The sequence below is a fragment of the Streptomyces sp. NPDC127595 genome, assembly GCF_042671685.1.
Taxonomy (GTDB): domain Bacteria; phylum Actinomycetota; class Actinomycetes; order Streptomycetales; family Streptomycetaceae; genus Streptomyces.
Genome location: NZ_JBHXWK010000001.1, coordinates 252,622 through 366,490, shown reverse-complemented (window position 1 = coordinate 366,490; position 113,869 = coordinate 252,622). Strand labels below are relative to the sequence as shown.

Sequence of the window (113,869 nt, the reverse complement as noted above, 5' to 3'; positions counted from 1 at the left end):
AAAATGTGTACACCGGCCCATTGCGGATTGTGTTAAAAGCTGGGTCTCCTACGCGACGGAATGGGTGGGCGTAAAGTTGCCCAACCCATTTCCCGACGCACACCCCGGCCGTTGGCGGCCCTCAGTCCCCGTGGTCGTACACCGTCACAGCTATCCCCTGCTTCACCAGCCGCTCCGCGACAAGCGGCTCCACACGGGACCACTTGCCCCCGGCGAGACCGCAGCCGATACGCGGCATGTGAACGGAGCCGCCGAGCTCGGCGGCTCTGCCGGCCAGCAGTCCGAGGGCCTGGTCAATGGCGTCGTAGCGCACGGGTACACCCTTGCTGCCTGTGCGTGTGCCTCGCTGGCCTACCAGGTTCGCCACCCACACGTATCGCTCCACCTGGACGAACTGGGCCGCGCCCAGGCCGAAGTCGTTGTGCGCGCGGTCTCGGTGCCAGGCGCGATACGCCGCTTCCGGCTCCGGCCAGCGGCGCGAGACGGCCAGTACGAAGCCCTTCCCCCATCCCCCGATGTCGTTGCAGACATGGGCGATCACCTTGACGCCCTTCCCCAGCGGAGTGGTGGCGTCGCCCCTGACGTACGCGATCTCGGACATGACGCCACCGTAAGGGCTGCCACTGACAGTGGCCCCCGACCCGGCGGAAGCCGCGCAGGTGCTTTCACAACACTGGTGAGACAGCAATACTGTTGCACCAGCTCGCTGCACAACCCAGAGAGGCAGGGCCCGCCATGACGACCGACACCGAGGAGCCGGCGCTCACGGTTGATGAGTTGGCCGCGCGGGCGGGTGTCACGGTCCGTACGGTTCGTTTCTACAGCACCAAGGGTCTGCTGCCGCCGCCGGTGATCGGGCCCAGGCGGGTGGGCCACTACAGCCAGGAGCATCTTGCCCGGCTCGCCCTCATCGAGGAGTTGCAGCACCAGGGCATGACGCTGGCGGCCATCGAGCGGCATCTTCAGCAGTTGCCGCTCGATCTGAGCGCACACGAGCTCGCCATCCACCGCGCTGTGGTGGCCTCCTGGGCGCCCGACGCGGCGGAATACGTGACGCGCGAGGAGCTGGAGCAGCGGACGGGGCGCTCGCTGGACGAGGAAGAACTGGACCGGCTCGCCGCGATGGGCATCATCACGCCGACCGCGGATTCCTTTCGCGTCGACCCGGGGCTGCTGCGGCTCGGCGTACAGCTTCTCGACGTACCCATCGCGCACGAGACGATCCTCGCGGCGCGGACCGTTCTGCTGGAGCACTCGCGCGCGGCGGCCCACGAGCTGTCCGCGCTGCTGCGTGACGCGGTGGGCGAGCGCGAGTCGGTGGCGGCGGTGAAGTCGCTGTCGGCGCATATGCAACCGCTGGTGGTGCAGGCGCTGCTGACGACGTTCCAGCGCTCGCTCAAGGAGGAGCTCCGGGAGTGGCTCAAGGAGTGAGTCCTGCGCCGACCGTCGCCACAAGCGGCTAGAAGTACGCCGACCCGCCGGCCACATTAAGGGTCTGGCCGGTCAGGAAGCCGCTGCCCTCGTCGACGACGTACAGCAGGGTCGAGACGAGATCGGACGGCTCCTGGGTCCTGGGGACGGCCTGCTGGGCGCGTACGTGCTCGAAGCCGCCGTCCGCACCGACGGTCCGCTCAGCGGCGGCGGTGCGGACCACGCTCGGCGCGATCGCGTTCACGGTGATGCCGGACGGGCCTAGCGCGGCGGCCAGTGAGCGCGTAAAGCCGATCAGGCCGGCCTTCGAGGCGACGTACGCGACCATCGTCGGCGGCGCGGTGAAGACGGCCGCAGACACGATGTTCACGATGCGGCCCCAGCCGGCCGCCTTCAGATACGGCAGTACGGCACGGGTCAGCAGGAACGGCGCCTCCAGGTTGACGCGCATGACGCGCCGCCACTCGTCGGGCGTGGTGTCCTCGAAGGCCGACTCCGGGTACACACCGGCGTTGTTGACGAGAACGTGCAGTGTCCCGAACTGATCGATGAGACGGTCCAGCGCACCTCGGATCTGCTCCTCGTCGGTGACGTCGGCGATCAACTCCACGTAGTCCAGCACCCGTTCGGCCGTCTCCGGCTGCGGGACGAGGTCGATCCCCGCGACCCGGTAACCGCGCCCGGCGAGCGCGACGGCGAACTCCAGCCCCAGGCCCTGTGCCGCTCCGGTCACCAGCGCGGTACGTGTCTCCATGGGGCGAGTGTGATGAACCGTCAGGCACTCGGCAAGGGCGCATTCCACTCGCCGGAATGGCCCCGCCGGTGCGACGGGGATGACGAGGATGACGAAGATGACGGGGACCGGTTCGCGGTCAGCGTCGGTTCCCGTTGTCGGGACCGGTTTACGGTCAGCGTCGGTCGCCGTCGTCGGGACCGGTTTACGGTCAGCGTCGGTCCCCCGTCGTCGGGACCGGTTTGCGGTCAGCGTCGGTCCCGTCGTCGCCGTCATCCCCGTCGGCCCCGTCTTCAGCTGTCGCGGAACCGCTCCCCCTTCTCCGCCTTCTCGACCAGCAGCGCCGGAGGCGTGAACCGCTCCCCATAGCGCTCGGCGAGCTCACGCGCGCGTGCCACGAATGCGGGCAGGCCGGCAGGTGCCCCGGCGCCACCGTCGTACCCGTTGATGTACTGCAGGACACCCCCGGTCCAGCCCGGGAAGCCGATCCCGAAGATGGACCCGATGTTGGCGTCCGCGACGGACGTCAACACGCCCTCTTCCAGGAGCCGGACGGTGTCCAGCGCCTCGGAGAAGAGCATGCGCTCCTGCATGTCAGCGAACGGGATCTCGGATCCGGACTTGGTGAAGTGCTCACGCAGGCCGGGCCACAGCTTGCCGCGCTTGCCGTCCGCGCCGTACTCGTAGAAGCCCGCTCCGCCGCTGCGGCCCGGGCGGCCGAACTCGTCGACCATGCGGTCGATGACGGCCTCGGCCGGGTGCGTCTCCCAGGTGCCGCCCGCCTCCTCGACGGCCCGCTGGGACTCCTTGCGGATCTTGCGCGGCAGAGTGAGCGTCAGCTCGTCCATGAGGGACAGGACCTTGGCCGGGTAGCCCGCCTGGGCGGCCGCCTGCTCGACGGACGCGGGCTCGATGCCCTCGCCGACCATCGCGACACCCTCGTTGATGAACTGCCCGATGACGCGGGAGGTGAAGAAGCCGCGCGAGTCGTTGACGACGATCGGGGTCTTGTTGATCTGGCGTACCAGATCGAAGGCGCGGGCCAGTGCCTCGTCCCCGCTCCGCTCGCCCTTGATGATCTCGACGAGCGGCATCTTGTCGACCGGCGAGAAGAAGTGCAGCCCGATGAAGTCACTCTGCCGCTCCACGCCCTCGGCGAGCACGGTGATCGGCAGCGTCGAGGTGTTGGAGCAGAGCAGCGCGTCGGGCTCGACGAGGTGCTGGATCTCCTGGAACACCTTGTGCTTGAGCGACGTGTCCTCGAAGACGGCTTCGATCACGGCGTCGCAGCCGGCCAGGTCCTGGGGGTCCGCCGTGGGCGTGATGCGGGCGAGCAGCGCGTCGGCCTTCTGCTGCGTCGTACGTCCCCTGGAGACGGCCTTCGCGCAGAGTTTCTCGGAGTACGCCTTGCCCTTGGCCGCCGCTGCGGCGGACACGTCCTTGAGGACGACTTCGATGCCCGCGCGAGCACACGAGTAGGCGATGCCCGCGCCCATCATCCCGGCGCCGAGGACGGCGACCTTGCGGACCTGGCGCGGTGCGATGCCCTTGGGCCGGTTGGCGCCGGAGTTGACCGCCTGGAGGTCGAAGAAGAACGCCTGGATCATGTTCTTGGCGGTCTGCCCGGTGACCAGCTCGGTGAAGTAGCGCGCCTCGATGACCAGCGCGGTCTCGAAGTCGACCTGCGAGCCCTCCACGGCGGCCGCGAGGATGTTGCGCGGGGCCGGGTAGGGCGCGCCGTTCAGCTGCTTCTTCAGGTTGGCCGGGAACGCGGGCAGGTTGGCGGCGAACTTCGGGTTCGACGGCGTACCGCCCGGGATCCGGTAGCCAGGCTTGTCCCAGGGCTGCTGTGACTCGGGGTTGGCGTCGATGAAGGCGCGTGCCTTGGCGAGCAACTCCTCGGGCGTGGCCGCCACTTCGTGGACGAGACCGTTCTCCAGGGCCCGCTGCGCGGAGTACTGGGTGCCCTGGAGCAGCACCTTCAGCAGCGCGTCCGCGATGCCCATCAGCCGGACGGTGCGGGCGACGCCGCCGCCCGCCGGGAGCAGCCCGAGGGTGACCTCGGGCAGGCCGATCTTCGTGCCGGGGGTGTCGAGGGCGACGCGGTGGTGGGAGGCCAGGGCGATCTCGTAACCGCCGCCGAGTGCCGCGCCGTTGATGGCGGCGACGACCGGCTTGCCGAGGGTCTCGATGCGGCGCAGGGCGGACTTGATGCCGGTGCCGATCTCGAACGCCTGCTGGGCGTTCTCCGGACCGACCCCCATCATCTCCTTGAGGTCGCCGCCCGCGAAGAAGGTCTTCTTGGCGGAGGTGTAGATGATTCCGCGGATGGAGTCCTTCTCGGCCTCGGCGCGTGCGGCGATCGCCGCGATCGAGGCCTGGAAGGCCTGGTTCATGGTGTTGGCGGACTGGTTGGGGTCGTCGAGGACGAGGGTGACGACGCCGGTCTCGTCCTGTTCCCAGCGGATGGTGGTGGGCTCAGTGCTCATCAGGGCTTGCTCCGTTGATCCGTGGATCCGTTGTCCCTGGATCCGTTCCGTGGATCCGTTGTCCCGGGATCCGTTGTCCGTTGATCCGTCGGGAAAGGTCAGACGCGCTCGACGATCGTGGCGATACCCATGCCGCCGCCCACGCACAGGGTGGCGAGGCCGTAGCGCTTGTCCTGGCGCTCCAGTTCGTCGACGAGGGTGCCGAGGATCATGGCGCCGGTGGCGCCGAGCGGGTGGCCCAGCGCGATCGCGCCGCCGTTGACGTTGACCTTGTCCAGGGACAGGCCCATGTCCTTGACGAAGCGCAGGACGACCGCCGCGAAGGCTTCGTTGATCTCGACGAGGTCGATGTCGTCGATGGTCAGACCGGCCTTGGCGAGCGCCTTGCGGGTCGCGGGAGCGGGTCCGGTGAGCATGATGGTGGGCTCGGAGCCGGAGACGGCCGCGGAGACGATCCGCGCGCGCGGGGTGAGCCCGTAGCGCTCGCCGACCTCCTTCGATCCGACGGCGACGAGCGAGGCGCCGTCCACGATGCCGGAGGAGTTGCCCGCGTGGTGGACGTGGTCGATCGACTCCACCCAGTGGTACTTCTGAAGCGCCACGGCGTCGAAGCCGCCCAGGTCGCCGATGTCGGCGAACGACGGCTTCAGCCTGGCGAGCGAGTCGGCGGTGGTCCCGGGACGCAGGTGCTCGTCGTGGTCGAGGACGACGAGGCCGCTGCGGTCCTTCACCGGGACGACGGACTTCTCGAAGCGCCCGTCCTTCCACGCGGCGGCGGCCCGCTCCTGGGACAGCGCCGCGTACTCGTCGACATCGCGGCGCGTGAAGCCCTCGATGGTGGCGATGAGGTCGGCGCCGATGCCCTGCGGTACGAAGTTGGTGGCCAGGTTGGTCATCGGGTCGGCGAACCAGGCGCCGCCGTCCGAGGCCATCGGCACGCGCGACATCGACTCGACGCCGCCCGCGAGCACCAGGTCCTCCCAGCCCGAACGGACCTTCATCGCGGCCAGGTTGACGGCTTCCAGGCCCGAGGCACAGAAGCGGTTCTCCTGGACTCCGGCGACCGTGTCGGGGAGTCCGGCGGCGAGCGCCGCGATCCGGGCGATGTCGGAGCCCTGGTCGCCGACCGGGCCGACGACACCGAGCACGATGTCGTCGATCGCGGCCGGGTCGAGGCCGGGGAAGCGGCGCTGTACCTCGTGGATGAGCCCGACGACGAGGTCGATGGGCTTGGTGCCGTGCAGGGCGCCGTTCGCCTTGCCGCGGCCGCGCGGGGTGCGGATCGCGTCGTACACATACGCTTCGGTGCTCACTGATCAAGCCTTTCAGGAGGGTTAGCCGAGGAGGGAACGGCCGATGATCTCCTTCATGATCTCGGTGGTCCCGCCGTAGATGGTCTGGATGCGGCCGTCGGTGAAGGCCTTGGCCACGCGGTACTCGGTCATGTAGCCGTAGCCGCCGTGCAGTTGGAGGCAGCGGTCCGCGACCCGCTTCTGCAGTTCGGTGGCCCACCACTTGGCCATCGAGGCGTGTACGGCGTCGAGTTCCCCGTTCGAGTGATCGACGATGCAGCGGTCGAGGAAGGTCCGGGTCACGGCGCACTCGGTGGCCATCTCGGCTATCTCGAAGCGGATGTGCTGGAGCTTGGAGAGCGGGCGTCCGAAGGCCTCGCGCTCCTTGACGTACTCCGTGGTGATTTCGAGCAGGTACTCGGCGGCGGCGATCCCTGCGACGGCGATGCCGATGCGCTCCTGCGCGAGATTGTTCATCAGATGGACGAAGGCGCCGTTCAGCTCGCCGAGCAGGTTCTCCTTGGGCACGGTGACGTCGTTGAAGAACAACTCGGCCGTGTCCTGGGCCTTCTGGCCGATCTTGTCGAGGTTGCGTCCGCGCTCGAAGCCCGCCATGCCTCGCTCGACGACGAGCAGGGACAGCCCCTTGGCACCGCCTTCGGGGGTCGTCCTCGCCACCACGATCACCAGATCGGCGAGGATTCCGTTCGAGATGAAGGTCTTGGAGCCGTTGAGCAGCCAGTGGTCGCCGCGGTCCTCGGCGTGTGTCGCGATGCCCTGGAGGTCGGATCCGGCGCCGGGTTCGGTCATGGCGATCGCCGTGATCAGCGAGCCGTCGCAGAACCCGGGCAGCCAGCGGCGCTTCTGCTCCTCGGTGGCGAGGCCCGTCAGATACGGCCCGATGATGTCGTTGTGCAGGCCGAGCGCGATTCCGGCGGCCCCCGCGCGCGTGAACTCCTCGGCCAGTACGGCGCTGTAGCGGAAGTCGGCGTTGCCGCCGCCCCCGTACTCCTCGGGCACCGCCAGCCCGAGCAGCCCCTGTTTCCCGGCCGCCCGCCAGGCCTCGCGGGAGACGATGCCGTCCTTCTCCCACTGCTCGTAGTACGGCAGCACCTCCTTGGCGAGGAAGGTGCGCACCGTCTCGCGGAACGCGTCGTGCTCGGGCTCGAAGATCCGCCGCTTCATCCGGGGCTGCCCTTCTGGAGGTCGGGTACGTCCCAGTCGCGGGCCACGTCCGCCGTGTCGGCGCCCGGCTGGGCGGGGCCGCTGCGGACGGAGGTGCGGGTGACGGAGAAGCGGGGCGCGGGGGCGGGCTGGGTGATGCCGCCGTGGTCGGTGAAGGTGCCGCGGGCGGCCAGGTGCGGGTGGGCGGGGGCTTCGCGCAGCGAGAGGACCGGCGCCACGCATGCGTCGGAGCCCTCGAAGACGGCCGTCCACTCGTCCCTCGTACGGGTCTTGAAGCCGGCCGCGACCGTCTCGCGCAGTTCGCCCCAGCGCGACAGGTCCTTGCGGGCCGGTGCCTGGTCCTCGATGCCCAGCAGGCCCACGAATTCGTCGTAGAACTGCTGCTCCAGGGGGCCTACCGCCATGTACTGCCCGTCGGACGTCTCGTACGTCCCGTAGTACGGGCAGCCGCCGTCCAGCAGGTTGGCGCCGCGCCGGTCCTGCCAGCCGCCGGCGGCGAGCATGCCGTGGATCATCGCGGAGAGGTGCGCGGTGCCGTCGACGATGGCCGCGTCCACGACCTGTCCGGCGCCGGTCGCGCGGGCGTGGTGGAGCGCGGCGAGGACGCCGACCACGAGGTAGAGCGAGCCGCCCGCGTAGTCGCCGAGGAGGTTCGCGGGGGCCATGGGCGGCTCGTCCGGCTTGCCGATCATCCCGAGCGTGCCGGTCAGGGCGATGTACGCGATGTCGTGCCCGGCGCGCTGGGCAAGGGGGCCCTCCTGTCCCCAGCCGGTCATCCGGCCGTAGACGAGCGCGGGCTTGCGGGCGTGGCAGTCCGCCGGTCCCACGCCGAGGCGCTCGGCGACGCCCGGGCGGTAGCCCTCGATGAGGATGTCGGCGCGGTCGACCAGGTCGAGGACGTGGGCGGGCCCGTCCGGCGCCTTGAGGTCGATCACGACCGACCGCTTGTTGCGGTTGGTGATGTCGTACTCGGGATTGATCGCGAGCCCGGCGCCACCGGGGCGGTCCACGCGGACCACGTCGGCGCCGAGATCGGCAAGAAGCATCGCGGCGAACGGGCCGGGGCCGATCCCCGCCAGTTCGACAACGCGCACTCCGGCGAGGGGGCCATGCCCTGCCGTACCCGTCACTGCCATCAAGCCCCCAGCTCTGTGACACTACTGATGTGACATCAGTGATGTTAAGAACGTGTTCCACATCGGGCAAGCCCTCAACGAGCAAGCGCTTAGTTAAATTCCGGCGCCGTCGGCCGAGCGGGAGCCCTCAGCGGGCGTCCAGCTCCGTGATCAGTTTCTTCGGCGCGATCACCCGGTAGCTCTCCTCGACCCAGTCGCAGAGCAGCTCCGCCGCCGGAGCCCCTTGCTCCTCCAGGGGTATGCGCACCCAGCCGGATCTGCCCAGGCCATAACCGGCGGGCTCGGCGCCGGGCGAGGTCAGGGCGTGGGCGTGCGCCTCGTCGTCCTTGAGCTTCAGCGTGACGGCCAGCGGGTAGCTGCCGTCGTCCATGCCGAGGAAGACGAACACCTTCTTGTTGACCTTGGCGACGGACTCGCCCCAGGGGAACTCCTCGGTGGCGCCGGGCAGCCCGAGGGAGAACTCGCGCACCTTCTCCCATTTCTTCAGGGCGTTCTTCGGCACGGCCACGGCGACCTCCGACCTTTTCGTCCGACCTCGTTGTCCGGCTGCTCGTTCCTCACGCTAGCCTCAGCCACCGACAACGGCGCTTCGCGCACGGCTGCGCGGTCGAGGAGCAGGAGTGTCATGAGCAGGCCGAACGAGACGGATCGCGCGGACCGCGCGTACGACATCGTGCTCTTCGGAGCCACGGGCTTCGTCGGGGAACTCACCGCGGAGTATCTCGCCGCGCACGCGCCCAAGGGGCTGCGGTGGGCGATCGCGGGACGGAGCCAGGAGAAGCTGGACCGGCTGCGGGAGCGGCTGGCCGGCGCTCCCCGTTCGACTGACACTCCCGCCGACCCCCCGGCCCCCGGCGTCATTCGCGCGGACGTGTCCGATCCGAAGTCGCTGCGTGAACTCGCCCGCTGCGCGCGCGTGGTGGCCACCACGGTCGGGCCGTACGTCACCTACGGCGAGGAACTGGTGGCCGCCTGCGCCGACGCCGGTACCGACTACGCCGACCTGTCCGGTGAGCCCGAGTTCGTCGACCTGACCTACGTCCGGCACGACACGCGCGCGCGGGAGACCGGCGCGCGGCTCGTGCACGCCTGCGGTTTCGACTCGATTCCGCACGACCTGGGCGCGTACTTCACCGTGCAACAGCTTCCCGAGGGCGTTCCGCTGCGGGTCGACGGGTTCGTGCGCACCCAGGCGATGTTCTCGGGCGGCACGTTCGCCTCGGCGCTCGGCCAGTTCTCGCGCGGGCGGCACCTGCTGGCCGCCGCCCGCGACCGCCGCCGGCACGAGCCTCGGCCGGTGGGACGTCGGGCGACGGCACCACAGAGCGCTCCGCGGTTCGCCAAGGAGATCGGGGCGTGGGCCCTGCCGCTCCCCACCCTCGACCCCCAGGTGGTGCGACGGTCCGCACAGGCCCTGGAGCGGTACGGGCCCGACTTCCGCTACCGCCACTACGCGGCCGTCGAACGGCTGCCCATCGCGCTGGGCGGCGTCGCCGCGACGGGTGCGCTCTTCGCGGCCGCCCAGGTCCCGCCCGCCCGGCGCTGGCTGTCCGACCGGTTCAAGCCCGGGGAGGGACCGAGCGCGGCGCTGCGTGCGAAGAGCTGGTTCTCGGTGCGGTTCGTCGGCGAGGGCGGCGGGCGCCGCGTCTTCACGGAGGTCGCGGGTGGCGACCCCGGCTACGGCGAGACCGCCAAGATGCTCGCGGAGTCCGCGTTGTCACTGGCCTTCGACGAACTGCCGGACACCGCCGGGCAGGTCACGACGGTGGTGGCGATGGGGGACGCGCTGACGGCGCGGCTCCGTGCGGCGGGGATCACCTTCCGGGTGGCGGCCACCCTCTAGGGGACCGTCCAGAGGCTCAGAACGTCCACCCGGTGACCGTGTAGATCATCCCGCCTATCCAGGCGACTCCGGCGATCACCGCGAGGAACAACGCGGCCATCACGGCGCGCTCGACGGGCTGGGTGGGGTGGGCTTCGGCCTTCGGGGCGCGGTGCGTTGTCATGCTGCACAGCCTGCCGATCATGACAGTGCGCCCACATCCGTACTCGTACTCAGAAAACGTACTCAGTCATCAGTGCGCGGCGCTCAGGGAGTTGCCTCCTGGAGCGCCCGTCTGCAGAGGGAGTCGGCGCGTCGAGTGGATTCCGGGAGGCGGTACTTCGGGGTGAGCGCGAGCGTGTGCGTACACGCGTTGTCGAGGCTCACCCGGTGGCCGACCGACACGAACACCGGCTTCACGCCGTCCTGGGTGCGCAGGGCGCGGCCCACCTCGTCCTGGCCCGCGAGGAGCGGGGACACGCTGCCGCGCCGGGCGCCGGGCTCCTCGTAGTCGAAGGTGAAGGGATTCTTGGCGACCCCGATCGTGGGCAGCCCGGTGAGCACGCCGAGGTGGCTGGCGAGGCCGAAGCGGCGCGGGTGGGCCAGGCCGTAGCCGTCGCAGACGACGAGACCCGGTGCGCAGGGCAGGGCGTCGAGTGCGGCCAGGACGGCCGGGATCTCGCGGAAGGCGAGGAGCCCGGGAACGTACGGGAAGGAAACCTGGCCGACGGCGGTCGCCTCGGCGACGACGTCGAGCGTCGCCGCGTCGAGCACGACGGCCGCGGCCACGACGACGTCCCGCTCGTCGTCGTACGCCACGTCGACCCCCGTCACCCGGCCGGTGCCGGGCGGCGGTCCTGCCTCTCCGAGGACCACCCGCCCCCGCAACTCGTCCTGCGCGGCGCGTGCTTGCTCTTCGGTGGCGGGCCAGCCCGCGGGGATGCTCACGGTCGTCATGGTGGGCACAAGCGTACGACCGGAGAGCGGGCAGGCCCGTCCGGGGTGGGTACGTCCGGCCCGGGGTGCGTACGCCCGGCCGGAGTGCGCACGCTCGGCCGGCGCCGTCAGTCCTTGTCGCCCAGCGCGTGCCGCAGCTGCTGCTTGTTCATGTCCGAGCGGCCGTGGATGCCGCGCCGCTTGGCCTCCGCGTACAACTGGTCGTACGTCGGCCCCTGGGCGCCCTTGTGCGAGCGCTGACCGCCGCGCTTGGCGGACGACATGTCCTCGGTGGAGGTCCGGCTCGCCGTCTTCGACTCACCGGCGCGGGCGCGTTCCTTGTTGACGGTGCGGGCGGCGATCTCCTCCGCGCGCTTCTCGCTCTCGCCCCGGTCACGGGCGCTCTCCTTGATGTGCTCGTACTGGCGTTCCCGCTTGGGGCTCGAACCGCGTGGCATCACTGATCACTTCCTTTCGCGCATCGAGTACCCACTCCCAAGGGTGCACACCTCTCGCGTCAACGTTGCAGACGCGCCACCCGGCCCTTCTCGCCGGACGCCCAGCAGCCGAGGTCGGGGGCGCAGTCCACGGTGTCGTACGAGCCGGTGTCCAGCGTGCGCCAGGTGCGGCCGCCGTCGGTCGTCAGATCGGTGCCGGTGGGCCCGACCGCGAGAGCGGACGTACGGCTGTGCGGGAACCAGGTGACGCCGGAGCGGTACGCGGGCGGCGGCTGTGCCGCGGGCTTCCAGGTGCGGCCGCCGTCGGGGGTGTACGCCGCCGCCTGCGGGGAGGCCTGGTCGGGGTTGTAGTCGCCGCCGACCGCGAGGCCGTGGGTGCGGTCCCGGAAGGCGAGGGCGAAGACACCGCGTGCCGAGGTGCCGGCGGGGATGGGGGTGTCGGCGGCGGTCCAGGTCAGGCCCCGGTCGGCAGAGTGCAGCACACGCGCGCGTGCACCCCCGCCGGTGGCCAGCCACACATCACGCGACCCCGAACTCACCAGACACTGCCCGCCGGCGGCGAAGCCCGCCTCGCCGTCCTGGGCCGCAGGCATGCCCTCGTCGGGCAGCACCTTCCAGGAGCGGCCGCCGTCGCTGGTGGACAGGATGCGGAACTTGCCGTCCACCGGGTCGCTCATCGCCAGGCCGTGGCGGCTGTCGAAGAAGGTGATGCAGTCGTAGAAGGCCTTGGCGTCGGTGTTGCGGAACGACTCGGTCCAGGTCGCGCCGCCGTCCTCGGTCCTGAACACCCGGGAGGCGTCGCCCTCACCGATGGCCAGGACCACGGCGCGCCTGGCGTCGAAGGCCTCGATGTCGCGGAACTGCAGGTCCTGGGCGCCGGGTGGCGAGACGTTCCGCCAGCTCGCGCCGCCGTCGCCGGTACGCAGCACGGTGCCGCCGGAGCCGGCCACCCAGGCGGTGTTCCTGCTGACAGCCGACAGCCCGCGGAAGCGCACGTCCGTGCCGCTGTCCTTCAACTCCCAATGGGGTGCCCCGGCCGCCACCTCTGCCGCCCCTTGCGCCTGTGCGGGTGCCGTCAGCACCGCGGCGAGCGCTCCCGCGCACAACCCCACGGTGACCATCCGACTCGTACGTCTCGTGCGTCGCGTCTTTCCCAAGCCCCTCATGGCGGGCGAAGCTAGCCCACTCCCCCAGTGACGTCCAGATGGCCTCCTTCGGGAACCTCGGGACCCCCACCGAGTGTCCTCTCGGTTGTCCGGAGAGCACGGGACGAGAAATGGATCACCACAGCGACTGAAAGCGGTGACACAGGTCACTCAGGTTTCATGTGCACGGATTGGCCTGTTCCTTCGTCTCTTCTATTGACCGGCCTCATCCGACCGGAGTTCGTCCAGCTGTCACAAGGGAGCAAGGCGTTGTCCATCGTCATCGAGCAGCCCGTAGAGGCCCGCCTCGTCGCCGCCGCGCCGAGGATGCCGAGTATTCCCGCAACCCTTCACTACGACCGAAGCGATCCCTTCGCCGTCCGCATGACCTTCCCCGCCCCCGCCACGCTGGAAGGCGTGGAGGTGTGCTGGACCTTCGCCCGCGAGCTGCTCGCGTCCGGGCTGGAGGACGCGGTGGGCTGTGGGGACGTACGAGTGCGGCCGTACGGCTATGACCGCACCGTTCTGGAGTTCCACGCGCCCGAGGGCACCGCCGTGGTGCATGTGCGCTCGGGCGAGGTGCGGAGCTTCCTGTCGCGCACGACGGAACTCGTGCCCACCGGCCTGGAGCACCTCCAGGTGGACCTGGACCACGACCTCGCGGAGCTCATGCGCGGCCCCTGCTGAGCGGATCCCCGCTCCTCCTCGGCGGCCACCGCTCCTCAGCGCGATGAGCTCCGTGTGGTCGACCCTTCTGCCGCCGGGCCGTGGGTTCCCGTGCCCCGCAGCTCCCGCGCGGCGCGACGGACCCCGGCGTGCGCGGCCCGCGCGAGGCCCGATCCCGCGCTGACACGCGCCCCTCCACAGCGCCTCAGCCGCCCGTGGCCGCCCCTGTCGCCGCCCCCGTGGCCACCGCCACGACGACTGCGGAACGGACCTCCTGGATGACCTTCTTCAGGGCGGGAGCCGCCGCACCGCTGCGCTCGGTCAGTTCCTCGATGCGCTCCTTGTGGAGTTTGCGGTCCTTGCCCGGCAGTAGCGTGCGGAGTTCCGCCGCGGCCGCGAGAGCGACGAGGGCCGCATCGCGGTCGGAGACCTCGGCGACGGGTACGGGGCCGACCAGCACCAGCCGCGCGTCCTCACGCATTGCGTCCACGGCGGCCACCCGCTCCAGCTCGTACTCCACGGACGGGAACAGCCCGAGCACCCGCTTCTTCTCCGCCCGCAGGTATCCCTCGGCCGCGAGCTGTGCGCGTACGGCATCGAGGGTGACGCGGGCCCGCAGGGTCACCCATGCCTTCCACTTCCGTGGCCGGGACTCCTCGACAAGCTCCAGGAGCCCGTCCAGGACCAGGTCCCCCGTGTGGGCGTCGGGGTCGACAGGGGTGGCGATGCCCTCCACGTCCGCGAGCAGTCCGCGCTGCGCGAGCTCCGTGAGGGCTCCGGCGCGCACCAGGTGGTGGAGATGGGTCGCGCCGGTGACCTTGAGTTTCGTGGTGTCCCAGGAGAGCAGATAGAGCCGGGCGGGCAGCGAGAGCGAGCCGTCGGGCACGGGGTCTCCTTCGCGTCGTCTGAGGGCCACGTTAATTCCTTTGACAGAGGTCAGGGCCGCTCCTACGGTGTGAAGCGGTCCTGTTGCCGTCGAATGGAGAAGGACGTTGCTCGTCTGAGGTCGGAGACACCGCGTCACACACACCAGGTATTCCCTGGCGTCTGTGTGCGCAGCGTGCGACCTCGGCGTACGAGCCGTCCCTCCGGTACAGGGCCTTTTCGCTGCCCTCGGAGTCGGATCCGCCCTCGGGACCGGATCGGCCTTCAGCACCGGATCGGCCTTCGGAACCGGATCCGTCCGCGGACCTGATCTGCCTCGTACCTTGATCGTCGTCACCTCGCGGTGTCCCCCACACGTGCCCCCGACCGCACCCGGCAAACCGCGAGGCCATTTTGTCTACCTTCCCCACCTCCATCGCCTGCACCTCCCTCTCCTTCGCCTGGCCCGACGGCACCGCCGTCTTCGGCGACCTCCAGGTCGCCTTCGGACCCGGCAGGACCGGGCTGGTCGGCGTCAACGGATCCGGAAAATCAACCCTGTTGAAGCTGATCGCCGGAGAACTCACCCCGGTCGAAGGCACCATCCGCGTGGCGGGCGAGGTCGGCTACCTGCCGCAGAGCGTCACGCTCGACACCGGTCTGCGGGTCGACGAAGCGCTCGGCGTCGCGGCCACCCGCGCCGCGCTGCACGCCATCGAGGCGGGTGACGCGACCGAGGAGCACTTCGACGTCGTAGGAGACGACTGGGACGTCGAGGAGCGCACGCTCGCGACCCTCGGCGAACTCGGGCTCGGCCACATCGACCTGGACCGCACCATCGGCGAGGTCTCGGGCGGCGAGTCGGTGCTGCTGCGCCTGGCCGCGCTCCTGCTGCGCCGTCCCGACGTACTCCTGCTGGACGAACCGACCAACAACCTCGACCTGTACGCGCGCCGGCGGCTGTACGCGGCGGTCGAGGCCTGGTCCGGGGTCATGGTCGTGGTCAGCCACGACCGCGAACTCCTCGACCTGGTCGACCAGATCGCCGATCTGCGCTCCGGAGAGGTCACCTGGTACGGCGGCAACTTCTCCGCGTACGAGGAAGCGCTCGCCGGCGAACAGGACGCGGCCGAGCGGATGGTGCGGGTCGCCGAGTCGGACGTGCGACGGCAGAAGCGCGAGCTGATCGAATCGCGGACGAAGCAGGCGCGCACCGACCACAGGGGACGGCAGCTCGCGGCCAGCGGCAGCCACGGCAAGGCCCTGACGGACGCGATGCGGCGCCGGGCGGAGGAGACCGCCGGCCGGAACAAGCACCTGCACGAGGGCCGGCTCGACAGCGCCCGCCAGCGGCTGAGCGAGGCGGAGGAGGCCGTACGGGACGACGACGAGATCCGCGTCGACCTGCCGTACACGGCCGTGCCGCCAGGTCGTCACGTACTCACCCTCCTGGACCTGGAGTTGAAGTACGGTGCGCGCGTGGGCGGCGGTTTCGATCTGCGCGGACCCGAGCGGATCGCGCTGGTCGGGCGCAACGGCGCCGGTAAGACGACGCTGCTGCGCACGATCTCCGGGGAGCTGGACGCCGTGTCCGGTGAGGTGCAGGCCCATGTGCCGTTGCGCTTCCTGCCGCAGCGGCTCGACGTCCTCGACGACGAGCTGAGCGTCGTGGAGAACGTGGCACGCTTCGCCCCCGCCGCCACCAACAACCGGATCCGGGCGCGGCTGGCCCGCTTCCTGTTCAAGGGCGCGAAGGCCGAGCAGCTCGCGGCGACACTCTCCGGCGGCGAACGCTTCCGCGCGGCGCTCGCCGCGCTGATGCTGGCCGAGCCCGCGCCGCAGCTCCTGATGCTCGACGAGCCGACGAACAACCTCGACATGGCGAGCGTCCGGCAGCTCACCTCCGCCCTGGAGTCGTACGAGGGAGCGCTGATCGTCGCCAGCCACGATCTGCCGTTCCTGGAATCGCTCGGAATCACGCGCACATTGCTCTTGGAAGGAGGAGAACTGAAAGAAATCGGTCGGGAAGCTGTCGGGTATCCCTCCTAGCGCCAGGCAGGGCGAATCGCATAGTTTCGGGCACAGGGGTCGCCTCGCGCGGCCTCCGGGACTGTCCCGCGCGGGCTCTGGGGGCTTTTGCCGGCGCGGATCGGCGCTGCATGATGTGCGCCGACGCCCCCGGCCGATTCGGAGATCCGCACGTGCCCAGCCAGAAAGCCCTCATACGCCGGCCCAGCCCCCGCCTAGCCGAGGGGCTGGTGACCCACGTCGAGCGCGAGACGGTGGATGTCGATCTGGCGGTCGAACAGTGGGAGGCGTACGCGGAGGCACTGCGTACGCACGGCTGGGAGACCGTCGAGGTGGATCCGGCCGACGACTGCCCGGACTCCGTGTTCGTCGAGGACACCGTCGTCGTGTTCCGCAATGTCGCGCTGATCGCCCGCCCCGGCGCCGAGTCCCGGCGCGGCGAGACCGCCGGGGTCGAGGAGGCCGTGGCGCGCCTGGGCTGCTCGGTGAACTGGGTCTGGGAACCGGGCACCTTGGACGGCGGTGACATCCTGAAAGTCGGCGACACCGTGTACGTGGGGCGGGGCGGGCGCACCAACGCGGCCGGGGTCGAGCAGGTACGGGCGGCGTTCGAACCGCTCGGGGCCAAGGTCGTCGCCGTACCCCTGAGCAAGGTCCTGCACCTGAAGTCGGCGGTCACGGCGCTGCCGGACGGGACGGTGATCGGCCACCTCCCGGATGTGGACACGCCGTCGCTGTTCCCGCGCTTCCTGCCGGTACCGGAGGAGTCCGGCTCGCATGTCGTCCTGCTCGGGGGCGGAAAGCTGCTGATGGCGTCGAGCGCCCCGAAAACCGCCGAGTTGTTCGCGGACCTCGGTCATGAGCCGGTTCTCGTGGACATCAGCGAGTTCGAGAAGCTCGAAGGCTGTGTGACATGCCTCTCGGTCCGACTCCGGGAGCTGTACGTCTGAATGGGTGATCGTGGTACCCGTTCGGCCCCGGGACCTGGGCCTCCGGGCGGGTCCGGACAACCGCCGAAGGCACTTGATCTACCTGGCAAACCCCTGCTGATCAGGGGCTCTTTACACCGCTCTTAACCTACGGTTTCGTAACCTACGGATACGTAGCCTACGATGCCGTAGGTTGCATCCCCGCTCGCGTCCCCGCCGGCGTCCCCGCCCAGTATTCACGTTCTCGCCCCGTCCCCCTGGAGCACCTGTGACGATCACTTCTCCCCACCTCGCAAGCCCGTCCTCCGACTGGACCGACGCTCGGCTGCTTTTCGCGCTGGAGGAAGTGGTCGAGACGGAGCTCAACCGCCACCTGAAGGTGGCGAAGGACTGGATGCCCCACGAGTACGTGCCGTGGAGCGACGCCCGCAACTTCCCCGGCCTCTTCGAGGACGGCGAGGCCTGGGGCAAGGAGCAGTCCAAGGTCACCGAGCTCGGCCGCATCGCGCTGGTCGTCAACCTGCTCACCGAGGACAACCTCCCCAGCTACCACCACGAGATCGCCTCGCTCTTCGGCCGTGACGGCGCCTGGGGCACCTGGGTCCACCGGTGGACGGCGGAGGAGGGCCGGCACGGCATCGTGATGCGCGACTACCTCCTCGCCTCGCGTGCCGTGGACCCCGACCAGCTCGAAGCGTTCCGCATGATGCACATGAGTGAGGGCTTCGAGTCGGACAACCGCCACTCGATGCTGCACTCCGTCGCGTACGTCGCCTTCCAGGAGCTGGCGACCCGTGTCTCGCACCGCAACACCGGCCATCAGTCGGGCGACCCGGTCTGCGACCGCATGCTGGCCCGCATCGCGACCGACGAGAACCTGCACATGGTCTTCTACCGGAACCTGCTGAAGGCCGCGTTCGAGCTCGCCCCCGACCTGACCATGCAGGCCGTGCGTGACGTCGTGGTCAACTTCCGGATGCCCGGCCACGGCATGCCCGGCTTCGAGCGTGCCGCCGCGCAGATGGCCATCGGCGAGGTCTACAACATGCGTATCCACCACGACGACGTGCTCCAGCCGGTGCTGCGCCACCTCAAGGTCCTCGACATCGACGGCCTCGACCCGCTGGGCCTCCAGGCCCAGGAGGAGCTCGGCCTCTACATGGGCGGTCTCAACGCGGAGGCATCGAAGTTCGACGAGAAGCTCGCGGCCCGCAAGGCCCGCATGGCGGCCCGCGCCGCCGGCTGACGCCCCTGCCCCCCCGGAGACCTGAGGGGTTGCTTCACTCGTACGCCGTCACCTGGTCCTACGCCGCCTCGCGCACGTCGGTCACCGGGTGGCGGCGCAGTGTTCTCTGGGGCAGGAAAGAACCCGCGGGCGGTACGGCGTCCCGGGCGCCGCGTTCACGGGCGCGGCCGCGAACAGCAGCCCCTCAGCAACCGGCTCGGGCCGCGCGACGCGAATTCGCCGAAGCGGCCGCGGATTTGGGGCGGCAGTAGAGGTTCAGTTCCGGTCTGCGCGCCGAAGGCTGAGCCGCTCCTTCTCGGAGAGGCCGCCCCAGACTCCGAAGCGCTCGTCGTTGTTGAGGGCGTACTCAAGGCAGGCGGAGCGAATCGCGCACATCCCGCAGATGCGCTTCGCCTCCCGGACCGAGCTGCCCGGCTCGGGAAAAAAGAACTCGGCCCCGGTCTGGGCGCACAGCGCCTGGTCCTGCCAGCCCATGTCGGGCGAGGTGTCGGGGTCCGTTTCGGTGTCGGTGTACATGACGAAGATCGTGCCGCCTGATGAAAAACGTTCGATCAATGGCCGATCAACGCCGTGTCAATCCGGCTCCACCCGGGCTCCGGCTCCACCCGGGCTCCGGCCGACTCTGTCCGGCTCCGTCCTGGCTTCGTCCGGCCCCATCCCGGCTCCGTCCGCCGCCACAACCGCCGTGATGATCGCCCGGTGAGCATCCGACGGAGTCCCGTCCCATCCCTTCCGGGGCACGACCTCCGTGATGATGGCCCCGTCGACACAGGGCCCGCACGGCGGCGCGCGGCGCGGTCGCCGGGTTTTCCGGGCGACCGCGCCTGTCCGCCCGCCCCCAAGTCCTGGGGACAGCCGTCAGCTCTGCTGCTGCGCGCTCTTGATCACCGCGAAGCGCGCCCCGTACGGGTCGACGAGCTTGGCGATGCGGCCCACGCCCTCCACGTCCGTGGCCGGCATACGGACCGTGCCGCCCAGCGCCTCAGCCTTGCTGACCGTGGCGTCGGTGTCGCTGACCTCGAAGTACGGCAGCCAGTACGCGCCCGACTCGGCCTCGATCGGGTCGTCGGCCAGCGCGACGACGCCGCCGAACATGTCCTCTTCCCGGGCACCCGACGGATTGATGCAGGTGTACGTGCCGCCCGGGAACGGCTGCGCCGAGGTCTCCCAGCCGAACACGGTGTAGTAGAACGCGGCAGCCGCCGGGATGTCCGGGGTGTAGAGCTCGACCCAGGTCAGCGAGCCGGGGTCGCCGGCCACGTCGATTCCCTTGAGCCGGCCCGGCTGCCAGATGCCGAAGGGCACCCCGGACTCGTCACCGAGGATCGCCATGCGGCCCTCGTCCATCACGTCCATGGGCTGCATCAGTACGGAGCCCTTGGCCTGCTCGGCCGCCTTGGCCGTGGCCTCCGCGTCGGGGGTCTGGAAGTACACGGTCCAGGAGGGCGGGCCCTGCTCCGGAGTGGTCTGCATACCGCCCGCGGCGGTCTTTCCGGCGAGCTGGAAGAAGCCGTAGCCGCCGGAGTCGGGCCCCGCGGACTGGAACTGCCAGCCGAAGAGGCCTCCGTAGAAAGAGGTGGCGCCGTCGATGTCGGGTGTGCCGAGATCGATCCAGTTCGGAGCGCCGGTGACAAAACGGGTGGTGAGCATGATGCCCTCCTTTGAGAGGTCACATTGCCTGCTCCGCCGAGTCTTGCACCGCCCACTGACAATCGCTGTGGGAGTCGCGACCAGATCTTCCCGGATGTTCGGGGTGCGCGCCGGAGGAGCCACCGGGATCCAGGCGGAGACGCAGGCCATCGGCCGTTTCCGTGCACATGTCCACGTCTTCAAACTGGGACCCGAGAAGAGGCCGCGTCCCTACGCCGAGGCCCGCCGCACCAGCGTCGTAGGCAGCACCACACTGGACGGCGCGCCTCCCAGGCCCTCCTCGCCGCCCCGCGGGTCGAGGCCGCGCAGCAGCAGCCGGGCCATCAACCGGCCCATTTCCTCTATGTCCTGACGGACCGTGGTGAGGGGCGGGTCAGTCTGTTCGGCGACCGGCAGCATGTCGTCGAAGCCGATCACGGCGACGTCCTCGGGCACCCGCCGCCCGTGCTCGCGCAGAACCCGCAGCGCGCCGGAGGCCGACAGGTCGTTCGCGACGAACACCGCGTCGATGTCGGGGCGGCGCTCCAGAAGCTCCCGCATCGCGCGCTCGCCGCCCGCGGGAGTGAAGTCTCCCTTCGCGATCAGCTGCGGATCGCCGTCGACCATGACGTCCCGGAACCCGTCGAGCCGGTCGACCGCGGACGTCTGGTCGAGGGCGCCGGTGATGTGGGCGATGCGGGTACGCCCAAGTCCCACGAGGTGACGTACGGCCTCGCGGGCGCCGCCCCGGTTGTCGGAGTCGACGTACACGGCGGAGGCGGCCTTGCGGGGGCCGTCGCCCCAGCCGGGGCGCCCACCGAAGACGGTGGGTACGCCCGCGCCGTGAATCAATCCGGGCAGCGGGTCGTCAAGGTGCAGCGAGAAGACGAGCGCGCCGTCGACGTGGCCGCCGGCGAGATAGCGGCCGACGCGTACGTGGTCGTCGCGACCCTCCGTGAGCAGCAGCACGAGCTGTGAGTCGTGTGCCGTCAACTCCTTGCTGATGCCGCGGAGTTGGAGTCCGAAGAAGGGGTCAGCGAAGACCCTGGTCTCCGGTTCGGCGATCACGACGGCCACCGCGTCATGGCGCCGGGTGACGAGACTGCGCGCAGCCTGGTTGGGGACGTAGCCCAGTTCTTCCACGGCTCGCTTGACGCGCTCGACGAGCGTTTCGCGAACCCCGTCGCCTCCGTTCACGACGCGTGACACGGTGGCCCGGGAGACCCCGGCCCGCGCAGCCACGGCCTCCAACGTGGGGCGGGACGCTGTCTCGGTCACCTCTCGGCACCTCCTCGACGGTTGCGGATCAGGATAGCCGCCGCCCCGGCGCCTGGGTGAGAGCGCTCTCGGTTCACGGCAATCCCGTTGCGCCGGGATACCGGGTGCAACGGCGATCACCGCATGACGAGGGGAAGGGCCCACGCGGTCCGACCGCCCCGCGTCGCCGTTCACCCGCCTCCAGCGCGTATCGGAACCTGCACATCGTGCCCACCCTTCAGGTGAGCGTCGGCCAGGCCCGCGCCGGATCCGCGAGTAGCCCACCACACTCAAAAACGCGCTACTGACCAGAAGGAATGGTGAAACGCTGCTGGAGTACCACCTCGGCCGACGCCCGTTCAGTCCCCGCGCCGGCGCGGGGCCTCAGCCGACCGGTGTCGCCTCCGGCTCCGTGAGGATCGCCTCAGCATCGTCAAACTGCTCGGCCGGCGAGGTGGCGTGGGTGGCGTACTCCACGGGGAGTCGCTCGGTGCGGTTGAGGAGGAGCCGGGTGACGTCGGGGCGGGCGTAGTGCCCGACCGGGTCGGCGGCGGCCTTGGCGAACGGGATCGCGGTCAGGTCGATGTCGGCGTACAGGATGCCCTCGGCATCCTCGGGCAGCGGTTCGGCCAGCGGGCGGCCGTCGGGACCGTAGATCCGGGCGAAGCCGCCGCCGCGCTGCAGCAGTTGCTGTTTGACGGGGGTGTCGCAGAACATCTCGATGGCTGCCTCGCCGGCCACGGCGCACGGGGCGAGTACGAAGACCTGGCCCTCGGCGGCGTAGATCTGGGAGGCGGCGGTGTTGACCTCCGGGCCGAGCGCGTAGGCCGCCCCCTTGTACAGCGAGAAGCTGGGCCAGGCGGCCACGTGCACCTGCTCGTGCTGACTGAACATGGCGTACTTGGTCAGTGGCTGGAGGTGCTCCCAGCAGCACAGCGACCCGATCCTGCCGAGCGCGGTGTCCTGGACCACCAGGTCGGAGCCGTCGCCCTCCCCGAACATGGTGCGTTCCACGTGGGTGGGCTTGAGCTTGCGACGGGCTCCGACGAGTTTGCCGTCGGCGGAGATGAGCGCCTGCCCCATGTACAGGCTGCCGCCGCCACGCTCGCTGAATCCGACGGCCACCGCGATGGAGTTCGCGCGTGCGGCGTCGAGCAGCCGCTGGAAGCGCGGGCCGTCCAGGGTCAGCGAGTTCTCGTGGTAGCGCCCGACGAACTGCATGCCGGCGGCCGGGGAGTCCAGCCACAGCCACCAGGGGTAGCCGGGAATGAAGGTCTCGGGGAAGGCGATGAGCTGTGTCCCCGCGCGGGCGGCCTCCTCGATCAGGCCGATGCTCTTGTCGATCGTGGCGTCGGCGTCGAGCCATACCGGCTCGGCCTGGACGACGGCCGCCTTGAAGGCCCCGGTGTATTCGACCATGGTCAACTCTCCTCTGTTGTCAGGTGGTTGGGGACAGCGGCAGGAAGCCGGTGCGCGGATCGCAGTTGACGTACTCGGCGGTCACCGAACCGCTCGGCAGTACGGAGACCTCGTGCCAGAAGGCGACGTCCAGCGGACCGTCGCCGCCTCCGACCATCTGGAAGAAGCTGGCGTAGATGTCCAGGTGCGTACGGTGCGACCGGCACCAGGTCATCAGGTGTTCGAGCGAGGCGAACCAGGCGACCGTGCAGGCGCGGTCCAGCGGCGCGCCGTCGGCCGACTCCTCGGTGAGGTTGCGGGCGGCGATACAGCCGGACCCGGCGTTCTCCGCCAGGAAGTCGACGCCCCGGTCCTTGACCGGCTTGACGTCGGCCAGGTACGTCTCGCGGTACAGCGTGCTGGCGGACCAGTCCTGAGCGGTGCGGATCAGCGCCACGTTTCCCGGTACGTCGACGGTGACGCGACGGCCACGAGTCTCCTGGGTCCCGCGATTCTCCTGGGTCCCGGGACCCTGCGGCTCGAAGACCGGCATCGCGGGCTCCAGCGCCTCGGTGGCCGACGCCGCGATACGGTCACGGGCGGCGCCCCAGTAGTCGTGCACCTGGGTCTCGGGGAGTTCGAGGGCGCCGGACTGCGAAAGACCGCTGGTCGCGTAGTCCTCACGGCGGTGAGTGTGCAGCGTCTCGTTCCGCTCGACGGGGATGACGGACTCCTCGCGCCAGTACCCGACCGGCCCCTGCACGGGGAGGCCGTCCCATGCGGCGCGGACGGCTTCCGACTCCCGCCAGCGCCGGTGGCCGCTCGGGTCGTACCAGTACGCCAGCAACGCCACGTTGTGCGCTCCGGCGGTGTCGTAGAACGATCCGCGGTCGACCAGATCCGGCCCGTCAGGCCCGGTGAACAGCGCGGATAGGCCCGCCGCGCCCCGCTCGGCTTCCTCCCGGGAAGGCGCTTGGCAGCCGTACTGCGCGAAGACGAAGGCGTCCGTGCCCTGCGGGAACCGGGCACTGTAGGCGGTGAAACGAGGGGTGTGCCCCGGCGGGGCCGTTCGCGGCATGGCGCGCTCCTTCGACGAAGTGTCCGTGACTCGAAGCGTGGGCCGCCCGACGGCCGCGGCTTGACCGCCAGCGCACCGGAACTTGCCCGAGAGTGAACTCCCGGGTTCGCGGGCCGGCAGGTCTCAAGACCGATACGAGCACGTGACCTCGGTGAAACGGCGGGCCGGTCTAGATTGGAAGAGCAAGTCGGTCTTCCGGTGGAGGCGCCGTGAGCGTTGTCCTATCCACAGACTCCGTGCCCGCAGGGGAGCGGCGGGCCTACTGGCACGACGCCGTCTGGCGCACGTTCGTGCCCCTGGACGTCTCCACCCCGAAGGACCCCACGGACGCGCCCTTCTCCGGAGCGGTCAGGACCGACCGCCTCGGCCACCTCCAGATCTCCACCGTGGACGCCGATCCGGAGCGGGTCTTCCGTACTCCGCGGCTGATCGCTCAGGACAGCGACGAGTACATGCTCATCGGCCTGCAGGGCCGGGGCCCCGCCGTCATCACCCAGGACGGCCGGGACGCCTTCCTGCGGCCGGGCGACTTCGCTCTCTACGACACGACCCGGCCGTACACACTGAGCTTCCCCGACCGCTTCCAGATGAAGGTCTTCCAGCTACCGCGACAGGCGCTCGGCCTCCGGGAGTCCGACCTGCGACGCATCACCGGCATCACCCTCCGCGGCGACGAGGGCCCGGCCGCCCTGGTGGCCCCCTTCCTTGCCGGTCTCGCCGCCGGAGCCGCTTCCTGCCGCCCCCAGGTCGGCGAAATGCTCGCGCGCAACGCCGTGGACCTGCTCACCACCCTCATCGCCGAGCACCTCGGCCCGGACACCGCCGACACCGACGCCGCCCACCGAGCGCTGCTGGTGCGGATCCGGGCCTACATCGGCCACCACCTCGCCGATCCCGGCCTTTCACCGGAATCGATCGCCGCCGCCCACCACATCTCCGTCCGCTACCTGCACCAGCTCTTCCAGAACGAAGGCCCCACCGTCAGCCGCTGGATCCAGCACCGCCGCCTCGAGGAATGCCGGCGTGAGCTGAGCCGCCCCGGCCGCATGAGCCCTGCCGTGGCCGCCGTCGCGCACCGCTGGGGCTTCGCCAACCCTGCCCACTTCAGCCGGGTGTTCCGGGCGGCGTACGGAATGTCTCCGCGCGAATGGCAGGCCAGGCCCGACGGGGCCTGACACACCGGGTGCCGCCACTCACCGCCGCACTGACCACCTGAGCGGCGGTGGTTCTCGGGCAGCGATACGACGGCGCTGCGGCTGGTCGCCGGAGGCTGGGCGTCGCCGGCCGCGCGGCGGTTGTAGCGGGCGTTCGCCCCTCGGTGGCGTGGCGGGCCCGCACCGTGGACACACCGCGCTCGCAGGCAAACCACCCGTCGGCCGCGTCCCCGACCTCACGGGTCAATACACCTGGTGCTCGTGCGGTTCGTACCCCGGAATCGTCCCGTCCGTCTTCTTCACCAGGAACAGCCCGACCATCCCCATGTCGGAGTGGCTCTGGACGTGGCAGTGGTACATCCACGCCCCGGCCCCGACCCCCTCCCCCGCGATCACCTGGAAGCCGAAGGAGTCGGCGGGCCCGACGATCTTGTTGTCGATGACCTGGCTCGGGTCGTCGGGGCCGGTCAGCATCCCCGTGCGGTTGTCGGCCCAGCGGTGACCGTGCATGTGGAAGGTGTGGTAGTACTCGCCGTGCGTGATCATCACGATCTCGACGCGATCGCCCACCGTGGCCTCGAAGTTGGGGCCCGAGTGGGCGGGCTTGTTGTTGATCAGCATGTCGTTGAAAACGATCGTGACGGTCTTGTCGGGGAGGATGTCGCCCTTGCGCCGGACGATGACCGGGCCGTAGAGGCCTTTGCGGATGCCGCCGGTGCCGTGTTCGGTGCCGACGACGTGGTCGTGGTAGTGCCAGTAGCCGGCGCTGCCCGCCCGCCAGGTGCCGTCCGCCCGGCGGCCCGGCGCATGGGTGCGCCAGGTGTAGGTACGGGTGCCGCCCGGCTCGACGTCGCTCCTGTTCAACTTCGTTCCGTCGCTGGAGATTTCGTAGTCGAGGCCGTGGACGTGCAGGCTCGCCGCCACGTCCATGGTGTTCTCGAACTCGATGTGCAGCGTGTCGCCCTCGTTGAGTTCGATGAGCGGTCCGGGGATCGAGGCTCTGCCCTTCTCGAAGCCGTAGCCCATCTGCCCGTCGGCGAACTTCTCGGCGTACAGCTTGATGTGCCGGACCTCGCCGCCGGCCGGTGCGGTCTTCGCCGGGACATCGACACTCACTGCCTGGGTTGCCGACGACAACGATGTCGCGCCGGCCGCGACCGCCGCCCCGCCCAGCAGCATCCGCCGGTTGAAACCGCGTCTGTCCATGGCGAACTCCCCACCCTGGTACGGAATGTACGGAGACGAACCTGTGAGACGGTAGCCGCGCCGCACTCGTTTATCCACACTCAGGACAAAGTTTGTTCCATCCCGGTCATACCTCTTGGCGAGTCGCGAAAAGAGGTCTAGCTTCCTATGCGCTGTCTGTGACCGGCGAGGAGTGGATGACCACATGCGGCTCACATCGCATCAAACACCGACCGTTTTACGAGAGTTGAGCGCGAGAAGACGGAGCAGGCACCGCCGCGCCTGGGCGGCAGCCCTGGCCGCCGGAGCCGTCACCGCCGGAGCGCTCTCCGCGCCGTCCGCGAGTGCGCGCCCTGCTCCGGATCCGACCCTGACAACGATGTCCATCACGTCGCCACCGGGCGGCGCCAACGTACGGGTGCTGCTCTTCCACGGCTCCGCCGCGGCCGGTGACGAGTCGCCGGTCGTCAACGCCGGGATCGAGGCGATCGAGAAGATCGGCCTGTCGGGCCCGACCGCCCAGCGGTTCGCGGTGGAGGCGACGGACGACGCGTCGGTCTTCAGCGACGAGACGAAGCTGAGCAGCTTCAACGCCATCGTCTTCCTGACGGGCGGCGGGGATGTGCTCGACCCCGAGCAGGAGGCCGGCCTCGAGACCTACATGGAGGCGGGCGGTGGATTCGTCGGCATCCATGACGCGGCCCGCGCCGAGCCCTACTCGGACTGGTTCACCGGACTCGTCGGCGCCCGCCCCGCGAGCACCAGCCCAACCGCCGTACAGAGGGCGACCGTTGAGGTGGGCGACCGGCAGCATCCGGCCACCAAGGACCTGCCCACCGAGTGGAAGCGCCCCGACCAGTGGCTCAACTGGGTGAAGAACCCGTCGGGCGACGTGCACACCGTGGCACGGGTGCGTGAGTCGACGTATCAGCCGGGCGCGAGCAAGAACGGCGCGGACCACCCGGTGAGCTGGTGCCGTGACTACGACGGCGGGCGGTCCTTCTACACCGGCATGGGCGGCACGGTCTCCTCGTACGACGAGACCGACTTCCGAGCGCATCTGCGCGGCGCCCTGCTCTGGACGACCCGGCTGACGCAGGCCGACTGCAAGGCGACGATCAACGCCAACTACAAGGCGGAGCGCCTGACCCAGCCCAATCAGCCGGGCCAGAACGACCAGATCGGCGAGCCGCACGGTCTGGTGACCGCGCCCGACGGGCGGGTGTTCTACATCGGCCGCGGCGGCATGGACTCCTCCCAGCCCGTGATCACCGACTGGAACAACCCGGACATCGGCAAGGGCCGGGGTGAGATCCACGTCTACGACCCGAAGACCAAGAAGGTCACCCTGGCCGGCGCGCTCAGCGTGTTCGGCAACAAGGGCGGCGGCGACGAGCTGGTCAAGGTCGAAGAGGGCCTGCTCGGCATCGAGTTGGATCCCGACTTCGCGCGGAACGGCTGGGTGTATCTCCATTACACACCCCACTCCGAGATCAACCGCGACACACGGATGGCCGAGCGGCGCGTCTCCCGCTTCACCCTCGATCCCGTCACGAACAAGCTGGACCTGAGCAGCGAGAAGCCGCTCCTCAAGTGGCCGGTGCAGATCCACAGTTGCTGCCACGCGGGCGGCGGAATGGCCTGGGATTCCAAGGGCAACCTCTACATCGCGACCGGCGACAACAACTCCAGTGGCTTCAGCGACGGTTACTCGGGCAACAACCCCCAGCCCAACTACAAGGGCGTCTCGTTCGCGGACGCACGCCGCACGGCCGGCAACACCAACAACCTCAACGGCAAGATCCTGCGCATCCACCCGGAGCCCGACGGCACCTACACACTGCCCGAGGGCAACCTCTTCACGGGCAAGGAGACCGCCGAGGGCGGCGGCAAGACGCGCGGCGAGATCTATGTGATGGGCGTCAGGAACCCGGCCCGCATCTCCGTCGACAAGAGCACCGACACCCTCTACGCCGGCTGGGTCGGCCCCGACGCGGGCACGCCCTCGACGACCTGGGGCCCGGCCAAGTACGACACCTTCGCCGTCATCACCAAGGCGGGCAACCGGGGTTGGCCTTACTGCATGGGCAACAAGCAGCCCTACCGCGACCGCAATCTGCCGGATCCGACGCAGCCGCTCGGCTGGTACGACTGCGACCACCCGAAGAACGAGTCCCCGAACAACGACGGTCTCGTCAACGTCCCGCCGGTCACCGGCAACAACATCTGGTACTCGCCCCAGGGCGGCGCCCCGGACTTCCCGCGCAACGCCAACGGCATTCCCTCGTACAAGAACGAGGAGGCCACCTATCTGCTGCCGTGGCTCAAGGGCGGCGGCCAGGCGGCGATGAACGGGCCCGTCTACCGGTACGACGCAGCGGTCGCCAACGCCGGTCAATGGCCCGCCTATTGGGACGGCAAGTGGTTCGTCGGCGACTTCTACGACGCCGACCAGCCCCGCAACGCCGTGATCACCGACCCGAGGACCGCCGGCGACGGCGGCCTCCCCATCCACTCGGAGTCCCTGAAGAAGATCGTGCCCATCGGCAACGACGGCATCAAGAACCTCATGGACTGGAAGTTCGGGCCGGACGGCGCGCTGTACGTCCTCGACTACGGCCGCGGCTTCTTCACCTCGGACGCCAAGTCGGCGCTGTGGAAGGTGACTTACACGGGCGGCGGACCGACTCCCGCCGCCGCCGAGCTCGCCGGAAAGGCGGAGTGATGCGCGGACGAAGGCGAAGAACAGAACGCCTGTGGACGGCCCTGCTGGCGTCCCTTCTGATGGTGCTCGGGCTGACCTCGACGTCCGCGTTCGGGCGTACGGACGACGCTCCCCCGGACACCGCGGCCGCCCAGACGCTCACCTGGACGGCGGGCGACGACATCACCAAGTACAACTCCGCGCCGACGACGGCCGTGGCGGGAGCGACCACGATCGTCTTCGAGAACAGCGAGGCGACCGGCAACACGACCGGAATGCCGCACACGCTGACGTTCGTGACCTCCGACCCCGAGTTCAACAACGACGTCCAACTCAACATCCTGGCCAACCCGTTCGACGCTCAGGGCGGACGGCACACGGCCGAGGTCACCCTCACGCCCGGCCGGTACTTCTACCACTGCACAATTCCGGGCCACGGTTCGATGCAGGGCATCCTCGTGGTCACCGAGGGCGGCGGCGAGGACACGACGGCGCCCGAGACCTCGGCTGCGGTGACCGGGTCGCAGAACTCGCAGGGTGCGTACGTCGGTTCGGCGACGGTCACCGTCAGTGCGACGGACGCGGACTCCGGTGTCGAGCGCGTCGAGTACGCGCTGGGCGACACGGGCGCCTGGCAGCCGTACACCACACCTGTCGTGGTCGACCAGGTCGGTGATCACAAGCTCCGCTACCGCGCGGTCGACAAGGCGGGCAACACGGCGACCGAGAAGGACGTCGCGTTCACCGTGGTGGCGCCGCCGACGGAGGACACGACTCCGCCGGAGACCTCGGCGACGGTAAGCGGGGAGCGTGATTCCGCGGGGAACTATATCGATATGGCGACAGTCACCGTGTCCGCCTCCGACACCGGTTCCGGCGTCAACACCATCGAGTACGCGGTCAACTCCGGCGCCTGGCAGCCGTACACGGCGCCCGTGATGGTGCACGCGCTCGGCGTACACCAGGTGCGTTACCGCGCGACCGACAAGGCGGGCAACACGTCCGCCGAGAAGAGCGTCGAATTCACCGTGGTGGCGCCGCCCACCTCCGACACGACACCGCCGGTGACCGGGGTGACCGTCGACGGGACGAAGAACTCCAACGGCGCCTACGTGAACAGCGCCAAGGTGACGGTGAGTGCGAGCGACGAGGGCGGTTCGGGGGTCGCGGCGATCGAGTACTCGCTCGATGCCGGGCCCTACCTCGCCTACACCGCACCGGTGTTGGTCGACCGCGTCGGTGCGCACACCGTGGCGTACCGGGCGAGCGACAAGGCAGGCAACACGTCCGGCGCGCGCACCGTGAGCTTCACGGTCGCCTCGGGCGGTGGCGTCCCCGCACCCAACTGCCCGGAGTACGACGAGCGGTTGACGGTGATCGTCGGCACAGTCGACTCGGGCGTACCGAACCGGGTGACCAACAGCCGTTGCCGGATCAACGAGTTGATCGAGGACGAGAAGGACTGGACCTCCCACGCCCTCTTCCTCAAGCACGTGAAGACGGTCCTGGACAAACTCTTCAAGGAAGGGGTCATCGACCAGCGCGAGTACGACACGGTCACCGAGGCGGCAGAGGAATCCGGCATCGGCAAGCCGGGCCAGACCGAGGGCTACAGCACGATCTTCGACGGCACGGCGGAGTCGTTCGCCAAGTGGTCGCAGGTGGGCGGCGGTTCGTTCGGCCTCAACGCCGACGGGTCGATCACCAGCGGCAACACGGTCCAGGGCCTCGGCATGCTGTGGTTCCCGCAGCGCAAGTACGGCGACTTCTCGCTGAAGCTCCAGTGGCGTGACGACGCTCCGGGCACCGGGAACGCCAACTCCGGTGTCTTCGTGCGCTTCCCGTGGGTCCACGACCACCCCGAGGAGTCGCGCCCGGAGTGGGTCGCCATCAAGTACGGGCACGAGGTGCAGGTGTTCGACAAGCCCGACGGCGACATGTACAAGACCGGGTCGGTCTACGGCTTCGACCGGGTGGGCCTCGCCGGTGCGGGCGTCACCCAGAAGGGCACCTGGAACGACTACGAGATCCGGGTGGTCGACCAGCACTACTCGGTGTTCCGCAACGGTGTGCTCATCAACGAGTTCGACAACATCGGCGGCCAGGTCTTCACCCCGCCGCGCTCGGACGACCCGGGCACGGACGGGCGGCGCTTCGCCTCCGGCTATGTAGGGCTTCAGGTGCACGGCACGACGGATGTGGTCTCGTACCGGGACATCCGGATCAAGGAGTTGTAGCCGACGCTCCGAACGGGGAGGCTCCCGAGCCTCCCCGTTCAGTCGGCCTCGTGCCTGGCCCGGCTCGGCTGTACCCGCTTGGGCTCACCCGGCATCTTCGGGTACTCGGGCGGGTACGGCAGGTCGCCCAGGCCGTGATCCTGCTCGTCGCGGTTGGCGAGTTCGAGCAGGGCTTCGAGGGAGAAGGCGTGGTCGTCCATGTCGGCGTGTACGTCGCCGAGTTCGGCGAAGCGCGCCGGCATGGTCGCGATGTCGAAGTCGCGGGGCACGGCGTCGTCCACCTCGTCCCAGCGCAGCGGCGCGGAGACAGGGGCGTGCGGGCGGGGCCGTACGGAATAGGCGGAGGCGATGGTCCGGTCGCGGGCGGTCTGGTTGTAGTCGACGAAGATCCGCTCCCCGCGCTCCTCCTTCCACCACTTGGTGGTCACCCCGTCGGGCATCCGGCGTTCCAGTTCCCGCCCGGCGGCGATGGCTGCCCGGCGAACCTGCGTGAAGGTCCAGCGCGGCTCGATCGGCACGAAGACGTGCATGCCCCGGCCGCCGGAGGTCTTCGGCCAGCCGCGCAGGCCGCCGAACTCCTCGAGGACGGCGCGCAGTTCGTGGGCGGCGCGGACGGCATCGGCGTAGTCCGTGCCGGGCTGCGGGTCGAGGTCGATGCGGAGTTCGTCGGGATGGTCGACGTCGTCACGGCGTACCGGCCACGGATGGAAGGTGAGCGTGCCGAACTGCGCCGCCCACAGGACGGCCGCGGGTTCGGTGGGGCACATCTCGTCGGCGCTTCGGCCACTGGGAAAGGTGATGTGGGCGGTCGGGATCCAGTCCGGCATGTTCTTCGGCGCCCGCTTCTGGAAGAAGTTCTCGCCGGTCACGCCGTCGGGGTAGCGCTCCAGGGTGGTGGGGCGGTTGCGCAGCGCACGGAGGATGCCGTCGCCGACGGCGAGGTAGTACTGGGCGAGGTCCAGCTTCGTGAAGCCGCGCTCGGGGAAGAAGATCTTGCCCGGGCTGGACAGACGTACGGTCCTCCCGGCTGCTTCCAGTTCCACCGCTTCTGCCATGCGAGCCACGGTAGGCCCGAGATGCCTGCCGCGCACACCGGGCGGACGGCCCGGGAACCGCGCAGAATCGAACCATGGACCTGCCGGTGATGCCACCCGTGAAGCCGATGCTCGCCAAGTCCGTGGCGAGGATTCCGCCCGACATGCACTACGAGGCGAAGTGGGACGGCTTCCGGGCGATCGTGTTCCGCGACGGCGACGAGGTCGAGATCGGCAGTCGCACCGGGAAGACGCTGACCAGGTACTTTCCCGAGCTGGTGGAGGCGCTGCGGGAGCGGCTGCCGGGGCGTTGTGTGATGGACGGCGAGATCGTGATCGCCCGGGACGGGCGGCTCGACTTCGACGCGCTCACCGAGCGGATCCATCCGGCGGACTCGCGGGTGCGGACGCTGGCCGAGCGCACCCCCGCCTCCTTCGTGGCCTTCGACCTGCTGGCGCTGGCCGACAGGGCGCTGCTGGACGTCGAGCTGGGCGACCGGCGCGCCCTGCTGGTGATGGCGCTGTCCGGCGCCACCGCGCCGGTGCATGTCGCCCCGGCGACGACGGACATCGACGTGGCGCGCCAGTGGTTCGAACAGTACGAGGGCGCTGGTCTCGACGGCGTGATCGCCAAGCCGATCAACCTGCTCTACCGGCAGGACGAGCGCGCCATGTTCAAGATCAAGCACGAGCGGACCGCGGATGTCGTCGTGGCCGGCTACCGCTTCCACAAGAGCGGGCCGATCGTCGGTTCCCTGCTCCTTGGGCTGTACGACGACACGGGCACCCTTCAGCACATTGGAGTGAGCGCCGCGTTCCCGATGAAACGGCGCGCGGAGCTGGTGGAGGAGCTGGAGCCGCTGCGGCTCGCGGACGCCGGGGAGCATCCGTGGGCGGCCTGGGCGGACGAGTCGGCGCACGAGACGGCACGGCTGCCGGGCGCCCCCAGCCGGTGGTCGTCGAAGAAGGACCTCTCCTGGGTGCCGCTGCGGCCCGAACGGGTGGCCGAGGTGGCGTACGACCATATGGAGAACGGCGTACGGTTCCGCCACACCGCCCGCTTCCGCCGCTGGCGCCCGGACCGCACCGCCGAGAGCTGCACGTACAGCCAGCTGGAGGAGCCGGTGGGGTACGACCTTGCGGAGATCTTCGGCCCGCAGGACTGACCGGCCCCACCCACCCCGCTCCGGTCACTTCCCATCCCTTCATCCACCTCCGTGGCTTCTCTCTGAGCCGATCGGCCCACTGAGCGCGCCTGATCAGAACCGAACGGGTATGTCCACCGTTGAACGTATAAGCGGACAATCGATGACACGGGACAGGGTGGCACGGTGGGCATGCGACAGATGGCGCGGATGCGGCGCGGCGCGATGACGGCGGCGCTGCTGGCCGCCGTGGTGACAGCTCCCCTGGTGACGGGGTGTACGGCGGGCGGTAGACCGACCGACGACGGGCGCGGGCACAGTGGGAGCCCGATCCCGACCCCGAGCCCAAGGAGCGCGGAGGAGCAGACACCGACTCCCGCCGCCGTCGGTTCGGTGCTCGCCGTGAAGATCGACAACGTGCGCGCGGCCCGCCCCCAGACGGGTCTGGAAGCGGCGGACATCGTGTACGCGGAGCAGGTCGAGGGCGGTCTGAGCCGGCTGATGGCGGTCTACGCGAGCAAGCTGCCGAAGGTCGTCGGCCCGGTGCGCAGCGCGCGCGAGTCGGACCTTGAACTGCTACGCCAGTTCGACGAACCGACGCTCGCCTTCTCTGGGGCGCAGCAGAAGCTGCTGCCGCTGATCGACCGGGCGCCGCTGCACGCGTACTCGCCGGACACGGCGTCCGGTGACGCCTACTACCGGGGCACCGGGAAAGCCGCACCGCACAACCTCTTCCTGCGCCCCGAGCGGCTGACCCGCTCCGCGCCGGGCTCCGCCGCCCTCACCACGGGGTTCCACTTCGGTGCGGCGCCCGCCGGCGGCAGCCCGCAAACCTCGCAATCCGTGCGCTTCCCGGCCGCCCGCTTCACCTTCACCTGGTCCGCGAGCCGGAAGCGCTGGCTGGTGGACATGGACGGGACGCCGACCGTGACGACGGACGGAAGGACGGTGGCTCCCGCGACGGTCGTCGTGCAGTACGTGAAGGTCCGCACGTCCAAGTACCACGACGTCCTCGGCAACAACACGCCGTACACGGAGACGGTCGGGTCGGGGACGGCGAAGGTGCTGCGCGACGGCCGGGCCTACACCGTGGACTGGACGCGGCCCAGCGCCAAGGACGGCACGGAGTTCACGACGGCGGACGGTGCGCCGATGAACTTCGCGAAGGGCCAGGTGTGGGTGGTCTTCGCGAAGGCGTGACCGGAGACCCGCGTCAGGCGCGGCGCCCCAGCCGGCGCCGCGCCTAGCGCTGGACAATGAGCGGATCCGCCGGATTGCGGAGCCCCTCCGCCGCGTCCGAGACCCGCTGGATCAGGTCGAAGAACACGGCCTGCTCGTCGGCGGAGAGCGGGGCCAGGAAGACCTGGTTCATCCGGGCGGTGCGCACGGTCAGCTTCTTGTGCGTGCGCGTTCCCTCGTCCGTGAGGCGCAGCAGGAAGCGGCGGCCGTCCTGCGGGTCGCGCACCTTGTCGAGCAGGCCGCGCCGCCCGAGCCGGCTGATGACCTCGGCGATGGTGGACCGGTCCAGGCCCACCCGCTCCCCCACTGTGCGCTGGTCCAGGCCCGGCTCGGCGACGAGCGCGTTCAGGACCGCGAACTGCGGAGAGGTGATCTCCTCGGAGACCATGGTGTTCCACAGCAGGTAGTGCGCCTGCTGCAGCCGCCGGGCCAGGTGCCCGGGGTGGGTGGAGAGGTCCACCGCGGCCATGTGCGCTCCTCGGCTCGGCCCGTGCGACGCGATGGACGCGGCGCACAGAGGAATCGAATTGGTTGGTGTACTGAACGATACCCGGCCGGAGTGCCCGCTGTCTCACCTCAATCCAAGGCGCTCACCTGCACATTTACTGGAGGTCTTGACGGAAGGAGGCCAGGGTGGCAGCGTGTTTGAAACCTCGAAGAAATACTCAGTGCCCTGACTAATTGGGGTGCTGAGGGCTCGGGGAGATGACGCTCGGGAGAGATGGGGCTTCTCGGATGGACAAGGTGGTCGCCACAGCCGCGGAGGCGGTGGCCGATGTGCCGGACGGCGCGACGCTCGCGGTCGGCGGTTTCGGCCTCAGCGGCGTACCGAACGTGCTGATCCAGGCCCTCTACGAGCGCGGGGTCACCGGGCTCGGCGTGGTCTCCAACAACTGCGGCGCGATGGAGTCCGGCCTCGCGGTCCTGCTCGCGGCCGGACGGATCGCGCGCGTCACCGGCTCGTACATCGGCGCGAACAAGGAGTTCGCCCGCCAGTACCTCGGCGGCGAGCTGGAGGTCGAGATGATCCCGCAGGGCACCCTCGCCGAACGGCTGCGCGCGGGCGGCGCCGGCATCCCCGCGTTCTACACCCCGGCCGGAGTCGGCACCCAGGTCGCCGACGGCGGACTGCCCTGGCGGTACGACGGCCAGGGCGGCGTGGCGCTCGCCTCGCCGCCCAAGGAGGTGCGGGAGTTCGACGGCACCGAATACGTACTGGAGCTCGGCATCCGCACGGACTTCGCGCTCGTACGGGCCGCCAAGGGCGACCGGCACGGGAACCTGGTCTTCAACAAGTCGACCCGCAACTTCAACCCCCTCTCCGCCATGGCCGGCCGCATCACGATCGCCGAGGTGGAGGAGCTCGTGGAGCCGGGCGGCATCGACCCGGACGCGGTGCACCTGCCGGGGATCTTCGTCCAGCGGGTCATCGCCCTCACCCCCGAGCAGGCGCGGGCCAAGATGATCGAGCAGCGGACGGTCTCGGCGCCCGCGGCGGACGGAACGGTGAGCGACTGATGGCCTGGACCCGCGAACAGATGGCCGCCCGCGCCGCGCGCGAGCTTCGGGACGGCCAGTACGTGAACCTCGGCATCGGTCTGCCGACGCTGATCCCCAACTACCTCCCGCCGGGCGTGGAGGTCGTCCTGGAGTCGGAGAACGGCATCCTGGGCACCGGCCCCTATCCCACGGAGGACCAGGTCGACCCGGACCTGATCAACGCCGGCAAGGAGACCGTCACGGTCCTGCCGGGCGCCTCCTACTTCGACTCCTCGCTCTCCTTCGGGATGATCCGCGGGGGGCACATCGACGTCGCCGTTCTCGGCGCCATGCAGGTGTCGGCGGGCGGCGACCTCGCCAACTGGGCGATCCCCGGCAAGATGATCACCGGCATCGGCGGGGCGATGGACCTCGTGCACGGCGCTCGTACGGTCATCGTCGTCATGACCCACACCGCCAAGGACGGCTCTCCGAAGATCCTGGAGGAGTGCGCGCTGCCGCTCACCGGCAGAGCGTGCGTGAACCGGATCATCACCGATCTCGGTGTCCTCGACGTCACGGCGCAGGGGCTGGTGCTGTTCGAGACCGCGCCCGGCGTGACAGCGGAGGAGATCGTGGCGAAGACCGCGGCGAAGGTGCACATTCCCGAGGAGATCCAGTCATGAGTCTGCGCGACGTCTACATCGTCGATGCCGTACGGACCCCGATCGGCAGGTACAGCGGTGCGCTCGCGTCCGTGCGTCCGGACGACCTGGCCGCCCACGCCATCCGTGAACTCCTCGCCCGTACACCGGACTTGGACCCCGCCCGGATCGAGGACGTCTACCTCGGCAACGCCAACGGCGCCGGCGAGGAGAACCGCAACGTCGGCCGGATGGCCGCGCTCCTCGCCGGACTGCCCACCTCCGTCCCCGGTGTGACGGTCAACCGGCTCTGCGCCTCCGGGCTCGAAGCCGTCATCCAGGCCGCGCGGGCCATCGCGCTCGGCGACGCCTCCATCGCCCTGGCCGGTGGAGTCGAGTCGATGACCCGCGCCCCCTACGTCCTGCCGAAGAGCGACAAGCCCTTCCCGGCCGGGCACGCCGAGCTGTACTCCACCACCCTCGGCTGGCGCATGGTCAACCCGAGGATGGACCCGCAGTGGACGATCCCGCTCGGCGAGTCGGCCGAACTCATCGCCGACAAGCACAAGATCACGCGTGAGCAGCAGGACGAGTTCGCGCTCGCCAGCCACCGGAAGGCGGCACGGGCCCAGGCGGACGGCCTGTTCGACGCCGAGATCTCACCCGTGTCCATCCCGCAGCGCAAGGGCGAGCCGGTCGTCTTCGCCGCCGACGAATCCGTCCGCGCCTCCGCGTCCCTCGATGCCATGGCCAAGCTCAAGCCGTCCTTCCGCACCGAGAACGGCACGGTGACGGCGGGCAACGCCTCCCCGCTCAACGACGGGGCCGCGGCCCTGCTCCTCGTCGACGAGGAGGGACTGAAGGCCACCGGCCGCGAGCCTCTCGCCCGTGTCTCGGCGACCGGTGTCTCCGCGATCGAACCGCAGTACTTCGGACTGGCCCCGGTCGAGGCCGTCAAGCGCGCTCTCACCAAGGCGGGCAAGAGATTTGACGACCTGTCAACTCTGGAGCTGAACGAGGCCTTCGCCGCGCAGGTGCTCGGCTGTGTGGCCGAGTGGCCCGGCTTCGACCCCTCGATCCTCAACCCACAGGGCGGCGCCATCGCCCTCGGCCACCCCCTCGGCGCCTCCGGAGCCCGGCTCGCCGGCACCGTCGCCCACCAACTCGCCCGCAGGGGCAGCGGAATTGGCGTCGCCACCCTCTGCATCGGCGTGGGCCAGGGCCTCGCCCTCGTCCTCGAACGATAGGAAGTCGACCATGGCTCTCACTCAGTCGGACATCGACGTCGAGATCAAGGACCGCCAGGACGCGTACGACAAGGCGGTCGCCGGCGGCGGCCCGGTCCTGCACCACGCGCAACGCGACTACGCCCCGTACCGCAGCTCGGTGCTCCGCCACCCAAAGCAGCCGCTGATCGCCGTGAGCGGCGGTGACCCCGAGACGGTCGAGCTGTCGGGTCCCGTGTTCGGCGTCACCGACATAACCGAGATCGACAACGACCTCACCCGCCACCACCGGGGCGAGCCGATCGGCGAGCGCATGACCGTCTCGGGCCGGCTGCTCGACCGCTCCGGCCGTCCCGTGCGCGGTCAGCTCGTCGAGGTCTGGCAGGCCAACTCCGCCGGCCGCTACGCCCATCTGCGCGAACAGCACCCGGCGCCACTGGACCCCAACTTCACCGGTGTGGGGCGGACCCTGACGGACGATCAGGGCCGCTACTCGTTCACCACGATCAAGCCGGGCCCCTACCCGTGGGGCAACCACACGAACGCGTGGCGGCCGGCCCACATCCACTTCTCGGTCTTCGGCACGGCGTTCACCCAGCGACTGGTGACGCAGATGTACTTCCCGAGCGACCCGCTGTTCCCGTACGACCCGATCCTGAACTCCGTGACGGACGCGGCGGCCCGCGACCGCCTGATCGCCACCTACAACCACGATCTCTCCCAGCCCGAGTTCTCCCTGGGCTACGAGTGGGACATCGTCCTCGACGGCCCCTCCGCCACCTGGATCGAGGAAGGCCGATGAGCATGACCGAGCGGCTGCTCCCCACCCCGTCCCACACCATCGGCCCCTTCTACGGGTACGCGCTCCCCTTTCCCGGCGGCGGTCAGGTCGCACCCCAGGGCCACCCCGACGCGATCACCCTGCACGGGTACGTGCTCGACGGAGCGGGCGAGCCGATCCCCGACGCCATGCTCGACTTCTGGCAGGCGGCGCCCGACGGGTCCCTGAAGGGCGCCCCCGGCTCGCTGCGCCGCGACCCGTCCACCGGCGGCTTCCTGGGCCGCACCGGCATAGACTTCACCGGTTTCGGGCGGGTCCCCACGGACACCGACGGGCACTACGCGCTCTCCACACTGGTACCGGGCAACGCCGGGCAGCCGTACATCAGCGTGTGCGTCTTCGCACGCGGCCTGACGAACCACCTCTACACCCGCGCGTACCTCGCCGACGGCGCCGACCCGCTGCTCGACGCGCTCCCGGCCGAGCGGCGCGCCACGCTGATCGCGGCCGAGGGCACGAACCGGACGTACCGTTTCGACATCCGCCTTCAGGGCGAAGGCGAAACGGTCTTCCTGGAGTTCCAGTGACATTCGGTGATTCCGAAGCCCTGCTCGCCCCCGGGTGGGCAGGTTCCCCGGCGTCCGCCGCGACGAGCGACACCGCGTATCTGCGGGCGCTGCTCGACGCGGAGACGGCGCTGACCCGCGCCCAGGCGTCCCTGGGACTGGCTCCGGCGGAGGCGGCCGCCGCCGTGGATGCCGCGGCCGAGGTGTCCGGCTTCGACGTACGGTCGATCGCGCTGCGCGCCCGCGACGGCGGCAATCCGGTGATCCCGCTGGTCGCGGACCTGACCAAGGCGGTCGGCGCAGAATACGGGGCGTACGTCCACCGGGGTGCGACGAGCCAGGACATCATGGACTCGGCCACCATTCTGGTCGCCGTGCGCACTCTGGATCTGGTCCTGGAGGATCTGGACCGTACGGAACGTGCCCTGGCCCGGCTCGCGGCGGAGCACCGGGACACGGTGATGCCGGGCCGGACGCTGACGCAGCACGCGGTGCCGACGACCTTCGGGCTGAAGGCGGCGGGGTGGCGGTCACTGGTCCTCGACGCCAGGGACCGGGTCTCGGCCGTACGGGGCTCGCTGCCCGCTCAACTGGGCGGCGCGGCGGGGACGTTGGCGGCGTTCAGCGAGTTCGGCGCGGCGGACACCCAGGCGCTGACCGCGGCGTACGCGCGTGAACTCGGCCTCGCCGAGCCCGTGTTGCCCTGGCACACCCTTCGTACGCCGATCGCCGACCTGGCCGGAGCACTGGCCTTCACGGTGGGAGCGCTGGGCAAGACCGCGGTCGACGTGCTCATCCTCGGCCGTACCGAGATCGCGGAGGTCTCCGAAGGCAGCGGCGGCGGTTCGTCCGCGATGCCGCACAAGGCCAACCCCGTACGGGCCACCCTTGTCGCCGCCGCCGCCCGGCGCGCACCACAGCTGGCGGCCACGCTGTACGGGGCGATGGCGGCCGAGGACGAGCGCCCGGCCGGGGCCTGGCACGCCGAATGGGAGCCGCTGCGGGAGTTGCTACGGCTCGTCGGCGGGGCAGCGCGCGATACCGCGGAACTGGCCGAGGGGTTGCGGGTGCACGCCGAAGTGATGCGTGAACACCTCGGCCTCACCCACGGGTTGATCGTCTCCGAGCGGCTGGCCGCCTCGCTCGCTCCCGTGCTCGGGCGGGCCCGCGCGAAGGAGCTGCTGACGGCGGCCGCGAAACGGGCGGTCAACGAGAACCGGCCACTTCTCGATCTGCTCGACGAGGAGCCGGAACTCAAGGATCTCGATCTCGTGGACCTCACCGACCCGGCCCACTACACGGGCTCCGCCGGAGCCCTCACCGACCGTGCCCTGGAGCGACGTTGACGACCCTCTCTCACGGCAAGCTGCCGCACCACCGCGCCGAAGGGCCCCTCACCGCTCCCCCGCTGCTGCTCGGGCCCTCGCTCGGCACATCGAGCGCGCTGTGGGACAAGGTCGCGCCCGAGCTGTCCGTGACGCACCGGGTGATCCGCTGGGACCTGCCCGGTCACGGCGGCTCCCCGGCGGACCTGATCGGACCCGGCGCGAGCATGGCCGACCTTGCCGCACTGGTGCTGGCCCTCGCCGACTCGCTCGGCATCGACCGATTCGCCTACGCGGGCGTCTCGTTGGGCGGCGCGGTGGGTCTGCACCTGGCCGTGCACCACCCGGAGCGGGTGTCGTCCCTGGCCCTCGTCTGTTCCTCGGCCCACTTCAACGGCTCCAAGCCGTGGGAGGAGCGTGCGGCAGTCGTGCGCCGCGAGGGCCTCGGCGCGCTCGCCGACGCCGCGAACTCCCGTTGGTTCACGCCCGGTTTCACCGTGCCGGAGCTGGTCGAGGACCTCCGGACCGCCGACCCGGGGGCGTACGCCGCCTGTTGCGACGCACTCGCGGCGTTCGACCTCCGCGACCGGCTCTCGGTCGTCGGAGCGCCGACCTTGCTGATCGCGGGTCGCGAGGATCCGGCGACGCCGCCCGCGCATCTGCGGGAGATCGCGGACGCGGTGCCCGGCGCCACGCTCACCGAGCTCCCGGGCGCCTCGCATCTGGCCCCTGCCGAACGCCCCGAAGCCGTGCTCGCCGCGCTGCGCGGACACTTCGACGGGTACCCGTCGCGCGGTATGGAGGTACGCCGCCAGGTACTCGGCGACACCCATGTGGACCGCGCGCAGGCCCGCCAGACGCCCTTCACCGCCCGCTTCCAGGACTTCATCTCCCGCTACGCCTGGGGCGAGATCTGGACGGATCCGACACTGACCCGCCGTGAGCGCAGCATGATCACGCTCACCGCGCTGGTGGCCCACGGCCACTACGACGAGTTCGCGATGCACGTCCGCGCGGCCCGGCACAACGGGCTCACCCCTGAGGAGATCGGCGCGGTCCTCCTCCAGACCGCCGTGTACTGCGGTGTCCCGGCGGCCAACTCGGCGTTCGCGGTGGCCCAGCGGGTGCTGGCGGAGGAGGACGGGGCGGAGGCCTGAGCCGGAGAGTCCGATGGCCGGCGGCCGGCGGCCGGCGGCCCTCAGTGGTCGGCCGATCCGGCACGGTGACCCTGCCCAGCGTAGTGACAACAGCACCAGGTTGCGGTGCCCGCCCGTGCCTAGGCTGGACGGAGACCCCCTGTGAACGGAGCCCCTGTGCCCACTGTCCTGATCACCGGCGCCACCTCCGGCCTCGGCCGGTACGTCGCCTTCGAACTGGTCCGCTCCGGATACGTCGTCCTCGCGCACGGGCGCGACCGCTCACGTACGCAGCAGCTCGTCGCGGAGCTGGCGGCGGAGGGCGGTGCGGCGCACGGGTTCGTCGCGGACCTGGCCTCGCTGGACGAGGTACGGCGGCTCGGTGCGGAGGTCGCCGCCGCACATCCCCGTCTCGACATCCTGGTCAACAACGCGGGTGTGGGCTTCGGTTCGCCCGGTTCGGGCCGCGAGCTGAGCCGCGACGGACATGAACTACGGCTCGCCGTGAACTACTTGGCGCCGGTCGCGCTCACCCGCGCGCTGCTTCCGGTGCTCCGGGCGAGCGCCCCGTCCCGGATCGTCAACGTCGGCTCGGCAGGGCAGGAGCCCCTGGACTTCGACGACCCCGAGCTCACCCGGGGCTACAGCGGCCGGGCGGCGTACTGGCGCAGCAAGTTCGCCCTCGCGGCGCACACCTTCGCACTGGCCGAGGAACTCGCGGGCACCGGTGTGTCGGTGAACGTGCTGCATCCCGCGACCTACATGGACACGGCGATGGTCCGCGAGGGAGGCGTCGAGCCGTGGTCCAGCGTCGCCGACGGCGGCGCCGGTGTACTCGCCCTGGTGACAACGGAGTTGGGCACGGGCGGATACTTCGACGGCACCAGCCCCTCGCGGGCGCACAAGGAGGCGTACGACCGCGAGGTCTGGAAGCGGCTGGCGGCGACCACCGAGCGGTTGCTCGATGGCCGGCACCCGACGGACCAGGAGGCGGGCACCAAAAAATAACTGGCGCTGGTGGACCCCGCTCTAGAAGCCGTCCAGTGCCCGCTGCGCCTGTGCCACCACTCCGTCCGCGCCGCACGAACGCGCCAGCGTCAGGCCCTTGTTGAGCTCGGACACCGACCGGGCGGCGATGCCGTACTCGACACGCGCCGCCGCATGCTCGTACTGGCAGGGGGAGGCCTCCAGATAGGTGACCGCCTGGGCGGCGAGCCGTACCGCGCGCTGGCCCGACTCCAGGGCCGCCGCACAGCGCAGGGCCTCACCGATGGCCGTGTCCGTGCCGAAACGCTCGGCCTGGCGGCGGGCGTCTGCGGCCAGGGCCGCGGCGCGCGCCGGGTCCTCCGTGGCGAGAGCGCGGGCGAGGTCGACAGCCCAGGGCGCGAGCACCGTGTTGTGGTGACCGCGCACGGCGGCGGCCTTCTCGGCTGCCTCCAGTTCGTTGATGCCTTCCTTCGTGCGGCCGACGGCGCACAGCAGCCGGCCGCGGACGGAGCGCGTGTCGGGGAGGACGATCGTGGACGGGTACGGCGGTGCGAAGCCGTACTCCTCGGCGATCTCCTCCGCCTCCAGGAGGTGGCCGCGGGCGATCAGTGTGTCGATGAGCCCGCAGGTCGCGGACCAGTACAGGGGCAGCCCGCGCCCGACCCGCTCCGCGAGGCGCAGCGACTCGCGCTGATAGGTTTCCGCGTCGGCGAGGCGACCACGTCTGCGGTGTGCGAGGCCGAGGTAGGCGTTGGCCAGGGCTAGGTGGCCGCCGCTCCAGCCTGCCTTCATATAGGCGTGCAGGGCCTCGCTGAACAGGCTCTCGGCGCGGTCGAGCCGGTCGGCGTAGGCGTACGCGCTGCCCAGCATCAGGAGGAGTTCGATGCCCCACTCGGTGTCGGTCCAGCCCAGTCCCGGTGCGAGGCGGCCGTTGACGAGGGCGCGGTCGCAGACTTCCGCGACCTCCTCGGCGTTCTCGCCGCGCGTCATCGCGTCGAAGCCGCGCAGTATGAGCAGCGCGCGCTCGGAGTTGTCGCGGCCCGTGCAGGTCCTGGCGAGTTCGGCGAGACCGCTGGAGCGTCCCGAGGCCTGGTCCTCGCCGGCGTGGATGCCCTCCCACATGTAGTGCACGGCCTGGAGCCGCATCCGGGCAGGGCCTGGGTCGAGCCGGGCGGCCTCCGCGTCGACGGTGCGGACGGCCTCTTCGAGCTGGTCGTTGTGGAGGAGTGCCTGGGAGAGGCGGAAGACCGCGTCCACCCGGAGGTCGCCCTGGAGGCCGGCCCTGTCGAGGGCGGCCCGCAGATGGCCGATCGTCCTGGCGGGCGCGGTCAGGAGCGTGGCGCAGCCCAGTTCGTAGAGCACGCGCGCGTGGACGTCGGGAAGCGGGGGTTCGGCCAGTGCGCGCTCCAGACAGCGCCTGGCCGCGTCGGGCGCGCCGACGGCGAGGTGTTCGCGGGCGGCCTCGCGCATCTGCTCGACGAGTTCGGGGTCTTCGTCCGGGTGCACTTCGAGGAGGTGCCGGGAGGCGGCCGCGGCGCCCCGTCCGGAGTCGGTGACCGCCCAGGCGGCCTGGCCGTGCATGGCGGTGCGCAGGGCGTCCGGGATCGAGCGGTAGACCGCGCTCGCGATGAGCGGATGCACGAACTCCAGGTCGCCTTCGGACTCCCTGCCGTTCACAGGTTCGGTCCTGGTCAGGATGCGGGCGACGCCGAGCAGTTCGGCGCAGCGCACGGCCTCCTCGGTCGGCATTCCGGCGAGGTGGGCGGCCAGGTCGAGGGAGATTCCGGTGCCGAGGATCGCGGCCGCCCAGGCGAATCGCGTGGCGTCGATGCCGAGTCCTTCGAGGCGGGCGACGAGTCCGCGGCCGCGGGCCGAGCGGTTCAGGGCGCGCAGTTCGGCGGCCGAGCCCTCCACCGGGTCGAGCCCGCTGTCCTGGACCTTGGCGAGCAACTCGACGGTCTCGTACGGGTTTCCGCCGGTGACCGCCCAGACCTCGCGGCAGAAGGGGGCGTCGGCGTGCTCGCCGAGGGTGGCACGGGTCAGCCCTTCGGCCGCCGACGGGGTCAGGGCGCTCAGGGTGGCGATCGGGCGGGCAGCGGCAGCGATGGTGTCGAGGTAGGCGGCGCTCACGCCACTCACGCCGGACGGGCGGCGGGCCACCACGATGAGGACGGACAGGTCGTCGAGGCGCTCGGCGAACGCGGCCAGCCAGCGCAGGGTCTCCTGGTCGGCCCAGTGTGCGTCGTCGACGAGAAGGACGAGCGGCCACTCGCGCTTGGCCAGTCGTCGCACAGCCGCGACCAGGCCGTCGCAGACGCCCTGCGGGTCGGGTTGCCGGTCGCCCGGTTCCGCTATGCCGAGCGCGGGTCCCGCGATGTCGTACCAGTCGCCCAGATATTCGCGCGCCTCCTCGGGCAATAACGACACCAGAGCGGGCTGCAACAGCTGCCGTACGACATTGAAGGGGACGGACGTGACGGTCTCGCCGCCGCGTGCCGACCACACCGCGCAGCCGGTGCTCTCCGCGATCCGGCGCGCCTCGGCGAGGAGCGCGGTCTTGCCGAGGCCGGCGTCACCGCTGAACACCAGCAGGCTTCCCGGCGTCGCGGAGTCCGCGCGCAGGGCGCCGATCGCCTGTTCGAGCGTGGCGACTTCCTCGTCGCGCTCCCACAGGGGAGCCGAGGCGGCCACTCCTGGCCCGGCCTCCGTCATCCCGCTACCTCCCCAGGTCGCCCAAACGACGTACAGGCAAAGAGCGTAGCCCTCTCGAAGCCGTCATGTCGGCGGGTCCGGGCAGCTGTTGCCGAGACGAGTGACGGCGGGGTTCCGCAGTCGACGCGCCGATGCCCCGACCAGGCCGGGTGAAAGTTATTGACAGCCAACCACCCACGAACTGAAACTAATTTTCCAACATCAGTCTCCGCCGCCCCGCCGGGACCGCCCGGCCCCGCCGCGCCCCGGGAGGAACCGGCATGAGCGCCCCCGCGCACGACTCCGACCTGCGCGCCTCTCCGACCGGACAGTCCCGCAGAGCCCTGTTCGCGGGCTCCGTGGGCAACTTCATCGAGTGGTACGAGTTCGGGGTCTACGGCTACTTCGCGACGATCATCGCGGCGCGGTTCTTCACACCGGAGGGCGGCAGCGAGGTCGAGGGCCTGGTGAAGACATACGCGTCCTTCGCACTCGCGTTCTTCTTCCGGCCCGTCGGCGCCGCGCTGTTCGGACGGCTCGGCGACCGGATCGGGCGCCGTCCGGTGCTGATCCTGGTGATCGTCCTGATGACGGCCGCGACGACCCTGATCGGCCTGCTGCCCACCTACGCCACCGTCGGCGCCCTCGCTCCCTGGCTGCTCACTCTGCTGCGGGTGCTTCAAGGGCTGTCCGCGGGCGGGGAGTTCGGGGGCGCGGTCTCGGTGATGACGGAGTTCGCACCGCCGGGCAGGCGCGGCCTTTACGGGTCCTGGCAGTCGTTCACGGTGGCGCTGGGACTGCTGGCCGGCGCGGGGGTCGCGGCGCTGCTGGCCACGGTGCTCAGCGCACAGGAGCTGGGCGACTGGGGCTGGCGGCTCCCCTTCCTGCTGACGCTGCCACTCGGCCTCGGCGCGCTGTGGCTGCGCCTTCGGCTGGACGAGACACCGGCCTTCGAGAAGGAAACCCGCCTGGACAAGACGCCGGCCTTCGAGAGGGAAACCCGCCTGGACGGGACGCCCGCCCTCGCCCGGGAGCAGGGCCAAGAGCGGCCGACAGGGCGGGAGTTGGCCCGCGCGATCACGCTCGGCGCCGGGCGCGTCATGGGCTGGGCGGCGGCCGGTTACACCTTCCTCGTCGTGCTCCCCGCCTACCTCCAGAGCACCTTGAACGCCACCTTCCAGCAGGCACTGCTCGCCACCGTCGTCGCCAACCTCGGCTTCGCGGCGACGATCATCCCGGCGGGCCTGCTCAGCGACCGGATCGGACGGCGCCCGGTGATGCTCACGGGGGCCGTCCTGGTCACCGTGCTGGCGATCCCGCTGCTCAACCTTCTTCAGAGCGCCGGGACTTCGAACGGGGTGAAGGGTGTCGCCGTGCTTTTGGCGGGTGCCGTGGTCGGGCTGATGGCCGGGCCCGGGCCGGCGATGCTCTCCGAGATGTTCCCGACGAGCGTCCGCTACACGGGCCTGGGACTCGCCTACGCCCTGTCCAATGCGGTGTTCTCGGGCTGCGCGGGGCTCATCATCACCGAGACGGTCAAACGGACGGGGAACGTGGACATTCCCGGGTACTACGCGGCGGCGACCTGCGCCGTCAGCGTCCTGGCGCTGGCCACGCTTCCCAAGGGGCAGCAGAAGCAAGGGAGTTGAGGAGGTGCGGGTGATCGGCCTGATGTCCGGGACGTCGTACGACGCCATCGACGCGGCGGCGGCCGAGCTGACCCTCGACGAGGAGAGCCTCGTACTGCGGCCGCTGGGGTTCGTCAGTGAGCCGTACGCCTCCGAGCTGCGCGACGCGCTGGCGGCGGCGCTTCCGCCGGCCGCGAGCGGCCTGGCCGAGGTGTGCCGCCTGGACACCCGGATCGGGCAGGCCTTCGCGGCGGCGGCCGTCCGCGCCGACCGCGAACTGTGCGACGAGGAAGCCGAGTTGGTCGCCTCGCACGGCCAGACCGTCTACCACTGGGTGGCGGACGGGCGGGTGCACGGGACCCTCCAGCTCGGGCAGCCGGCCTGGATCGCCGAGGCGACAGGGCTGCCCGTGGTCGCCGACTTCCGGCCACGTGACATCGCCGCCGGCGGGCAGGGCGCACCCCTGGTCAGCCTGTTCGACCGGCTGTGGCTGCGCGGCAGGGCGGGGACGCCGGTGGCGCTGAATCTGGGCGGTATCGCCAACCTCACCGCGCCGGACGGCACCGCGTTCGACACGGGGCCCGCGTGCGCGCTCCTGGACGCGGCGGCACGGGGCTTCAGCGGCGGCCGCCTCGACCACGACGTGGACGGTGCCCTCGCCGCCCGCGGCACCGTCCACGGCCCGCTGCTGCGACGCCTGCTCGCCGAGCCGTACTACGGCCTGCCCGCTCCCAAGACGACGGGCAAGGAGCTGTTCCACCTCGGCTATCTGCGCGACGCGCTGACCGGCTTCAGGACGCTGACCGGCGAGGACGTCATCGCGACCCTCACCGCGCTCACCGCCCGCACGGTCGCCGACGCGGTGCGCACGGTGCGGGCCACCGAGGTGATCGCCTCCGGCGGCGGCACCCGTAACCCCGTACTGATGGCGATGCTCGGCGCCGAACTCCCCGGCGTCACGCTGCACACCTCCGACGCGCTGGGCCTGCCCTCGGCCGCCAAGGAGGCGTACGCCTTCGCCGTACTCGGGTTCCTGACCCTGCACGGCCTCCCGGGCACCGACCCGGCGAGCACCGGGGCCCGGCATCCCAGCGTTCTAGGGTCGATCACGCCGGGGCGGGACGGGCTGCGGTTGCCGCCGCGAGCGGACCGGACACCTCTCCGGCTAGTCCTGAAATGAACCTTCCCCCGCCCCTCTCATCCGTCTTTCACGCAGGCCTCATACGGTGGGCACCATGACGCAGGTGACTCCTCCCGGCTGGTATCCCGACCCCGGGCAGACAGATGACAGTCCCGCCACCGAGCGCTGGTGGGACGGGGAGACATGGACGGACCAGACCCGGCCCGTCGGGTCGGCCGCCGCATGGGGTCCCCCGGCGCACCCGCCGGCCACCGGACCGTATCCGGCCTATCCGCCGGGCCCGCCGCGGCGCGGACTGCGCACCGGTATAGCCGTCGCCGTGGCGATAGCGGTCCTCGCCGGCATCGGGGGTGGGGTGTACGCACTGACGAAGAGCGACGGCAGCAGTGACAACACCGCCAACTCCCAGGGTCCCGGCGGTTTCCCCGGCGGTTCGGGCGGGCCCTCGGGCGCGCCCAGCGGCGGCCCCGGTGGCGGCTCGGGAGGCTCCGGCGGTCCGCGCGGCCAGGCCCCGGGGCCGAGTCAGTCCCTTCCGCCGCAGGAGCCCGGTTTCGCCACCGACCCGATCAACGGCATCAGCATCCCGGTGCCCGACGGCTGGACCGGCTCCAGCATCACGGTGGGCGCCGCGGTGACCTCGGACGACTCCTACAAGTGCCCCGGCGACACCACGGCCACCTGCACCGCCGGCGGCCTGTACTCGGCCCCGGCGGTGGCACTCGAGCTGAAGGCCACCACGGCCGAGGCGGCGGCGAAGGAGGACATCTCCAAGAACGCCGAGGAGTCCTACGGCGGCAAGTCCTACGGCGAGATCACCTCGCACGAGGTACTCGCCTCCAAGGCGGTCACCGTGGCGGGGCAGAAGGGCTACCTGGTCCGCTGGAAGGCGGTCACCAGCAAGGGCGAGGACGGCTATGTCGAGTCGCTCGCCTTCCCCTCCCCCCTCAATGCCAAGCAGCTCGTGATCATCCGCTTCGGCGTCGACGTCAGTGAGAAGCAGGACGTGATCGACGAGGTCACGAAGGGCATCAAGGTGGCCTCCGGGACCGGCAGCGGGCAAGGCGTGTAGCGCCGTACCGCGGGTCCGGCGGATCGCGCCGGACCCGCGGTACGGAAACGGTTCGGCCGGGTGGGGTGCCCCTCCGCTCAAGAGGAACCCCACCCGGCCGGGGGTTCGCGCCGCCCCCGTCCCCACGGTGCGGCGCGCGCAGGCCGACGTCCGGTCATCCCGCGGACGGCGGCCTGAGTCTCAGGTCAGGCCGAGGGTCGGAAGCACGACCGCCTCCACGAACTGTGTGAGATAGGCCGCATCCGCGTACTGCCCCTCCAGCACGGGGCGCACCCGCATGACGCCGATGACCTGCGCCGGAATGAAGTCCAGCGCCGGGTGATCGGCGGCGATCTCCCCTCGGTCGACCGCGCGCCGGATCATCTCCTTCAGCGAGGCGACCTCGGGCTCGACGAGCGCTTCGCGCAGGGCCCGCTGGAGCTCCTCGTCCGCCATCACGGTGTGGCCGAGCGCCTGGAGCAGCCGCGTGTCGTGGTCCGACCACTCGCCCGCGGCGCGCGCCGCGGCGCGCAGGTCCTCGGCGAGTGAGCCGGTGTCGATACCCAGGAACCGGGGGCAGCGGTTGGCGCGCAGCGCCGCCGCCACGAACTGGGGCTTCGTCTTCCACTGCCGGTAGAGCGTGGACTTGCTGCAGCGGGTGCTCGCCGCCACGCCCTCCATGGTGAAGGCGTCATAGCCGCACTCGCGGAGCTGGTCGATCACAGCGTCGTAGAACTCCTGCTCACGCTCAGGCGTGATCTTGGAGCGGCGCGAGGCGACGACCGTCTCCGGTCCGTCCGCGGCCTGCGACGTCATGCTCTTCTCCTCGCTCGGTCGGTTCGACACGGTGGGATTCGGTGGTCCGTCTCACACAGTCTAATCGATACGCCACTGTACCGGAACGGCAGCGTATCGGTACACTCTCGTATCGGTACACTGGCGTATCGATGAGCCTTGGACAGGACCCACCCCTTTGTCGAGTAACCGGCATGGAGTGGACCTTGTCCTGGGCTCACCACGCACCACCCCACGCAAGACCGTCAGCAAGGGGGCCGGGGGATGGATTCCCGAACCGAGCCTGCAGAATCCGCAATCGAACCGGCGACCGACGCGGCCGAAGGCCGGGCCGCACCATACGAGAAGGTGGCGCACCCGCCGAAAGACACCGCCGCACGCCCGCCGCTGCTGCGCGAACTCCTGCTCGTCGTGGGCCTCTTCCTCGTCTACAAGATCGGGCGGCAGCTGGCCACCGGCCACACCGCCGAGGCCTTCCGCAACGCGGACCGCGTATGGGACTGGGAGCGCGCCCTCCACCTGCCGGGCGAGAGCGACGTACAGAACGTGCTGCTGCACAGCGACACCCTCGTGCACATCGCGAACATCTACTACGCGACCGTCCACTTCCCGGCGACCGTGGCCTTCCTGGTCTGGCTGTATCTGAGGCGCCCGGCCCACTACGTATGGGCGCGCCGCGTCCTCGCGGTGGTCACCGGCGCCGCTCTGGTCGGGCATCTCTTCTTCCCGCTCGCACCGCCGCGGCTGCTGAAGGCCGCGGGGCTTGTGGACACCGGGCAGGCGTACGGGCCCACGGTGTACGGGGCGCACCCCGCGACCGACGCGGTGGCGAACCAGTTCGCGGCGATGCCCTCGCTGCACTTCGGCTGGGCCCTGATGGTCGCGATCGGCCTGATCGCCGCGACCCGGTCCCGGTGGCGCTGGCTGTGGCTGCTGCATCCGCTGATCACCCTGCTGGTGATCGTCGGAACGGCGAACCACTACTGGCTCGACGCGATCGTGGCCGCCGCGCTGCTCGGCATCGCCCTCGCGGTGATCCACCTGCCCCACCGGACGACGACAACGGCGGGGCGTACGCAGGAACGCGCCGATGACGCCGTACGGGACATACCGGAACTCGTCGGAGCCGGCCGATGAATGCCACGGTCGCCGCCATCGTCCTTTCGCTGTTCTCGGCCGTCGCATACGCCGCCGCGGCCGTGGCGCAGGAGCGGCTCGCGTCCCGCAGCTCGGACTCCGGCATGCTGCGGCTGCTGGGCAGCGGGGCCTGGTGGTGGTCGGTCGCGCTGAACGCGTCCGCCGCACTGCTGCATGTCGCCGCGCTCAAGTACGGCACGCTCACGCTGGTGCAGCCGCTCGGCGCGCTCACCCTGGTGGCCGCGGTGCCGCTGGGGGCGAGGGTCGCCGGGCGGCGGGTCAGCGTGGTCGAGTGGCGCGGCACCGCGCTCACCCTGACCGGTCTCGCGGCGCTGCTCGTCACGGCGTCCGGGCCGGCGCCCGACAACGTGCTGAGCGTGCCGCAGGCGCTGGCCGTCGCCGCCACGACCGCCGTACTGATCGGCGGTCTCGCACGCCGGGGTGCGCGGCCGGGGCTGCGGCACGCGACCGCCTCGGGTTTCGCCTCCGGTGTCGCCTCGGCACTCACCCAGACGGTGACGGTGGCCGCGACCGACCGCTCGGACTCGCTGCTCAGCGCCCAGGTGATCGTGGTGGCCCTGCTCGTGGCGGCCTTCGCGGTGGGCGGACTGCTGCTGTCGCAGACCGCGTACCGGGGCGGTCTCGGCGCGCCACTCGCCGTGGTGACGCTCGCCAATCCGGTGGCCGCCGCGGTGATCGGTCTGTCCCTGCTCGGGGAACGCCTCCAGGGCGGCGCGGTGGGCATGCTGCTGGCCCTCGTTGGAGCGGGCATCGCGGCCTGGGGCGTGGTGACGCTGTCGCGAACGGCGCCTGCGCTGCTGGTCGAGGACCATCAGATTGCCGCGGTGCTGGTCGAGGACCATCCGGTTGCCGCGGTGCTGGTCGAGGACCATCCGGTTGCCGCGGTGCTGGCCCTCAAGCCCGAGTCGGCGGCGTACGAACCCTCGTTGCTGCCGCAGCAGCCGAACGCGGGGCATCTGACAGCCCTGTAGAACCGGGCGGTCACGGAGTGTCCGTGACCGCCCTTTCCCGTCAGTCGGTCACGATCGCCGGGTCGCTCACGCCCGGCCGGCCGTTCTCCACGTGTCCGGCGAACCTGCGCAGGAAGCTCACTTCCGTGTCGGAGACGACGGTCAGGTCGTACCAGCGCTTGCTCGCCCGCAGGTCGAAGGTGTGCTTGACGCTCGCGCCCGACCGCAGCTTGAACGACTTGGGCTTGCCGCCGTAGCCGTCGCTCACCTTCAGGTTGACCGTGCCGGCGCCCTTGTTGGTGAGGGTCAGCTCGACGTCGTCGCCGACGTGGCGCGCGGTGACCTCGGGTCCGGCTGTCTTGCCGGGGCCCTTGAAGGTGCGCAGGAAGCCGTTCGGGCCGTGCACCGTCAGGTCGTACGAGCCGTTCGAGTACGCGGAGTTCCAGGTGTCGGCGACCGTCCTGCCCGCCTCGGTCGTGTAGGTCCAGGGGCCGTCGGTGCGGTTGCCGGACGTGACGAGGAAGGCGGCGCCGGCCTTGGCGCCCGAGCCGAAGGTGAGCGTGAACTTGCCGGCCGCCACGTCCGCCGAACCGTCCACCAGGGGCGCGTACTTGAGCGGGCGGGCGGGCCGCGAGCCACGCTCCTGCTTGGGCAGGACGGGGTTCGCCGGCGGGGTCGGCACGTAGTCGGGGTGGCGGTCGTTGTCCGGCGGCTGGTAGCCGTCGGTGTCCGGCAGCGCGACCGGCCTGGTGTTCTTGTGGGCGAAGTCGAAGGCCGAGCTGAGGTCGCCGCTGATCGCGCGCCTCCAGGGCGAGATGTTGGGCTCGTGCACGCCGAAGCGGCGCTCCATGAACCGGATGATGGAGGTGTGGTCGAGCGTCTCGGAGCAGACGTAACCGCCCTTGCTCCAGGGCGAGACGACGAGCATCGGCACCCGCTGGCCCATCCCGTAGGGGCCCGCCGCGTGGCTCGCGTCGCCCGCGTAGAGATCCGGACCGACGTCGACGGTGGACTTGCCCTGCGCGGCGGACTGCGGCGGGAACGGCGGTACGAGGTGGTCGAAGAAGCCGTCGTTCTCGTCGTACGTGACGAACAGCGCCGTCTTTCCCCACACCTCGGGGTCGGAGGTGAGGGCGTCCAGGACCTGGGAGATGTACCAGGCGCCGTAATTCGCGGGCCAGTTGGGGTGCTCGGTGAACGCCTCGGGCGCGACGACCCAGGAGATCTTCGGCAGCTTCTTGCCCTTGACGTCGGCCTTGAGCTGGTCGAAGAAGCCCTCGCCCTTGCGGGCGTCGGTGCCGGTGCGGGCCTTGTCGTAGAGCGGGTCGCCGGGCTTGGCGTTGCGGTAGTTGTTGAAGTAGAGCAGCGAGTTGTCGCCGTAGTTGCCTCGGTAGGCGTCGGGTATCCAGCCCCAGGAGCCGTTGGCGTCCAGGCCGTCGCCGATGTCCTGGTAGATCTTCCAGGAGACGCCGGCCGCTTCGAGGCGCTCGGGGTACGTCGTCCAGTCGTAGCCGACCTCGTCGTTGCCGAGGACCGGGCCGCCGCCGGTGCCGTCGTTGCCGGTGTAGCCCGTCCACATGTAGTACCGGTTCGGGTCGGTGGAGCCGATGAACGAACAGTGGTAGGCGTCACAGATGGTGAACGCGTCGGCCAGCGCGTAGTGGAACGGAATGTCCTCGCGCGTCAGGTACGCCATCGTCGTCGACGACTTATTGGGCACCCATTTGTCGTACTTGCCCTTGTTGAAGGCGGCGTGACCGTCACTCCAGCCGTGCGGAAGATCCTGGATGAACTGCAGGCCCAGGTCGTCGGCGTCGGGCCGGAAGGGGAGCACGTCCTTGGTGCCGTCCGACTGGTGCCAGACCGACTTGTCACCCGCCGTGGTGGCCGGACGGGGGTCGCCGAAGCCGCGGACACCCCTGAGCGAGCCGAAGTAGTGGTCGAACGAACGGTTCTCCTGCATCAGGACGACGATGTGCTCGACATCGTCGATCGTGCCGGAGCCGTGGTGCGCGGGCAGCGCCGCGGCGCGCTCGATGCTGCTGTTCAGCGCGGCGAACGCCGCGGTGCCGCCGCTGAGCTGGAGGAAGCGGCGCCGATTCACTTGAGGCATGGGTGGGTGACCCCTCTTGTCCTGACGGAGGTGACGGAAGTACGGGATGACCGGGTGGCCGGGTTGCTGCGGGAACGTGTGCGATTGGAGTGTTACAAGAGCACCGAACGACAAGGAAGGCCCTCGTGGCCCCTGGGTGAAACTCGGCGGTACGTGCGGCGAACGGCGGTAAACGCAATGTCAATGCCGACTCCCGCAACCAATGTCGGGCAGAACCCGCGGCGAGGTGGAGGGCCGAATGTCCCATCCCAGCATCCGGCATGTGAGCGTTGCCCCCGAGCTCGAGCGAAGGCCTCTACGGTGGTCGGTGCAGCTGGTTCGCCCCGTCCGCCAGGCGCTCGGAGGGCGCGCCCACAAGTCCGAAGACCTGCCCGCTGCCCGTGCGCGACCCCTCGTGCGCGGATATCCCGGTGACCTCATGGGCGGGTCGGCGTACAGATCGGGACGGACGACCGCGCCTTTCCGCGCGAGGATCGTCACGTTCGGTGTGTCACCCCTGCGCGCTCTCGTCCCGCCGGGCGTCTAGGACATCCACTCCCCGCGCGTTCCTAGCGCGGAGGAGGCAGCAGCCCTGCTGCGCAAGGGACTTGAGGCCAGCCCCGCCGAACGTCTCCGGGTCAACCCCGACTGCGGCCCGAAGACCCGCGGCCGGCCCGAGACCCGCGCCTCGCTGGCGCACCTGGTCGCGGCGGCCCGGACGGTCCGTACGGAACCCGCCGGATCCTGACCCGGTCGGGACGGCCGAGAGGAAGTGCTCCGGCCCCTCTCGGCCGGCCCGGGGTCGGTGCCCGGGTGCACATGTGGCGCGTGGCTGTGATGTCGTACCCGAAACACGTGCCCCTCCCCCGGCACGACGGAGAACAGGAGCGAACCAGTGACCAGCCGCGTCACATTCATCTCACCGGCGATGAACCGGTCGCTGCGGGAGGCCCGGTTCGACGACGGCAGCCCGATCGATGCGAGTGGCGCCGCACGCGCCGCGTCCGCCGCCGGCACGCTTCCCATCGCTGACCGGGTGCTGGTCTCGACCACGGTGCGCTGCCGGGAAACGGCGTCGGCCCTCGGGCTCGTCGCCTTGGACGAACCCGGGCTGTGCGCACTGGACATGGGCCGCTGGCGGGGTCGCACGCTCGATGAAGTCAGCGCCGGGGAACCGGACATGGTGGCCCGCTGGTTGACGGACCCTGCCGCGGCGCCACCCGATGGAGAATCGGTGCGGGCCCTGTGCGAGCGGGTCGCCGGGTGGCTGGACGCAGCCGCGGAGATCGCGGGCAGGACCCTCGCCGTGGTGGAGCCGGAGATCGTACGGGCCGTGGCGGTCACGGTCCTCAAGGCGCCCGAGGCGTCCTTCTGGCGTCTCGACGTACCGCCGCTGACCGCGACCGAGGTCAGCGGACGCTCCGGGCGCTGGAATCTGCGGCTCGGCCGGCCGCTCGGTACGCCGGGCACGGGTGCCGACCACTGACGCCGGTCAACGGCGCCATACTGCAGGCCCGCACGCGAGGAGAGCCGTGTGCAGGAGTGAGCCCTGTACGCGCCCCCGCGTGCGCGGGGAAAATGCGCCATGTCAACGGTCAAGTGGTCGAGGTATCGCCTACCTCGACCCCAACTTCCAGGAAGGCAGGTCGGCCACCGTGCTGTTGCGTCTGCCCACGTCCGTGTCCGAAGCACAGGAGTGCATGGCCGAAGGGGCGGTGCCGATAGGCGGGGCGACTCTGGTGTGGGCCACCTGGCAGCGGGACGGCTTCCCCGAACAGGCCGTGTCGCTGCGCGAGCTGCCGGAGGCCAATCTGATCGGCCGCGAGGCCCTGGGCGCGGCCGTGCTGCTGCACCGGATCGACGATCAGCTGCCTGAGACGCTGCGCCGGGCCGCCTCCACCGTGGGAACCGGAGCGGTGCGCCGGACGGCCACGGTGGGCGGCAACATCGTCGGGAGCACGCTGCGATGTCTGCTGCCCGCGGCACTCGTCCTTGACGCCCGTGCGACGGTCCTGGAACCGGACAGCGTCTACGAGACCGACCTGGCCGAAGTGCTGGCCAAGCGCCACCTGTTGCTCGGCCTCCGCTGGCGCGAACCGATCGCCAGCGCGTACTACAAGGAGCCGGGCGAAGCGGGTGGGCCGCCGCCCCTGGTCGTCGCCGCGGCTGTGCACGCCGACGGCGGACGAAGCCTCCTTCGCGTCGCCGTCCGCGACGGCTACGAGGTACTCAGCGACAGCACCGTGTGCGACGCCGATACCGATCAGGTCCTCCACGCCCTGCGCCGTACGACTGTCGGCGGCCTTCACGAGGCGGCCTGGGAAGTGGTCCGCCAGCAGGTCACCGAGCTCCTGGCGCGCCCTGCCGTCCGCTGAGGACGCGCGATCTCGCCGGGTAGGTCAGGCCCGGACGCGGCCCGACTCCCGTTCCGCGAAAGCGCGGAAGCCGCGCGGCGGGCGGCCGGTGAGGCGCTGGACCGTGTCGGTGGTGCGGTCCTCGGCGCCCTCGGCGATGGCCCGGTCCATTGCGGCGAGCATCGCGGCGAACTCGACGGGCATGCCGGCGGTCAGCCGGTCGCGCATCTGCTCGAAGGTCAACTTGCTGTGGGTGACGGTCCGTCCGGTGACCTGGGTGAGTACGGCCGCGATGTCGCCGTAGTCGAGCGCTGCGGGACCAGTGATGATCAGGTCGGTGTTCGGGGCTTGTGTCGCGGTCAGTGCGTGGACGGCGACGGCGGCGCTGTCGTCGGCGTCGACGAATCCGACGCGGCCCTCGCCGGCTGCCGTTCGGCCGTTCATCAGCTGCGGCGGGCCGGAGGCGGTCGCGGTGAGGTCGATCCGTACGCCCTCACCCTTGACGCTCAGCGCGTAGCCGCTGCTGCCGCCGCTCCAGGTCAGCTCGGGGGTGCTCAGGTGGAAGCGGTCCGTGCCGATCTCGACCTGGTCGAGGGGGTGGATGTCCTCCGTGGTGCGCGCAGTGCCGGTGGATTCGTTCACAACGACCACGTTGAGCTGCGCGAGGTCGGCGCCGGGCCACATCCGCCGACTCCCCTGTAGTGGCGGAATGTTTACATATGTCTACTTCCGACATATTCGGCATGGTCGTTTTGTCCGCATATCGCAACTGATGGCTTATGCCCGAACAGGAGGTCCGTGACATGGCGGAGGCGTCTCCCGCGAAACGAATGGGGCGCCCTCCGGCGGGCCAGGGACCCGACCCCTCCCTGCTGTTGCGAGGCGCCCTGGCCGCGTTCGCCGAGAACGGCTACGACGGCACTTCCGTGCGGGAACTGAGCCGGCGTATGGGGGTGAGTCACGCGCTGCTCACCGCACGGTTCGGGTCCAAGGAGGGGCTGTGGTTCGCGGCGATGGAGCACGTCCTGGCCCAGGCGAAGGGCTCCTGGCGCGAACTCGCCGAAGACCCCGGCCTCGACGACCTGGACGTCCTGCGCCAGGGGATCATTCACCAGGTCACGTTCTCGGCGGCACACCCCGAGCTGGTGAGGATCATGACCCACGAGGGAGCCATCGACAGCCCCCGTATGCGCTTCATCTTCGAGTACGTCCTCAGCCCGCTGCGCCTGCCACTCGAACGCCGTCTGAACCGGCTCATCGCCGCCGGCCGCATCCGCCCCGTGCCCTACGCCACCCTGCACTACCTGGTGGTCCAGGGCAGCGGCGCCCTCTACGCCAGCCCCGTCGAATCCACCCTCCTCGGAGCCCCCCAGCCGCCGGAGGCGGAGGACGTCCGACGCCACGCGGAGACGGTGGCCGACATCATCGTCGCCGGGCTGTCGCGAGGCGGGCCGGGATAAGGCCTGCGCGCGAATCATGGTCACTGCACGTACAGCCACGTGAGAGATCGTCGATCACGGGTACTCGGCGTTCATGGAAATCTCGGCGAAGGAACCTCAGCTGCCCGCCGCGCGCGGCGGAATCTCGGCGGCGATCGCCGGCTATCTGCGCGATACGGGGCCGCTTCCGGATGACGAGGTGATCGCCGGCGGTTCTCCCCTGGAGGACGACTGGCAGCTCGGCCTCTATCTCTGTTACGAGCTGCACTACCGGGGTTTCGCGGGTGTCGACGCCGCTCGCGAATGGGACCCGGCCCTGCTCAAGGTCCGCGCGTCTCTGGAGCAGCCGTTTCTGAAGGCTCTGCGCGACGGGGCGACCCGGCACGCAGACGCCGACGAGGCCTTGGACGAGCTGCTCTTGGAGCCCCTCGACGGCACCGGTGTCAGTCACTACCTCCAGGACGAGGGCGAGCTCTGGCACCTGCGCGAGTACGCCGCCCACCGGTCGCTGTACCACCTCAAGGAGGCCGACCCGCATGCCTGGGTGCTGCCCCGGCTGTGGGGGCGCGCGAAGGCCGGCATGGCGGCGGTGGAGTTCGACGAGTTCGGCGGCGGCCGGGCCGAGCGCGTGCACGCACGCCTGTTCGCCGACCTCATGGCCGACCTCGACCTGGACACCTCGTACGGGCACTATCTCGACTCGGCGAGCGCCGAGGCCCTTGCCGTGGTGAACATGATGTCCCTGTTCGGCCTGCACCGGGCGCTACGAGGAGCCCTGGTGGGGCATTTCGCCACCGTCGAGATCACCTCCTCCCCCGGTTCTCGGCGGCTCGCCCGCGCCATGCGCCGCGCCGGAGCAGGACCGGCCGCCGAGCACTTCTACGACGAACATGTGGAAGCCGACGCCGTGCATGAGCAGATCGTCCGCAAGGAGGTCGTCGCGGGCCTCCTTGAAGAGGAGCCCCATCTCAACCGCGATGTCGCCTTCGGCGTGGACGCCACCGGCTATCTCGAGGACCGCCTTGGCGCGCAGCTCCTCGGCGCGTGGCGGACCGGCGGGTCCTCCCTGCGAACGCCCCTCTGACCGGCCCGCCGTCCTCGCCACCACCGAACAGGTTCCACGCCGGACAGGTCCTTCGACCGCCGCGAGAACCGGATAGGGAACCCCTTGATGACTTCCGTGACTCTTCCCGGCGTATACGCACCGCAGGACGACACCGATCTGCTCGTCCAGGCGCTGCTTCGGGAACCGCTCCCCCCACAGGCCGCGGTCCTCGACGTCGGCACGGGAACCGGAGCCGTCGCACTGGCCGCCGGGCGGCTCGGTGCGCGGGTGACAGCCGTCGACGTCTCCTGGCGCGCCGTCCTGAACGCCAAGGTCAACGCGTTGCTCGCCCGAATTCCGCTGCGTGTGGTGCACGGCAACCTGCTGTCACCGGTGTCCGCCCAGTCCTTCGACCTGATCCTGTCCAACCCGCCCTATGTGCCCGCCCCGGCGGCCTCCTGCCCCCGGTGGAGCGCGGCCCGGGCCTGGGATGCCGGGTACGACGGCCGCCTCATCCTGGACCGCATCTGCCAGGACGCGCCCGCGCTGCTCCGCCCGGGCGGCGTGCTGCTTCTGGTCCAGTCCGCGCTCAGCGGGGCGGAGGAGAGTCTGCGGCAACTGCGGGCAGCAGGGCTGAGCGCCGAGGTCGTGGACCATCACTCCATCGCCTTCGGGCCCGTGCTGCGCTCCCGGGCGGGCTGGCTGCGCAGCCGCGGCCTGGTGGAGGGCGACGACGAGAAGGAAGAGCTGGTGATCATCCGTGCCGAACGTCTCAGCTGACCGGCCCCGCCGGATCACGGCGCAGCGCGAAGGCCCGATGCTCGTCGAAGGCCCCGTCGAAGTCGTCCTGGAAGACGGTTCGACCGTGTCGTCCGACCGGTTCTGCGTAGCCCTGTGTACCTGTCGCCGGAGCAGAACCTATCCATGGTGCGACACCAGCCACCGCAAGCACACGGAGCCCGGCGGAAGCCGTGAGCAGGAAGCGCGCAGCGGCTGATTCAGGGGTCGGTCGCGGCCGGTGTCCAGGCCGCTTCGGCCGCCTGTGCGGTGGGGTGCACGGGGAAGACCTGGTCCAGCCCGACGATGCCGAAGATGCGGCTGATGTGGCCGGGCACCGCTGCCAGGGCGATGCCTGCCCGGGCGGCGAGGGCGTGGTTGCGGGCGGCGATCAGGGCGCTGATGCCGCTGGAGTCGCAGAAGGTGACGCCTGCCAGGTCGATGACGAGCTGCTCACCTCTGTGCAGTGTCAGGGCGGGCAGGAGTTCGCGTACCTGGGAGAAGCTGGCGTGGTCGAGTTCGCCGGTGAGCTCGAGGACGGGCCCGGCGGGGGTGGTTCGGGTACGGATGGTGAGCTGAGTCACTGCCGCTCTTCACTGGTGGGTCGGGGCACGCTGATGGCGAGGACGGCGGTGTCGTCGTCGACGCCGGTGCCGAAGGTGTCGAGCAGGTCACGGATGGCGGCGACGGCGCCGGAGGCGGTGGTGGGCGCCAGAGCCCGGGCGAGGCCGAGGAGGGCTTCGTCCCCGTAGCGGTCGCCGGCGCTGTTCCAGGCCGTGTGGGCTTCGGTGAGGCCGTCGGTGTGCAGCAACAGGGTGTCGCCGGCCCTGAGGTGGATGGTGGTGGTAGCGATGTGGGCGTCCGGCAGGGCGCCGATGAGCTGGCCTCCAGGGGTGGGCAGATAGTCGGCGGTCCCGTCCGCGCTCATGATCAGGGCAGGGGGATGACCGCCACTGGCCAGCGCGATACGGAAACCGCCTTGATCGGCATCGGGCGTGAGCAGTCCGAAGATGACGGTGCAGAACCGCGGGTCGTGGCTGTTGTATTCGTGGTTGAGGACCGTGTTGAGATTGCTCAGTACGGCGGCCGGGTCCGGGTTGTACACGGCGGCGGCGCGCAGGGTGTAGCGGGCCAGCGAGGTGACGGCCGCGGCCGCCGCGCCCTTGCCGCACACGTCACCCAGGAACAGTCCCCATGTCCCGGAGGTCAGGGGGAACAGGTCGTAGAAGTCGCCGCCGACCTTGTCGGTGGAGGCGATGTGGTAGTGCGCGGCCACGTCCAGGCCGGGCACGCTCACCAGCGCCGGGGGCAGCAGGGTCTGCTGCAGGGCGGCGTTGAGACGCTTGAGTTCTTCGCGTTCGCTTTCCGCCTGCTGTCGGGCGCGCAGCAGTTCGGTTTCGTAGGCGCGGCGTTCACGGGCGTCGAAGAGGGTGGTGCGGATCAGCCGCGGCTGCCCGTCGCCCCCGGACTTGACCGTGGAGGTGACGAGCACGGGCATGCGGCTGCCGTCGGCCCCCTTGATCTCCAGGGCGATCCCACTGACCTCGCCCTGCATACGCAGCAGCGGGGCGAAGTGCGTCTCGTGGTAGAGCCGGCCACCGACGGTCAGCAGGTCGGAGAACGTCTTACGGCCCACCAGGTCGCCCTGTGCGTAGCCGAGCCAGTCCAGAAGCGTCGTGTTGATCTTCGCGATGGTGCCGTCCAGCAAGGTGGAGAGGTACCCGCACGGGGCGTGCTCGTACAGATCCTCGGCGCTGTCCTCAAGGAGCGCGGAGAACGCGGCATGGTCGTCCCCGGGCTGTTCCTCGGGACAGGGAGGCTCGCCGTTCCCGCCGTCGCCGGTCTTGGACATCATCGCGGGGTTCCGACGAAGTCGGCGATCGCGGCGGCCGTTTCCTCCGGTGCGGCGAGCTGGGGACAGTGCCCGGTCGCGTTCAGGGTGACGAGCCGGCTTCCGGGAATCCGCGACTGTACGAATGTTCCGACCTCCGGAGGCGCTATCGCGTCGCGCGAACACTGCGCGACCAGCGTGGGAACGGTGACCTTGGCGAGGTCTTCGCGGTTGTCGGACAGGAACGTCACCCGGGCGAAGACGCGGGCGATGTCCGGATCGGTGCGGCAGAAGCTGTTGGTCAGCTCGTCACCCAGCTCGGGCCGCTCGGGATTGCCCATGATCACCGGAGCCATGGCACCCGACCAGCCCAGATAGTTCGCGTCCAGCGACCCCAGGAGCTCATCGATGTCCTCGGCGCTGAACCCGCCGCGGTAGCCGACGGCCGGATCGTCGATGAAACACGGTGACGGCGCGAGCAGGACCAGTCCGGCGAACGCCTCCGGCTCCCGGGCAGCGGCGAGAACACCCATCATCGCGCTCACCGAGTGCCCCACAAAGGTCACAGGACCGAGCGCCAGCTCACGACAGATCTCCAGCACATCCTCGGCATAGCCGTCCAGCGAGGAGTAGCGCTCCTTGTTCCACGCGGACAGATCGGAGCGCCCGGCTCCCACGTGGTCGAACAGCACCACGGTGAAGTCGCGCTCCAGGACCGGCACCACCAGCCGCCACATGTTCTGGTCGCACCCGAACCCGTGCGCCAGCATCAGCACCGGCCCCCCGGCGCGGCCGGACACCGTCACGTGATTCCTGCCTCGCACAGTCATGCGAACCATCCTCGCAGACCGCTTCCTTCACGTCGCAGAACCATTCCTGCCTGGTCACACACGGTGTGTAGCACGGCGGCCCGGCCCGTGCCAGGCGTCTCTCCACCATTCGCCGCTACTCGGGCCTGCCCAGGGACCAGCCGGAGACGTCCGCGAGCCGACCGCGCCACAGGGGCATGCTCACGCCCCCGCCCGTTGTGGCGACGCCGGTGGCGTCACGCAGATGGATCCACTGCGGCAGCCGTTCTGGGACTCCTTGCCCCTGCTTGTCGACGACCGCCTGGTCCACCTGCGCCGGGAACCGTTCCAGCAACTGTGCGCCGGGCCCGTCGATGCCGCGCAGGCTGCGCGCCCAGTCGGCACGCCATGCCTCGTGGGAGATCAGGTCGCCGTAGAGGAAGCCGCCCCCGAGCACCAGCGTGATCGGCAGCGCGGCCCCTGCGTCCTGGCCGATCAGCCGTACCAGCATCTGCAGTTGGACATCCGGCACCGGCTCGGTCACGACCGGCGCGGACGGCTGGTGAAGAGGATCGTGCTCAGCGTTCACGCCAGGTGCCCTTTCGGTGCTGCACAACAGAACAGGCCAGGGAATCAGGGGACTTCACGCGGGAAGCAGGCCGGTGCGGAGCTTGGTGAGGGTGCGGGTGAGCAGACGGGAGATGTGCATCTGCGACAGGTTCAGTTCGCGGCCGATGTGGGCCTGGGTCATCTCCTGGCCGAAGCGCATTGCGATGATGGCCCGTTCCCGGTGGTCGAGTTCCTGGAGCATCGGGCCGAGCGCGTGGAGGTCTTCGAACAGGTCCGTCGCCGGGTCGACCTCGCCCAGGGTGTCCGCGTACTTCGGGCCGGCGTCGCCCGAGTCGTCGTCACTGCCGGGGGTGTCGATCGAGCCGGCCACGTAGCCGTTGGCGGCCACCATGCCCTCGATGACCTGTTCCTCGGGCAGGTCCAGATGGGCCGCGAGATCCCTGACCGTGGGCGGGCGGTTCAGCCTGGTCGCGAGCTCTTGCTTGCTCTTCGCGAGAGCGACGCGCAGTTCCTGCAGCCGCCGCGGGACGTGCACGGCCCAGGTGGTGTCGCAGAAGAAGCGTTTGATCTCGCCGACGATGTAGGGGCTCGCGAACGAGGTGAACTCGACCTCGCGGGACAGGTCGAACCGGCCGATGGCCTTGATCAGGCCGATCGTGCCGACCTGGATGACATCCTCCATGCGGTCCAGAAACAGCCTGGACAGCGCACGTGCGTCCCGGGGAGCGACCTTGACTCCCTCCTCTGTCCACGGCAGCTCATCCAGAACCTCCGGTGCTCCCGTGCGTGAAGCAGCCGCCTCGGGGACGTTCACGGAGGAAGTCAAGGTGCCGCCTTAGGTGGAAAGCAAGGTGAGCGCCTTCTGCCCGCTCCGGCCGCATGCATGTCCGCGCGGGCGACTCGGCCGCACCTGCGGGCTTCTGGGCCACTCCCATGCCGCCCGGCTGGGGGCTTCCGGCCCACTCCCATGCGCCCGGCTGGGCTTCGGGCCCATTCCCATGCCGCCCGGCTGGGAGCACACCGCGCGTCCCGCGCTCAGACCCGCGCGGGACGCAGCCTGCCCACGACGACGGTGCCGAGGCGGTCCAGTCCGACCACGGCCGCCGCGATCAGCGCGAACTCGACCGTCATCAGGGCGATCTGGCCGGCGACCCAGCCGTACCCGTTCGTCGTCGGGTCGAGGAAGAAGTACGGGTACGGGGTCACGAAGTCCGGGAACAGGGCCGCCCGTACCAGTACGAGGAGGGCGTAACCGAGCGGGAAGGCCAGCCACAGTGGGACGTCCTTCCAGCGGGAGGCGTTACGGGGTTTCAGCAGCACCCAGTCCAGCAGCACCATGACGGGAGTGACGTAGTGCACGAGGAACAGCGCCCAGTGCTCCAGCCGGTCGGGGCCGGAGACCAGGCCCGGCAGCGGGTTCGCCCCGTCGTTGAGCGTGAAGTGAGCGACCAGTCCGGTGATCGTGATGTACAGGACGGCGGCGCCACGCAACCGGGGCGCGGGCGCCTCGGTCGTGCCGCGCTGCACCATCCAGTACACGGCACCGATGAAGTAGCCGAACACGATCACATTGCTGTCGACCGTGAAGTAGACGAGTGAACTGGTCTCCAGCGCGAGCCCGGTCCCGGCGGCGAGTACGACGGCCGCGCGCCACCACAGCGCGGGGCGGGTCCACGGGGACATACAGACTCCAGTCGTCCGGCCCATCAGACTTTCGGCATGCTGCGCCGGGGGCAATCCCGGCCCGGTCGCCGCACCTTACCCGCCGGTACGGTCCCCTGGCCCTGAAAACGGTGCGGTACCTGCCACTCGCTCGGCCTCGGACACCTTTCAGGTCTCAGTCGCGCCGGAAGAGGTGGTTGAGCTCGGTATGGGAGAGCTGGTCGTCGGCGTAGGAGAAGGTGCCCAGGTCCGCCAGCTCCCGCGCGGCGCGCAGCAGATGGTGGTACATGGCGCGGGCGATGCTGCCACCGACCGTGACCCGGCGTACGCCGAGCTCCCGCAGGTCCTCAAGGGTCTGCGTGTTTCCGGTCAGCCCCATGACCACGTTGAGCGGGCCGTCGAGTTCGCGCACCAGCGTGCCGATGGTCGCGGCGTCGGCGGCACCCGGGACGAACGCGCAGTCCGCTCCGGCCGCCAGGTAGGCGTTGGCGCGCCGTACGCACTCGTCGAGCCCATCGCCGACCAGGAGCACGTCGGTCCGGCCGACCAGGACGAACGGCTCTCCTCCGGCGTCGACGGCGGCCCGGGCGGCACGGATACGGTCCACCGCGAGCGCCTCGTCGTACAGCGGCCGGGTGCGGTCACCGGTGAAGTCCTCGATGTTGCCGCCGACGGCGCCCGTGGCGAGCGTCAGCGAGAGAGTGGCGGCCACCGTGTCGGGCGACTCGCCGTACCCGCCTTCGAGGTCCGCACTCACCGGCACCCTCACCCCGTCGGCGATCTCGCGCACGCGACGCATCATCGTCTCGCGGTCGACGCGGTCTTCCGGTGCCTTCTCGTCGAAGAAGTCGTGGTCCGGGCGTCCGAGGGAGAACGCGACGCCCGCGCTCGTGGTCGCCACCGCCGGGAAGCCCGCCGACTCCAGGACGCGGGCGCTTCCCACGTCCCAGACATTGGGCAGCAGGAAGCAGCCCTCTCGGTGCAACTCCACGAATTCCTCTGCTCGTTCACGGCGGCTGCTGTCCACGTGGCCCTTCCTCGATCAACCCTGTTCCGGGATGCCGAGCTGATACCCGCCCTGCGTGGTTTCCAGTCGGAACGTTCCTCGCCCAACGAGAGGCGGATGCGATAGCGGCATTGTCCTGCACCGAGCGTGACCATGCCCGCCCGGGGATCCGGGGTACGGAATCCGGGTCGGACTGTGGTCATGGCTGATCGTGCGGCATGAGGGGCGCCGGTCAGCGGCGGCGCAGCATCATGACGACAGCGATGATGACAATGATGACGACGACGGTACCCAGGCCGATGTACACGAGTTTCTCTTTCCCTCGGGGTTGCGGCACCCATCGGTGCCGCACAGACCCGGGTGCCCCCATCAGGGCCTTTCAGCCCCCTCCCCCGAGACTGTTCCCTCACCGTGACCGCTCACGAGGGTCTGACCAGCCATTTCACGAGGTCCTCCGCCCGGCAGAAGCCGCATAGCACTACGAAGATCTGGTCAACGGCTACGCACCATCGGGGGGTCCTTCTGGATCGGAACGCGACGGCGCCGATGACAGCCACTGGTGCCGGGTGCGAAGGTGTTGCCATGGTGCTGCGCTATCGGACCAACGGTCCGGAGTTCGACTTCCCACCATTCGCCGGTCTCCCGCCGGTCCGTTACGTGCTCGCGTCGACCCCCAGGTGCGGCAGCAACATGCTCGCCCGCGCCCTGTGGCACACCGAGCTGGCCGGCTTCGCCGAGCACTACCTCGCCGACGCCTTCGTGCTGGACTACTTGGAGCGGTGGGAATTCGACTCCGGTGATCCGCAGGAGTTGGCGGCGGGCTATGTGCGGCAGCTGATGGCGTGGCGGACCAGTCCCAACGGCGTGTTCGGGCTGCGGATCTCCGCGGGGCACCTCAGGAGCCTGGAGGTCGACCCGTACGACATCCTCCAGGGACCCCGGTACATCTGGATCCAACGCAGGGACCGGTTGCGGCAGGCCGTGTCGTACACCCTGGCCGAGCAGACCGGTGTCTGGATCCTGGACGGGACCCTTCTGCCGGAGGGGAGCACGCGCGCCGCTCCCCGATACAGCTATGAGGAGATCTGCCGGCATCTGCGGCTGCTCGACCGCGAGGCGTCGGTCTGGGAGGTCTACTTCGGCCGGCACGGAATCGCCCCGCATACCGTCGTCTACGAGGACCTGGTCGCGGAGTACGAGGCAGGCCTGCTGGGCTGCCTCGACTTCCTCGGTGTCGGCGCGCCCGCCTCGGTGCCGGCTCCGGGGATCAGGCGTCAGGCCGACGAGTTGACGGAACAGTGGGTCGAGAGGTTCCTACGGGATCGTCGTGCTGAGCGGCCAGCGTCGTAGGCGGTACGGCGTCCACCACAGGTAGCGCCCGGCGCGATGGACCAGGTTTTCGCGCAGGTGACGCTCGAGGACCCGCTCCGTCGACGCCGACGCGACCGCCGGGACGCCGTCCAGCAGCCCCTGGAAACCCGTGCTCCGGGGGGCGTTGACGACCAGGCGCCGGAAGGAGCCCCAGCGGTGGTCGCGGATCTCCAGGAAACCGGGGCCGCGGCGGTAGCCGCACTTCGCGATGTGGAACGAGTCGCGCCACGCGGTGACCACGTGGTCTTCGTTCTCCTGTCCTGCGGAGCCGCGGAGGACGGCTGCCGGTGGGTGCAGGTGGCTCAGCGGTCGCCACTGGGCCGGGTCGGCCATGCGCAGTGTCCAGTCCACCGCGATGCCGTGGCTGGTGAGTTCCCGGATGACGAGGAGAACGGCTACGGCGGACGCGCCGTCCGGATCCGTGAGGTCCACGGGCTCGTGCACCTGGACGAACTGGACGCCGTCGGAGGCGAGTTGCGCGACGGCGCCTACCGGGTCCTCCGGCGGCCCGTCGAGGGTGCCGTAGTGGATGCCCGGCAGGCGCATGGCCGCCAGGTCGCGGTCCTTCCACAGCGTCAGTTCCGGCGTCATCGGGTGTCTCCCGCGGCGGCCGGCGCCGCCAGGGCCGGGACGAGCGACGTGCCGTCCCCGTGCAGTCCGGCGCCGTCGAGCCGCAGCAGGTCCTGGTTGGCGACTGCGGGCGCCACCTGTACGTACTGGCCGCCCTCGGCGAAGACCAGGCCGAGGGCGATCCAGCGTGCCAGCAGGTCGGTGACGCGCTCCTCTGTCACCTCTCCGGCCGACTCCCGGGCTGCCGCCTTGCGCGCCAACGCCGCCACGCTGTGCGGTGTGTCGAGCAGTCGGAACACCGTCACTTCGAACGGGTCGGTCAGGTCGAGCAGTTGCCACGAGAAGCCCGGACGGGTGTCGACCAGGACGATGTGTCCGCCGAGGTCGCAGTGGGTCAGGCGGCTGCGCGGATACGCCCGCGTCCAGTCGGCGACGGCCGTGCGCAGCCGGTCCCGGCAGCCGTCGGCGATGCCCCGGTGCGGTGAGTCGAAGATGTAGACCAGGTCGGCGAGTTCGGCCTCCGGCAGGTCGTAGATGTGGTGGTAGTGCGAGGCGGGGCGCAGGTCGCCGAAGCCCAGCTCCGGCCGGTCGAAGTAGGGGCTGAACCGCTCGACCTTCAGACGGGTGGAGCCGGCCGGCGGTCCGAGATGGTGTAGCGCGGGCAGCTGGTCGATGATCTCGTCGTAGTCCTGTTCGGTCTCCCCGGGGAAGCCGTAGAGGTAGTTCCAGCTGAGGTTGACGCCGATGGTCTCCGCGTCCCGCAGCAGCCGTACGTTCTGGCAGCCGGTCACCCCCTTGTCCATCAGCTTCAGCACCCGGCTGCTGAGGCTCTCCACGCCGGGCTGCACATAACTGACGCCGGCCGCGTACAGGGTCGCCAGCTGCTCGCGCCGCAGGTTCGACTTGATCTCGTAGCACAGCCGGAGGTCGTACCCGCTCTCCTGGAGGAGCGGGGCCATGGAGTTGAGGTACGCCATGTCGAGGATGTTGTCGGTGACCCACACGTCGAGTACGCGGTGACGCTCGACCAGGCCGAGTATCTCGTCCACGAACCGTCTCGGGTCCTTGCTGCGGAACTCCATGAACGAGCCGTTGAGGCCGCAGAAGGTGCAGTGGTGCTTCTCGCCCCACCAGCAGCCGCGTGAGCTCTCCACCACCAGCCGCGGTTCCACCCAGCCGCCCGCGGTGGACCGTGCGTGCCGCTCGAAGTAGTCGCCGTAGTCCGGGGTGACGAGTGCTCCGGGGGGCAGCGGGGCGGCGTTCATGGGATGTGCCACGGACCGGCCGTCCCGGTCGCGGCGGCACAGGCCGGGGATGGTGGCCAGGTCGTCGGCGTCGCCGTCGCGGAGCGCGGCGAGCAGCCGCGGGAACGCGATCTCGCCCTCGCCGCGCACCACGAAGTCGACGTACTCGAAGTTGCGGTGCAGCGCGGCGCCCTGCGGGCCGTCGCAGTTCGCGCCGCCGAAGACGGTGGTGGTGTCGGGTGCCAGTTCCTTGACCACGCGGGCCGCGGCGAGGGCTGCCGCGTTCTGTGCGAACGTGGTGGTGAAGCCGACCACGTCCGGTGCCGTGGCGGCGATCTTGGCGGCTGTCTCCCGGACGAACAGTGGCGCGAGTTCGTGAAGTTCCCGCGCCTTGGCCCGCATGTGCTCCGGCATCTTCTCGCCGAAGTGTTCCGTGAACTCGGCCACCCGCCAACGGGGTTGACCGTTGAGCGCGGCCGAGAAGATCCACTCGCTGTGTCCGGAGAAGTACGAGGTCGAGCAGAACTCGTACTCCTCGAAGCCGTATTCCGTACGTGCGGACACCCAGTCGGCGAAGTCGAGGTTGGCGTGCACCACTTCGACGTCCGCGGCGCCGTCGGGGAAGACGTCGAGGATCCGGCGTTTGAGAATGCCGAGGGCGAGGGACGGCGCGTCGAGCGACGACCACGGCATGTCCACCAACACGATGTGCAAGGCGGTTCCTCTCCCCGTCACCACAGTCGGCGGCGGGCCAGTGCCTGCCGCGCGGTCTCGCGCCGGTCCGACGGTTCGGCCTCGAAGGCCGCCGCCACCCGCCCGGACACCACGCCGTGAGCCAGCCCGGCGGACGTGGTGAAGTACGCGTAGTGCACGTCGTCCGCGCCCTGGGTCTCCCCGGAGGGACGCCCACCTGTGGTGGCCCCCCAAGTGGCCACGGACGCCGCCGCGTACGCGCGTACGGCGGCGTGGCCTCGGTCGGTGGGGACGATTCCCTCCGCCTCTATCACGAACGACAGCGGCTGCTCGCACGCCAGCGCGGTGAACAGGGCGATCATCAGCTCGTGGGTCACGGTGTCGCGCAGCGCCCCCGCCCCGGCGTCGTCCAGCAGGTAGGACGCGAACGCCTCCTCCGCGGACAGCCCGGGAGCGGTGTACGGGATCAGCCGGTACCGGGCGAAGTGCGGTGAGCCGAGGAAGCCGGTGAGCAGGTCGGACTCCGTGGCACCGACGTCCTGGAGCAGTCGCAGGCTGCGCGGGAACGTGGTCCCGAGGCTGCTGCCGCTGCCGGGCCGCCAGACCTGGGAGCGCAGCCGGCGCGCGGTGGTGTCCAGTTCGGCGAGGTCGACGGAGGCGAGGCACTCCAGTTCGCCGGGATCCGCCGCCACGGCCTCGGCGCCCTCGTCGGCGAGCCGGGCCCGCAGGTCCGCGTCCAGCAGAAGTCGCATGAGCAGGTCGGTGAGTTGCTCGCCGTCCAGGGATGTGCCCGGCTCCACCGTGGTCACGCCGCCTCCCCGCGCTGCCAGGCGGCGACCATGTCCCGCAGTCGTGCGTAGTTCTGCCGGGACTTCTCGACCAGTTGTCCGTCCTCGCGGTACATCGGGTCCTCGTAGGACACCCCGAGGAGGTTCGGGCAGCGCGGCAGCAGATACTCGGTGAGCTCCAACTGCTCGTCCAGCAGGACGCCGTGGTGCAGGTCGCGGAACTTGCCGCCCACGATCTGGCAGCCCGACAGGTGCAGTTCGCGGCAACGGGACAGGGGCAGTGCCTCGATCCCGTCGTACATGCTCTTTCCGGTACGTCCCCTCAGCCACTGGTAGCTGAGCAGATGGCCGACGTCGAGCGTCACCCGCACGTCGGCGTCCTCCGCCAGCCGGGCGAAGTACTCGAAGGCGTCCATGTGTCCCAGGACGAACGAGCCGCCCTCCGTGAAGCCGGGGAACTCGACGTGCAGCGGCGGTTCGAGCAGCCGGGCCGCCTCGGCCACGTTCCGGGTGGCGATCTCCAGGCCCGGCTCGGTCAGCGGCGGCGGGAGCGGATAGGGCATCGGTATGCCGCGCAGGCTCCAGATGCCCAGGTCCTCGACGACCCAGGAGAAGCCGTAGCGGGCAGCCAGTTCGTTGGTGAACTCGGCGGCCGGGCGGCGGTCGTAGCGCTCGGGCGTGCCCATGTTCAGCTCGGTCTGGTGGAAGGCGCGGGCCGACCCGGCGGGCACCGCCTCGAAGAAGCGGTCGTACGCGCGCACGTAGTCGGCCGGCCCTACGCGGGCGCGTGAGCGCGGCTGGAACGCGAGGGCCGAGTAGGCGAAGTCGCCGCCGTGGCGGCGCAGGAAGGCGCGGACCCGGTCGGTGATGTCTCCGCCGCCGTCGTCGCTCTCCACGAATCCGATGCCGCGCCTGCCGAGGCGTCCGCCGCCCCACGGCATGTCCATCAGGACCCCCAGGCCCATCCGGGGCGGGGCCTCGGTGACGGTGACGGTCGGGGCGCCGCCCGGTGCGGTGCGCGGCGGTTGCGTCATGAGGAACTCCTGGCTGCGGGGGCCGGTTCGGCCGAATGTGCCGGGTCGGGGGTGCCTGCCGCCACGTCGGCCAGGCGGGCCAGCAGGCGGCGGCCACGGTCGGTGCGGGCCGTGAGCAGGCCGTCGGCGCGCTGTTCCACGTCGTCGCGCGGGAGTGCGTAGAACCGCTCCCGGACGACATCGGCGAGGGTGACACGGTCGGCCGCATGGTCGTCGGCGTACGCGGGCACCGTGCGTACCCATGTGCGGGGGCGCAGGGCCGTGACGGCGAGCGTGCGATGGCCGTTCTGGGCGGGATGCGAGGGGACCGAGGCGTTCGCACGGCCTGGTTTGACGGTGTCGAAGATCCGTACCAGTCGGTCCAGTGCCTCGGTGCGCGACGGGCCGCCGGGGACGGACAGGGGGTGGCCGACCCGGCCGGCCAGGTAACTCAGCTCGGGGTTGCCCACGAGGCGGTCCGAGGTGTCGAGGGCGAGTCCGTACTCCTCCGGGCTGCCCACGAGTCTGCTGCCGGGCTCCGCCACCATCAGCTCCAGCGCGTCGATGCCGATCCGCCGCTCGTTGTCGACGAGGAAGCGCAGGGATGCCTCGAACTCGTCCGGCGTCTCGTCCAGGACCTGACCCATCACGCTGAACCGGACGGCGATGCCCGCCGCGTCGAGGTTGTCGAGGATCAGTTGGTAGTCGGCGGCGCGGACACCCCGCTCCATCCGGTCCAGCAGGCGCTGCGAGGTGCCCTCGTAGCCGACCGAGATCATCGCGCAGCCGACCGCGGCAAGGTCGTGGCAGAACTCCGGGTCGGTGAGGACCGGCTCCAGCCTGCTGCGGACGCCGAACCGGACCCGGATGCCGCGTTCGCGTACCGCGCGCATGGCCTTCTGGATCAGCCGCAGGTTGGTGTTCTCGTCCGCGACCGACACGTACCGGGTGCCCGTGGCGCGGACCACGGACTCGACGGCGTCGGCGATCTGGGCCGCGGTGCCCTGCTGGTAACCGCCTTGCGGGAGCGACCGGTTGCCGTACGAGCAGAACGCGCACCGCCCCCAGTAGCAGCCGACGCACGAGACGATCGCGAGCTCCAGGGCGTCGTTGAGGTAGGAGCGGAACGGCAGTCCGGTGAAGTCGGGTGGTCCGAGGTCACGGAAGCGCAGGGTCACCGCGGGCCCCGTGCGCGGCCCGGCCCCGGAACGGGGCAGCCAGGTCATGCCGGGTACGGCGGTGAGCGGAATCGTTCCGTCCAGCGCGTCCAGCCAGCGTTCGAGCGGCTCTTCACCGGCTGTCGGGCACAGGGCGTCGACCGTGTCCCGGACTCCGGGGAGCCGGGCGAGGCTGTCGTGACGGAGCATCACCTGCTGGCCGCCCAGGCAGATTTGGGTGCCCGGCGCCAGCCGCCGGACCCAGGCGGCGATCAGCAGTGCGGGCGCGAGCTGGCTGAAGAACGCCACGGACAGGCCGACCACCCGGGGGCGATGCCGGCCGAGCAGCCCGGTCACCAGGCGGTGCAGCGAGGCGACCGGCACGCCTGACGCGGCGGGCGGCCGGTCCGCGGCCTGGCGTACGGCATCGTCCAGCCGGTCGAGGTTCTCCCAGGTCCGAACCAGGAAGGTGTCGCGGACCAGCAGTTCGAGGGCCAGAGTGGCGAGCCGGACCGCGCGGTCGGGGCCCAGCTCGCCGGCCGGCTCCTTGTGCAGGACGTGGGCACGCAGCTCGCCGATGTGGGCGGCGAAGACGTCGGCCACCGCTCGGCGATACCAGCCGCTCATGGCCGTACCGTCGTCGCCCGTGTCCTGGGCGCGGACCGCGTCGTCCAGCACAGCGGGACGGCGCAGCAGCTCGTGGAGCACGGCGACGTTCAGGTCGGCCTGGTGAACCCGCCGGCCCCGGCGCCGCAGGTGGCCGGTCAGGTAAGGCAGGCTCAGATACGGGAAGAACCTGGCCTCGGTCTGCGGCGGGAAGATCAGCAGGACGTCGGTGCGGGTACGGTCCGTCGACAGGCTGGACGGCACGACCCACCTCCTCGCCTCACCGGTCTCATCCGTCGGAGAGTTGCCCTGCTCCCGGGCGTCCTACTCGGGGATGTCCTCCGTGTTCTCGGCCGCGATGTAGGTGTACGTGTGGTACGCGGCGCCGAGCTTCAGCTCGCTGGAATCGATCACCTGGAGTTCTTCGAGCTCACCGAATTCCTCATCGGCGAGTACCTCAGGAGATGCAGCAGTCATGATTTTCTCCCCTTCGCAAACATGATGGGAACGTGTCGCTTGCCATGCGTGGCAACCACGCTAGCCAGACCGCACGCACGTCAACAGCCACTACGTCGTCGTTCGGGCTGGTCGGAATTCAGCCAGATCAGTGGCTCATGGGGACCCTGCGGTACCGGGGTGGCGCAGCAGCAGCCACAATCACCATGGCGTATAGGGAACAACGCCGTTGTGCTGCTGGAGGGCTGTTTGTACCGCCATGTCGATGCGGCCGTGGTTCGGGCGGCGGTCCGGCGTCCCGACCACCCGACGGTCTGGCCGGACCTGACCGGCCCGTCCGCGCACACGGAGTCGTGGCGGGCATGGCTTCAACAGACCTGGCAGGCAACCGGCTTTGCCACCGCGGTCGAGTTCTCCAGCCCGGACCTTGCGAGACGGGTGCATCAGATATGCGCCGGCGAGCCGGTGCCGGAAATCGCCGTACGGCGCGCGGTCCTGTCGGTGGTGCGTTACCTGCTGCGCGCCCGTGCACGGGCCACTCCGTTCGGTCTGTTCGCCGGTGTCCAGGCCGCCCGCACCGGGGCAACTCCCCTGCTGCGTGCGGGCTCCGGCCACCGGCCGGTCACCAGACCGGACGCGGCATGGACCGCGGCTCTGGTCGACCGGCTGGAGGAACTCCCGGAGCTCCGGCCCCAGTTGACGCTGCTCGCCTCCAGCCTCGCGTTCGAGCGCGACGGACGCCTGATGATCGAGCACCGGGCGAGCAGTGCGAACGGCGGCGATCCCGTACACGTGGGGATACGCGCGACCGGGCCGGTCCGCATGGCCATGGACGGTGCACGGGCGCCGGTCCCGTGGGCGGATCTTGCGGCAACACTGTCTGTCGGCTTCCCGGCCGCTTCGCCCACCGCGATCGAGAACCTGCTCGGGAACCTCGTACGACAGCGATTCCTGATCACCGGTCTGCGTCCTGCGGTCACGGCCTCCGACCCGATCGCCGATCTGCTCGGACTGGTACCGCATCTGCCCGTGGCCACTGAACTGTCCGCGGTCGCGGCGGGATTGGCACGGCACGACGACGCGACCGCCGCCGCGGGTGTGGGTGCTCGTACTGAACGTGCGCGGGTGCGCGCCCTGATGAGGCGGCTGTGTCCCACCGCGGAACCCGCGCTCGCCCTCGACCTGCGGCTGGACTGGGACCTGGTGATCCCGGAGGCGGTGGCCGAGGAGGCGGCGAAGGCCGCCGCGGCACTCACGCGCCTGGCGCCGCGGGCGGCACTGAGCCCCGAGTGGGTCGCCTGGCACGGCCGCTTCCTCGATCGCTACGGCCCGGGAGCGGTGGTACCCGTCCTCGACGCCATCGACCTCCTCGGCTACCCGTCCGGCTACCTCGGAACCACCGGCGCGTCGACGGGCCCGACGTTGACCGCCCGGGACAGCCGGCTGCTGCGGCTCGCGTACGCCGCCGCGACGGGGCGCCGCCACCACGTCCGGCTCGATGATGCCGCGATCGACGAACTGGCGGTGGCGGACACCGGCAGCCCCGTGCAGCCGAGCACCGAGGTGACCGTGCGGATCCACGCCGCGAGCGTATCCGCCCTGGAACAAGGGGAGTTCACGCTCCACATTGTCGGGGTGGCCCTTGCGGCCGGAAGGGGAACCGGACGCTTTCTCCATCTGTTCGACGCCGACGACCGCCGCCGGATGACCGATGTGTACGCAGGCCTGCCCGGAGTGCAACAGGACGCGCTGATCGCGCAGATCAGTACCATCCCGCTGTACATACGCACGGTGAACGTCTCGCACACTCCGCAGGTGGCGGAGCTGGTGATCCCCCTCGGCGACTACCACGGCCCGGACACGGGCCGGCTGCCCTTGACGGACCTGGCGGTGACCGCCGATGCCGAGCAACTGCACCTGGTCTCCGTCTCCCGCCGCCGCCCGGTGCACACGATACTGCTGAACGCGGTGGGTCTGACCCAGCACATCCATCCGCTGGCGCGGTTCCTGTTCGAGGCACCGGTGGCACTGGCCGTTCCGTGCACCGGGTTCTCGTGGGGAGCGGCCGTGTCCAGCCTGCCGTTCCTCCCCGCACTGCGCTACGGGCGCACCGTACTGTCCCCGGCCCGCTGGACACTCGGCAATGACGACCTGCCCGACGCGCGGACACCGTGGCCGCAGTGGGACAAGGCCCTGGCCGAATGGCGCCGTGAAGTTCTCCTGCCCGAGCACGTGTACCTGGGCGACGGAGACCGGCGCATGAACCTGGACCTGGCGGAGCCCTCGCACCGGGTCCTGCTCCGTACCCACGTGGAGCGCGAGGGCAGGGCGCTGCTGCGTGCCGCACCGGAACCCGGGGACCTGGGCTGGACCGGCGGGCGCGCCCACGAGATCATCATCCCCTTGACCGCTGTGGACCAGGCCCGTGCACCGGTCCGCGGATCGGGCGATGTCGTCACTCGGGAGCACGGCCGTCTGCCCGGCTGCGGCGACCTGCTCTCCATCAGCCTGCACGGGCACCGCGACCGCCAGGATCCGCTCCTGACCCGGCATCTGCCGTCCCTGCTCGGGGAGTTGAGCGAGCCCCGCTGGTGGTTCGTTCGCCACCGTGATCCCGAGGACCACCTACGTCTGCGTCTGACCTGCACGCCCGGTTCCCTCGGCACCGCTGTCGAGCAGATCGGCGAGTGGACCGAGGGGCTTCGGCACGCGGGGCTGATCACCCACGCGAGCGTGGAGACCTACTACCCGCAGACCGCGCGTTTCGGCGGCCCCGCGGCGATGGAAGCCGCCGAGCGGTACTTCGCCGCTGACGCGGCCGCCGTCCTCGCCCAGCTGACCGCGCAGGCCGGCCCGGGCGCTCCCGGCGCCAGTGCGGTGACCGCCGCGAGCATGGTGGACATCGCCGTCGGCCTGCTCGGGGACGCCGCGAAGGCGATGCGCTGGCTGGTCGGGCACACCCATACGGGCAGGAACGCTCCACCGCGGACGGTCTACGACCAGACCATCGCCCTGGTGACCGCTCTCCTCACGCCCCACGGCACCCCGGTGGTGGACGCGCGCGTCACCGCGAGCTGGTCCGCACGCCGCGCCGCGCTGGCCGCCTACCGCAGCGCGCTCGAGGGTGCGGGGACGCTCCCCCCGCAGGACCTGCTCCCGGACCTGCTGCACCTCCACCACGTCCGCATGCACGGGCCGGGACTCCCCGAGGAACGCGCACACCTGCACCTGGCCAGAGCCGCGGCACTGAGCTGGACGGCACGAGCGAGGAGAACACCGTGACCACGCCAGCCCCCGGCGCCGCCGTGCTGTCGGCGGTCGCCCGACCGGCCCAGGCACTGGCCGACCATGCGCCGTGGCCGGCGGTCGGCTTCGCTGAAGCCCTTCCGCCTGGCAGAAGCCGCCTTGCGGAGTTACGGCACGCGTCAGGACGCTGAGTCCAACCACCGCACGCGGGGCGACGAAGCCCCGCCGACAGGGACGGGAGCGCCATGCCCCACATGACCGCCTTCGCCAGGAACCAGTGGTACGTCGCCGCCTACTCCCACGAGGTGAGGCGGGAGTTGTTGGGGCGGGTGATTCTCGGGGAGCCGCTCGTCTTCTACCGGACCGAGGGCGACGGAAGAGCGGTCGCCCTGTCCGACCGGTGTGTGCACCGGCGCTTCCCGCTCTCGGCGAGCCGGCTGGACGGCGACCGGATCGTGTGCGGGTACCACGGGTTCACGTACGACACGACGGGCACCTGCGTGTACGTGCCGGGGCAGCGGCGCATACCGCGCACCGCCCGCGTGGCGTCCTACCCGCTGGTCGAGCAGGACTCCCTGATCTGGGTCTGGGTCGGCGACCCGGCACTCGCCGACCCCGGGACCATCCCGCGGGCTCGCCACCTCGACTCCCCCGACTGGGTCACGGTCCACGGCATGGAACCCATCGACGCCGACTACGGCCTCCTGGTCGACAACCTGCTCGACCTCTCCCACGAGACCTACCTGCACGGCGGTTACATCGGCACTCCCGAGGTCGCCGAGACGCCGGTCAACACGGAGGTCGACGAGGGAGCCGGCATCGTGCGGGTCAGCCGGCACATGGACGACGCCGAGTGTCCGCCGTTCTACGCCCGCTCGACCGGCATCGAGGGACGGATCACCCGCTGGCAGGACATCGAATACTTCGCGCCGTGTCTGTATCTGCTGCACAGCCGGGTCGCCCCGGTCGGTGTGCTGCCCGAGCCGGACGGCAGCGACCCGAACGCGTTCCACACCGAGATCACGTACGCGGTCACGCCCTCCGGCGACGGTCATGTCTACGACTTCTGGGCGGTCTCCCGGGACTTCGCCCGCGACGACGAGGAAGTCACCACGTTCCTGCGGGACTTCAACCACGCCGTCGTCATGCAGGACGTCGACGCGCTCAACCTGCTCCAGCGGACGCTGGGTTCGGAGCGGACCGGGTATCAGGAACTGAGCATCAACATCGACACCGGCGGGCTCGCGGCCCGCCGTATCCTCGCCCGGCTGGTCGACGAGGGCGCCAAACCCATGGAGAAGGTCCGGTGACCGGTCCCACCGGCGAGATCTACCGCGTCGACTGGCTCCCCGGCACGGACGTCCTGCACGGCACCTGCCACTGCGGCGCCGAGCACACCGCCCAGGACCCGGTCGAGATGTGGGAGTGGATGCTCGCGCATCCGGACGGGCACCAGCCACCGGCCCAGAACTCCCCGCCCCGAGGACACGAACGATGACCTTGTACGAGGCCGAACTCGTCGTCACGCAGCGCGAGTTCGCGGCTGACGGCGTGATCGCCCTCATCCTCCGCCATCCCCTCGGCGAGGAACTCCCCGCCTGGGAGCCGGGCGCCCACATCGACGTGGCGCTCGGTCCGGATCTGGAACGGCAGTACTCGCTGTGCGGCGATCCGGCCGACCGTGCCGTGTGGCGCATCGCCGTGCTGCGCGAGCCGGACGGGCGCGGCGGATCGTCGTACGTGCACGAGGAGTTGAGCGAGGGCGACAAGGTGCGGGTGCGCGGCCCGCGCAATCATTTCGCTCTCCGGGACGCCCCGCGCTACCGGTTCATCGCCGGCGGGATCGGCATCACGCCCATCCTGCCGATGCTCGCCGCGGCGGAGGCGGCGGGCGCGGAGTGGACGCTTCTGTACGGCGGACGGACGCGTAACTCCATGGCGTTCACCGGGGAGTTGGGCCGCTATGGGGACAAGGTGACCATCGCCCCGCAGGACGAGACCGGGCTGCTGGATCTGGCCCCTCTCGACGCGCCGGACGCTCTCGTCTACTGCTGCGGGCCCGGTCCGCTCCTGGACGCGGTCGAGGAGCGCTGCCCCGCCGGGCTACTGCATGTCGAGCGCTTCCGGCCGAAGGTCCAGGAGACCGGCCCGGACGGTGAGTTCGAGGTGGAGCTGTCCCGGAGCGGGCGCACGGTGACCGTCGCCGCCGAGGTGTCCGTACTCGACGCCGTACGGGCCGCGGGCGTCGAGGTGCTGTACTCCTGCACCGAGGGGACCTGCGGGACCTGCGAGACGGACGTCCTCGAAGGGACCCCGGACCACCGGGACTCGGTGCTCAGCGACGAGGAGCGGGAGGCAGGCGAGACGATGCTCATCTGCGTCTCTCGCTGTCTGGGGAAGCGGCTCGTGCTGGATCTGTGACCCGGAGGTCCGCCTCGATGCGGGCCACGGTCGCGAGCAGGTGGGGCAACAGGTCGCGCCGTACGGACTCCACGGAGTTGCGGCTCGCGTGCACCGGGATGTTCACGGCCGCCACCACCTCGCCGCCCCGGTCCCGCACCGGGGCGGCGACCGAGCGCAGCCCCTCCTCCAGTTCCTGGTCGACGATGGCGTACCCCTGGCTTCGTACACGCTGGAGTTCCGCCTTCAGTGACTCGGCCGAGACGATCGTGCGGGCTGTCAGGGGCTTCAGTTCGGCGCGGGCGAGCCGGGTGTCGATCTCCTCCTCCGGGAGGTGGGCCAGTATCACCCGGCCGACAGAGGTGACATGGGCCGGGAAGCGGGTGCCGACGGTGATCGTCGCGGTCATGATGCGGCTGGTGGGGACGCGCGCCACGTACACGATGTCGTCGCCGTCGAGGACGCAGAGCGAGGACGACTCCCTTACCCGCTCGACGAGTTGCTCCAGATGGGGTTCGGCGAGTTCGGCCAGGGTGAAGCCCGACAGGTAGGAGTAGCCGAGTTCCAGAACCCTTGGGGTGAGCCGGAACATCCGGCCGTCCGTGTGCACGTATCCGAGGTCGAGGAGCGTCAGCAGGAAGCGGCGGGCCGCCGCTCGGGTCAGGTCGCAGGCGCGCGCGACCTCACTGAGCGTCAGTTGCGGGTGGTCCGCGTCGAATGCGCGGATGACGGCGAGGCCTCGCTCGAAGGACCTGACGAAATGGGGCGCGCGGGATGCTGCGGGCATCGTCGCCTCCAGGTTGACGCACGGAGTGCGCCTGCTGCGCACACCTTGAGCGCATTCGGTAACTGTCAACAATATTGTCAGCGGCAGGGATTGACCCCGTCATGCAGGGGTCCTACTTTCCCGCTGAGCACTATTGTGCGGTGTGCGCACAGCCTGTCGGAACATTCTCGTCTGCACAGGAGGAGTCATGCGTCGTCTGCTCGCCGGTCTCGCGGTCACCACCGTCCTGGTCACCGCGACGGCCTGCGGATCGTCCGACCCCTCCGGGTCGTCGGACAAGAACTCGTCGTCAGGGGGCACCACGACGGTCAAAGTGGGGCTCATCCCCATCGTCGACGTCGCCCCGCTCTACCTCGGCCAGGCCACGGGCATCTTCGCGAAGCACGGCCTGAAGCTGGAGATCACCACCGCGCAGAGCGGCGCCGCGATCGTGCCGGGTGTCGTCAGCGGCCAGTTCCAGTTCGGCTTCTCGAACGTGACCTCGCTGATGATCGCCCAGACAAACAGCGTGCCCGTGCAGGCCGTTGTCAACGGCATCGCCTCAACCGGCGTACAGGGCAAGGACTTCGGCGCCATCACGGTGAAGGGCGACAGCCCCATCAAGTCGGCGAAGGACCTCGAGGGCAAGACGGTCGCCAACAACGCCCTCAAGAACATCAACGAGACCGCGGTACGCGAGTCGGTGCGCAAGGCGGGCGGCGACCCGGACAAGGTGAAGTTCGTCGAGCTCGCCTTCGACCAGATGCCCGCCGCCCTCGACAGCGGCCAGGTCGACGCCGCCATGGTGGTCGAGCCGGCGCTCGCCACCGTCAAGAGCCAGGGCGGCCGGGAGATCACCTCGCCGTTCATCGACGTCGCGCCGGACCTCACCATCGCCATGTACTTCGCGTCGACGCAGTACACGCAGCAGAGTCCGGACGTCGTGAAGAAGTTCCAGGAGGCCACCGCGGAGTCCCTCGCCTACGCCGACGCCCACCCGGACGAGGCCCGGGACATCGTCACCACGTACACCAAGATCCCTGCGGCGGTGCTGGCGGACGTCGTCCTGCCGAAGTGGCCGGCCGAGGCGAACCGCGCGTCGATCGAGGCGCTGGCGAAGCTGGGCGAGGCGGACGGACTGTTCAAGTCGACCCCCGACCTCGACAAGTTGCTTCCGTGAAAGGACTGAACGCCGCATTGGGTGCGGCCGGGCTCGCGGTCTTCCTCGCCCTCGGCGAGGCGGTGCCGCGGCTCGGTCTTGTGAAGGAGGCCTACTTCCCGCCGACCAGCCGCATCGCCGACGCACTCGGGCAGGAGCTCACCGACGAGGTGTTCTGGACGGCGCTCGCGGACACGCTCACCGGCTGGGCACTCGGTCTGGCGATCGCGGTGACCGCCGGAATACTGGCGGGCGTTCTGATCTCGGTCGTCCCGCACCTGCGCGATCTCACCGCCTCCACCATCGAGTTCCTCCGCCCGATCCCCTCCGTCGCCCTCATCCCCCTCGCCGTCCTCCTCTACGGCTCCGAACTCCGCTCGGTCCTCCTTCTCGTCGTCTACGCCTCCTTCTGGCAGATCCTCATCCAGGTCCTGTACGGCGTCCAGGACGTCGACCCGGTGGCGGAGGAGACGGCCCGCTCGTACGGCCTCGACACCTGGGCGCGGATCCGCCATGTGCTGTGGCCCTCGGCCCTGCCTTACGTCATGACGGGTGTCCGGCTCGCCGCCGCGGTCGCCCTCATCCTCACCGTCACCGCCGAACTCGTCATCGGAGCACCGGGGTTGGGCAAGAGCATCGGGGTCGCCCAGACCTCGCAGGCCGTCCCGGAGATGTACGCCCTGCTCGTGGTCACCGGTCTGCTCGGCCTGCTGATCAATGTGGGTGCCCGCGCGGTGGAGCGGCGGGCCTTGGCCTGGCATCAGTCGGTGCGCGGGGAGGTGACGGTGTGAGGCGCGTACTTCTGCGGGCGCTCTACGTCCTCGCGCTGCCCGCGCTGCTCGTCACGCTCTGGTGGTTCGCGTCCGACGGCAGCACGGACGTCTTCTGGCCGCCGCTGCGCACGATCCTCAAAACCTTCCCGGACGTCTGGACGGGCGAGCGGCTGCGCGCCGACGTCCTGCCGAGCGTCGTGCGGCTCCTCGTGGGCTACGCGTCCACCGCCGTCGTGGGCGTGGCGGTGGGCACGGTCATCGGCTCGTACCGACGTGTACGGGCCTTCTGCGAGCCGGTCCTCGAATTCCTGCGCGCGGTACCGCCACCCGTCCTGGTCCCGGTCATCATGCTGTTCGCGGGCATCGGCGACACCATGAAGATCGCGGTCATCGCGAGCGGCTGTGTCTGGCCGATCCTGCTCAACACCGTCGAGGGCGTGCGCGCGGTGGACTCCGTGATGTCCGAGACGGCGCGTTCGTACGGCATCACGGGCGTCGCCCGACTGCGGAACGTGGTCCTGCGCGCGGCGAGCCCGCAGATCTTCGCGGGCCTGCGCCAGGCGCTGTCCATCGGCATCATCCTGATGGTCATCAGCGAGATGTTCGCGGCCAGCAACGGTATCGGCTTCACCATCGTCCAGTTCCAGCGCAGCTTCGCCATCCCCGACATGTGGACCGGGATTCTGGTGCTGGGCCTGCTCGGTTTCCTGCTCTCGGTCGTCTTCCAACTGGTGGAGCGCCGGGTCCTCGGCTGGTACCACGGTCTGCGCGCGTCCTCCCGGCGGTCCCCGTGAAACTCGCGAAAGGACGGTCCATGCTCGACGTACGGGGCCTGCACAAGGTCTACGAGGGTTCAGGTCGCCGGGTGGAGGCGGTACGGGATCTCACCTTCACCGTGGAGGCGGGTGAACTCGTCTGTCTGGTGGGGCCGTCGGGGTGCGGCAAGACCACGCTGCTGAAATGCATCGGCGGGCTGCTCACCCCGACCGCGGGCGAGGTGCTGCTGGGCGGCCGACGGGTCAGTGGGCCGCCGCCCGGGATGGCGTTCGTGTTCCAGGAGTACGGGCGCAGCCTGTTCCCCTGGAAGCGGGTCGGCGAGAACGTCGAACTCCCGCTGAGGCAGAAGCAGTTGAGCAAGCAGCGGCGCCGGGAGCTGGTCGCCGACGCACTGGAGTCGGTCGGGCTGACGGACTCCGCGGACGCCTACCCCTGGCAGCTGTCCGGCGGTATGCAGCAGCGCGTCGCCATCGCCCGCGCACTCGCGTACGAGCCCGAAGTGCTGCTGATGGACGAGCCGTTCGCGGCGGTCGACGCCCAGACGCGCGCCGATCTGGAGGACCTGGTGCGGGGACTGTGGCGGGAACGCGGGATCACGATCCTCTTCGTCACCCATGACATCGACGAGGCCGTCTACCTCGGGGAGCGGGTGCTGATCCTCTCCGCCTCCCCCACCGTCGTACAGGAGCAGCTGAAGGTCGATCTCCCGGACGAGCGGGACCAGTTGCACACCCGGGTCGCCCCGCGCTTCGCCGAACTGCGGACCCATGTGTACGAGCAGATCCAGGCGGCGAAGCGCGGGACGGCGTCCGGCCTCAGGACAGATACGCCTCCACCTCACTGAACTGGGCCGCCGGCCAGCCCGTGTTGCCGGTGACGTTGACCCTCAGGTAACGCAGGTTCGTGCCACTGGGCAGGGACACGGTGGCCGTGTTCCCGGTGGCCGGGTCGAAGCGGTAGCCCGCCGAGGCGACGACCGTCGAGTACGAGGAACCGTCCGCGCTTCCCTGTACGGACAGGGTCTGCGTGCGCGCGCCCCAGGCCGTGGCGGGCGGCAGCTTCAGAACGACCCGGCGGGCGGCCTGGGCCGAACCGAGGTCGATCGTCAAGACCTGCGGGAAGGCGTTGCCGGCGGACTCCCAGTAGGTGTTCACGTCGCCGTCGACGGCCTTGGCGGGCGTGTAGACGTCCACCGAGCTGGTCGCCGTGGCGGCGCGGCCCTTGGCGATGTTGGTGGTCGGGTCCGGGGCCGGGTTTCCGGACCCGGGCTGGGGCCAGGCGGAGCAGTTGGACCAGGTGGTGTCCCAGCCGGTGTTGCCGCCGCCGTTGGTGAGCGTGAACGTCCCGCTCGGGTAGGGGCAGTTGTAGACCCCCGCGGCGCCCACGCCGGTGGCGGTGACGTTGGTGAACCTCACCGCGCCGGGCGTCTCGGCCTGGACGACGACCGTGCCTACCTTGTTGACCGTGGCGCCGGTGACGTTCACGTTGTTCGTCGCGAGGCCACGCCCGCTCCCCGAGACGAACTCGAAGGCGCTGTACGGGCTGTCGGTGATCGTGGTGTTGGTGATGTTGACCGTGGCGTTGATCGCGCTGTCGTACGCGTCGACCCGCAACGCACCCATCGGGTGGCTCCAGTTGGGGTTGATCGCTCCGCCGCGCACAATCGTGTTTCCGTCGACCGTGATGGTGCCGGCCAGCGGGTAGAAGGGGTCGAGGAACTTCTGGTTGGAGATCGCGATACCACTGCCGAGCGCGTTGGTGTCGGAGATCAGGTTGTTCCTGACCGCGATGTCGGTGCCGCCGTAGATGGCGATGCCGTTGGCCAGGTTCGGCTGCGAGATGGTGTTGTTCTCGAAGCTGCTGTTGCTGTCGGGCGCGTTGAGCGACCACATGGCGAGCGAGTCGTCACCCTGGTTGCGCAGGAAGTTGTTGCGGACGCGGACACCGCGCGCGTTCCCGTTCAGGTTGAGGCCGTCGGCGGTGGTGTCGAGGATGCGGTTGTTCTCGACGACAAGGTTGTCATTGTTGCCCGTCAGCCAGAGCCCCACCTTGAGGTGCTGGATCCACATGCCGGAGACCGTCGAGTTCGGGCCCAGGGAGCCGTTGACGAAGTTGTCCGGGTTGGAGTCGACGCGCTCGGTGACCTCGCCGATGACCGCGAAGTCCTTGAGACGGACGCTTCCGGAGGAGCTGCTCTGGTCGATGAAGCGCGAGGTGTGCACGACGGAGTACCAGCTGCCCGCGCCCTGGAGGGTCACGTTCTGGACGCCGCTGAGCGAGGACGTGATGCGGTAGTCGCCCGCCGGGATCCACACGACTCCCCCTTGCGCGGCGGCGATCGCGTCGCGGAAGGCCTGGGTCGAGTCGCCCTGCCCGGTGGGATCCGCGCCCCTCTCGGTGACGGACACCGAACCCGCCGGCCTGGCTGTCGCCGCGGCGACCTGCTCGAAGTCGGCGACGTCCACGGTGACTTGGACGTTGGTGGCCTGGAAGGCGACCTTGTCGCCGGCCTGCACGTTCTGGCCGAGGAGCAGCCGGGCGTTGTCGTAGAAGTGGTGGGTCTTGGCCCCCGCGATCCACGAGGTGTCCACGTAGGAGTACTTGGAGGTGACGGCGAGCGTCTTGGCGAGCTTGACGCCGTTGACGTAGACGTCGAGGGTGCCGGACTGGCCGTCCAGGACGCTGTAGGAGACGTTCACCGCGTTGGCCGCGCGGGGGACGGTGAACTCGACGCGCTGGCCCGCGGTCAGCCGTACGGCCTGCCGGCCGGAGGCCTCGGACGCGAGGGTGCCCTGGGTGTAGTCAGGACCGATCTTCGTGCCCGTGGTGGTGGCGGACTCGGCCTCGACCGAGGTGAAGGGCAGGGTGGCGCCCGCGGCGGCCGCGGGGTGTGCCGAGGCGACACTGAGCATGCCGGCGGCGAGAGCGACGGCCACTGCGGCCGCACTTGCTGGCATGCGCCTGACAGTTCTGGACATATGCTGATCCCTTTCGTGTGGGGGTGCCGGGATAGCGGGGTGGAGCGGCGGCCGGGCTGCGGTGTCAGGCGCGCAGCCAGGCCGCCGTGTCTTGGGGAAGGCGACCCTCGGCGTCCAAGGGGCCGCTGGTGAGCAGGAGTTGGGAGTGCGTGGGGAGGTCGGCGGGGGTGTTCGAGAGGTTGACCACGCAGACCGTGCCGCCCGTGCGGGCGAAGGCCAGGATGCCGTCGGCGGCTGGGAGCCAGCTGAGAGGGCCGTCGCCGAAGCCGGGCTCGGTGCGGCGGACGCGGAGTGCCTCGCGGTAGAGGGCCAGCATCGAGCCGGGGTCGGCCGCCTGCTGGTCGGCCGCGTACGCGGCCCAGCCCGCGGGCTGCGGAAGCCAGGGGTCACCGCCGAAACCCGCGTGGGGCGAGTCAGCGGTCCAGGGCAGCGGAACCCGGCACCCGTCCCGGCCCGGGTCGGTGCCGCCTGAGCGGAAGTGCATGGGGTCCTGGATGCGGTCGCGGGGTATCTCCGCCTCGGGCAGTCCGAGTTCCTCGCCCTGGTAGACGTAGACGGCGCCGGGCAGGGCGAGCGAGAGCAGGGCGGCCGCGCGGGCTCGGCGGGTGCCGAGCGCGAGGTCGGTGGGGGTGCCGAAGGCCTTGGTGGCGAAGTCGAAGCCGGTGTCGGTGCGGCCGTAGCGGGTGACCGTGCGCGTCACATCGTGGTTGCACAGGACCCAGGTGGCGGGCGCGCCGACCGGAGCGTGCTCGGCGAGGGTCTCGTCGATCGACGTACGCAGCCGTCCGGCGTCCCAGGGGCAGGACAGGAAGGAGAAGTTGAAGGCGGTGTGCAGCTCGTCCGGGCGGAGGTAGCGGGCGAAGCGCTCGGTGTCGGGGAGCCAGACCTCGCCGACGAAGATGCCGTCGTAGTCGTCGGCCACCGCGCGCCAGGAGCGGTAGATGTCGTGGAGTTCGTCCCGGTCGACGAAGGGGTTCGGGTCGCGGCCCTCGACGAAGTCGGGGAGATCCGGGTCCTTGGCCGGCAGCGCGGCCGAGTCGATACGGACACCCGCCACGCCCCGCTCGAACCAGAAGCGCAGGACGTCCTCGTGTTCCTGCCGGACCGCCGGGTGCGCCCAGTTGAGGTCGGGCTGCTCGGGGGTGAACAGGTGGAGGTACCAGTCGCCGTCGGGCAGCCGGGTCCAGACCGGTTCGGTGGAGCCCGCAAACTGCGACGGCCAGTCGTTGGGCGGCAGTTCACCGTTCTCACCGCGTCCCGGGCGGAAGTGGAACAGCTCGCGCTCCGGGCTGCCGGGACCCGCCGCGAGGGCGGCGCGGAACCAGGCGTGCTGGTCGGAGACGTGGTTCGGCACGATGTCGACGAGGGTGCGGATACCCAGTTCCCGGGCCTCGGCGATGAGTTTCTCGGCCTCGGCGAGCGTTCCGAAGGCCGGGTCGATGGCGCGGTAGTCGGCGACGTCGTAGCCGCCGTCGGCCATGGGTGACAGGTACCAGGGGTTGAACCACAGGGCGTCCACGCCCAGTTCGGCGAGGTACGGGAGTTTGGCGCGGACGCCCGCGAGGTCGCCGGTGCCGTCGCCGTCGCCGTCCGCGAAGCTGCGGACGTACACCTGGTAGATGACGGCGGAGCGCCACCATTCGCCCTGAATACGGGCAGGGGAATGCTGTCCCACGGTGCCTACCTTTCTGTGAAGCTCTGGAAGGGGGTGGGGGTCAGCCCTTCGTGCTGCCCGCGCTGATCCCGGCGATGATGTGCCGCTGGAACACCAGGAACATCACGACCATGGGGATGCTGGCGATCACCATCGCGCCGAGCAGCACGGTCAGCTGGATGTTCTGCGACAGCTGGACGAGGGCCACGCTGATGGGCTGTTTCTCGGTGTCGGAGAAGACCATCAGCGGCCAGAGGAAGTCCTGCCAGACGGCGACCAGGGCGAAGATCGACACAACTCCCAGGACCGGCCTGGACATCGGCAGCACGATCGACCAGAGGGTGCGCAGCCGGCCGGCGCCGTCGATCTCGGCGGCCTCCAGGACGTCACGCGGGATCTGGTCGAAGAAGCGCTTGAGGAGGTAGAGGTTGAAGGCGTTGGCCACCGCGGGCAGCCAGATGCCGAGCGGGTCGTTGAGCAGGCTGGTGTGGATGAGCGGGAGGTCGGCGACGGTCAGGTACTTCGGGACGACCAGTGCCTGGGCGGGGACCATCAGGGTGGCGAGGATGCCGCCGAGGATGATCTTGCCGAAGGCGGGCTTCAGCTTGGACAGGGCGTACGCGGCTGCCGTACAGAACACGAGTTGGAGAATCCAGGCGCCGGCGGCCTGCACCACCGTGTTCCACAGGTGGGTGGGCAGGTCCATCAGGTCCCAGGCGTCGGTGTAGCCGCTGAGGCTCCACTTGTCGGGGACGAGCGTCGGAGGTGTACGGGTGACCTCGTCCGGCGACTTCATCGCGCCGGTGACCATCCAGTAGACCGGGAAGAGGAAGGCCAGCGCGAAGAGCAGGACCACGCCTGAGAAGACGCTCCAGTAGAGGGTCTTTCCGCGGCGGCGGGCCAGCGTGAGCGGTGAGACGAGCGTGCGGGTGCTCATGAGTCCTCGCCTCCGGAGCTGGTCAGCTTCAGATAGAGCGCCGAGAAGGCGCTGAGCAGGACGAGGAGCATGACGCTCAGGGCGCACGCCCCGCCGAAGTCGTTGTAGAGGAAGGCGTACTTGTAGATCAGGTACAGGACCGTCACGGTCGCGTTCTCGGGGCCGCCGCCCGTGATCACGAACGGTTCCGTGAAGATCTGCATCGTGGCGATGATCTGCAGCAGCATCAGCATGAGGATGATGAAGCGGGTCTGCGGGATCGTCACATGCCGGATGCGCTGCCAGATGTTCGCGCCGTCCAGCTCGGCCGCCTCGTACAGCTCACCGGGGATGCTCTGCAGCGCGGCGAGGTAGATGAGGACGGTGCCGCCGAGGTTCGCCCAGGTGGCGACGATGACAAGCGATACGAGGGCGGTGTCGGCGCCGTTGGACCAGTTCGAGGTGGGCAGGTGCAGGAAGCGCAGTGCCTCGTTCGCCAGGCCCGCTCCGGGATCGTAGAACCACTTCCAGAGCAGGGCGCTGACCACCGGCGGAATCATCACCGGCAGATAGACCACGACTCTGAAGAAGGCTTTCGCGTGCCGGAGTTCGTTCAGCACCAGCGCCATCACGAAGGGGACGGCGAAGCCGATGAGCAGGGCGAGGAGGGTGAAGGTCAGGGTGTTGCGCCAGGCGGCCGCGAACTCCGGGTCGTGGAAGACACGGGTGAAGTTCTCGGTGCCGACCCACTCCGCCTCCGCTCCGGGCGTGTACTTCTGGAAGGCGATCACGACCGCGCGGATCGCCGGGTACCAGGAGAACAACGCGAAGCAGAGCAGGCCGCCGATGAGGAAGGCGTACGCGCGCGACTGGTCGGCCAGGCGCCGGCGCAGTGGCCGCTTGTGGGGTCCGGGCCCGGGTGCCTCCACCGGCCGTACAGTCGTCGGTGGAGGCACCGCGGGCTTCGATGCGGTCTTCATGAACGGTGTCAGCCCCGGGCCAGGATGGAGTCGATCTTGCCGGACGCGTCACTCAGGAGCTGGTCGATGTCGGCGTCCTTCTTGGTGAGCACCGCGGAGACGGCGCCGTCCAGGACCGAGTAGATCTGCTGGGCCTGCGGCGGCTCGATCTTCTTGTCCAGGCTCTCGCTGCCGTCGAGGAAGGCCTGGTAGTTCTCCACCGGCACGTTGGCGTTGGCTTCCTTGACCTGCTGGTCCTTCTCGTCCGCCGCACCGGTGAACAGCCGGGGCTCGGGCAGGCCGACGGGCGCGTTGTTCTGCTTGGCGCGCGCGTAGTCACCGAGGAAGCCGTCACCCGGGGTGAGGAACATCGAGTCGAGCCACTTCAGGCCCGCCTTGATCTCCTCGGGCGTCGCCTTCTTGTTGAACATGTAGCCGTCGCCGCCGATGAGCGTGCCCTGACCGCCGGGCATGGGCGCGAGGGCGAGGTCGTTGTAGTTCCCGCCCTTCTCCTTGACCAGGATCGGGATGTTGTCCGGCGCGGAGAGGTACATGCCGAGCTTGCCGGAACCCATCATCTGCTGGACGTCGTTGATGACGAGGAGCTGCTTGCTGCCCATGGAGTTGTCGGTCCAGCGCATGTCCTTGAGGTTCTGCAGGACGGCCCTGCCCTCGGGGGTGTCGATGGTGGCCTTCTTGCCGTCCTCGCTGACCACGTCGCCGCCCTGTGAGTACAGCTCGGCGGTGAAGTGCCAGCCGCCCTGGTTCTGGGCGCTGTAGTCGGCGTATCCGACCGTGCCGTTGCCGAGCCCGGCTATCGCCTTGGCGGCCGCGCGCAGCTCCTCCCAGGTGGCCGGGGGCTTCTCCGGGTCGAGGCCCGCGTCCTTGAAGAGCTTCTTGTTGTAGATCAGGCCCATCGAGTAGCCGGTGCGCGGGATGCCGTAGATCTTGCCGTCCACGGTGTAGATGTCGCGCAGCTGCTGCTGGATGGTGTCGTAGCTCTTGAGGTCCTTGACATAACTGGTGATGTCGGCGGCCTGGTTGATGTCGACGACGTGCTTGGCGTCGGTGAAGTAGGTGTAGAAGACGTCCTCCATCTGACCGCCGGCCAGCTTGGCGTCGAACGTCTTGGGGTCCTGACACGGGAACGCGTCATGCGCGACGACGTCGATGGTCGGATTGGCCTTCTCGAAGGCCTTGATGTCCGCCTCGAAGAACGAGCGGTCGACCTTCGCGCTCTTGGGCGGCATGCAGTTGACGGTGATGCTGGTCTTGCCGTCGGCCGCGTCGTCGTCACCCGAACCGCAGGCAGTGGCGGTGAGCGCGAAAGAACACGCCATGAGCGTGATGAAGGTACGGCGGAACCCGGTGCTTCTCATCGGTGGACCCCTTTGGGCAGGAGCGGGTGGAACCCTTTTGGCAACCCGTGGCCTGGAGCGGTGGGCGCCGCACACTCAAGCACCGACGACATCCGTCCGCAAGATGTCGCGCAGAATCTGTAATTATTTGACAGTCACCTGTTGCTCAATGGCGCGGCGCTTGCGCTGTCGAACCACGGACCACCAACTCGGGCTCGAACAGCAGCTCTTCGGGGGTGACGCTGCTGCCGCCGATCTGAGCGTTCAGCAGCTCCACGGCCGCGCGCCCCATGGCCTCGATGGGCTGGCGCACGGTGGTCAGCGGCGGCTCGGTGCAGTTCATGAACGCCGAGTCGTCGTAGCCGACGACGGAGACCTCGCCCGGCACGGTGAGTCCCTTGCGGCGGGCGGCCCGTACCGCGCCGAGCGCGAGCGGGTCGCTGGCGCAGATGATGCCGGTGACACCCCGGTCGAGCAGCCGGGTGGCCGCCGCCTGGCCGCCTTCCAGGGAGAACATCGCGCGGGCGATGTGCTCGTCGGGCAGGTCGGGGGCGAGCACGCGCGCCGCGGCGAGCTTGCGCCCCGAGGGCATGTGGTCGCCGGGACCGAGGACGAGTCCGATGCGCTCGTGACCGAGGGAGTCCAGGTGGCGCCAGGCCTGCTCAACGGCGACGGCGTCGTCGCAGGAGACACAGGGGAAGCCGAGGTGCTCGATGGCCGCGTTCACAAGCACCACCGGAATGTTGCGGTCCGCGAGCTGCCGGTAGTGATCGTGCGGCGCGTCCGCCTGCGCGTACAGACCACCCGCGAACACCACACCGGAGACCTGCTGCTGAAGGAGCAGTTCCACATAGTCCGCCTCGGAGACGCCGCCCTTGGTCTGGGTGCACAGCACCGGGGTGAGACCGAGCTGCGCGAGCGCCCCGCCGATCACCTCCGCGAACGCCGGGAAGATCGGGTTCTGCAGCTCCGGCAGCACCAGGCCCACGAGCCGGGCGCGTTCGCCGCGCAGCTGCGTGGGCCGCTCGTAGCCGAGGACGTCGAGGGCGGAGAGCACCGCCTGCCGGGTGGAATCGGAGACTCCGGGCTTACCGTTGAGCACCCGGCTGACCGTGGCCTCACTGACCCCGACCTTCTTCGCCACCTGAGCAAGTCGTCGCGTCATGTACGCAAGAATAGCGCAAGAAATGCAAGCGGCTTGCGTATTGCGGGTGAAACGGCCGAATCCGGCGCCGGTTGATCAGCTCGGAACGGCTGACACGACTGCGGAGGTTCGCCGGGCGGCCCCGGCGGGAGGGGCCCGCGCGACTGCGGAGGTTCGCCGGGCGGCCCCGGCGGGAGGGGCCCGCGCGACTGCGGAGGGTCGCCGGGCAGCCCGCGGGATGACCCCGCCACGGGCTCACGACTCCGACAGCCGAGCGCGAACCAGCCCATGGGGCAGATCACCATGAGGCCGGCCGCTCAGCGCCGGCTCACACCGCCCGCAGCTCCGCCGCGCCGTTGCGCGTCTTGCGCGTACTGCCCGGTCCGGTCGCCGCGTGCCGGGCCTCGCGCAGCACCACCGTCATCCGTGTGTAGCCCATGCCCTGAAGGGACTTGGGGGTGTCGCAGACGATCCGGCAGTCCGTACGGCCCCAGCGCGGGTCGGGGTGCACCAGCGGGCGTACGGCTCCGTCCGACTCCACGCCGTCCGGGCCGACCGCGCGGATCCAGTGCGGCAGCCCGTGCCGGTAGGCGGCGTCCATGATCGGGTCCTGGGCGATGTCCCGGCGGATCGACTGGAGTACGCGGTCCTGTTCGTGCCGCTTCAGGGCGTCCGCGAAGTGGGCCAGCATCGGCAGGCACCAGCTCGACTCGTGATCGCCGAGGACCGTGCTCGCGTCGGGATGGAAGAGGACGAACCGAAGGAAGTTGTCGCCGGGCATCGCCGTCGGGTGCGGTCCGACGCCGGCGAAAAGTGTCTCGAACGCGTCGTTGCACAGAACGACGTCCCAGCGGTGGTCGAAGACGACGGAGGGGAACGGGACGGCCTCGAGCAGTTCGGCGTAGTCCTGCAGATACGCCTGCGCTTCGAGACTCTCGGGGACAGGTCGCGGCTGGGACCGCTGCCATCCTGCCTGGTACGCCATCGGGAGGTCACCCCTCTTGCCTATGCGGCCTTCACGCGGCGCCCCGATCCTGCTTCCCGGAGTGTTGTCGTGTCAACTATCGTGGCATTTGACGCTCGTTGACGGCTGAATCTCGCCACAGTTGTGGCGAGACCTGGATGTGAGTTCGAGCAAGAGGCTAGTCTCCCGATGGTTCCCGACCATCATGTGAGAGCCCTGAGAAAAGACGTAGGAGATCTGTCGGTGACGGATGGCTTCGAAGTTCCGGCCGCCACGGCGACGGTTCTGCTGCAGGCCGTCGTGGCCCGGGTCGGCGTGCTCGCCGACCGGCTCGGTGTACGGCACACCGAGGTCTTCGACGCCCGGCGCCTGTCGGCCGAGTCCGGCGTTCCCGAGCCCGTGGTGCGAGCCCTGCTGAGCGGCCGCCACGCGGGAGAACCCGATCTGCAGGCCCGCTTCCTGCAACGGCTGGATCTGCTGCGCCGCACCCGGCTGAAGCCCAACGGACGCCGGTACACCCAGCAGGAGATCGCCGACGGCGCCGGCATGTCACGGCAGCAGGCGGGGGCCCTCATCAACGGCGACCGGCGCCCCACCATGGAGCACTGCGACGCCATTCAGCGGTTCTTCCGGGTGCACGCCGGGTTCCTCACGGCCGAGGACTCCGAGGCGCTCGTGGGCGCCCTCCAGCGCTCCGAGCAGGAACTGCTGCAACGGCTCGCCGACTGCGAGCGCGCGGCGGCCTCGGCGGCCCCCGATCCGCTGGAGCGACTGCTGATGGACCACGGCGTCCGCGGAATCGCCTGGCGGGCCGCCCAGTTGCCCACCGACCAGCACCGGGACAAGGTCGCCGAGTGGCTGGACATGCTCCTGGAAAGCGTCAAGCGGCCCGAGTCGTGAGCACGGGGAGAACTGTGGGCATCCAAAGGGACATGCGCCGCCTGTGCGGCGAGCTGGTCGGGGAACTGACCCTCTCGGCGCCGGCGGAACCCGCCGACCTCTATGCGGCGCTGTGCGACGCCATGAGCAGGCGCCGCGGGCGCCCCGTCCAGTTCCGCACCGCGGCGTTCCCGCCCGGGACCGCCAGCGGGCTCTGGCTCGACATGGCCGAACAGGACCTCGTCGTCGTCGAGGAACGCACCGCGCCCGACCACCAGTTGGTGATCCTGGGCCACGAGCTGTGGCACATGCAGGCCGGGCACTGCAGCCACCACGTCGAGGGCGCGGCCGTCGCGGCCCGCTTACTCAGCGACTCGGCGGACCTCCAGGAGACCGTGCTCAAGGTCGCCGCGCGCACCCGGTCGCACCTCTCGGACGAGGCGGAGGCCGAGAACTTCGGTCTGCTGCTCGCCAGCAAGTGCCGTACGTGGCTGGCCGGTTCATCGCTGCGCAGGCCCGTACGGCGGGACGGACTGGCGGGCCGGATCGAGGCGTCGCTCGGCTATCGCGGGCCGCAGGGCTGAGACGGCGTGCACGACACCAGTTACTACATACCGGCGGTCGCGATGGCGATCGCCCTGGTGATCAAGGGTCCCGCGGTGCTCCGCGCCTGGCGTGACCCGCTGCTGCGGTCGGTGTACGCGCTGCTCGCGCTGTCCGCGCTGGTGTTCTGCTTCGCGGCTCCGCCGACGATCGCCCGGGTGAACCACCTCACCGGCATTCCCAACGTCTCCGCGCCGCTCGTGTACAGCCTGCTGAGCGCCTTCAGCGCCTCCTGCCTGGTGCTGATCATCCATTGGCGTGGCGGTCCTTCGGAGGTCACCCGACGCGCCTCACGCCGCTGGATCGCCGGATACGCCGTGGTGATCGTGGCGTCGGTGACGCTGTTCGCCCTCGGGGACGCACCGGAAGAGCGGCTGCGGGACCTCGACACCTACTACGCCAACACGCCGTTCATCCGCGAGATGATCGTGCTCTATCTCGCCGCGCTCACCTTCGCGAACGTCGCGATGGTCATGATGTGCTGGTGCTGGGCACTCCAGGTGCGGGGCTGGCTGCGCGCCGGGCTGCTGGTCCTCGTGTGCGGCTTCCTGACCAGTGTCGCCTTCGACGCCGCCAAGCTGACCGCCGTCGTCGCCCGCTGGACCGGCGGGAACCTCGACTACCTGAGCACCGACGTCGCCCCGGTCCTGGCCGCCGCGGGGGAACTGTTCTGCGCGATCGGCTTCTGTGTCCCGATGGCCTGTCAGCGCTTCGGAGACGTGTGGAGCACCTGGGCGACCTACCGTCACCTCGGGCCGCTCTGGCGGGAGTTGCGACCCGCCGGCGACCACGGTGACCACCACGCCCTGCGGATCGCCTGGTGGTCACCTGCCGAACTACAGGTGACCCAGCGGGAGTCCGACATCCACGACGGTCTGCTCAACCTGTACCCGTACTTCGACGCCGAGGTGCGCGCGCGGGCCTACGCCGCCGCCGTGTCCGCGGGCTCCGGCGAGGACCGGGCGCGGGCCGAGGCCGACGCGACGATGGTGACCGCGGCGCTGCGGGCCAGGGCCGACGATCCGGAGGGCAGGGTCATCAGGGCGGCGACGGCGGACGCCAACCCGTCCGCCGCCTCGGCCGGCGGTCCGCGAGACCTGGTGGGGATGTCCCTCGCCCTGCGCCACTCCCCCGTCGTCGCGACCGCCCGCGAACGGGTCGCGTCCGGCTCCCGCGAACACGTCGGCTAGGCGCACGAGACGGATCCGGAGAGTGTGGCCTCATGTCGCGCTGCGTTCGCTCGCCTCGCGCAGGTCACGTTCCATCGCTCGGTTCTGCTCCGTGTCCGGCTTTCCGACGGCCGTGCCGGGGCGGCCGGCGCGCAGCAGCTCACGCCAGTGCTCGCGGCTCCAGTCGGCGGCACTCGTGGTGCTCGTGAACTCCTCGACGAGGGCGAGGAAGCGCGCCGGGTCGCTGTGGAAGGGGAAGTGGCCCGCGCCCTCGAAGATCTCCAGGCGGCTGCCAGGCATCGCCTGGTGCGCTCCGTACGCGTGCCGCACCGGCACCACGCTGTCCCGGTCCCCCCAGAGCAGCATCGTGGGCATGCCCTCGGTCAGATAGCAGCGGTCGAGCATGGTCACCGCCTGCCCGCGCCAGTCGACCACGGCACGCAGTGTGCGGATGAAGGCGCTGCGGGATGTCGCGTCGGGCAGCGAGTCCACCAGGGTCAGCAACTCGGGTGCGTCCTGGCCCAGATCGGTGTTGAGGATCCTCATCAGGCGGAAGAAGAGGCCGACTTGGAGGCGCATGCCGGGCAGTCGCAGGGTCGAGAGCATGAGGTGGGCGCCGGGCAGTGACACGGCCCTCAGTACGGGGTTGACCTCGCCCCCGACGCCGCCCGCGCTGACCAGGATCAGCCGCTCGGTCCGCTCGGGGAACTGGTAGGCGAACTGCATCGCGACGCCGCCGCCCAGCGAGTGCCCGACCAGCGTGGCGGACTCGATGTCGAGGGTGGTGAGCAGATCACGTATTCCGTTGGCGTACGCGGCCACCGAGTAGTCGGCCCGCGGCTTGTCGGACGCCCCGTGGCCCAGGAGGTCGGGCGCGATCACCGTGTGGCTGCGGGCGAGGTCGGGGATCAGCTCTCCCCAGGTGTCGGAGGAGTCGCCGATGCCGTGGATCAGGACCAGTGCGGGGCCCTCGCCCGCCATCCGGTAGGCGCGCCGGTAGCCGTGCACGACGCGGTGGTGCAGACGCAGTTCCCCGTCACCCACCGAGCGCAGGGTGCGCCGCGGGCGTCCGGGCGGTACCTCGACCATGGCTCACCTCCTGTCCCGGACCGCCGTGAAGACAGCCCCAAGCCGCCGTGAAGATTGCCTCCGAACCACCGTCGAAGCAGCTCACACGCCGCCGTCGAAGCAGGTCGGACACCGCCGTCGAGGCAGCCCACAAGCCGCCGAGAAAGCGGTTCCCAGGTCTCCGTTCCAGCCTAGGGCCCTCGTCCCCCCAGGGATTTCCGTGAGGTTTCGCCTCCGCTAAGCGGGCGAACCTCCGCGTACGGAAACGGCATTGTCAGTGGCGGACGGCAAGCTGGAGTCAGTACCGCCATGTATCGCTTCGACCAGCCGACCCGGGGAGAGCCGTCCGATGCCGACCGCCGTACTGACCGATCACGAACGCGCCGCCGTGCAGGCCTACCTGCGTCTCCTCCAGACCGTCCGAGCCGCCTTCGACGGTCCGCCGGACGGGCGCCGACCACCCGTGGTGCCGCCCTCCGCCCTGGCCGAGGCGGAGCAGGCACTGGCGGCGGCCGGGCTCGCGGGCAACGAGGAGTCGTTCTTCCGGCTGCTGCACACCTGGTGCCCCGAGCCGACACAGCTCTGAGGCACGGTGACCTGGACTCCAGGAACGCCCACAAGTTCCTGGAGCTCAGAAACTTCTGACCGCCTCAGCCGTGCGGCACCGTGACCGCCGTCGCGACCAGGCCCCGCTGGACGGTCCAGCGCCCGTCGAAGAAATCGAGGCGCTCGCCGCCGACCAGCGGGCCAGGTACGAGAAGCTCCGCGCGCAGCCGCCCCGACAGCGCGTGGACCCCGGCTCCGGGGTCCACGAAGATCTCGATGTCCGCCTCGGAGAAGTCCAGCCACTTCGCGGTGAGCGGGAACCACGCCTTGTAGACCGACTCCTTGGCGCTGAACAGCAGCCGGTCCCAGTGCACGTCGGCGATCCGGACACCAAGACTGCCCAGCCGGGCCACCTCGGCGGGCAAGGCCACGGCGTCCAGGACACCGTCCGGGAGCGCCAGGTGGGGTTCCGCGTCGATGCCGAGGGAGGCAAGGTCGGTGGCGCGCGCGACCGCGGCGGCGTTGTAGCCCTCGCAGTGCGTCATGCTGCCGATGAGGCCCGCCGGCCACTGCGGGGCGCCACGCTCGCCGGGCAGGATGGGCGCCGGGGCCACGCCGAGCTTCTCCATGGCTCGCCGGGCACAGCCGCGCACGGCGGTGAACTCGCGGCGCCGCTTCGCCACGGCGCGGGTCAGGAGCGCCTGCTCCTCGGGGTACAGGGTCGTACCCTCGGCCCCGTCGTCACCGAAACCCTCCACGGCCACCACTGACTCCGGGAGCAGCTCCTCGATCACCGGTTCCGACCTCCATCGGCAGAATGCGGCGCAGCGTACCGGGCGGTCCCGGGCGGGTGCGCCACTCGCGGGGGTAGCCCACGGACACCTCTTCGAAGCGGACACCCTCGTGCCAGGTGGTCCGTGGGATGTGGAGATGACCGTAGACCATGGTCTCGATGCGGAACCTGCGGTGCCAGCCGGCGGTCAGCCGGGTGCCGCACCACATCGCGAACTCGGGGTAGCGCAGGATGTCCGTCGGATGGCGGTCCAGCGGGTAGTGGTTGACCGGGATCACGGGCAGGTCGCCGGGCAGCTCGGCGAGCCTGCGCTCGGTCTCGGCGACCCGGGCCCGGCACCAGGCCTCGCGGCTCGGATAGGGGTCGGGGTGCAGGAAGTGCTCGTCGGCGCAGATCACCCCGGTGCCCTCGGCGTAGGCGAGCCCCTCCTCCTTGGTCGTGCAGCCCTTCGGCAGGAACGAGTAGTCGTAGAGCAGGAAGAGCGGGGCGATGGCGGCGGGGCCGCCCGGACCGTCCCAGACGGGGTAGGGATCCTCGGGGCTCGTGACGCCCAACTCCCGGCAGAGCGAGACCAGATGCTCGTAGCGGGCGACGCCGCGCAACTGCACCGGATCCTTCGGGTGGGTCCACAGCTCGTGGTTGCCGGGGGCCCAGATCACCTTGCGGAAGCGGCTGCTGAGCGTTTCGAGGGTCCAGCGGATGTCGGCCACGCTCTCGCTGACGTCGCCGGCCACCAGAAGCCAGTCGTCGTCCGACTGGGGGCGCATCTGCTCGACGAGGGCGCGGTTCTCGGCGTATCCGATGTGCAGATCGCTGATGGCCAACAGTTGTCCCGAACGGCCGGCCTTCGAATCCACCCTCGCCCCTTCCACGAACACGAATAGCAACACGAGAACACATCCGAGCGAGGCCGGACAAGACCGTCCCGCGAGACCCGGGGGTCCACGATCAAGACCGTCCCACGGGACCCGGGGGTCCACAATCAAGACCGTCCCGCGGGACCCGGGGGTCCACAATTCGGGAATCCGTAACACGCCCGTAGCGTCACACCCGCCCCGCGCCCCTTATGATCGCCCCAACACCACCGCGCTGAACCTTCCTCGGTCTGCGGCGGCTTGGTGTACCTCCCTCTCCCCTGGCCGGGCACGGCCTGCTCCGCCGTGCCCGGGAACCTTGAAAGGCGGCCTGCATGGGTTCTCGCGTACGCGTCTGGCTCAACCGCACGTACGCGGAGAACGTGTTCTTCATGGATCAGCTGCGAAGTAATCCGCAGCGCCGTCCGGTCGAGATCCATGCGACGCACGGAGACGCCGACTCGCCCATTCTGGCCGCTGCCGACACCGCCGCCATGGAGCCCGAGGGCCTCTCCCGGGCCGCGTACGTCGAGTACGCCCTCGACCAATGCGCCCGGCACGAGATCGACGTGTTCGTGCCCGTGCTCCACCAGTCGGCGATCGTGGCGCATCGCGCGGAGTTCGCCGCGCTCGGTACGGCCCTGCTCGCGCCGCCCTCCGAGGCCGTGGCCGTCTTCCACGACAAGGTGACGGCGTATCAGGCGCTGCAGGCCGTGGGTATTCCGGTGCCGCCGTGGTGGCGCGTCCGCAACGAGGAGGAACTCCTCGTCGCCGTCGAGGCGTTGGAGGCCGCGGGCCACAAGGCCTGCTTCAAGCCCGCCGCCGGTGCGGGCGGGGTGGGCTTCCGCGTGATCACGCGCGCCCCCTTCTCACTCATGCACCTCAATGGATTCCCCAGCTCGCACGTGCCGTTGAGCCTGGTGCAGGACGCGTTGCGGGGGGCCGGGAAGCCCGTCGACTGGCTGGTGATGCCGCTCCTGGCGGAGCCGGAGGTGTCCGTCGACTGCCTGACCGGGCCCGACGGACGGGTCCGGATGGCGGTGGGCCGCACCAAGAACGGGCGCCGCCGCGGCTTCACGCTCCACCCCACCTGGATCGAACCCGCGCGCCGGCTCGCGGAGGCGTTCGGACTGCACTATCTGACGAACATTCAGTTCCGGATGTTCGGCGACGAGCCGGTCCTCATGGACGTCAACACCCGGCCGGCCGGCGGACTGCACCAGCTCGCGCTGTGCGGGATCAACGCCCCTTGGGCGGCAGTGCAGTTGGCGCTCGGCGAGGAGACCGGCGAGCTAATTCCCGCACTGCTCGGGCAGGACTACGCCGTGGTCACGGGACCGCGTCCGGTACGCCCGATGGCGGTGCCGCAGCAGCGCGCCGAGACACTGCCCGCGACACCCACCGCGGAGGCCGCCGCGGCTCCGGTCTCGGAGACCCTGACCGCCCCGGCGACGGACAGCGCGCTCACGCCGACCGTCACACCGGTCATCGCCCCCGCGGCGACACCCGTCATCGCTCCCTCGGTGACACCCACGGTCATGCCGGTCATCACTCCCGCGGCGGCACCGGCCATCGCGTCCGGCATCGCCCCGGCAGCCGCAGCAGCGTCCGCGACGGCCGCCATCGCACCCGCCTAGACCCGGCCCACTCGCCCCACAACCCCATACCGGTCTGGACCAATCAACGCACAGCATCTTGACAGCTTGATTGGTCCATACCAACTTGGGTGCGCACCCTTCAGCACTCCCGAACACCCCCATTTCTTCAGGGAGATCGCGTGCGCATCAACTACCTCAGACGTTCCAGACGTCGCCTCGTCGCTCTGCTCGGCACCGCCGCCCTGGCTCTGGCCGGGGCGGTCGCTCTGCCCACCACGGCCCACGCGGCCAACATCCTCACCAACCCCGGCTTCGAGTCGGGCGCGGTGTCCCCCTGGTCCTGCACCGGGAACCTGGGCTCGATCGTCTCCACCCCCGTGCACGGCGGCACCAAGGCCCTTGCGGGGGCGGCGAGTTCGAGCGACAACGCCAAGTGCAGCCAGACCGTCACCGTCCAGCCGAACACGGCGTACAGCCTGACGGCCTGGGTGCGCGGCAGCTATGTGTACCTGGGCGTGGACGGCGGCGCCGCGACGTGGACGACCTCCACGGCCTCGTACAGCCTGCTCACCGTCAACTTCACGACCGGTGCCTCCCAGACCAGCGCCACGATCTACACGCACGGCTGGTACGGCCAGGGCACCTACTACGCCGACGATGTCAGCCTGGACGGCCCCGGCGGCAGCACGGACACCCAGGCGCCGACCGCGCCGACCGGCCTCACCTCCCCCAGCAAGACCTCCTCCAGCGTGTCCCTGTCGTGGGGCGCCTCGACCGACAACGTCGGTGTCGCCGGCTACAACATCTACAGCGGCGCCAACCAGGTGCTCAGCGTCACGGGCACCAGCGGCACGGTCAGCGGGCTCTCGCCCAGCACCGCCTACACGTTCACCGTGCGGGCACGGGACGCGGCCGGGAACCTCTCCGCCGCCTCCAACTCCCTTGCGGTGACAACGAACGCGGGCACCCCCAGCACCAACTTCAAGCAGGCGGCGCCGTACCTCTACCTCGGCTGGGGCGATCCACCGGCCGTGAGTACGGTGATGAACTCCACCGGGATCAAGTGGTTCACGATGGCGTTCATCCTCTCCTCGGGCGGCTGCAGCCCGGCCTGGGACGGCTCGCGACCACTGACCGGGGGCAACGACCAGTCGGTCATCAACTCGGTACGTGCCGCGGGCGGTGACATCGTGCCGTCGATCGGCGGCTGGAGCGGCAACAAGCTCGGGCCGAACTGCTCGACGCCGGAGGCACTGGCGGGCGCGTACCAGCAGGTGATCAACGCGTACGGGCTCAAGGCGATCGACGTCGACATCGAGAACACCGACGAGTTCGAGAACGCGGTCGTCCAGGACCGGATCCTCAACGCCCTGAAGATCGTCAAGGCGAACAACCCGGGTCTGCGTACGATCGTCACCTTCGGTACGTCGACGACCGGCCCGACCACCTGGGGCAACCGGCTCATCGAGCGGGCCTATGCACTGGGCGCCAACATCGACGTCTTCACCATCATGCCGTTCGACTTCGGCGGCGGCGCCGACATGTACGGCAACACGGTGAACGCCACCGAGGGCCTGAAGACCAAGCTGAAGTCCACCTTCGGCTGGGACGACGCCACGGCGTACGCGCACATCGGCATCTCCGGCATGAACGGGCTCAGCGACCAGCAGGAGCTCACCTCGCCGGCGATCTGGACCCAGATCCGTGACTGGTCGAACTCGCACCACATCGCCCGCCTCGCCTACTGGGCGGTCAACCGCGACCGGCCGTGCGCCGGCGGCGGAGTGGTCAGCAACTGCTCCGGTATCAACCAGACCAACTGGCAGTTCACGTCCATCACGGCCGGCTTCACCGGCTGACCGCACCAAGAAGTCGCACGAAGAAGGGTGCCCGGCCGACAAAAGCCGGGCACCCTTCCGTGATCTACGGGCGGCGCCGCGCCAGCCGCAGCGTCTGCACCTCGAACGGCCGCAGCGACACCGTCACCGCGTCGCCGTCCACGTCCACCTCAGCTTCGGGGAAGGGACGCTCAAGGAGGTCGGTCAACTGGGCCCCGGCGAGCGGGAACCCGGTGCGCAGAACACCCGCCGCACGGCCGCCCCGGGACTCGTAGAGGCGTACGACGACATCGCCCGAGGCGTCGTCGGCGAGTTTGACCGCCTCGATGGTGACGCCGTCGCCGTCGACGGAGACGACGGGCTCGGTCGGCCCGGCCTCCGCCACCCGCAGCGGCAGGTTGAGCGCATAGCCCTCCGCCACCGCGTCCTCGATGCTCGCGCCCGGCAGGAGCGCGTACGTGAAGCGGTGCCTGCCCTGGTCGGCCTCGGGGTCGGGCACACGCGGGGCGCGCACCAGGGAGAGCCGGACCGTGGTCGTCGTACCGCCGTCCTCACGGACCGTGCGGGAGATGTCGTGGCCGTACGTCGAGTCGTTGATGACCGCGACGCCGTAGCCGGGTTCGCCGATGTGCACCCAGCGGTGGCCGTACACCTCGAAGCGGGCCGCTTCCCAGCTCGTGTTGGTGTGGGTGGGGCGCTGGACGTGGCCGAACTGGATCTCGGCGGAGGAGTGCGGGGCCCTGATGTCCACCGGGAAGGCGGCCTTGAGGAACTTCTCGGCCTCGTGCCAGTCGATCTCCGTCTCGAAGTCGATGCGCGGGCTGCCCGCGCGGACGGTGATCGTCTGCACGATCCGCGACCCCTTGCCGAAGGCGCGCTCCACCCTGATCGCACCGAGCAGCGGGTCCTCGTCGACGACCGTGATCGACTCGGCGTCCAGGAGGTCGGTGTAGCGGTTCCTGTAGTGCTTGTCGACGTCCCAGGCGTCCCAGTAGTTGGGGAGGTCGCTGTGCAGGCGGAGCAGGTTGCCCTTGTCGGCGAGGACTTCGCGGTTCGCCTTGAGGTCGCGTACCGAGGCGAGCGTGCCGTCCTCGGCCAACTCGACGCGCACCAGGCCGTTTTCGAGGAAGCGGCCGGTGACCGTCACCGGGTGCGGGGACTCGGCGACGGCGAGGGGGGCGCTGCCGCTCGCCGGCACCTCCGCGTACATCGGGACGCCGGCCGACGTACGGACCACCTCGGCGCGGTCGTACGGGCTCGTGTTGAACACCCGGGTCTCCCCCGCGCCGCCGAGAGCCGACAGGGCCTCGGCCGTCAGCGCCTCCAACTCCTCGGCCACGCGGGCGTATTCGGCCTCCGCCTCGCGGTGCACCCAGGCGATCGAGGAACCCGGCAGGATGTCGTGGAACTGGTGCAGCAGGACCGTCTTCCAGAGCCGGTCGAGCTTCTCGTACGGGTAGGAGTAGCCCGGAGTGTGCAGCGCGGCCGCGGTCGCCCACAACTCGGCCTCGCGGAGCCGGTGTTCGCTCCTGCGGTTGCCCTGCTTGGTGCGGGCCTGCGAGGTGTAGGTCGCGCGGTGCAGCTCGAGGTAGAGCTCGCCGACCCAGACCGGGGCGTCCGGGTACTCCTCGCGTGCGGCGGCGAAGAACGCGTCGGGGTGTTCGACGACGACCTTCGCCGAGCCCTCCAAGTCGGCCAGCCTGCGCGCCCGTTCCATGATCTCGCGGGTGGGACCGCCGCCGCCGTCGCCCCAGCCGAAGGGGGCGAGTGAGCGCGTACCGCGGCCCTTGTCGGCGTAGTTGCGGACGGCGCGGGACATCTCCTCGCCGCTGAAGCGGACGTTGTAGGTGTCGACCGGCGGGAAGTGGGTGAAGATTCGGGTGCCGTCGATGCCCTCCCACCAGAAGGTGTGGTGGGGCAGCTTGTTGGTCTGGTTCCAGGAGAGCTTCTGGGTCAGGAACCACTCGTTGCCGGCGAGCTTGGCGAGCTGCGGGTAGGCGGCGTTGTAGCCGAAGGAGTCCGGCAGCCAGACGCCCTTGGTCTCGACGCCGAAGTGCTCGATGAAGAACCGCTTGCCGTGGACGAGTTGGCGGGCGAGCGCCTCACCGCCGGGCAGATTTCCGTCGGCCTCGACCCACATGCCGCCGACCGGCGCCCACTGGCCCCGCTTCACCAACTCCTGGATACGGGCCCAGACCTGCGGGTAGTTGTCGCGCACCCACTCGTACTGCTGGGCCTGCGAGCAGGCGAAGACGAACTCCTCGTACTCGTCGGCGAGCGAGGTGACGTTCGAGAAGGTGCGGGACGTCTTGCGCTTGGTCTCGCGGATCGGCCACAGCCAGGCGGAGTCGATGTGTGCGTGGCCGACACCGGAGAGGGTGTGGGCGCTGGCGTGCGCGGGCTTGGACAGTACGGGCACGAGGGCGGCGCGGACCTCGGCCGCCGAGCCGGAGATGTCGTCCAGGTCGAGGAGGTCGAGGGCGTGGTCGAGGGCGTGCATGATCTCGTGGCGGCGCGGGTCCTGCTCGTTCAGCTCCAGCATGAGTTCGCGCAGCACTTGGATGTCCAGGTCGAGGTGCCAGACCTCTTCGTCCAGGACGGCGATGTCGGCGCGGCGGAAGGTGTAGAGGGGCTTGTCGCCGGCGGTGAGGACGTCGCCGAGCGGGGTCGGGCGGGCGAAGCCGTTGGCCAGGATGTCCGGGTTGGACGCCGCCTCGACGAGGTAGTCGATCTCCTCGCCGCCGGCCGCCGGGTTGGCGATCGCCACGTACTGGTTGAGCGGGTTGACCGCCTTCAGCGGGGTGCCGTCGGTGAGATGGACGAGCGCCTCGGCCTGGTTGCCGGGCCAGTCTCCGGTGAAGCCGAGGTCGAAGACCGCCTCGACGCGCTTGCCGGTCCACTCCGGCGGCACGGTTCCGCGCATCCGGAACCAGGTGGTCCCCCACGGCGGGCCCCACGGGGTGTCCATGGCGAAAGGCTTGTAGGAGGCCGCGGCCGCTTCCTCGAACGGGACGGGCTCGCCGGGAGCCTGCCAGGCCGCCACCTCGAAGGGCACGGACGCGGCATAGGTCGCGGGCTTGATGCGCTGGTCGTGGACGCGTGCGACGCGCTCCTCGATACGGCGGCGTTCGTCATGCATAGGAAGTCTCCAGGAGAACGGAAAGCGCTTACCCAAGATACGCCAAGCCTGGGTGGACCGAGGTGTAGCCATCGACCAGTCTGCGCGCGACGTTCACGGAGTCCACCAGCGGGTGCAGCGCGAAGGCCTTCACCGCGGTCGCGCGCGAGCCCGACTCGACCGTGGACAGGACCTCACGCTCCACCGCCTTGACCGCGCAGACAAGGCCGGTGGCGTGGTCGGGCAACGGGTCGACGGCGACGGGATGCGCGCCGTTGGCGTCGACATGGCAGGGCACCTCGATGACGGCCTCGGCATCGAGCACGGAAAGGGTGGCGCGGTTGCGGACGTTGAGGATCAGGGTGGTGCGCTCGTCGCGGGCGATGGCCCGCATCAGGGCGAGCGCCACCTTCTCGTAGCCGCCGGAGAGATCGTCGGCGTCGCGTTCGCCCGCGTCGGCCACGTCCCGGTTCTCCGCCATGTAGGTGGCCTCACGCTCGGCACGGGTACGGTCCCAGGCGGTCAGCGCGGCGGCGTCCGGGCGCTTCATCTCGTCGTAGAACGCGGCCTGCTGGTCGCGCAGGAAGGCCCCGCGGGTCTTCTCCGCCTGCTGGTAGGCGCGTACGGCCTCGCGGTTGAAGTAGTAGTAGTGCAGGTACTCGTTCGGAATTGCACCCAGGGACTGGAGCCACTCCGGGCCGAAGAGCTTGCCCTCCTCGAAGGAGCCGAGCAGTTCCCGGTCGGCGAGCAGGCGCGGGAGTTCGTCGCGGCCGGCGACGCGCAGGCCCCGTACCCAGCCGAGGTGGTTGAGGCCGACGTAGTCGATCCACGCCTCGCGCGGGTTGGCGCCCAGGACCTGGGCGATACGGCGGCCGAGGCCGACCGGCGAGTCGCAGATGCCGATCACGCGGTCGCCGAGGTGGCGGGACATGGCCTCGGTGACCAGACCGGCCGGGTTGGTGAAGTTGATGACCCAGGCGTCGGGCGCGAGGCGGGCAACGCGGCGCGCGATGTCGACAGCGACGGGCACCGTGCGCAGGCCGTAGGCGATGCCGCCGGCGCCGACCGTCTCCTGCCCGAGGACGCCCTCGTCCAGGGCGACCCGCTCGTCGGCGGCGCGTCCTTCGAGGCCGCCGACGCGGATCGCGGAGAAGACGAAGTCCGCTCCGCGCAGGGCCTCGTCGAGGTCGGTGGTGGCGGTGACCTCGGGAGCGTCCGGGACACCCGCCGCCTGCTCGGCCAGGACCCGGGAGACGGCGGAGAGCCGCCCCGCGTCCAGGTCGTGCAGCACGACCCGGGTGACGCGGCCCTCGGCCCGGTCCCCGAGGAGCGCTCCGTACACGAGCGGCACCCGGAATCCGCCGCCACCCAGAATCGTCAGCCTCACGCCGTCTCCGCCTTTCCTGTCACGACCACCTGCACGCCCGCCTCCTCCAGGGAGGACCGCGTCGCCGGGTCCACCGGCGCGTTCGTCACCACCACGTCGAGCTCCTCGGGACCGCAGACCTTAGCCATGCCGGTTCCCGGGAACTTCGCCCGGCCGGCGAGCAGGACCACCCGCTCCCCCGCCTTGATCATGACGCGCTTGACCGGCACCTCGACGACGGTCGTGTCCATCACCTGACCGCCCGGCCGTACACCGCTGGTGCCGAGGAAGACCCAGTCGGCGTGGAGCCGGCGCGGGGTGTTCTCGGTACGGACGGTGGCGGGACTCACGGCCGGCTGTCCGGGGAGAGCGATCACGGACTCGGGGCCCCCTGAACGCAGCGCCCGCAGGATGAGTTGATGTCGTCGCTCGGCCAGCACGTCGCGAACACTACTCGTCACGCCGAAGTGCCCGCCGGACCTGGATGTGCCGGTCGCGACGGGTGCAAGGGACGCCTTCGGCACGAGATTCGTCGACGGCGCCAAGGCGCCATGGACAACAGCAACGGAACACCCGCCGACCACTGGGCCGCCATCGAGTCCACCCCGGGTCTTCAGGGCGGTTTCATCTGGGAGTTCCGGGACCACGGCATTGTGCAACGCGTGAACGACGGCAGACCGGCCGGGCGCGGAGGCGTCGGCCTCCATGACAACGGTAGTGCGGCGCCGGTGCCGCCGACCGTGGCGAGCTCCGGGTGACCGACCACCGGCACTTCCGCGGTCCGGGGTGGCCGGCGGCCCAGCGGTCGCTCGCCCTCGCGGACGGCCGCACACTCAGGACGCCGGCCGAGCTGCCCGACGTACGACCCGGCGAATCCGCCTCGGTGCCACTTCCCTTCGCGCTGCCGGAAGACGGCGGCGAGGCCCGGCTCACGCTGCGGATGACGACGGCCGGCCAGGAACCGTCGGGTCCGCGCGGCGCGGAGGTGTACGCCACGAGCCCGCGCGTGGACCTCGCGGAGCCCTCCCAGGTCTCCGCGATCCGTTACCGGGCCGAGGATCCGGCCGCCGCCGCACACCACGACGAGCTGGTGCCACGGCCCGGCTGCGTCGTGCACCTCGACGCCGCTCACCGCCGCCTGGGCGCCGCCTCGTGCGGGCCCGACACCTCGCCCTCCTGCCTCATCGCCGCCGGCACCCGCCACTGGTCCTGGACGCTGCGCGTGCTCTGACCACCTCCCCACCATTCGGCTCACGCGCGACCCACCACTCTTCGATGGAGCACAGCAGACATGTGTACTTCGCATGACCAGACGGAGGCCGACCAGGCCGGCGCAGGCAGACGGAACTTCCTGCGGGCCACGGCGCTGATCGGCGCGGCGACGGCGGTCTCGCTGCCCGCGATCGGCACCGCACAGGCGGCCGTGCCCGCCTCGGCGGGAGCGACCTGGCGGCCCGACGCCGACAGCCGCCGCTTCACGCTCGCCGTGATGCCCGACACGCAGTACCTCTTCGATGGGGCCAGCATCAACCCCGCGCCCATCGAGGCCTCGCTCCGCTACCTCCTGGAGCAGGGCGGGGACGACAACATCGTCTTCCTGTCCCACCTGGGCGACATCACGGAGAACGGCGCGAAGGCCGAGTTCGACGCGGCGGGCAGGGCGTTCGAGCTGCTCGACCGGCAGGGGGTGGGCTACAGCGTCCTGGCGGGCAACCACGACATCCGCTCGTCCACGGACGACCAGCGCGGCTCCACCCCCTACCTGGACGCCTTCGGGCCGCAGCGCTTCGCGAGCAAGCGCACCTTCGGCGGCGCCTCACCGGACGGCTACAACACCTTCCACGTCTTCAAGGCGGCCGGCCGGGAGTGGCTCGTCCTCGCCCTGGACTGGCGGCTGTCGGCGAAGGGGTACGCGTGGGCGAACGACGTCATCGCCCAGCACCCCAGGACGCCGGTCATCCTCACCACGCATGAACTGGTCTACGGCGACGACGCCCTCTCCTCCTATGGGCAGCAGCTCTGGGACAGACTGATCCGTGACCACGACCAGATCTTCCTCACCCTCAACGGGCACTTCTGGCCCGCCGCCCGCGCCACCCGCACGAACGCGGCCGGGAACGACGTCCACCTGCACCTGACGAACTATCAGAACCGTTACTACGGCGGCGCGGCGATGATCCGCCTGTACCGCTTCGACCTCGACCGCGACACCATCGACGTCGAGACGGTCTCGCCGTGGATCCTGGGCCGGGCGACCGAGGGGCTCAACGAGCTGGAGCGCCAGGAGATGGAACTCAGCGGCGACGCCGACCGGTTCTCGGTCGACATCGACTTCGAGAAGCGCTTCGCGGGCTTCGCGCCGATACCCCCGCGCGCGTCCCGGCCCGCTTCGAAGATGCTGGTGCGGGGCACCGTCGCGTACTGGCGCTTCGACGGGCACGAGGACGGCAGCGCGGTCGAGGGGACCGTGCGCGACCTGTCGGGGCACGGCAACGATCTGACGCCGGTCAAGGTCGGCGACGGCGCCCTCACCTGGTCGTCGGCCCACCACCCGGACCAGCCCGGACACGGCAGCCTCAGCTTCCACGGCGGCAAGCCCCCGCTGAAGGGCGCGTACCTCCGCACGATCGACGGCGCGCCCCTCAACTCGGCGACCTTCAGCCGCGGTTACACCATCGAGACGTTCTACCAGGTACCCGCCGACTGGGACCCCTCGCACAACGCTTGGGCAGGTCTGATCAGCCGCAGGGGCACCGGGGGCGACGCGGGCAAAACGGAGGGCGACCCGGACGAGCCCCTCGCCACGCTGTCCCTGTTCGAAGGACCCGGTCCGCAGTGGGCGGCGCGCCCGCTCAACCAGCAGGGCATCGCGACCAACTGGGGCGACGAGACGTCCCGGGAGCAGTGGTGGCACGTCGCCGTCGTCAACGACGGCTCGCACACCACGATGTACGTCCAGGGCTGCCCCGTCGCCCGCAACCCCACCGCGGTCGCCGTCGGACTCACCTCCCTCGGGCTGCCCTGGCTGCTCGGCGGCTACGAGTACGCGGGGACGATCGACCAGATCCTGTACGGCAGGCTCGGGGACGTGCGGATCGCCGAACGCGCCCTGCCCGTCACGTCGTTCATGAACCACTGACCCGAGGGACTCACACCGTCATGACCGAGCAGCAACTGCCCGTCTGGGCCGATCCGTCCGTCTCCCCGTCCCGCCTCGACGCACAGGGCATCTCCCGGCGCCAACTCCTGCGCCGGGCCGGCCTGTTCAGCGCATCCTTCGCCGCTGGTTCGCTGGCGACCCCCGCGGCCGCCCACGGGCAGGGCCTCGGCGGCAACGATCCACGCCTCGCCTATCTCGTCGGCGACCACCACATCCACACGGTCTACAGCCACGACGCGAAGTACACTTTCTCCCAACTCGCCGCCGCGGGCGCCGAGTACGGCCTCGACTGGATGGTGTTCACCGAGCACTCCAACTTCGGGCACGCCCAGTACGGAGCCCCGCTGGAGCGCAAGGAAATACTCGAAGCGCGCGCCGAGAACCCGCGTCAGCTGATCTTCCAGGGTCTCGAGTGGTACATCCCCGCCGCCGAGCACGCCACGGTCTTCGCCGCGCCGGGCCCCCATGAGGTGGACCTGCTCACGCGGTTCGAGCTGGCCTACGACGGCAAACTGCTCGCCTACACGGACGGCGCCGCCGACAACCCCAACACCGCACGCAACCAGGCGCACGCCGTCGACGCCATCAAGTGGCTGGCCGAGCAGCGCCGCACGGGCTACGTCGACGACGTCCTGGTCCTCGCCAACCACCCCCTGCGCCTGGGCATCGACTCCCCGTACGAGCTGCGCGACTGGCGGGACGCGGCGTCCGAGATCATGATCGGCATGGAGGGCGCCCCCGGCGCCCAGGGCGCGGCCATCCCCGGCTGGCGCGGCACGAACTCGATCCGCGGCGAGTACGAGAACAAGCCCTCGGCCCAGTCCTGGCCCGGCTACCCGGCGGACGCCTACGTCACCTACGGCGGCTTCGACTGGGCGACCGCGACCGTCGGCGGCCTCTGGGACGCCATGCTCGCCGAGGGCAAGCTGTTCTCGGTCACCACCAACTCGGACGCCCACCGCATCGTGTTCGACACCTGGAGGAACGGCGACTGGCCGGCCGGGCAGAACTTCGACAACACCGGCAAGCTGCCCGACCCGGTGAACACCACCACCCCGCAGCCCGGCAGCGACTTCTGGCCCGGCCAGTTCAGCCGCACGCACGTGGGCGTGACCCGCTACGGCTACCGCGCGGTGATGTCGGGCCTGCGCGCCGGCCGGGTCTGGCTCGACCACGGGCACCTGATCGACGGTCTCGACGTCCGGCTGAAGCGGGACCGCGACCAGGGGCAGAGCGTGACGCTGGGCGGCCGGCTGCGTGTCCGCAAGGGCGACAAGCTGACCCTGTCGGTCACGGTGACGAGCGCCTCGCGCCCCAACCCCCAGGGAATTCTCCCCGAGTTGGCGCACGTGGACGTGATCCGTGGCACGGTACGCGGCCAGGTCGCCGCCCGCGACGAGTGGCGGGCCCCCGACACCAAGGTCGTCCGCACCGTGGACGTCGGCGGCCGGAAGGGGACGTACACCCTGCGCATCCCGCTGGTCGCGGGCGACGAGTCCTTCTACGTCCGGCTGCGCGGCAGCGACGGCAACCGCAACGGCGCGGGGTACCTGGGCGCCGCCGTCGACCCGAACGGGCCGATTCCGCACACGCCGGGGGACGGTGACCCGTGGACCGACACGTGGTTCTACGCGAACCCGGTGTTCGTGGACGTGACCGACCACTGAGGGTCCTCAGACATGGAACCGCGCCAGGCTCCGGCGGGGCCACGGGGCCGAAACCAGGAGCAACAATTCTCGACGCCAGTAGTTGTTGCCTACCCGGCCTCGCGTCATGCTGTGCTCCGTACGGACGAACCGCCCCGCCCGGGGCCAGGACCAGGGAGCCCGTCATCGAACGGGAGCTGAGCTCGCGGCTCGGATACGACCTGAGCACGATCGGCGGGCTGGTCGACGGCCTGGAGAAGCCCGGTCCCGCCGAGCGGGGCACCCCGCACACGCTCCCGCAGCGGTTCGCCGAACTCGACCGATGACCATGGCCAGGACCGTGCTGTCCGCGCCCGGCCGTCTCCTCGCCGTGCTCGCCGCGTTCGACCACGAGCATCCGGCGCTGTCCCTGTCGGACATCAGCCGCCGGGCCGGGCTCACCCTCACCACGGCCCACCGGCTCGTCGGCGCGCTCACCGAATGGGGCGCCCTGGAACGGGACGAGGAGGGTGTCTACCACGTGGGGCTGCGCCTCTGGGAGGTCGCGGCGCTCGCTCCGCGCGGGCTCGCGCTGCGGCAGATCGCCCTGCCGTATCTGGAGGACCTGTACGAAGCGACCCACGAGAACGTGCAGTTGGCGGTCCGCGACGGTTCCGAGGTCGTCTACACCGAGTGGATTTCCGGACACTCGGCGGTCGGCGTACGCATCCAGGTCGGCGCCCGCTGGCCGCTGCACGCCACCGGCGTGGGGCTCGCGCTGCTCGCCCACGAGGACCACGCGTTCCAGGAGGCCTACTGCGAAGGCCCGTTGGCCGGCTTCACCCCCTACACCGTCACCGATCCGGCGAGGCTGCGCCGGGAGCTGGCGGAGGTGCGGCACACAGGCGTGGCGGTGAGCAGCCGGCAGATCACCGAGGACGCCCTGTCGGTGGCCGCTCCGGTGCGCGGCGCGGGCGGCTCGGTGATCGCCGCGGTGTCGGTCGTGGTCCCTCACATCGACGCGCAGGTGCCGGTGTTGATCCCGGCAGTGCGGGTCGCGGCACGCGGGATCTCGCGAGCGCTGGGGTGGCGGCCGGAAGCTCGCCGAGGCTTCACCGACCGCGGGGAGTGACACATGTCTGCTCCGGCCCGGTTCATCTGGATCCTCCAGCGCGACACGGTGTGACCGGCCGCGTACACAAGCTCGGCCGGTCACGGTCGAAAGGTGACAGGAATCTCAGACGGGACCCCGCAGATTCAAAGGATCCACTCACAGAAGGGGCGCAGGATGCGACGGCAGTGATGGTGATCTAAGAAAGGCGTGCCGTGGTCGACCCTCAGATATCGGACCGGTCGGAACAGATACCGGGCCGGTCCGGACAGCAGGCATCGAACCGGCCCGGCCGTCCGGCGTGGTCCCGGCGCGGGGTCCTCGCCGTGCTCGGTGCCGTCCCGGCCGCCGTCCTCACGGGCTGCAGCGACTCGGCGGACGCCTCGGAGGAGACGAGCGCGACGCCCGCGGCGAGTACCGAGGCGGAGACGAAGGCCAAGGTGCCGACGATCACCGTCACCCCCGCCGACGGTACGACGAAGGCGGCCTTCACCAGTCCGGTCGAGGTCGCCGTGGCCGACGGCACCCTGTCGGCCGTTGAGGTCACCGGCAACGACGGCTCCACCCTGGCCGGGTCCTACAACGACGCCCGTACGAAATGGACATCGAGCGCGAACCCGTTCTCCGGCACCAAATACACGGTCACGGCGCAGGCCGAAGGAGCCGACGAGGAGACGGCGACCTTCACCACCAAGTCTCCCGGTGAGACCTTCGTGGGCTATTTCACCCCCGAGGCGAACTCCACCTCCGGCGTCGGCATGCCCGTGTCGATCAACTTCACGAAGGCCGTCTCCGACCGTGCCGCCGTCGAGAAGGCGATCACGGTGACGGCGGAGCCGGCCGTCGAGGTGGTCGGCCACTGGTTCAGCGACACCCGGCTCGACTTCCGGCCCGAGTCGTACTGGGCCGCGGGAACGAAGATCACGCTGAGTCTGCGCCTGAAGGACGTGGAGGGCACGGACGGTGTCTACGGCACCCAGTCCAAGGACGTCGTCTTCAACATCGACCGCTCCCAGATCAGCACCGTCGACCTGGCGGCCAAGACGATGACGGTCGTACGGGACGGCTCGACCCTCGCCACCTACCCGGTGACCGGCGGCGACCCCGACCACACCACCTGGTCGGGGATCATGGTGATCAGCGAGCGGTTCAAGCAGACCCGGATGGAGTCCTCGACCGTCGGTCTCGGCGACGAGTACGACATCCCTGACGTGCCGCACGCCCAGCGCCTGACCACCTCCGGCACCTTCATCCACGGCAACTACTGGGCGTCGACGTCGGTCTTCGGGAGCAGCAACACCAGTCACGGGTGCGTGAGCATGCACGACACCCAGGGCGCGAACGACACCTCCGTGGACGGCTACAAGTTCTACAAGAGCTCGATGCTCGGGGATGTGGTGATCGTCAAGAACTCGGACGAGGTCACCGTGGACCCGTCCAACGGTCTCAACGGATGGAACCTGTCCTGGGCGGACTGGCAGGCGGGGAGCGCTCTCTGAGGGTCTCTGTAGTTCCTGTTCACCGAGAAGCGGGGGGGGGGGGGGCGCCGGCGCCCGCCCCGGGCCCACCGCCCCCGCGGCCCCCGCGGCCCGCGGCACCCCCCCCGCCCC

At 70.2% G+C, this 113,869-nt stretch carries 99 protein-coding genes and 4 pseudogenes; 52 read left to right on the top strand and 51 right to left on the bottom strand.

The annotated features are described in order from the left end of the window. Window positions 1-121: 121 nt before the first annotated feature. Window positions 122-601, bottom strand: a complete 480-nt coding sequence (locus tag ACFVKT_RS01600) for a macro domain-containing protein (protein WP_385726409.1) — start codon at window positions 599-601, stop codon at window positions 122-124. 134 nt (window positions 602-735) lie between these two features. On the opposite strand from ACFVKT_RS01600, the gene ACFVKT_RS01595 reads away from it, so the two are divergent. Continuing rightward, window positions 736-1,431 carry a MerR family transcriptional regulator gene (locus ACFVKT_RS01595; RefSeq protein WP_385726407.1) on the top strand — a complete coding sequence of 232 codons (696 nt, stop codon included), beginning with the start codon at window positions 736-738 and terminating at the stop codon, window positions 1,429-1,431. A gap of 28 nt (window positions 1,432-1,459) precedes the next feature. Here the strand turns inward: ACFVKT_RS01595 and ACFVKT_RS01590 are convergent, their stop codons facing one another. The 6 genes from ACFVKT_RS01590 to ACFVKT_RS01565 all read right to left on the bottom strand — a co-directional run bounded on the left by ACFVKT_RS01590 (window position 1,460) and on the right by ACFVKT_RS01565 (window position 8,774). Next, window positions 1,460-2,185, bottom strand: a complete 726-nt coding sequence (locus ACFVKT_RS01590; RefSeq protein ID WP_385726405.1) for an SDR family NAD(P)-dependent oxidoreductase — start codon at window positions 2,183-2,185, stop codon at window positions 1,460-1,462. 272 nt (window positions 2,186-2,457) lie between these two features. Next, entirely contained in the window at window positions 2,458-4,653 is a 2,196-nt protein-coding gene (locus tag ACFVKT_RS01585; protein ID WP_385726403.1) for a 3-hydroxyacyl-CoA dehydrogenase NAD-binding domain-containing protein, read from the bottom strand. A gap of 98 nt (window positions 4,654-4,751) precedes the next feature. Next, window positions 4,752-5,966, bottom strand: a complete 1,215-nt coding sequence (locus tag ACFVKT_RS01580) for an acetyl-CoA C-acetyltransferase (protein ID WP_385726401.1) — start codon at window positions 5,964-5,966, stop codon at window positions 4,752-4,754. A 21-nt stretch (window positions 5,967-5,987) separates the two neighbouring features. Then, complete coding sequence (locus ACFVKT_RS01575) at window positions 5,988-7,130, bottom strand: acyl-CoA dehydrogenase family protein (protein WP_385726399.1); 1,143 nt, start codon at window positions 7,128-7,130, stop codon at window positions 5,988-5,990. After that, window positions 7,127-8,266 (bottom strand): CaiB/BaiF CoA transferase family protein, encoded by a 1,140-nt coding sequence (locus tag ACFVKT_RS01570; RefSeq protein ID WP_385726397.1) that lies wholly within the window; start codon window positions 8,264-8,266, stop codon window positions 7,127-7,129. Before ACFVKT_RS01570 ends, ACFVKT_RS01575 begins: the two co-directional genes overlap by 4 nt. Window positions 8,267-8,393: 127 nt before the next feature. Further along, window positions 8,394-8,774 (bottom strand): MmcQ/YjbR family DNA-binding protein, encoded by a 381-nt coding sequence (locus tag ACFVKT_RS01565; RefSeq protein WP_385726395.1) that lies wholly within the window; start codon window positions 8,772-8,774, stop codon window positions 8,394-8,396. 117 nt (window positions 8,775-8,891) lie between these two features. On the opposite strand from ACFVKT_RS01565, the gene ACFVKT_RS01560 reads away from it, so the two are divergent. Further along, complete coding sequence (locus ACFVKT_RS01560; RefSeq protein ID WP_385726393.1) at window positions 8,892-10,109, top strand: saccharopine dehydrogenase family protein; 1,218 nt, start codon at window positions 8,892-8,894, stop codon at window positions 10,107-10,109. A 16-nt stretch (window positions 10,110-10,125) separates the two neighbouring features. Here ACFVKT_RS01560 and mmpA read toward each other — a convergent pair whose 3' ends face one another. From mmpA to ACFVKT_RS01540, 4 genes are all read right to left on the bottom strand, one after another. Continuing rightward, window positions 10,126-10,272 carry a morphogenic membrane protein MmpA gene (gene mmpA / locus ACFVKT_RS01555; RefSeq protein WP_385726391.1) on the bottom strand — a complete coding sequence of 49 codons (147 nt, stop codon included), beginning with the start codon at window positions 10,270-10,272 and terminating at the stop codon, window positions 10,126-10,128. An 83-nt stretch (window positions 10,273-10,355) separates the two neighbouring features. Next, window positions 10,356-11,045, bottom strand: coding sequence for an endonuclease V (locus ACFVKT_RS01550; RefSeq protein ID WP_385726389.1), 690 nt, complete (start codon window positions 11,043-11,045; stop codon window positions 10,356-10,358). Window positions 11,046-11,152: 107 nt separating this feature from the next. Further along, window positions 11,153-11,482: a plasmid stabilization protein gene (locus ACFVKT_RS01545; protein WP_385726387.1), complete on the bottom strand. Its 330-nt coding sequence runs from the start codon at window positions 11,480-11,482 to the stop codon at window positions 11,153-11,155. 59 nt (window positions 11,483-11,541) lie between these two features. Next, window positions 11,542-12,603, bottom strand: coding sequence for a WD40/YVTN/BNR-like repeat-containing protein (locus tag ACFVKT_RS01540; RefSeq protein ID WP_385726385.1), 1,062 nt, complete (start codon window positions 12,601-12,603; stop codon window positions 11,542-11,544). A 294-nt stretch (window positions 12,604-12,897) separates the two neighbouring features. On the opposite strand from ACFVKT_RS01540, the gene ACFVKT_RS01535 reads away from it, so the two are divergent. Beyond that, window positions 12,898-13,314, top strand: a complete 417-nt coding sequence (locus ACFVKT_RS01535) for an SsgA family sporulation/cell division regulator (protein ID WP_385726383.1) — start codon at window positions 12,898-12,900, stop codon at window positions 13,312-13,314. A 184-nt stretch (window positions 13,315-13,498) separates the two neighbouring features. On the opposite strand, the gene ACFVKT_RS01530 is transcribed toward ACFVKT_RS01535, so the two are convergent. Further along, window positions 13,499-14,179, bottom strand: coding sequence for a GPP34 family phosphoprotein (locus ACFVKT_RS01530; protein ID WP_385726381.1), 681 nt, complete (start codon window positions 14,177-14,179; stop codon window positions 13,499-13,501). Window positions 14,180-14,571: 392 nt separating this feature from the next. Here ACFVKT_RS01530 and ACFVKT_RS01525 point away from each other — a divergent pair, with 392 nt between their 5' ends. From ACFVKT_RS01525 to ACFVKT_RS01515, 3 genes are all read left to right on the top strand, one after another. Beyond that, entirely contained in the window at window positions 14,572-16,206 is a 1,635-nt protein-coding gene (locus ACFVKT_RS01525) for an ABC-F family ATP-binding cassette domain-containing protein (RefSeq protein ID WP_385726379.1), read from the top strand. A 152-nt stretch (window positions 16,207-16,358) separates the two neighbouring features. Then, on the top strand, window positions 16,359-17,135 hold the full coding sequence (gene ddaH / locus ACFVKT_RS01520; RefSeq protein ID WP_385726377.1) for a dimethylargininase: 777 nt from the start codon (window positions 16,359-16,361) through the stop codon (window positions 17,133-17,135). Between the two features lie 247 nt (window positions 17,136-17,382). Then, window positions 17,383-18,360, top strand: a complete 978-nt coding sequence (locus ACFVKT_RS01515) for an acyl-ACP desaturase (RefSeq protein WP_385726375.1) — start codon at window positions 17,383-17,385, stop codon at window positions 18,358-18,360. A gap of 255 nt (window positions 18,361-18,615) precedes the next feature. On the opposite strand, the gene ACFVKT_RS01510 is transcribed toward ACFVKT_RS01515, so the two are convergent. From ACFVKT_RS01510 to ACFVKT_RS01490, 5 genes are all read right to left on the bottom strand, one after another. Further along, complete coding sequence (locus ACFVKT_RS01510; RefSeq protein WP_385726373.1) at window positions 18,616-18,876, bottom strand: WhiB family transcriptional regulator; 261 nt, start codon at window positions 18,874-18,876, stop codon at window positions 18,616-18,618. A gap of 342 nt (window positions 18,877-19,218) precedes the next feature. Beyond that, on the bottom strand, window positions 19,219-20,010 hold the full coding sequence (locus ACFVKT_RS01505; protein ID WP_385726371.1) for a VOC family protein: 792 nt from the start codon (window positions 20,008-20,010) through the stop codon (window positions 19,219-19,221). A gap of 210 nt (window positions 20,011-20,220) precedes the next feature. Further along, window positions 20,221-21,267 carry a LacI family DNA-binding transcriptional regulator gene (locus ACFVKT_RS01500; RefSeq protein WP_385726370.1) on the bottom strand — a complete coding sequence of 349 codons (1,047 nt, stop codon included), beginning with the start codon at window positions 21,265-21,267 and terminating at the stop codon, window positions 20,221-20,223. 363 nt (window positions 21,268-21,630) lie between these two features. Further along, window positions 21,631-22,665: a carbon-nitrogen hydrolase family protein gene (locus ACFVKT_RS01495; protein WP_385726368.1), complete on the bottom strand. Its 1,035-nt coding sequence runs from the start codon at window positions 22,663-22,665 to the stop codon at window positions 21,631-21,633. A gap of 19 nt (window positions 22,666-22,684) precedes the next feature. After that, the gene (locus ACFVKT_RS01490; RefSeq protein WP_385726366.1) at window positions 22,685-23,722 is read right to left on the bottom strand and encodes a phenylacetaldoxime dehydratase family protein; all 1,038 of its coding nucleotides are present in this window, start codon (window positions 23,720-23,722) and stop codon (window positions 22,685-22,687) included. Between the two features lie 209 nt (window positions 23,723-23,931). On the opposite strand from ACFVKT_RS01490, the gene ACFVKT_RS01485 reads away from it, so the two are divergent. Further along, the gene (locus ACFVKT_RS01485) at window positions 23,932-24,897 is read left to right on the top strand and encodes a helix-turn-helix domain-containing protein (protein ID WP_385726364.1); all 966 of its coding nucleotides are present in this window, start codon (window positions 23,932-23,934) and stop codon (window positions 24,895-24,897) included. Between the two features lie 222 nt (window positions 24,898-25,119). Here ACFVKT_RS01485 and ACFVKT_RS01480 read toward each other — a convergent pair whose 3' ends face one another. Next, a complete protein-coding gene (locus ACFVKT_RS01480) occupies window positions 25,120-26,082 on the bottom strand; it encodes a multicopper oxidase domain-containing protein (RefSeq protein ID WP_385726362.1) in 963 nt (320 codons plus the stop codon). A gap of 184 nt (window positions 26,083-26,266) precedes the next feature. Here ACFVKT_RS01480 and ACFVKT_RS01475 point away from each other — a divergent pair, with 184 nt between their 5' ends. After that, window positions 26,267-28,786, top strand: coding sequence for a ThuA domain-containing protein (locus ACFVKT_RS01475; protein WP_385726360.1), 2,520 nt, complete (start codon window positions 26,267-26,269; stop codon window positions 28,784-28,786). After that, window positions 28,786-31,002: an OmpL47-type beta-barrel domain-containing protein gene (locus ACFVKT_RS01470; protein WP_385726358.1), complete on the top strand. Its 2,217-nt coding sequence runs from the start codon at window positions 28,786-28,788 to the stop codon at window positions 31,000-31,002. Before ACFVKT_RS01475 ends, ACFVKT_RS01470 begins: the two co-directional genes overlap by 1 nt. 38 nt (window positions 31,003-31,040) lie before the next feature. Here ACFVKT_RS01470 and ligD read toward each other — a convergent pair whose 3' ends face one another. Continuing rightward, window positions 31,041-32,057: a non-homologous end-joining DNA ligase gene (ligD, locus tag ACFVKT_RS01465; protein WP_385726356.1), complete on the bottom strand. Its 1,017-nt coding sequence runs from the start codon at window positions 32,055-32,057 to the stop codon at window positions 31,041-31,043. Window positions 32,058-32,131: 74 nt separating this feature from the next. On the opposite strand from ligD, the gene ACFVKT_RS01460 reads away from it, so the two are divergent. Next, on the top strand, window positions 32,132-33,202 hold the full coding sequence (locus ACFVKT_RS01460; RefSeq protein WP_385726355.1) for an ATP-dependent DNA ligase: 1,071 nt from the start codon (window positions 32,132-32,134) through the stop codon (window positions 33,200-33,202). Between the two features lie 171 nt (window positions 33,203-33,373). Beyond that, window positions 33,374-34,381, top strand: a complete 1,008-nt coding sequence (locus ACFVKT_RS01455; protein ID WP_385726353.1) for a DUF3048 domain-containing protein — start codon at window positions 33,374-33,376, stop codon at window positions 34,379-34,381. A gap of 43 nt (window positions 34,382-34,424) precedes the next feature. On the opposite strand, the gene ACFVKT_RS01450 is transcribed toward ACFVKT_RS01455, so the two are convergent. After that, entirely contained in the window at window positions 34,425-34,889 is a 465-nt protein-coding gene (locus ACFVKT_RS01450) for a MarR family winged helix-turn-helix transcriptional regulator (RefSeq protein WP_385726351.1), read from the bottom strand. Window positions 34,890-35,155: 266 nt separating this feature from the next. On the opposite strand from ACFVKT_RS01450, the gene ACFVKT_RS01445 reads away from it, so the two are divergent. The 8 genes from ACFVKT_RS01445 to ACFVKT_RS01410 all read left to right on the top strand — a co-directional run bounded on the left by ACFVKT_RS01445 (window position 35,156) and on the right by ACFVKT_RS01410 (window position 42,585). After that, window positions 35,156-35,938, top strand: a complete 783-nt coding sequence (locus tag ACFVKT_RS01445; protein ID WP_385726349.1) for a CoA transferase subunit A — start codon at window positions 35,156-35,158, stop codon at window positions 35,936-35,938. Further along, window positions 35,938-36,585, top strand: coding sequence for a CoA transferase subunit B (locus ACFVKT_RS01440; RefSeq protein WP_385726347.1), 648 nt, complete (start codon window positions 35,938-35,940; stop codon window positions 36,583-36,585). Before ACFVKT_RS01445 ends, ACFVKT_RS01440 begins: the two co-directional genes overlap by 1 nt. 2 nt (window positions 36,586-36,587) lie before the next feature. Beyond that, window positions 36,588-37,790, top strand: coding sequence for a thiolase family protein (locus ACFVKT_RS01435; RefSeq protein ID WP_385728086.1), 1,203 nt, complete (start codon window positions 36,588-36,590; stop codon window positions 37,788-37,790). Between the two features lie 10 nt (window positions 37,791-37,800). After that, window positions 37,801-38,571, top strand: a complete 771-nt coding sequence (gene pcaH, locus ACFVKT_RS01430) for a protocatechuate 3,4-dioxygenase subunit beta (protein WP_385726345.1) — start codon at window positions 37,801-37,803, stop codon at window positions 38,569-38,571. A gap of 2 nt (window positions 38,572-38,573) precedes the next feature. Next, window positions 38,574-39,137, top strand: a complete 564-nt coding sequence (gene pcaG / locus ACFVKT_RS01425) for a protocatechuate 3,4-dioxygenase subunit alpha (RefSeq protein ID WP_385728084.1) — start codon at window positions 38,574-38,576, stop codon at window positions 39,135-39,137. Beyond that, complete coding sequence (gene pcaB / locus ACFVKT_RS01420; protein ID WP_385726343.1) at window positions 39,134-40,462, top strand: 3-carboxy-cis,cis-muconate cycloisomerase; 1,329 nt, start codon at window positions 39,134-39,136, stop codon at window positions 40,460-40,462. The genes pcaG and pcaB overlap by 4 nt, the downstream gene beginning before the upstream one ends. Continuing rightward, window positions 40,459-41,598: a 3-oxoadipate enol-lactonase gene (gene pcaD / locus ACFVKT_RS01415; RefSeq protein WP_385726341.1), complete on the top strand. Its 1,140-nt coding sequence runs from the start codon at window positions 40,459-40,461 to the stop codon at window positions 41,596-41,598. The genes pcaB and pcaD overlap by 4 nt, the downstream gene beginning before the upstream one ends. Window positions 41,599-41,754: 156 nt before the next feature. Next, window positions 41,755-42,585 carry an SDR family NAD(P)-dependent oxidoreductase gene (locus ACFVKT_RS01410; RefSeq protein WP_385726339.1) on the top strand — a complete coding sequence of 277 codons (831 nt, stop codon included), beginning with the start codon at window positions 41,755-41,757 and terminating at the stop codon, window positions 42,583-42,585. Window positions 42,586-42,606: 21 nt separating this feature from the next. On the opposite strand, the gene ACFVKT_RS01405 is transcribed toward ACFVKT_RS01410, so the two are convergent. Beyond that, window positions 42,607-45,276 carry an ATP-binding protein gene (locus tag ACFVKT_RS01405; protein ID WP_385726337.1) on the bottom strand — a complete coding sequence of 890 codons (2,670 nt, stop codon included), beginning with the start codon at window positions 45,274-45,276 and terminating at the stop codon, window positions 42,607-42,609. Between the two features lie 260 nt (window positions 45,277-45,536). Between ACFVKT_RS01405 and ACFVKT_RS01400 the strand changes: the two genes are divergently transcribed. The 3 genes from ACFVKT_RS01400 to ACFVKT_RS01390 are packed head-to-tail and all read left to right on the top strand — an operon-like array spanning window position 45,537 to window position 49,093. Then, entirely contained in the window at window positions 45,537-46,904 is a 1,368-nt protein-coding gene (locus ACFVKT_RS01400; protein WP_385726335.1) for an MFS transporter, read from the top strand. A 4-nt stretch (window positions 46,905-46,908) separates the two neighbouring features. Continuing rightward, window positions 46,909-48,063, top strand: coding sequence for an anhydro-N-acetylmuramic acid kinase (locus ACFVKT_RS01395; RefSeq protein ID WP_385726333.1), 1,155 nt, complete (start codon window positions 46,909-46,911; stop codon window positions 48,061-48,063). Window positions 48,064-48,118: 55 nt separating this feature from the next. After that, complete coding sequence (locus ACFVKT_RS01390; RefSeq protein ID WP_385726331.1) at window positions 48,119-49,093, top strand: DUF2510 domain-containing protein; 975 nt, start codon at window positions 48,119-48,121, stop codon at window positions 49,091-49,093. A 180-nt stretch (window positions 49,094-49,273) separates the two neighbouring features. On the opposite strand, the gene ACFVKT_RS01385 is transcribed toward ACFVKT_RS01390, so the two are convergent. Beyond that, window positions 49,274-49,888: a TetR/AcrR family transcriptional regulator C-terminal ligand-binding domain-containing protein gene (locus ACFVKT_RS01385; protein WP_385726329.1), complete on the bottom strand. Its 615-nt coding sequence runs from the start codon at window positions 49,886-49,888 to the stop codon at window positions 49,274-49,276. A 243-nt stretch (window positions 49,889-50,131) separates the two neighbouring features. On the opposite strand from ACFVKT_RS01385, the gene ACFVKT_RS01380 reads away from it, so the two are divergent. Both ACFVKT_RS01380 and ACFVKT_RS01375 read left to right on the top strand, forming a co-directional pair. Beyond that, complete coding sequence (locus ACFVKT_RS01380; protein ID WP_385726327.1) at window positions 50,132-51,004, top strand: phosphatase PAP2 family protein; 873 nt, start codon at window positions 50,132-50,134, stop codon at window positions 51,002-51,004. Further along, window positions 51,001-51,996 carry a DMT family transporter gene (locus ACFVKT_RS01375; protein ID WP_385726325.1) on the top strand — a complete coding sequence of 332 codons (996 nt, stop codon included), beginning with the start codon at window positions 51,001-51,003 and terminating at the stop codon, window positions 51,994-51,996. The genes ACFVKT_RS01380 and ACFVKT_RS01375 overlap by 4 nt, the downstream gene beginning before the upstream one ends. A 40-nt stretch (window positions 51,997-52,036) precedes the next feature. On the opposite strand, the gene ACFVKT_RS01370 is transcribed toward ACFVKT_RS01375, so the two are convergent. Further along, complete coding sequence (locus ACFVKT_RS01370; protein ID WP_385726323.1) at window positions 52,037-54,088, bottom strand: phosphocholine-specific phospholipase C; 2,052 nt, start codon at window positions 54,086-54,088, stop codon at window positions 52,037-52,039. Window positions 54,089-54,614: 526 nt separating this feature from the next. Between ACFVKT_RS01370 and ACFVKT_RS01365 the strand changes: the two are divergent. The 3 genes and pseudogenes from ACFVKT_RS01365 to ACFVKT_RS01355 form a co-directional block, all read left to right on the top strand. Next, window positions 54,615-54,815: pseudogene (locus ACFVKT_RS01365) on the top strand (hypothetical protein); the annotation flags it as partial. 147 nt (window positions 54,816-54,962) lie between these two features. Continuing rightward, the gene (locus ACFVKT_RS01360) at window positions 54,963-55,553 is read left to right on the top strand and encodes a histidine phosphatase family protein (RefSeq protein WP_385726321.1); all 591 of its coding nucleotides are present in this window, start codon (window positions 54,963-54,965) and stop codon (window positions 55,551-55,553) included. Between the two features lie 169 nt (window positions 55,554-55,722). Further along, window positions 55,723-56,442, top strand: coding sequence for an FAD binding domain-containing protein (locus tag ACFVKT_RS01355; protein ID WP_385726319.1), 720 nt, complete (start codon window positions 55,723-55,725; stop codon window positions 56,440-56,442). Between the two features lie 24 nt (window positions 56,443-56,466). Here the strand turns inward: ACFVKT_RS01355 and ACFVKT_RS01350 are convergent. Then, window positions 56,467-56,853, bottom strand: a pseudogene (locus ACFVKT_RS01350) (ergot alkaloid biosynthesis protein); the annotation flags it as partial. A gap of 371 nt (window positions 56,854-57,224) precedes the next feature. Here ACFVKT_RS01350 and ACFVKT_RS01345 point away from each other — a divergent pair. The 4 genes from ACFVKT_RS01345 (at window position 57,225) to ACFVKT_RS01330 (ending at window position 59,902) form a co-directional block, all read left to right on the top strand. Continuing rightward, window positions 57,225-57,881 carry a TetR/AcrR family transcriptional regulator gene (locus ACFVKT_RS01345; RefSeq protein WP_385726317.1) on the top strand — a complete coding sequence of 219 codons (657 nt, stop codon included), beginning with the start codon at window positions 57,225-57,227 and terminating at the stop codon, window positions 57,879-57,881. 73 nt (window positions 57,882-57,954) lie between these two features. Next, window positions 57,955-58,944, top strand: a complete 990-nt coding sequence (locus ACFVKT_RS01340) for an iron-containing redox enzyme family protein (protein WP_385726315.1) — start codon at window positions 57,955-57,957, stop codon at window positions 58,942-58,944. Window positions 58,945-59,031: 87 nt separating this feature from the next. Then, window positions 59,032-59,685, top strand: coding sequence for a HemK2/MTQ2 family protein methyltransferase (locus ACFVKT_RS01335; RefSeq protein ID WP_385726313.1), 654 nt, complete (start codon window positions 59,032-59,034; stop codon window positions 59,683-59,685). Further along, entirely contained in the window at window positions 59,666-59,902 is a 237-nt protein-coding gene (locus ACFVKT_RS01330; RefSeq protein WP_385726311.1) for a CDGSH iron-sulfur domain-containing protein, read from the top strand. The genes ACFVKT_RS01335 and ACFVKT_RS01330 overlap by 20 nt, the downstream gene beginning before the upstream one ends. A 1-nt stretch (window position 59,903) precedes the next feature. Here ACFVKT_RS01330 and ACFVKT_RS01325 read toward each other — a convergent pair whose 3' ends face one another. The 7 genes from ACFVKT_RS01325 to ACFVKT_RS01295 all read right to left on the bottom strand — a co-directional run bounded on the left by ACFVKT_RS01325 (window position 59,904) and on the right by ACFVKT_RS01295 (window position 65,560). Further along, a complete protein-coding gene (locus tag ACFVKT_RS01325) occupies window positions 59,904-60,266 on the bottom strand; it encodes an STAS domain-containing protein (protein ID WP_385726309.1) in 363 nt (120 codons plus the stop codon). After that, window positions 60,263-61,534, bottom strand: coding sequence for a PP2C family protein-serine/threonine phosphatase (locus tag ACFVKT_RS01320; RefSeq protein WP_385728082.1), 1,272 nt, complete (start codon window positions 61,532-61,534; stop codon window positions 60,263-60,265). The genes ACFVKT_RS01325 and ACFVKT_RS01320 overlap by 4 nt, the downstream gene beginning before the upstream one ends. Further along, window positions 61,534-62,343: an alpha/beta fold hydrolase gene (locus ACFVKT_RS01315; RefSeq protein WP_385726308.1), complete on the bottom strand. Its 810-nt coding sequence runs from the start codon at window positions 62,341-62,343 to the stop codon at window positions 61,534-61,536. Before ACFVKT_RS01315 ends, ACFVKT_RS01320 begins: the two co-directional genes overlap by 1 nt. Before the next feature lie 115 nt (window positions 62,344-62,458). After that, window positions 62,459-62,890, bottom strand: a complete 432-nt coding sequence (locus ACFVKT_RS01310; RefSeq protein ID WP_385726306.1) for a hypothetical protein — start codon at window positions 62,888-62,890, stop codon at window positions 62,459-62,461. A 54-nt stretch (window positions 62,891-62,944) separates the two neighbouring features. Then, window positions 62,945-63,685, bottom strand: a complete 741-nt coding sequence (locus tag ACFVKT_RS01305) for a SigB/SigF/SigG family RNA polymerase sigma factor (RefSeq protein ID WP_385728080.1) — start codon at window positions 63,683-63,685, stop codon at window positions 62,945-62,947. A gap of 221 nt (window positions 63,686-63,906) precedes the next feature. Continuing rightward, window positions 63,907-64,554: a Pr6Pr family membrane protein gene (locus tag ACFVKT_RS01300; RefSeq protein ID WP_385726305.1), complete on the bottom strand. Its 648-nt coding sequence runs from the start codon at window positions 64,552-64,554 to the stop codon at window positions 63,907-63,909. 154 nt (window positions 64,555-64,708) lie between these two features. After that, window positions 64,709-65,560 (bottom strand): isocitrate lyase/phosphoenolpyruvate mutase family protein, encoded by an 852-nt coding sequence (locus ACFVKT_RS01295; RefSeq protein WP_385726303.1) that lies wholly within the window; start codon window positions 65,558-65,560, stop codon window positions 64,709-64,711. Between the two features lie 561 nt (window positions 65,561-66,121). Between ACFVKT_RS01295 and ACFVKT_RS01290 the strand changes: the two genes are divergently transcribed. After that, a complete protein-coding gene (locus ACFVKT_RS01290) occupies window positions 66,122-66,889 on the top strand; it encodes a Stf0 family sulfotransferase (RefSeq protein ID WP_385726301.1) in 768 nt (255 codons plus the stop codon). Here ACFVKT_RS01290 and ACFVKT_RS01285 read toward each other — a convergent pair. From ACFVKT_RS01285 to ACFVKT_RS01260, 6 genes are read right to left on the bottom strand one after another with little or no spacing between them, the layout of a single operon-like run. Next, a complete protein-coding gene (locus tag ACFVKT_RS01285; protein ID WP_385726299.1) occupies window positions 66,854-67,501 on the bottom strand; it encodes a DUF5825 family protein in 648 nt (215 codons plus the stop codon). The two genes, ACFVKT_RS01290 and ACFVKT_RS01285, sit on opposite strands and share 36 nt — an antisense overlap. Beyond that, window positions 67,498-69,429, bottom strand: coding sequence for a RiPP maturation radical SAM C-methyltransferase (locus tag ACFVKT_RS01280; protein WP_385728078.1), 1,932 nt, complete (start codon window positions 69,427-69,429; stop codon window positions 67,498-67,500). Before ACFVKT_RS01280 ends, ACFVKT_RS01285 begins: the two co-directional genes overlap by 4 nt. A 26-nt stretch (window positions 69,430-69,455) precedes the next feature. Beyond that, complete coding sequence (locus tag ACFVKT_RS01275) at window positions 69,456-70,226, bottom strand: hypothetical protein (protein WP_385726297.1); 771 nt, start codon at window positions 70,224-70,226, stop codon at window positions 69,456-69,458. Next, the gene (locus ACFVKT_RS01270) at window positions 70,223-71,239 is read right to left on the bottom strand and encodes a DUF692 family multinuclear iron-containing protein (protein WP_385726295.1); all 1,017 of its coding nucleotides are present in this window, start codon (window positions 71,237-71,239) and stop codon (window positions 70,223-70,225) included. The genes ACFVKT_RS01275 and ACFVKT_RS01270 overlap by 4 nt, the downstream gene beginning before the upstream one ends. After that, entirely contained in the window at window positions 71,236-73,245 is a 2,010-nt protein-coding gene (locus tag ACFVKT_RS01265; RefSeq protein ID WP_385726293.1) for a B12-binding domain-containing radical SAM protein, read from the bottom strand. Before ACFVKT_RS01265 ends, ACFVKT_RS01270 begins: the two co-directional genes overlap by 4 nt. A 60-nt stretch (window positions 73,246-73,305) precedes the next feature. After that, on the bottom strand, window positions 73,306-73,458 hold the full coding sequence (locus ACFVKT_RS01260; protein ID WP_385726291.1) for a hypothetical protein: 153 nt from the start codon (window positions 73,456-73,458) through the stop codon (window positions 73,306-73,308). Window positions 73,459-73,617: 159 nt separating this feature from the next. Between ACFVKT_RS01260 and ACFVKT_RS01255 the strand changes: the two genes are divergently transcribed. From ACFVKT_RS01255 to ACFVKT_RS01240, 4 genes are all read left to right on the top strand, one after another. After that, window positions 73,618-76,719 carry a lantibiotic dehydratase gene (locus tag ACFVKT_RS01255; protein WP_385726289.1) on the top strand — a complete coding sequence of 1,034 codons (3,102 nt, stop codon included), beginning with the start codon at window positions 73,618-73,620 and terminating at the stop codon, window positions 76,717-76,719. Window positions 76,720-76,928: 209 nt separating this feature from the next. After that, window positions 76,929-77,993, top strand: a complete 1,065-nt coding sequence (locus ACFVKT_RS01250; RefSeq protein WP_385726287.1) for a Rieske 2Fe-2S domain-containing protein — start codon at window positions 76,929-76,931, stop codon at window positions 77,991-77,993. Next, the gene (locus ACFVKT_RS01245; RefSeq protein WP_385726286.1) at window positions 77,990-78,181 is read left to right on the top strand and encodes a hypothetical protein; all 192 of its coding nucleotides are present in this window, start codon (window positions 77,990-77,992) and stop codon (window positions 78,179-78,181) included. The genes ACFVKT_RS01250 and ACFVKT_RS01245 overlap by 4 nt, the downstream gene beginning before the upstream one ends. After that, window positions 78,178-79,104 (top strand): PDR/VanB family oxidoreductase, encoded by a 927-nt coding sequence (locus ACFVKT_RS01240; RefSeq protein ID WP_385726284.1) that lies wholly within the window; start codon window positions 78,178-78,180, stop codon window positions 79,102-79,104. Before ACFVKT_RS01245 ends, ACFVKT_RS01240 begins: the two co-directional genes overlap by 4 nt. Here ACFVKT_RS01240 and ACFVKT_RS01235 read toward each other — a convergent pair. Then, on the bottom strand, window positions 79,055-79,870 hold the full coding sequence (locus tag ACFVKT_RS01235; RefSeq protein WP_385726282.1) for an IclR family transcriptional regulator C-terminal domain-containing protein: 816 nt from the start codon (window positions 79,868-79,870) through the stop codon (window positions 79,055-79,057). The genes ACFVKT_RS01240 and ACFVKT_RS01235 overlap by 50 nt on opposite strands. 187 nt (window positions 79,871-80,057) lie before the next feature. Here ACFVKT_RS01235 and ACFVKT_RS01230 point away from each other — a divergent pair, with 187 nt between their 5' ends. The 4 genes from ACFVKT_RS01230 to ACFVKT_RS01215 are packed head-to-tail and all read left to right on the top strand — an operon-like array spanning window position 80,058 to window position 83,402. Continuing rightward, the gene (locus ACFVKT_RS01230) at window positions 80,058-81,029 is read left to right on the top strand and encodes an ABC transporter substrate-binding protein (protein ID WP_385726280.1); all 972 of its coding nucleotides are present in this window, start codon (window positions 80,058-80,060) and stop codon (window positions 81,027-81,029) included. Continuing rightward, complete coding sequence (locus ACFVKT_RS01225) at window positions 81,026-81,799, top strand: ABC transporter permease (RefSeq protein WP_385726278.1); 774 nt, start codon at window positions 81,026-81,028, stop codon at window positions 81,797-81,799. Before ACFVKT_RS01230 ends, ACFVKT_RS01225 begins: the two co-directional genes overlap by 4 nt. Further along, window positions 81,796-82,575: an ABC transporter permease gene (locus ACFVKT_RS01220; RefSeq protein ID WP_385726276.1), complete on the top strand. Its 780-nt coding sequence runs from the start codon at window positions 81,796-81,798 to the stop codon at window positions 82,573-82,575. Before ACFVKT_RS01225 ends, ACFVKT_RS01220 begins: the two co-directional genes overlap by 4 nt. Before the next feature lie 20 nt (window positions 82,576-82,595). After that, window positions 82,596-83,402, top strand: coding sequence for an ABC transporter ATP-binding protein (locus tag ACFVKT_RS01215; RefSeq protein WP_385726274.1), 807 nt, complete (start codon window positions 82,596-82,598; stop codon window positions 83,400-83,402). Here ACFVKT_RS01215 and ACFVKT_RS01210 read toward each other — a convergent pair. The 7 genes from ACFVKT_RS01210 to ACFVKT_RS01180 all read right to left on the bottom strand — a co-directional run bounded on the left by ACFVKT_RS01210 (window position 83,374) and on the right by ACFVKT_RS01180 (window position 92,552). After that, window positions 83,374-85,536: a discoidin domain-containing protein gene (locus tag ACFVKT_RS01210; RefSeq protein WP_385726272.1), complete on the bottom strand. Its 2,163-nt coding sequence runs from the start codon at window positions 85,534-85,536 to the stop codon at window positions 83,374-83,376. The genes ACFVKT_RS01215 and ACFVKT_RS01210 overlap by 29 nt on opposite strands. 64 nt (window positions 85,537-85,600) lie before the next feature. Further along, window positions 85,601-87,211, bottom strand: a complete 1,611-nt coding sequence (locus ACFVKT_RS01205; RefSeq protein WP_385726270.1) for a glycoside hydrolase family 13 protein — start codon at window positions 87,209-87,211, stop codon at window positions 85,601-85,603. Between the two features lie 40 nt (window positions 87,212-87,251). Further along, window positions 87,252-88,127, bottom strand: a complete 876-nt coding sequence (locus tag ACFVKT_RS01200) for a carbohydrate ABC transporter permease (protein WP_385726268.1) — start codon at window positions 88,125-88,127, stop codon at window positions 87,252-87,254. Beyond that, on the bottom strand, window positions 88,124-89,086 hold the full coding sequence (locus ACFVKT_RS01195) for a carbohydrate ABC transporter permease (RefSeq protein ID WP_385726266.1): 963 nt from the start codon (window positions 89,084-89,086) through the stop codon (window positions 88,124-88,126). The genes ACFVKT_RS01200 and ACFVKT_RS01195 overlap by 4 nt, the downstream gene beginning before the upstream one ends. An 8-nt stretch (window positions 89,087-89,094) precedes the next feature. Further along, window positions 89,095-90,444: an ABC transporter substrate-binding protein gene (locus tag ACFVKT_RS01190; RefSeq protein WP_385726264.1), complete on the bottom strand. Its 1,350-nt coding sequence runs from the start codon at window positions 90,442-90,444 to the stop codon at window positions 89,095-89,097. 145 nt (window positions 90,445-90,589) lie between these two features. Further along, the gene (locus tag ACFVKT_RS01185) at window positions 90,590-91,588 is read right to left on the bottom strand and encodes a LacI family DNA-binding transcriptional regulator (protein WP_266835147.1); all 999 of its coding nucleotides are present in this window, start codon (window positions 91,586-91,588) and stop codon (window positions 90,590-90,592) included. A 307-nt stretch (window positions 91,589-91,895) separates the two neighbouring features. Continuing rightward, the gene (locus tag ACFVKT_RS01180; RefSeq protein WP_385726262.1) at window positions 91,896-92,552 is read right to left on the bottom strand and encodes a hypothetical protein; all 657 of its coding nucleotides are present in this window, start codon (window positions 92,550-92,552) and stop codon (window positions 91,896-91,898) included. A 222-nt stretch (window positions 92,553-92,774) separates the two neighbouring features. Between ACFVKT_RS01180 and ACFVKT_RS01175 the strand changes: the two genes are divergently transcribed. Genes ACFVKT_RS01175 through ACFVKT_RS01165 form a run of 3 tightly spaced genes read left to right on the top strand, consistent with a single transcriptional unit; the run spans window position 92,775 to window position 95,203 of the window. Beyond that, window positions 92,775-93,431: a helix-turn-helix domain-containing protein gene (locus ACFVKT_RS01175; RefSeq protein WP_385726260.1), complete on the top strand. Its 657-nt coding sequence runs from the start codon at window positions 92,775-92,777 to the stop codon at window positions 93,429-93,431. A gap of 32 nt (window positions 93,432-93,463) precedes the next feature. Then, window positions 93,464-93,994, top strand: a complete 531-nt coding sequence (locus ACFVKT_RS01170) for a toxin-antitoxin system, toxin component (RefSeq protein WP_385728076.1) — start codon at window positions 93,464-93,466, stop codon at window positions 93,992-93,994. A gap of 6 nt (window positions 93,995-94,000) precedes the next feature. Beyond that, complete coding sequence (locus ACFVKT_RS01165) at window positions 94,001-95,203, top strand: MAB_1171c family putative transporter (RefSeq protein ID WP_385726258.1); 1,203 nt, start codon at window positions 94,001-94,003, stop codon at window positions 95,201-95,203. Window positions 95,204-95,233: 30 nt separating this feature from the next. On the opposite strand, the gene ACFVKT_RS01160 is transcribed toward ACFVKT_RS01165, so the two are convergent. Continuing rightward, window positions 95,234-96,271: an alpha/beta fold hydrolase gene (locus ACFVKT_RS01160; RefSeq protein ID WP_385726256.1), complete on the bottom strand. Its 1,038-nt coding sequence runs from the start codon at window positions 96,269-96,271 to the stop codon at window positions 95,234-95,236. Window positions 96,272-96,599: 328 nt separating this feature from the next. Here ACFVKT_RS01160 and ACFVKT_RS01155 point away from each other — a divergent pair, with 328 nt between their 5' ends. Continuing rightward, the gene (locus tag ACFVKT_RS01155; protein ID WP_385726254.1) at window positions 96,600-96,836 is read left to right on the top strand and encodes a hypothetical protein; all 237 of its coding nucleotides are present in this window, start codon (window positions 96,600-96,602) and stop codon (window positions 96,834-96,836) included. 64 nt (window positions 96,837-96,900) lie between these two features. Here ACFVKT_RS01155 and ACFVKT_RS01150 read toward each other — a convergent pair whose 3' ends face one another. Together ACFVKT_RS01150 and ACFVKT_RS01145 are read right to left on the bottom strand one after the other, a co-directional pair. Further along, a complete protein-coding gene (locus tag ACFVKT_RS01150; RefSeq protein ID WP_385726252.1) occupies window positions 96,901-97,590 on the bottom strand; it encodes a 4'-phosphopantetheinyl transferase in 690 nt (229 codons plus the stop codon). After that, entirely contained in the window at window positions 97,538-98,446 is a 909-nt protein-coding gene (locus tag ACFVKT_RS01145) for a metallophosphoesterase family protein (protein WP_385726250.1), read from the bottom strand. Before ACFVKT_RS01145 ends, ACFVKT_RS01150 begins: the two co-directional genes overlap by 53 nt. Before the next feature lie 332 nt (window positions 98,447-98,778). Here ACFVKT_RS01145 and ACFVKT_RS01140 point away from each other — a divergent pair, with 332 nt between their 5' ends. Together ACFVKT_RS01140 and ACFVKT_RS01135 are read left to right on the top strand one after the other, a co-directional pair. Continuing rightward, on the top strand, window positions 98,779-100,080 hold the full coding sequence (locus tag ACFVKT_RS01140) for an ATP-grasp domain-containing protein (protein WP_385726248.1): 1,302 nt from the start codon (window positions 98,779-98,781) through the stop codon (window positions 100,078-100,080). 140 nt (window positions 100,081-100,220) lie between these two features. Beyond that, complete coding sequence (locus ACFVKT_RS01135; RefSeq protein ID WP_385726246.1) at window positions 100,221-101,900, top strand: carbohydrate binding domain-containing protein; 1,680 nt, start codon at window positions 100,221-100,223, stop codon at window positions 101,898-101,900. A 64-nt stretch (window positions 101,901-101,964) separates the two neighbouring features. Here ACFVKT_RS01135 and ACFVKT_RS01130 read toward each other — a convergent pair whose 3' ends face one another. From ACFVKT_RS01130 to ACFVKT_RS01120, 3 genes are read right to left on the bottom strand one after another with little or no spacing between them, the layout of a single operon-like run. Further along, window positions 101,965-105,018, bottom strand: coding sequence for an alpha-mannosidase (locus ACFVKT_RS01130; protein ID WP_385726244.1), 3,054 nt, complete (start codon window positions 105,016-105,018; stop codon window positions 101,965-101,967). Between the two features lie 28 nt (window positions 105,019-105,046). Beyond that, on the bottom strand, window positions 105,047-106,384 hold the full coding sequence (locus tag ACFVKT_RS01125; RefSeq protein ID WP_385726243.1) for a 6-phospho-beta-glucosidase: 1,338 nt from the start codon (window positions 106,382-106,384) through the stop codon (window positions 105,047-105,049). Further along, on the bottom strand, window positions 106,381-106,824 hold the full coding sequence (locus ACFVKT_RS01120) for a hypothetical protein (RefSeq protein ID WP_385726241.1): 444 nt from the start codon (window positions 106,822-106,824) through the stop codon (window positions 106,381-106,383). The genes ACFVKT_RS01125 and ACFVKT_RS01120 overlap by 4 nt, the downstream gene beginning before the upstream one ends. A gap of 87 nt (window positions 106,825-106,911) precedes the next feature. Between ACFVKT_RS01120 and ACFVKT_RS01115 the strand changes: the two are divergent. From ACFVKT_RS01115 to ACFVKT_RS01090, 6 genes and pseudogenes are all read left to right on the top strand, one after another. Continuing rightward, window positions 106,912-107,594 (top strand): annotated as a pseudogene (locus ACFVKT_RS01115) (hypothetical protein); the annotation flags it as partial. A gap of 60 nt (window positions 107,595-107,654) precedes the next feature. Continuing rightward, window positions 107,655-109,502 (top strand): LamG-like jellyroll fold domain-containing protein, encoded by a 1,848-nt coding sequence (locus ACFVKT_RS01110; protein WP_385726239.1) that lies wholly within the window; start codon window positions 107,655-107,657, stop codon window positions 109,500-109,502. Between the two features lie 20 nt (window positions 109,503-109,522). Beyond that, a complete protein-coding gene (locus ACFVKT_RS01105; RefSeq protein WP_385726238.1) occupies window positions 109,523-111,190 on the top strand; it encodes a PHP domain-containing protein in 1,668 nt (555 codons plus the stop codon). Window positions 111,191-111,354: 164 nt separating this feature from the next. Then, window positions 111,355-111,447 (top strand): annotated as a pseudogene (locus tag ACFVKT_RS01100) (MarR family transcriptional regulator); the annotation flags it as partial. Between the two features lie 44 nt (window positions 111,448-111,491). Next, window positions 111,492-112,280, top strand: coding sequence for an IclR family transcriptional regulator (locus ACFVKT_RS01095; RefSeq protein ID WP_385726236.1), 789 nt, complete (start codon window positions 111,492-111,494; stop codon window positions 112,278-112,280). A gap of 230 nt (window positions 112,281-112,510) precedes the next feature. Beyond that, a complete protein-coding gene (locus ACFVKT_RS01090) occupies window positions 112,511-113,758 on the top strand; it encodes an Ig-like domain-containing protein (RefSeq protein WP_385728073.1) in 1,248 nt (415 codons plus the stop codon). Window positions 113,759-113,869: the final 111 nt, after the last annotated feature.

Bases quoted from the DNA above. Each gene is read 5' to 3' on its own strand.
- ACFVKT_RS01550 (WP_385726389.1), bottom strand. From the start codon at position 11,045: ATGACGACCGTGAGCATCCCCGCGGGCTGGCCCGCCACCGAAGAGCAA.
- ACFVKT_RS01200 (WP_385726268.1), bottom strand. From the start codon at position 88,127: ATGAGCACCCGCACGCTCGTCTCACCGCTCACGCTGGCCCGCCGCCGC.
- ACFVKT_RS01560 (WP_385726393.1), top strand. From the start codon at position 8,892: ATGAGCAGGCCGAACGAGACGGATCGCGCGGACCGCGCGTACGACATC.
- ACFVKT_RS01460 (WP_385726355.1), top strand. From the start codon at position 32,132: ATGGACCTGCCGGTGATGCCACCCGTGAAGCCGATGCTCGCCAAGTCC.
- ACFVKT_RS01140 (WP_385726248.1), top strand. From the start codon at position 98,779: ATGGGTTCTCGCGTACGCGTCTGGCTCAACCGCACGTACGCGGAGAAC.
- ACFVKT_RS01455 (WP_385726353.1), top strand. From the start codon at position 33,374: ATGCGACAGATGGCGCGGATGCGGCGCGGCGCGATGACGGCGGCGCTG.
- ACFVKT_RS01475 (WP_385726360.1), top strand. From the start codon at position 26,267: ATGCGGCTCACATCGCATCAAACACCGACCGTTTTACGAGAGTTGAGC.
- ACFVKT_RS01250 (WP_385726287.1), top strand. From the start codon at position 76,929: ATGCCCCACATGACCGCCTTCGCCAGGAACCAGTGGTACGTCGCCGCC.
- ACFVKT_RS01270 (WP_385726295.1), bottom strand. From the start codon at position 71,239: ATGACGCAACCGCCGCGCACCGCACCGGGCGGCGCCCCGACCGTCACC.
- mmpA (WP_385726391.1), bottom strand. From the start codon at position 10,272: ATGACAACGCACCGCGCCCCGAAGGCCGAAGCCCACCCCACCCAGCCC.
- ACFVKT_RS01130 (WP_385726244.1), bottom strand. From the start codon at position 105,018: ATGCATGACGAACGCCGCCGTATCGAGGAGCGCGTCGCACGCGTCCAC.
- ACFVKT_RS01235 (WP_385726282.1), bottom strand. From the start codon at position 79,870: ATGCCCGCAGCATCCCGCGCGCCCCATTTCGTCAGGTCCTTCGAGCGA.
- ACFVKT_RS01505 (WP_385726371.1), bottom strand. From the start codon at position 20,010: ATGCTCACCACCCGTTTTGTCACCGGCGCTCCGAACTGGATCGATCTC.
- ACFVKT_RS01380 (WP_385726327.1), top strand. From the start codon at position 50,132: ATGGATTCCCGAACCGAGCCTGCAGAATCCGCAATCGAACCGGCGACC.
- ACFVKT_RS01575 (WP_385726399.1), bottom strand. From the start codon at position 7,130: ATGAAGCGGCGGATCTTCGAGCCCGAGCACGACGCGTTCCGCGAGACG.
- ACFVKT_RS01155 (WP_385726254.1), top strand. From the start codon at position 96,600: ATGCCGACCGCCGTACTGACCGATCACGAACGCGCCGCCGTGCAGGCC.
- ACFVKT_RS01545 (WP_385726387.1), bottom strand. From the start codon at position 11,482: ATGCCACGCGGTTCGAGCCCCAAGCGGGAACGCCAGTACGAGCACATC.
- ACFVKT_RS01345 (WP_385726317.1), top strand. From the start codon at position 57,225: ATGGCGGAGGCGTCTCCCGCGAAACGAATGGGGCGCCCTCCGGCGGGC.
- ACFVKT_RS01290 (WP_385726301.1), top strand. From the start codon at position 66,122: ATGGTGCTGCGCTATCGGACCAACGGTCCGGAGTTCGACTTCCCACCA.
- ACFVKT_RS01480 (WP_385726362.1), bottom strand. From the start codon at position 26,082: ATGGACAGACGCGGTTTCAACCGGCGGATGCTGCTGGGCGGGGCGGCG.
- ACFVKT_RS01600 (WP_385726409.1), bottom strand. From the start codon at position 601: ATGTCCGAGATCGCGTACGTCAGGGGCGACGCCACCACTCCGCTGGGG.
- ACFVKT_RS01445 (WP_385726349.1), top strand. From the start codon at position 35,156: ATGGACAAGGTGGTCGCCACAGCCGCGGAGGCGGTGGCCGATGTGCCG.
- ACFVKT_RS01340 (WP_385726315.1), top strand. From the start codon at position 57,955: ATGGAAATCTCGGCGAAGGAACCTCAGCTGCCCGCCGCGCGCGGCGGA.
- ACFVKT_RS01390 (WP_385726331.1), top strand. From the start codon at position 48,119: ATGACGCAGGTGACTCCTCCCGGCTGGTATCCCGACCCCGGGCAGACA.
- ACFVKT_RS01450 (WP_385726351.1), bottom strand. From the start codon at position 34,889: ATGGCCGCGGTGGACCTCTCCACCCACCCCGGGCACCTGGCCCGGCGG.
- ACFVKT_RS01230 (WP_385726280.1), top strand. From the start codon at position 80,058: ATGCGTCGTCTGCTCGCCGGTCTCGCGGTCACCACCGTCCTGGTCACC.
- ACFVKT_RS01170 (WP_385728076.1), top strand. From the start codon at position 93,464: ATGCGCCGCCTGTGCGGCGAGCTGGTCGGGGAACTGACCCTCTCGGCG.
- ACFVKT_RS01510 (WP_385726373.1), bottom strand. From the start codon at position 18,876: ATGTACACCGACACCGAAACGGACCCCGACACCTCGCCCGACATGGGC.
- ACFVKT_RS01160 (WP_385726256.1), bottom strand. From the start codon at position 96,271: ATGGTCGAGGTACCGCCCGGACGCCCGCGGCGCACCCTGCGCTCGGTG.
- pcaG (WP_385728084.1), top strand. From the start codon at position 38,574: ATGACCGAGCGGCTGCTCCCCACCCCGTCCCACACCATCGGCCCCTTC.
- ACFVKT_RS01185 (WP_266835147.1), bottom strand. From the start codon at position 91,588: ATGACGCGACGACTTGCTCAGGTGGCGAAGAAGGTCGGGGTCAGTGAG.
- ACFVKT_RS01375 (WP_385726325.1), top strand. From the start codon at position 51,001: ATGAATGCCACGGTCGCCGCCATCGTCCTTTCGCTGTTCTCGGCCGTC.
- ACFVKT_RS01215 (WP_385726274.1), top strand. From the start codon at position 82,596: ATGCTCGACGTACGGGGCCTGCACAAGGTCTACGAGGGTTCAGGTCGC.
- ACFVKT_RS01315 (WP_385726308.1), bottom strand. From the start codon at position 62,343: ATGACTGTGCGAGGCAGGAATCACGTGACGGTGTCCGGCCGCGCCGGG.
- ACFVKT_RS01320 (WP_385728082.1), bottom strand. From the start codon at position 61,534: ATGTCCAAGACCGGCGACGGCGGGAACGGCGAGCCTCCCTGTCCCGAG.
- ACFVKT_RS01210 (WP_385726272.1), bottom strand. From the start codon at position 85,536: ATGTCCAGAACTGTCAGGCGCATGCCAGCAAGTGCGGCCGCAGTGGCC.
- ACFVKT_RS01585 (WP_385726403.1), bottom strand. From the start codon at position 4,653: ATGAGCACTGAGCCCACCACCATCCGCTGGGAACAGGACGAGACCGGC.
- ACFVKT_RS01105 (WP_385726238.1), top strand. From the start codon at position 109,523: ATGACCGAGCAGCAACTGCCCGTCTGGGCCGATCCGTCCGTCTCCCCG.
- ACFVKT_RS01110 (WP_385726239.1), top strand. From the start codon at position 107,655: ATGTGTACTTCGCATGACCAGACGGAGGCCGACCAGGCCGGCGCAGGC.
- ACFVKT_RS01095 (WP_385726236.1), top strand. From the start codon at position 111,492: ATGACCATGGCCAGGACCGTGCTGTCCGCGCCCGGCCGTCTCCTCGCC.
- ACFVKT_RS01285 (WP_385726299.1), bottom strand. From the start codon at position 67,501: ATGACGCCGGAACTGACGCTGTGGAAGGACCGCGACCTGGCGGCCATG.
- ACFVKT_RS01440 (WP_385726347.1), top strand. From the start codon at position 35,938: ATGGCCTGGACCCGCGAACAGATGGCCGCCCGCGCCGCGCGCGAGCTT.
- ACFVKT_RS01490 (WP_385726366.1), bottom strand. From the start codon at position 23,722: ATGCCGCGAACGGCCCCGCCGGGGCACACCCCTCGTTTCACCGCCTAC.
- ACFVKT_RS01540 (WP_385726385.1), bottom strand. From the start codon at position 12,603: ATGGTCACCGTGGGGTTGTGCGCGGGAGCGCTCGCCGCGGTGCTGACG.
- ACFVKT_RS01570 (WP_385726397.1), bottom strand. From the start codon at position 8,266: ATGGCAGTGACGGGTACGGCAGGGCATGGCCCCCTCGCCGGAGTGCGC.
- ACFVKT_RS01590 (WP_385726405.1), bottom strand. From the start codon at position 2,185: ATGGAGACACGTACCGCGCTGGTGACCGGAGCGGCACAGGGCCTGGGG.
- ACFVKT_RS01595 (WP_385726407.1), top strand. From the start codon at position 736: ATGACGACCGACACCGAGGAGCCGGCGCTCACGGTTGATGAGTTGGCC.
- ACFVKT_RS01195 (WP_385726266.1), bottom strand. From the start codon at position 89,086: ATGAAGACCGCATCGAAGCCCGCGGTGCCTCCACCGACGACTGTACGG.
- ligD (WP_385726356.1), bottom strand. From the start codon at position 32,057: ATGGCAGAAGCGGTGGAACTGGAAGCAGCCGGGAGGACCGTACGTCTG.
- pcaH (WP_385726345.1), top strand. From the start codon at position 37,801: ATGGCTCTCACTCAGTCGGACATCGACGTCGAGATCAAGGACCGCCAG.
- ACFVKT_RS01300 (WP_385726305.1), bottom strand. From the start codon at position 64,554: ATGTCCCCGTGGACCCGCCCCGCGCTGTGGTGGCGCGCGGCCGTCGTA.
- ACFVKT_RS01260 (WP_385726291.1), bottom strand. From the start codon at position 73,458: ATGACTGCTGCATCTCCTGAGGTACTCGCCGATGAGGAATTCGGTGAG.
- ACFVKT_RS01180 (WP_385726262.1), bottom strand. From the start codon at position 92,552: ATGGCGTACCAGGCAGGATGGCAGCGGTCCCAGCCGCGACCTGTCCCC.
- ACFVKT_RS01405 (WP_385726337.1), bottom strand. From the start codon at position 45,276: ATGACGGAGGCCGGGCCAGGAGTGGCCGCCTCGGCTCCCCTGTGGGAG.
- ACFVKT_RS01400 (WP_385726335.1), top strand. From the start codon at position 45,537: ATGAGCGCCCCCGCGCACGACTCCGACCTGCGCGCCTCTCCGACCGGA.
- ACFVKT_RS01190 (WP_385726264.1), bottom strand. From the start codon at position 90,444: ATGAGAAGCACCGGGTTCCGCCGTACCTTCATCACGCTCATGGCGTGT.
- ACFVKT_RS01385 (WP_385726329.1), bottom strand. From the start codon at position 49,888: ATGACGTCGCAGGCCGCGGACGGACCGGAGACGGTCGTCGCCTCGCGC.
- ACFVKT_RS01470 (WP_385726358.1), top strand. From the start codon at position 28,786: ATGCGCGGACGAAGGCGAAGAACAGAACGCCTGTGGACGGCCCTGCTG.
- ACFVKT_RS01370 (WP_385726323.1), bottom strand. From the start codon at position 54,088: ATGCCTCAAGTGAATCGGCGCCGCTTCCTCCAGCTCAGCGGCGGCACC.
- ACFVKT_RS01335 (WP_385726313.1), top strand. From the start codon at position 59,032: ATGACTTCCGTGACTCTTCCCGGCGTATACGCACCGCAGGACGACACC.
- ACFVKT_RS01240 (WP_385726284.1), top strand. From the start codon at position 78,178: ATGACCTTGTACGAGGCCGAACTCGTCGTCACGCAGCGCGAGTTCGCG.
- ACFVKT_RS01495 (WP_385726368.1), bottom strand. From the start codon at position 22,665: ATGGTCGAATACACCGGGGCCTTCAAGGCGGCCGTCGTCCAGGCCGAG.